Source organism: Bradyrhizobium sp. USDA 327 (assembly GCF_041262065.1).
Lineage (GTDB): Bacteria > Pseudomonadota > Alphaproteobacteria > Rhizobiales > Xanthobacteraceae > Bradyrhizobium > Bradyrhizobium liaoningense.
Genome location: NZ_JBGCCW010000001.1, coordinates 6530879 through 6644312, shown reverse-complemented (window position 1 = coordinate 6644312; position 113434 = coordinate 6530879). Strand labels below are relative to the sequence as shown.

Below are 113434 nucleotides of genomic sequence, written 5' to 3'. Positions count from 1 at the left end.
CAATTTTGGCCTGAAGCCGCTGCTCGATACCGGCGCCTGGCTTGCGCTCGCAACCGAAGGCATTGCCCGATTTGGGAGGGATGCCGAGCTCTATATCCGTCCGATGTATTGGGCGCAGAACGGGAGCGGCGGCGGCGTGCTGTTCGACCCCGAGACCACCAATTGGTGCCTGTGCATCTCCGAGGCGCCGATGCCAAAACCTGTCGGCAACGCGATCACGCTGTCGCCGTTCCGCAGGCCCACCGCCGAATGCGCGCCGGTCGAGGCCAAGGCGGCCTGCCTCTATCCGAACAATTCGCGCGCGCTCGCCGAGGCCGCCGCACGCGGCTTCAACAACGCGCTGATGCTCGACATGCTCGGCAACGTCGCCGAGTTCGGCAATTCGAACGTGTTCATGGCGAAGGACGGCGTGGTCTTCACGCCGGTGCCGAACGGCACTTTCCTGAACGGCATCACGCGCCAGCGTGTCATCAGCCTGCTTCGTGCCGACGGCGTCACCGTGGTCGAGAAGACGCTGCGCTATGCCGATTTCCTTGCCGCCGACGAGATCTTTTCATCCGGCAATTTCGCCAAGGTCGCGCCCGTGATCCGCATCGACGAGCGCGAGCTGAAGCCGGGCCCGTTCTACACGAGGGCGCGCAAGCTCTATTGGGATTTCGCGCATGCGGTGAAGCTGGCGGCTTGAGCTGGCTGTCGCGTGCTTACAAGCCGCTCCTCCGGAAACGGCTGAACTGAAACGCCTGCGTTGAATCCCACGGCGTGTGATGCGTCTCGTTGCGCGTCTCGACGAGCCCAAACTCGGGCCCGAGCTCCGCCGCAAGGCTCGCGCTGTCGTGTCGCTGTACCGGCAGGCCGCTGCATTTCTCAGGACCATCGGGCGCGAACGTGCCGATGATGACTTGTCCGCCGGGGGCAAGCGCTGATCGCAGGCGTTCGACGTAGGCCGCCCTGTCGCGCGGGTCGGTCAGGAAGTGAAACGCGGCGCGATCGTGCCAGACGTCGTAGGTCTTCGCCGGCTGCCACGTCGTGGCGTCGGCAACGATCCAGTCGACGATCGAACCGGCTCCGCCGATTCGCTTCTTCGCCGCATCGAGCGCGTTGGCAGAGAGATCCAGCACGGCGACGTCGCGATATCCGTCCTGCAGCAGCGCATCGACCAGCCGCGAGGCGCCGCCGCCGATATCGATGATGGCTGCGCCATGATCCGGATTGGCCGCGTGGATCATCTCGAGCGAGATTGTCGGGCTGTCCTGAAACCAGCTGACCTCGGCTTCGCCCTTGGTGGCGTAGACATGCTCCCAATGGGTGGCTCGGTCAGACATGGCTCGTCCTCCGGCTCGCCAGGGGCCGGTGCAATGAAGGACTACTCGTCCTTCTTCGACATCCGCTCGAGGCGTTCCTGCATCTCCTTCATCTGCTGGCGCAGATCATCGATATTGCTGTCCTTCGGCGCCTCGGTACTCGCATCGGGCTCCGGCTCGGAAGTGGTGGTCGGACGGGGCGCCGCGAACGGCTTGAACATCGAGAAGGTCTGCTGGAACAGCTCCATGTTGCGGCGGACTTGCTCCTCCAACGGAGCAAAAGGAGTGCCGGACAGCGTATTGGCGATCTGCTTGCGGAACTTCTCCTGCTCCTGCGTCAGCGTCGCAATCGACTGCTCCAGATATTTCGGCACCACCATCTGCATGCTGTCGCCATAGAAGCGGATGAGCTGGCGGAGGAAGGTGGTCGGCAGCAGGTTCTGGCCGGCCTTGTTCTCCTGCTCGAAGATGATCTGGGCGAGCACGGAGCGGGTGATGTCGTCGCCGGACTTGGCGTCATAGACCAGGAAATCTTCGCCATCCTTGACCATGGCGGCGAGGTCTTCCAGCGTCACGTAGGTACTCGTTCCGGTGTTATAGAGCCGGCGGTTCGCGTATTTCTTGATGGTGGTGGGTTGGTCTGATTTCGCCATGGGCTCTCACTTGCAAACGCGGAGAACGGGAACCTGCCGGGCAATGCCGCAGGGCGGGAAGAGTACGCAACGCAACAAAATAAGCATTTTCAACGGGCTCACGCTACCGTTTTGTGCGGCACGGTTAATTGCAGAGCAAAATCTTGCTTGCGAAAGCGCCAAGAACGCTATTTTGAATGCGCTGCGGCATGAATTCGGAGACCGTCCGATTGACATGCCTCAACGACGTTAACAGGATGCCATTCGAGACTGGCGAGCCCTTTTCCCCAGCCCCGCCTGCCCCCTTCAAACCCAGGAGATGCCCATGTCAGACGATGTCGTCATCGTCAGCGCCGCCCGCACCCCGGTCGGTAGCTTCAACGGAGCGTTCGCGACCCTTCCCGCCCACGATCTCGGCGCCATCGCCATCAAGGCCGCGCTGGAGCGTGGTGGCATCGAGCCCGGCCGGGTCTCCGAGGTCATCATGGGTCAGATCCTGACCGCCGCCCAGGGCCAGAACCCGGCCCGTCAGGCTTCGATCGCTGCCGGCATTCCGGTGGAGAGCCCGGCCTGGGGCGTGAACCAGCTTTGCGGCTCGGGCCTGCGCACGGTTGCGCTCGGCTATCAGGCGCTGCTCAATGGTGATTCCGAGATCGTGGTCGCAGGCGGCCAGGAATCCATGAGCATGGCCCCGCACGCCCAGCACCTGCGCGGTGGCGTCAAGATGGGCGGTCTCGAACTGGTCGACACCATGATCAAGGACGGCCTGTGGGATGCCTTCAACGGCTACCACATGGGCAACACCGCCGAGAACGTCGCACGGCAGTGGCAGATCACCCGCGCCCAGCAGGACGAATTCGCCGTTGCTTCGCAGCAGAAGGCGGAGGCCGCGCAGAAGGCCGGCAGGTTCAACGACGAGATCGTGCCCGTCACCATCAAGACCCGCAAGGGCGACGTCGTCGTCAGCGCCGACGAATATCCGCGTCATGGCGCCACCCTCGACGCGATGGCCAAGCTCAAGCCCGCCTTCGAGAAGGACGGCACGGTGACCGCGGGCTCGGCCTCCGGCATCAACGACGGCGCCGCCGCGGTGGTGCTGATGACCGCCAAGCAGGCGGCCAAGGAAGGCAAGAAGCCGATCGCGCGCATCGTGTCCTGGGCTCAGGCCGGTGTCGATCCGAAGATCATGGGCTCGGGCCCGATCCCGGCCTCGCGCGCCGCGCTGAAGAAGGCCGGCTGGAGCGTCGGCGATCTCGACCTGATCGAGGCCAACGAAGCCTTCGCGGCGCAGGCCTGCGCCGTCAACAAGGACCTCGGCTGGGACACGTCCAAGGTCAACGTCAACGGCGGCGCGATCGCGATCGGCCATCCGATCGGCGCATCCGGCGCACGCGTGCTGGTGACGCTGCTGCACGAAATGCAGAAGCGTGATTCGAAGAAGGGCCTTGCCACGCTGTGCATCGGCGGCGGCATGGGCATCGCCATGTGTGTGGCGCGCGACTGACGACGACCTTGCACGGAGCTGACGCGTGCGCCGCACACGTCAGCGCGTGCGTTGCACGCGACTAAAAAGGCAGCGGTTGCAAATCAAATATTCTTCGCAACCACGCAAGCCTCGACTAAAGAGAAACGCCCGGCTCACGCCGGGCGTTTTGTTCTTGATGTCCGTCAAACGTCCCGCATAATCCGCAGCTAAAAACAATCACGTCAGAAGCGTCCGAAGAGTCCAAGGGAAGGAATACGATATGGCACGTGTTGCACTGGTGACGGGTGGTACGCGGGGCATCGGAGCGGCAATCAGCAAGGCGCTGAAGGCGGCCGGCTACAAGGTCGCGGCGAACTATGCCGGCAACGATGCGGCGGCGGAGAAGTTCAAGGCCGAGACCGGCATCGCGACCTACAAATGGGACGTCAGCAGCTTCGATGCCTGCGCGGCGGGCGTGAAGAAGGTCGAAGCCGATCTCGGGCCGATCGAGGTGCTCGTCAACAATGCCGGCATTACCCGCGATACCGCCTTCCACAAGATGACGCTCGAGCAGTGGACCGCCGTCATCAACACCAATCTGGGCTCGCTGTTCAACATGACGCGCCAGGTCATCGAGGGCATGCGCACGCGCAAGTTCGGCCGCATCATCTCGATCTCGTCGATCAACGGCCAGAAGGGGCAGTTCGGTCAGGTCAACTATTCCGCCGCGAAGGCCGGCGACATCGGCTTCACCAAGGCGCTCGCGCTCGAGAACGCCAAGGGCGGCATCACCGTCAATGCGATCTGCCCGGGCTACATCAACACCGAAATGGTGCAGGCGGTGCCGAAGGACGTCTTGGAGAAGAACGTGATCCCGCAGATCCCGGCCAGCCGGCTCGGCGAGCCCGAAGAGATCGCGCGCGCGGTGGTGTTCCTCGCGGCCGACGAGGCCGGCTTCATCACCGGCTCGACCCTGACCGTCAACGGCGGCCAGTACATGGTGTGATGCGATCGCATCACGCGGGCTGATATTGTCCACATCGTCATGCGCGGGCTTGTCCCGGGCATTCGGCCATGCACTGTCATTCCGGGGCGCCGCGACAGCGGTGAACCCGGAATCTCGAGATTCCGGGTCTGACGCTACGCGTCATCCCGGAATGACGAGGCCTTCCAAAATGACTCCCCGCACCGCGACGCTGATCGGATTGACCGCGATCCTGATGTGGTCGCTGCTGTCGGTGATGACGGTGGCGACCGGAAGGATCCCGGCGTTCCAGCTCGCCGCGATGACCTTCGCGATCGGCGGTGTCGTCGGGCTGCTCACCTGGATCGGGCGGAGCGAGGCGGCGAAAAGCCTGCGCCAGCCGCTCGTCGTCTGGGTCGTCGGCGTCGGTGGCTTGTTCGGCTATCATGCGCTGTACTTTCTCGCGCTGCGCTTCGCGCCGCCGGCCGAAGCCGGCCTTCTGAATTACCTGTGGCCGCTGCTGATCGTGCTGTTCTCGTCATTCCTGCCCGGCGAGCGGCTGGCCGCGCATCATATCATCGGCGCAGTGCTTGGCCTCGTCGGCACCGTGCTGCTGTTCGCCGGCAACACCTTCGGCTTCGCGCCGGGCGCGGTGCCGGGATTGATCGCGGCCTTCATCGCCGCTTTCGTCTGGGCGGCCTATTCGGTGCTGTCGCGCCGGCTGAAGGCGGTGCCGACCGACGCGGTCGCGGGCTTCTGCCTCGCCACGGCCGTACTGGCCGCGCTGATGCATGGTCTGCTTGAAACCACGGTCTGGCCGGAGACCACGGTGCAATGGCTCTCGGTCATCGCACTCGGCATCGGCCCCGTCGGCGCCGCCTTCTACGCCTGGGACATCGGCATGAAGCGCGGCGACATCCGCGTGCTCGGCGCCGCCTCCTACGCGACGCCGCTGCTCTCGACCGGCTTCCTCATCGCCGCCGGCTATGCCAAGGCCAGCGCCAACATCGCCATCGCCGCGATCCTGATCGCCGGCGGCGGCCTGATCGCGGCGAAGGACATGGTGCTGCGGAAGAGGTGAGCTACGGCTCCCAGCCCTTCGGCGCGAGCTCGAAGCCTGCGAACTCGAACGCTGGCGCCACGGTGCAGCCGACCAGCGTCCACTCGCCCGTGGTTTCTGCCATCTGCCAGGCATTCGCAGGCACGATACCCTGCGGACGCTCGCCGCCGATGAGGTCGCTGCCCAGCCGCACCTCATGCTGCGAGCAGCCTTCATGGGCGATGCGCAAGATCAAAGGGTGGCCGGCGTAGTAATGCCAAGTCTCGACCGCATCGACGCGGTGCCAGTGCGAGCGTTCGCCGCGTGCGAGCAGGAAATAGATCAGCGTCGAGCGCGAACGTCCGTTGGCGTCCGTGGCCAGATCACGAAACGTTTCCCGGTAGTGCCCACCTTCGGGATGCGGTCGGAGTTCGAGGCGCGCGATGATCTCGGCTGCGGTCGGCATCGATTCCCGTCAGGACTTGTTCTTCAGGACTTGTTCTTGCGCTCGCGCAGTTCGCCGAACACCGCGGCGGCATCCGCGCCCTTCATGTGTAGCCTGGCTGCGACCTCGGGCGCATCAGCCCGCAGGAACACGTTTGCTCGCTTCTCGTCACCAAGCAGTGAGGGAATCGTGGGCTTGTTCTCGGCCCGCAGCTTCGTCACTTCGGCGGCGCGCGCCTGGAGCGCCGCATTGTCCGGCTCGATGGTGAGCGCGAATTTGACGTTGGACGCCGTGTATTCGTGGCCGCAATAGAGCTTGAAGTCGTCGGGTAGCGCCCGCAGCTTCAGAAGCGAATCCCACATCATCGGGTAGGTGCCCTCGAAGACGCGGCCGCAGCCGATCGAGAACAGCGTGTCGGCGGCGAAGACCGTCTTCTCGGTGTCGAACACGTAGGAGATGTGGTCGAGCGTGTGGCCGGGCGTCTCCACGACGCGCGCCAGCAAATTGCCGATCTTTACCACGTCGGCGTTGGCGACGCGCAGGTCGACATTCGCGATCTTCGTCGTCTTGTCGTGCGGCGCCACGACGCGGCAATCGTACTTCTGCTTGAGTTCGGCAACCCCGCCGACATGATCGCCATGATGATGGGTGATCAGGATGTCGGTGAGCTGCCAGCCCTCGCGCTCCAGGGCCTCGAGGATGGGGCCGGCCTCCGGCGCGTCGATCGACGCGGTCGCCTTGGTTTCCACGTCGTGGATCAGATAACCGAAATTGTCGTTTAAACAGGTGAAAGTACGAATTTCGGCGGCCATGTCATCTCCATCGGGCTCAGCCCCGCCAGACAAATATGGCGTTAACGTTGCGCAGGCAATGCAATATTCCGCGCGCAGGGGCGGCCTTGCGCATGTTACATTGCCGTCATGACCATCGACGTCGTCGACCTCCGCGAGTTCTATTCCCGCCGCCTCGGGATCGTGGCGCGGCAAATGATCAATCGCGGCATCAGGGAGCGCTGGCCAAGCGCCGAGGGCCAGCGCGTCCTCGGCATCGGCTATCCCACGCCCTATCTGGGATTGTTCCGCGAGGACGCCGAGCGCTGCATCGCCTTCATGCCGGCGGCCCAGGGCGTCCTGAAATGGCCGACGGGACGACCGGCGCTGGCCTCGCTGGTCGACGAATTCTCGCTGCCGCTTCCTGACGCCGCGGTCGACCGCATCCTCCTGGTCCACGCGCTGGAGATGTCGGACGATCCGGCCGCGCTGCTGCGCGAGGTGTGGCGCGTGCTGTCGCCGTCCGGGCGCGTGATCGCTGTGATCCCGAACCGGCGCGGGGTGTGGACCCGCACCGACAGTACGCCCTTCGGTCACGGCCGGCCTTATTCGCGCTCGCAGATCACCGAGCTGCTGCGCCAGACCTGGTTCACGCCAACCGCCTGGGGCGAAGCGCTGTTCATGCCGCCTTATGCCGGAGGCTGGGTGCTGAAATCGGCGCAGATGTGGGAGCGCGCCGGCGCAGCGTTGTCGCTGCCCTTTGCCGGCGTCCATATCGTGGAGGCGACCAAGCAGGTCTACCGCGCGATCCCCGCCAAGCGCGAGCGCGCGCGGCTGATTCCCTCGCTCGCGAAGCCGGTGCTGGTGCCGTCCCAGACGACGGTGACGCGCTAAAGCGCGATGCGATTAGGATGAATCGCCAACGCGCTTTAGCTGTTGTTCAAGCATGATCCTTTCGGAAAACCGCTGCGCACTTTTCCGGATCATGCTTTGGGCTCATCGCCCCCTACCGGGAGAGGTAGTCCGTGCCCCAAGCGCTGATCGCTTCAGTCAGGCACAAACAAATCGTCCCGGCGAGGCCGGGACGAGTCAGGTCTGAAATCAGAAGTGGCTACTCGCCGGGGGCGACCTCGTCGCTGGACGCGACTGGGGCGGCCTCGCGCTCGGGGCGCGGGCCATGCGGCCGGCGCCGCCGCCGCGGATAGCGCTCGCCGCCACCGGCACCCTCAAACCCGCCCTGGCCGCCATTCGCGGCGACATTCACTTGCGGCTGCGCGCCGGTGATGAAGGAGGGCAGGCGATCGACGCTGCCGGCATCGGCGATGACGGGCTGCGGCTGGTTGGCGGGCTGCGGCTGATATTGCGGCTGCGCACGATGATCGCGTTCGCGGTGCTCGCGCGGCTGCTGGTTGTCGCGCTGATAGGGCTGCTGGCCGTCGCGCTGCTGATGATCACGCGGGTGGTGGTCGCGCTGGCCATCGCGGTCGCGCATGAAGGGCTGCTGCGGAGGCTGCGGGACGAAACCCGGCTCCTGGCCGAAGGCCGAGAAATTCTCGCCGTCATCCTCGCCGTCGTCGCTGCTGCTGATGGGCTCATCGCCGCGCGGCTGCTGGCTCTGGCGGAACTGCTCCTGGGCCGCAGCGATCAGGCGGAAATAATGCTCGGCATGCTGGTAGTAGTTCTCGGCTGCAACGGGGTCGCCGGAGGAGCGCGCATCACGCGCAAGCTGGAGATACTTTTCAGCGATGTGCGAAGCGGTGCCGCGAATCTTGATGTCGGGTCCGTTGGACTCGTAGACCCGGGTCATCGGGTTCTGGCCGCGCCGGTTGTTGTTATTGTTGTTGCGGTTGCGCATCCGCTGCTTGTTCTGACCGTTTCTCATGTCCTGCCTTCGATTCCAGCCCTAAAGGTTGCACGCATTACTGATTGCTAGGAGTGACCTGGGGACAGCGGCTCACATCTCTCGCGCGCACCGCGCGCAAGCCGGATCGAGCCCTGCCAATGTTCGTCGACCGTCGCGTTCAACAAAGACGCGTTCCCCACCCGCCAGCATTCATTGCCAGCGAACCCATTCATTTCGCTTGCCGAAACAAGCCCAGCTTTCTTGCGTAAGTCTTCAAGCGCAATATCAGGCTTTCGTTCACTTGCGGTCGGAGAGCAGCGCAGCTCCACTGGCCATCGCGCTCAACAGGACCTGCGGCTTGGAACCTTTAAATCAGTAATGCTCTCGCCCGAGAGCCCGGCTTTCGCCCGTACGTGTACGGGGCCGGCACCGATGTGTTGGACGGAACGTAGTCGTTCCCAGGCGATATTCCAAGAGGTTTTTGCAGCCCAATCGGCTTTTATGGAGGCATTTTTCGGGCCGAAACGGCCCGGGGAATGCCCGCCAGGTCAGCCTTGGGCGGCCGGTCCAGTGATAACGCGGCGCCCCTCATCAAGGTTTCAATATTTTGCGCCTGGCCCTGTCCGGCCTCGACGATCAGCGCTCCGCCGGGCGCGAGCCTTTCGGCCGCCTGGGGGATCAGCGCGCGGTAGGCGTCATATCCGTCATTGCCGCCGTCGAGCGCCAGATGCGGATCGTGCCCGCGCACCTCGATGCTCAATTTCGGAATCTCGCCCGAGGGAATATAGGGCGGGTTCGAGACGATGAGATCGAACGGGCCGCGGAGCGCCGCGGCGTAGGAGCAGGCGACGAAGGCGGCGCGGTCGGCGAGGCCGAGCGCGACGGCATTGTCCCTGGCGGTTCTGAGCGCGTTCTGGCTGAGATCGGTGCCGACGCCAGAAGCGTCCGGAATTTCGTGCAGCAGCGCGAGCAGGATCGCGCCGGAGCCGGTGCCGATGTCGGCGATACGCGGCCGATGAGATGCCTGCCGCTTGCGAAAAATCTCGAGTGCAAGCTCGACCACGGTCTCGGTATCGGGGCGCGGGACCAGGGTTGCTTCCGACAAGCGGAATGGCAGGCCCCAGAATTCGCGTGTCCCGAGGATGCGCGCCACCGGCTCGCCGGCGATGCGGCGCTGAGCATGTTGCGCCAGCCGTGATGCTTCGGCCGCGGTCAGAGGACGGGCAGCCTGCGTGACCAGGCCGGTGAGGTCGAGGCCGAGCACCGCACCGATCAGGATGCGGGCGTCGAGCTCGGCTTCGTCGAGCTGTGCCGATCTCAATAGCGCAGCGAGCGTGCGCCGCGCGCCCTCGATGGATTGCCCGGTGAAGGGGTTGCTCACGCCTCAGGCCGCCGCGCCTTGCGCAGCGAGCTGTGCGGCCTGGTGCTCCGTCGTCAGTGCGTCGATCAATTCGCCCAAGGCTTCACCCGCGATCACCTGCGGCAGCTTGTAGAGCGTGAGGTTGATGCGGTGGTCGGTGACGCGGCCTTGCGGAAAATTATAGGTGCGGATGCGCTCGGAGCGGTCGCCGGAGCCGACCTTCTCCTTGCGCTCGGCGGAGCGTGCGGCGTCGACGCGTTGCCGCTCCGCGTCGTAGATGCGCGAGCGCAGGATGTTCATGGCAGAGGCGCGGTTCTTGTGCTGCGAGCGGCTGTCCTGCATCATCACCACGATGCCGGTCGGGATGTGGGTGATGCGGATCGCCGATTCGGTCTTGTTGACGTGCTGGCCGCCCGCTCCTTGCGCGCGCATGGTCTCGATCCGCAGGTCGTCGTTCTTGATGTCGACGTCGACGTCCTCGACCTCCGGCAGCACGGCCACCGTCGCTGCCGATGTGTGGATGCGTCCCTGCGTCTCGGTGTCGGGCACGCGCTGCACGCGGTGCACGCCGGATTCGAACTTCAGCTTCGAGAACGCGCCGCGGCCCTGTACCTCGGCGATGATTTCCTTGTAGCCGCCGACGGTGCCTTCGCTGGCCGAGATCACCTCGACCTTCCAGCCCTGAAGGCTGGCAAAGCGCTCGTACATCCGGAACAGGTCGCCGGCGAACAGCGAGGCTTCGTCGCCGCCGGTGCCGGCGCGGATTTCCAGCACCACGTTGCGGTCGTCCATGGCGTCCTTCGGCAACAGCGCGACGCGGATCTTCTGGACCAGCTCCTCGATCTTTGGCGTCAGCTCGTCGCGTTCGGCCTCCGCCATGCTGCGCATCTCGGCATCGGTCGCGGGATCGGCGATCAGCGCCTCGGTGTCCGCCAGCTCCTTGACGGCGGAGCGATAGGCCTTCACCGCCTCGACCAGCGGGGTGATCTCGGCGAGCTCGCGTGTGATCTGCACATATCGATCGGAGGTGAGTTGTCCGAGCGATTCGGCCTCGAGCGAGGCGTGATGCGCGAGCAGGACGTCCAGTTTGGCTTCGGGGAGTGACGACATCGGTTCAGTCTCAATAGCGGCAAGAGGCGAGGCGGCAGGACGCGGCGACAGGCCCGCTACAAGGCCAGGCCTTCGGCCTCGGCAAATTCCGTCAGCTTCTGCCTGATCGAGACGCTGCCCGCCGGCGCGTCCAGCAGCGGGCCAAGCGTCGCCTCGGCCTTCTTGGCGTCGAGGTCGAGCACCATCGCCTTGACCGGACCGAGCGCAGTCGCCGAGAGCGACAGCGAGCGATAGCCCAGCGCGACCAGCGCCAGCGCGCCGATCGGCTTCGACGCCATCTCGCCGCACAGCGAGAGCGACTTCTTCGCCGCGTGCGCCTTGCGTGCGATGTCGCGCAGCGCGCGCAGGATCGGCGCCGACATGGTGTCGAAGCGTTCGGACACCTTGGCATTGCCGCGATCGACCGCGAACAGGAACTGGAACAGATCGTTGGAGCCGACCGAAATGAAATCGACCTTCTTCAGGAGCTCGTCGAGCTGGTAGAGCAGGGCCGGCACCTCGACCATGGTGCCGATGTCGATTCTTTCAGGCAGCGTGTGGCCGTGCTGGCGCAAATAGGTGAGCTCGCGCTCGACCAGTGCCTTGGCCGCGTCGAATTCGGCGACCTCCGAGATCATCGGGAACATGATGCGCAGCGCACGGCCGCCGCCGGCGCGCAGCAGCGCGCGGATCTGGCCGCGCAACAGGCCGGGGCGATCCAGCCCGAGCCGGATCGCGCGCCAGCCGAGCGCGGGATTTTCCTCGATCACGGCTTCCATATAGGGCAGCGCCTTGTCGCCGCCGATGTCGAGGGTGCGGAAGGTGACGGGCTTGCTGCCGGCCGCGTCCAGCACCGTGCGATAGAGCGCGAGCTGGTCGCTGGTGCGCGGCAGGCTCTGGCCGACCATGAATTGCAGCTCGGTGCGGAACAGGCCGATGCCGGCGCTGCCGGTGTCCTCGATATGCGGCAGGTCGATGGCCAGCCCTGCGTTGATCATCAGTTCGACCTTCTGGCCGTCCTTGGTGACGCAGGGCCGGTCGCGCAGCGCCAGATACTGGGCCTGGCGGCGGGCGCGGAAGCGCACGCGCTCGGCGAAGGCGGCCTCGATCTCCTGCGACGGGCGCACATAGATCGAGCCCGAGGTGCCGTCGACGATGATGGCATCGCCGGGATCGGCGATGCCGGGTGCGTTCGGCACTTCGCCGACCGCGGGAATGCCGAGCGCGCGTGCCACGATCGACACGTGCGAATTGGCAGTGCCTTCCTCGAGCACGATACCGCGCAGGCGCTTGCGGTCGTAGTCGAGGAGCGCCGCCGGGCCCATCGCGCGGGCGATGACGATGGCGTTGTCGGGCAGTTGTTCGCGCGACGGCGCGTGATCCTGGCCGACCAGCTGCCGCATCAGGCGGTAGCCGAGGTCCTCGAGATCATGCAGCCGGTCGCGCAGGTAAGGATCGGTCGAGCGCAGCATGCGCGCGCGGGTGTCGGACTGCACGCGCTCGACGGCAGCTTCCGCGGTGAGGCCGGTGGCGACCGCCTCGTGCAGCTTGTGCGACCAGCCCTGGTCGTTGGCGAACATGCGGTAGGCTTCCAGCACCTCGCGATGCTCGCCGCCCTCGGCGACGTCGCCGCGCTCCAGCATGCGGTCGAGGTCGGCGCGCAGCTTGGCGAGCGCGGTGTCCAGCCGCTTGATCTCCTTCGGCAGGTCCTCGGCGATGTAGTCCTTGATGACGACGCGGGGCTCGTGCAGCACGACGTGGCCGAGCGCGATACCCTCGGACAGGATCGCGCCGACCTTCTGCGCGGAATGGCGCGCCGCCGGCTCCTGGCCCGGCTGGGCCAGCGCGGACAGCTCGCCCGAGGCGATCAGCTCGGCCAGCACCATCGCGGTGGTCTGGAGCGCCTCGAGCTCCTCCTCGACATAGTTGCGCTTGGCGCGGTTCTGCACCACCAGCACGCCGAGCGTGTTGCCGGCGCGCAGGATCGGCACGCCGAGGAAGGAGTGGTAGATCTCTTCGCCGGTCTCGGGGCGGAACGAGAAGGCCGGGTGGCTCTGCGCATCGCTCAAATTGAGCGGCGTCGCCTCGCTGGCGACGAGGCCGACCAGGCCCTCATGGGCGCTCAGCACGGTATGGTGCACCGCCTCGCGGTTGAGACCTTCGGTGGCGTAGAGCTCGAGCGTGTTGTCGATGCGCAGCACATAGACCGAGCACACCTCGGCCACCATGTTGGCGGCGATCAGCACCACGATCTTGTCCAGCCGCTCCTGGGCCGAGACCTGCTCCGCCATGGTTTCGCGGAGCCGTCTCAACAAGACGCGGGGACCTCCCGACGCGCTCCGCATGAACCGTCAATCTCCTCCGTCTGCCGGGCCCGGCGGTATCGGCCGGCGGCTGGATCAAAATTCCAGAAAAACAACCAAATTGTTTGTCCGGCGCAGGCACAAGCCCAAAATCTACCTGAGATTTAGCGCTTGTACCGAATCAGCGCCGCCTGAACTGGGACACAGTCTGCGGCAGCCCACCCTTTTCGCCGTATAGCGAATTGAGGCTTGTTTTGCCAAGCAAAACGCCTGCCAAACGCAAAGGTGTGTACACCTTCGCGTTTGCTGCGACCGCTAAGGGAAAATTAGCCTAGGCATGGTCCGGAAAAGTGCGAAGCGGTTTTCCGGAAAGACCATGCTCTAACAACAATCTGAAGCGCGACGATGGTCGCGCTTCAGGCCTGATCGAGCCCGTACAGCGTATGCAGGGTGCGCACCGCCAGCTCGGTATAGGCGGCGTCGATCAGAACCGAGAATTTGATCTCGGAGGTTGTAATGGCCCGGATGTTGATGTTCCGCCCGGCGAGGGCCGAGAACGCCTGGGCGGCGACGCCGGCATGGCTGCGCATGCCGCTGCCGATCACCGAGATCTTGGCGACGTCGGTGGCGGTATCGAGCCGCGCATAGCCGATCTTGGCCTTGGCGGCGGTAATCGTATCCTTGGCGCGGGTATAGTCGGCGGCGGGCACCGTGAAGGTGAGGTCGGTGGTCTTGCCGTCCTCGGAAACATTCTGCACGATCATGTCGACGTTGATGTTCGCATCCGCCAGCGGGCCGAAGATCGAGGCCGCGACGCCGGGCTTGTCCTCGATCTGGCGCACCGAGATCTGGGCCTCGTCCTTCGAAAAGGCGATGCCGGTGACGACGTGGCTTTCCATGATCTCCTCCTCGCTGCAGATCAGCGTGCCGGGCGGCTGGTTGGCATGCGGGTCGATATCCTCGGGCTTGTCGAAGCTCGAGCGGACGAAGATCGGCATGTTGTGGACCATGCCGAGTTCCACCGAGCGGACCTGGAGCACTTTGGCGCCCTGCGAGGCCAGTTCCAGCATGTCTTCGAACGCGATCTTGTCGAGCCTCTTGGCCTTCGGCACGATTCGCGGGTCGGTGGTGTAGACGCCGTCGACGTCGGTGTAGATGTCGCAGCGGTCCGCCTTGACGGCGGCGGCGATCGCCACGGCCGAGGTATCGGAGCCGCCGCGGCCGAGCGTGGTGATGCGGTTGGTCTCGGGATTGATGCCCTGGAAGCCGGCGATGACCGCGACTTCCTTGCGCTCCCTAAAGCGCTTGATGATCTCGCTGCCGTCGATGTCCTCGATCCGGGCCGAGGCATGGGCGTCGCTGGTCTTGATCGGGATCTGCCAGCCCTGCCAGGACCGGGCCTGAATGCCCATGCCCTGGAGCACGATGGCAAGAAGACCTGAGGTCACCTGTTCGCCCGAGGCGACAACGGCGTCGTACTCGCGCGCGTCGTGCATCGGCGAGGCCTCGGTGCACCAGGCGACCAGCTCGTTGGTCTTGCCGGCCATCGCCGAGACGACCACGGCCACTTCATGGCCGGCATCGACCTCACGCTTCACATGGCGTGCGACGTTGCGGATACGTTCGATGTTGGCGACGGACGTGCCGCCGAATTTCATCACGAGGCGGCTCATGACGACGCGTGCATTCCTTCATAAGGATCAGTATGGTGACCCGCACTGGACGGGTGCCTCGCGGACACCGACGCGCGTATACATAGCGGCGGGGCCGGGGGCAAGCGGGTTCCTGCGGGGGCAGGGCGCGGGGGAAGTGGGTTAACCGAGATCATGGCGCGCTATATCGACGAGATTCTGCAACCGGGCGAGCGGGTGCTGTATTCGACCAATGCGCACTGGATCTTCTACTTTCCGGCCATCGTGGCCTGGATCGTGGCGCTGGCCCTGTTCGTGCTGTCCCGGCAGGCCACCGCCGACTGGCTCGTCTTGCTCTGCCTGGTCGCCTCGGGTCTCGTGGCTCTGGCGGCCCTGTATTGGACCATCAAGGGCTGGTTCCATCGCTTCACCACCGAGACCGACGTCACCAATCTCAGGGTCGTGCACAAGACCGGGTTCATCAAGCGTCGAACCTTCGAGATGGCGCTGGACAAGGTCGAGAGTGTCGACGTCGACCAGTCCATTCTTGGACGTATTCTCAACTACGGCGACGTGACGATTCGCGGCGTCGGCGAGGGCATCGAGACGATCAGGACCATCGCCTCGCCGCTCGCCTTCCGTAGTTCGATCACCACGCGGTAGGACCGCGCGCACCATGAGCATGCAGCAAAATACTTCCCTTTCCGCCCAGCCGGGCTCGACCGTCGACGCTGCCGAGATCGCGAAATTCTCAAAACTCTCTGCGGAGTGGTGGGACCCCAAGGGCAAGATGGCGCCGCTGCACCGGATCAACCCGCTGCGGCTCGGCTATATCCGCGACGCCGCCTGCCGCAAGTTCGAGCGCAACGTGCGCAGCCTCAATTGCCTCGGCGGCCTGCGCGTGCTCGACATCGGCTGCGGCGCCGGCCTGCTGTGCGAGCCGTTGTCGCGGCTGGGCGCACAGGTCATCGGCATCGATCCTTCCCAGAGCAACATCGCCGCGGCGAAGCTGCACGCCGACAAGAGCCATCTTGCGATCGACTATCGCTGCACCACGGTGGAGGAGATCGACCCGCGCGAGCGCTTCGATATCGTGCTGGCGATGGAGGTGGTCGAGCACGTCACCGACGTCGGCGTCTTCCTGAAGCGCTGCGCCTCGATGCTGAAGCCGAACGGGCTGATGGTGGTCTCGACGCTGAACCGCAACTGGAAGAGCTTCGCGCTCGCGATCGTCGGCGCCGAATACGTGCTGCGCTGGCTGCCGCGCGGCACCCACGAATGGAACAAGTTCGTCACCCCCGACGAGCTCGCAAAACACCTGCTCGACAACCGCCTCGTCATCACCGAGCAGACCGGCGTGGTCTACAGCCCCTTCGCCGACAAATGGACCCTCTCGTCCGATATGGACGTGAACTACATGGTGGTGGCGGAAGCCATGGTGTGAACTGCCGTGGGTGGGGTACGAGCTGTCACTCCGAGAACAGTGTCGTCCCTGCGAACGCAGGGACCCATAACCACCAGCCCCTGTGGTTAGCGAAGACAGGCGCTCCGAGCATGTACTACGTCTACATCCTCGCCAGCCGCCGTCACGGAACACTGTACATCGGCATCACCAACTCGCTCCAGAAACGCCTCGAGGAACACCGCGCCGGCAAGGGCTCGGAGTTCGTCAAGCGCTACGGCGTACACCGCCTCGTCTACACTGAGGCGTATGAACGGGCGGAAGAGGCGATCGCCCGCGAAAAGCAGCTTAAACGCTGGAAGCGCGACTGGAAGATCGAGCTGATCGAGCGCGATAACCCCGAGTGGCGGGACCTCAGCGATCTCTTGGTTTGACGGTGTGAGCGCTGCCAAGCAAATGCTGTCGTCCCTGCGAACGCAGGGACCCATACCGCGGAATCCATCGATGGCGGACGGTGTTGGATGCGCGGGTTGGCAGCCTCCGCAAAACTGCTCCCTGGGGTTATGGGTCCCTGCGTTCGCAGGGACGACAGTGTGCCTGTTGCGAGAGCATCGCACCCATGACGCCCATGTGGTTGACCAGTGAGTCTGTTCCCGTCACGCTAATCGCCCTGTCTTTCCAACCGCCACCCTCATGCTCACCATCGCCAGTCTCTGGATTCCCTTCACCGTCATCGCTGCGCTCGGGCAGGTCGCGCGCAATGCGATGCAGCGGTCGTTGACGAAGCCGCTGGGGACCTGGGGCGCGACCAATATCCGCTTCCTGTTCGGCTTCCCGTTCTCGCTGCTGTTTCTGGGCGTGGTGCTGCTCGCGACCGGCGATCATCTGAGCCTGCCGCCGACCGTGTTCTGGCCGTGGCTGCTGCTCGGGGCGCTCAGCCAGATCGTCGCCACCGGCCTGATGCTGCTCGCGATGAACGACCGCTCCTTCGTGGTGACGACGGCGTATCTGAAGACCGAGGCGATACAGACCGCGATCTTCGGCTTCATCTTCCTCGGCGATCACCTCACCTGGCTCAAGGTGCTCGCGATCGTGATCGCGACCGTCGGCGTCGTCATCACCGCGCTGCGGCCGGGCGGCGAGAAGAGCTTTGCCGAACTGAAGCCGACCATCACCGGCCTCGTCGCCGCGGCGGCATTCGCGCTGTCCGCGGTCGGCTTTCGCGGAGCGATCATCACGGTGCCCGACGTGTCATTCGTGACGGCCTCCTCGTTCACGCTGGTGCTTGGCCTGTTCGTGCAGACGCTGGTGCTGACGATCTATCTGCTTCTACGCGCGCCAGACGTATTGCGCGGAATCCTCGGACTATGGCGGCCGTCGATGCTCGCCGGCTTCACGGGCGCCTTTGCCTCGCAATTCTGGTTCCTGGCGTTTGCGCTGACGGCGGCCGCCAATGTCCGCACGCTCGCTTTGATCGAGGTGCTGTTCGCGCAGGCCGTGGCCTACTACTCGTTCAAGCAACCAATCGCGCCGCGCGAGCTCGCAGGAATTGCGCTGATCGTGATCGGCGTGGCGGTGCTGGTCGCAGCCTGATCGCTCAGTTGCCGTCATGCCCGTGCATCCACGTTCTTCGTGAGCTGGGCAAGGCGTGGATGGCCGGGTCAAGCCCGGCAATGACGAAGCCGGCGCGTCAATTCCGGTCTTCCGGCAGCACCGGCAGCGGCGAGACCTCGATGCCTTCGTCGATCAGCGACTTGGCCTCGTCGGGCGAGGCCTCGCCGTAGATCGGCCGATGCTCCTTGTCGCCGTAATGCATGGCGCGAGCCTCGTTGGCAAAACGCTCGCCGACATTATCGGCGTTCTTGACGATATGATCGCGCAGCTCCTTGAGCTTGGCGCGCAGCTCGCGCTCCTGCGCCATCAGCAGCGAGGTCGGTCCTGACGGTGCAGCGTCGGGCGTCGTGGCCGTGGCGACTGGCTCCGGCGGCGGTGTCGCGCGGCCACGGCCCTTCTTGCCGACGATGCGCGGCGCCATGATCGCCTTCTCGACCTTGGCCGAGCCGCAGATCGGGCAGGTCACGAGCTTCCGCTTCACCTGCGAATCGTAGGCCGACGAGCTCTGGAACCAGCTCTCGAAGTCGTGGTCCCGGTCACAGCGAAGGGCGTAGCGGATCATGCCGAGCCTCGCACGAGGTGCAAATGATCAGGCCCCGCCTTGGGGTCGGAGACGCCGAAGCGGCGGCCATGCTGGAGCGAGGGAATCGCCCGGCGGGCGGTCTCGACCCTGGCCGGATCAATCCTGGCCATGATGATGCCGGGCTCGACGTCGCCCTCGGCGAGGATCTCGCCCCAGGGATCGATGATCAGCGAATGGCCATAGGTCTCGCGCTTGTTCTCGTGCAGGCCGGCCTGGGCCGCGGCGAAGACGAAGCAGCCGGTCTCGATCGCGCGTGCGCGCAGCAGCACGTGCCAATGCGCTTCGCCGGTCTTGCGGGTGAAGGCCGACGGCACCGTGATGAAATACGCACCGCTCTCGGCGAGCGCGCGGTAGAGTGCCGGGAAGCGCACATCGTAGCAGATCGTCAGTCCGATGCGGCCCCAGGGCAGATCCGAGATCACGGCGGTTTCGCCCGGCTGGTAATTGGCGGACTCGCGATAGCTCTCGCCATCCGGCAGCTCGATGTCGAACATGTGGATCTTGTCGTAGCTCGCGAGCACATCGCCCTCGGGCCCGATCAGGAAGGAGCGGTTGACCGCCTTCTCCGGCGAGAAGCGCAGCGCCAGCGAGCCGACATGGAGATGAATCTTCAATTCCGCCGCGAGCGCGCGGTAGGCCTTCAGCGAAGCGTCGTCCTCTTCACTCTGCAGATGCTCGAACAATGCTTTGCGGTTCAGCTGCATCATGTTGCTGACTTCGGGCGTCTGCACGTAGTCGGCGCCGTTGGTCGCAGCCTGCCGGATCAGCTTCGTTGCCTGTTCGAGGCTCGGCTCGGGCATCAGGCCGGTGCGCATCTGCACCATGGCCGCGGTGAAGGTGCGATTCTCGCTCATGAGACGGCCTTGACGCTCTCGAGCATGCCGTCGAGCTTGCCTTCGCGGTCGAGCGCATAGAGCTCGTCGCAGCCGCCGACATGGGCGCCGCCGATCCAGATCTGCGGGAAAGTCGAACCTTGGCCGGCGCGGCCGTACATTTCCTGGCGCCAGGACGGGTTCTTGGCGACGTCGAATTCGGTGAAGGTCGCCTTCTTGCGGGTCAGCAGCGACTTGGCGGCGGAACAATAGCCGCAGCCCGGCCGGGTGTAGATCTCGACAGCAGCAGTCATTTCGTCTGGCGCTCTCATGTCATGAATTCATTGAACTATATGGGACGGGGGCCGCTTTCGACAACCCGGGCGAAGACCAGCACGTCGACCTGGGCCGCTTTGGCGCGGAGCAGGACCCGCGCGCAGGCATCCAGCGTCGCCCCCGACGTCAGGACATCGTCGACCAGGACAATGCGACGGCCCTGAACCTCGGCCTGACGGTCGGGAGATACCTGGAATGCGCCCTGCACATTGGTGCCGCGCTGGGCACGCGACAGGCCGATCTGCTGCTCGGTGGCGCGCACCCGGCGCAGCACCTCGCTCTGCACCTTGACGCCGCTCTGCCGCGCGATGACACGCGCGAGCGCCCCGGACTGGTTGTAGCGGCGGCGCCAGGCTCGCCGCCAATGCAGGGGAACGGGCACCAGCATGTCGGCGCCGCTGAGCAGATCGCCGCCCGCGCGCGCCATCCAGCGGCCCATGGCGGGCGCCAGATCGGTGCGGTCCTGGTACTTCAGCGCGTGGACCAGCGTGCGCGCGACGTCGTCATAGCGCACGGCGGCGCGGGCGCGCTGGTAGGCCGGTGGGCTCGCGATCGCCTCCATCGACAGCATGTCGGGGCCGGGGTCATAGACAAAGGGGATGCCGAGCCGCGGGCAGTAGGGCCGTTCGATGAACGACAGCCGCGCCCAGCACGAAGCGCAAACGCCCTCGCCGTCGACCGGCTCGTGGCAGGATACGCACTGCGTCGGCAGCGCGATGTCGAGCGCGAGCCGTGCTGCGCGCGACAGCACGTGGCGGCCAGCCGTCCACGCGGCCCGCAGCGGCGCGGCGATCGAGCGGGTGGGGGCGGCGTCGGCGTCCATGAGACAAGGCTAGCGTTCCGCCTGCGATGGCTCAAGCGGCCGAATCGGTGTCGTGCCCCCGACGCCGCGCCCCTTGACGATACGAAGCATCGTCCGGGACAGGAGAGCGTTGCCAGAACCGTGGAGATCGGCGTAACCAGCGGCATGGCTCAGACCCCGCAAACCCCGCCCGCCTTGTTCGATCGCGCCTTGCTGAACGCGCGGCAGCGGCGTGCACGGGCGCAGGGCGAGGTGACATTCCTCCTCGATCGTGCTGTCGAGGACATGTCCGACCGGCTGGCTGCGGTCATGCGCGAGTTTCACGCTCCGGCCGATCTCTGGACGCCCGGCGAGGGGCTCGCGGCGTTGCGCACACGGCTTCCGACAATCGCGCGGATTGCACCCGATGCGACGGGCGCGGAGACACTGCCGTTCGCGCCGGAGAGCCTCGATCTCGTCGTCTCGGCGCTGGCACTGCAATTCGTCAACGACCTGCCGGGTGTGCTTGCGCAGGTTCGCCGGGCGCTGAAGCCGGACGGCCTGCTGCTCGCCGCGATGATCGGCGGCGACAGCCTGACCGAGCTGCGGCAGGCCTTTGCCGCGGCGGAAGCCGAATGCGAGGGCGGCGTGTCGCCGCGCGTGGCGCCGTTCGCCGACCTGCGCGACATCGGCGCTCTGTTGCAGCGGGCGGGCTTTGCGTTGCCGGTGACCGACGTCGACCGCGTCGTGGTGCGCTATGCCAATGCGTTCGCGCTGATGCAGGATCTCCGCCGCATGGGCGCGGCCAACGTGCTGATCGAACGCCGCCGCACGCCGAGCCGGCGCGCGACACTGCTGCGGATGGCCGAAATCTACACGGAGCGCTTTGCCGATGCCGACGGCCGCATCCGTGCGACATTCGACATCATCTGGCTCTCAGGCTGGGCCCCCCATGCGAGCCAGCAGCAGCCGCTGAAGCCGGGATCGGCCAAGGCGAGCCTGGCGGAAGCGGTGAAGAAGGCCGGGGAGACGTAGGCGTTTCCAACGTCATTCCGGGTTCGCGTGTTGCGCGCCCCGGAATGACGACCGAATAATCGACGCCGCCGTTACGACCTCACATCAGCAAATCGATCAAATGCGGGATCAGCGGAATGTCCGCCGGCGGCATCGGATAGTCGCGCAGCTTGTTGGCGCGGACCCAGGCGAGGTTTTGCCCTTCGCGCGGCGTCACCAGGCCCTCCCAGCGCCGGCAGATGTAGAGCGGCATCAGGAGGTGAAAGGTCTCGTAGCCGTAGCTGGCGAAAGTCAGCGGCGCGAGGCATGGCTCAGCGACGGTGATGCCGAGCTCCTCATGGAGTTCGCGGATCAGGCTCTGCTCCGGCCGCTCGCCGGGCTCGAGCTTGCCGCCGGGAAATTCCCAGAGGCCGGCCAGCGCCTTGCCCTCGGGACGCTGCGCGATCAGGACGCGCTTGTCGGCGTCGACCAGGGCGCAGGCCACGACGAGGGTGAGCTTCAGTTCGGCCATCCGATCAGGACCTGTAATCCCCGTTGATCGCGACGTATTCCTTGGTGAGGTCGCAGGTCAGCACGCGGTCGCGGCCCTTGCCGAGGCCGAGCGAGACCTTGATCGCGATCTCCGGCGCCTTCATCGCTTCCGACACCTGCGCTTCGTCATAGTCGGGATCGCGCGCGCCGCTCCTGGCGACGCGGATGCCGTTGAACGAGATCGAGAGCTTGTCGCGATCGGCCGGCTCGCCGGCCTTGCCGACCGCCATCACCACGCGCCCCCAATTGGCGTCTTCGCCCGCGATCGCGGTCTTCACCAGCGGCGAGTTGGCGATCGACATCGCGATCTTGCGCGCCGAGGCCTTGGTCTTGGCGCCCTCGACCGTGATCTCGACCAGCTTGCGCGCGCCTTCGCCGTCGCGGGCGACCTGCTCGGCGAGACTGGCGAGCACCTGGTTGAAGGCTTTGACGAAGGCCTTCAGGCGCGGATCGCTGGCGCGGCTGATCTTCGGCGCGCCATGCTCGGCGGCGGCGCCGGTCGCGAAAGCCAGCAGCGTGTCCGACGTCGACGTGTCGCCGTCGATCGTCACCGCGTTGAAAGTATCCTCCACGCCGCTCTTGAGCAGCGCCTGCAGCGCGGCGGGCGCGATCGGCGCGTCGGTGAAGATGAAGGACAGCATCGTCGCCATGTCGGGTGCGATCATGCCGGCGCCCTTGGCCATGCCGTTGATGGTGACCTTGGCCTTGCCGAGCTTGACGGTCGCGGTCGCGACTTTCGGGAATGTGTCGGTCGTCATGATCGCCTTGGCCGCGGCGAGATAGTCGCCGGGCTCGGCGGTCTCGGCGAGGCGGCCGAGCACGCCGTCGAACTTGGTCGCATCCAGCGGCTCGCCGATCACGCCGGTCGAGGCGAGGAAGATCTCGCCCTCGCTGCACCCGACCGCCTTGGCGGCGATCTTCGCGGTCAGCGCGGTGGAGGCGCGGCCGGTCTTGCCGGTGAAGGCATTGGCATTGCCGGAATTGACCACGAGCGCGCGGGCCTTGCCGCCCTTCAGCTTGGCGCGGCACCATTCCACCGGGGCGGAGGGGCACTTCGACTTGGTGAAGACGCCGGCCACCGCGGTGCCCTTGTCCATCACCGCCAGCAGCACGTCGGTGCGGTTCTTGTAGCGGATGCCGGCTTCGGCCGTCGCAAGACGGATGCCCGCGATCACGGGCATGTCGGGAACGGTTTTGGGGGCGAGGGGAGAGACGGAGGAGGACATCGCGAGGCGCCTTCGTGGAATCTGGATAAGCAGATGCCCGGCCCCAATATGCGAAGACGCGCTTCGCGCTCAGGGCCGGGCATCACGAAAGCTTAGATACTCTTGGCGTCAGCGAAGTGACAGCGAATTCTTACTTCTTCGCCGGGGGCGCCATCTTGCTGTCGGACGGCTTGGCAGTGTCCGCCGGCTTCGCATCGGACTTGGCGTCCTTGGACGCATCCGCCGCCGGCTGGTCGAGCCGCTCGACCTTGGCTTCGGTGCGCAGCTTGGCGACATACTCGGCCTGAGCCTTGCGGGTCACGTACTGCTCGATCTGGGCCTTGACCTGCTCGAAATCGGGCGCCTTGCGGTTGCGCTTTTCCTCGACCTTGATGATGTGCCAGCCGAACTGCGACTTCACGGGGTCGGAGATCTTGCCGGGCTCGAGCGAGAACGCCACGGCCGAGAACTCCGGCACCATTTGCTCCTTGGTGAAGAAGCCGAGGTCGCCGCCATCGGCGGAGCCCGGGTCCTTGGACTTCTTCTTGGCGAGCTCGGCGAAATCGGCGCCCTTGTCGAGCTCGGCCTTCACCGCCTTGGCCTCGTCCTCGGTCTCGACCAGGATGTGGCGGGCACGCACCTCCTGCTCGCCGGTGATCTGCTTGGCGGCTTCCTCGTAGACCTTCTTCATGGCGTCCGGCGTGGTGGCGGCCTTGCCCTCATTGGCGAGCAGGCTGTCCATCAGGAGCCGGTTGCGGGCGAATGCCAGGCGCTTCTTGAACTCCTCGCTGTCGGCGATCTTCTTGTCTTCGGCAGCCTTGCTGACGATCTTCATGTCGATCAGGAAGGACAGGACGTTCTCGTCCTTGGTCGCCGGGTCCATCTGGGCGAGGCTCGGCCCGAGTTCCTCCTCGGCCATGGTGACGTCGCTCTTCTTGATTTCCGCCCCATTGACCTTCGCCAGCACCGGATCGTCGGCGGCCCGGAGCGGGCCCGCGAACGCCAGGGTCAGCGCCAGGGCGAGGCTGCCAGCCAGGGCCGACGCATGCCGGAAGCGCTGGCCGGTGGTTACCGGGAACGAGGTGGTCATGGAAAATCCTTATGTTGAAGCAGGGGGCTGCTCGAGCGGGGCGGACACTCGCCCAATTCAGGGGGGCTTGGCAACGCGAAAAGTCTGTCAAAATGATGAATTAGCCGCAACGCGCCCGCCGTTGACAAGGCCCTGACCGGGCCATATCTCTGCCCGGTCGCGACCATGGCGATGGCGTTTATTTTGCTGCGTTTTTGGCCGTTGAACCCAGACTTGCCCAATTCCCACCCATATGGCGGATGAACCCGCAGTCCGGGCTCTGATGCCGCGGGGCGTCACGGTGAGTTGATAGGCAGGTGGGTGACAACTTCTTGGCTGCAACGCGGTTAAATCGCGAACACAGGAACTAGGCATGATCGGCGCGCTCGCCCGCAAGTTTTTCGGCTCCGCCAACGACCGGCGGGTGAAGGGATATCAGTCCCGCGTCAACGCGATCAACGCGCTGGAGCCCGAAGTCTCCAAGCTGTCCGACGAGGCGCTGAAAGCGCGCACCGCCGAGTTCAAGAAGCAGCTCGCCGAAGGCAAGACGCTCGACGATCTCCTGGTACCGGCCTTCGCCACCGTGCGCGAGGCGGCCAAGCGCACGCTCGGCCAGCGTCATTTCGACGTCCAGCTGATCGGCGGCATGGTGCTGCACGAGGGCGACATCGCCGAGATGAAGACCGGCGAAGGCAAGACGCTGGTCGCGACGCTCGCGGTCTACCTCAATGCGCTCGCCGGCAAGGGCGTCCATGTCGTCACCGTCAACGACTACCTCGCCCGCCGCGACTCCGGCTGGATGGGCCAGATCTACGGCTTCCTCGGCATGACCACCGGCGTGATCGTGCACGGCCTCGACGATGCCGAGCGCAAGGCGGCCTATGCCTGCGACATCACCTACGGCACCAACAACGAATACGGCTTCGACTACTTGCGCGACAACATGAAGTACCGGCTCGAGGACATGGTCCAGCGGCCGCACTTCTTCGCCATCGTCGACGAGGTCGACTCCATCCTGATCGACGAGGCGCGCACGCCGCTGATCATTTCCGGCCCGCTCGACGACCGCTCCGATTTCTACAACACCATCGACGGCTTCCTGCCCAAGCTCGACAAGACCGATTACGACGTCGACGAGAAGCAGCGCACGGTGACGCTGACCGAAGCCGGCATGGAGAAGATCGAGACCCTGCTGCGCGACGCCGGCCAGCTCAAGGGCGAGTCGCTCTACGACGTCGAGAACGTCTCCGTCGTGCACCACATCAACCAGGCCCTGCGCGCCCACACCCTCTTCACGCGCGACAAGGATTACATCGTCCGCGACAACGAGGTCGTCATCATCGACGAGTTCACCGGACGCATGATGCCGGGCCGCCGCTATTCGGAAGGCCTGCACCAGGCGCTGGAGGCCAAGGAGCACGTCCAGGTCCAGCCCGAGAACCAGACGCTCGCCTCGATCACCTTCCAGAACTACTTCCGCATGTACGAGAAGCTGGCGGGCATGACCGGCACGGCCGCGACCGAAGCGGACGAATTGTTCGACATCTACAAGCTCGAGGTCGTGGAGATCCCGACCAATCTGGCGGTCGCGCGCCTCGACGAGGACGACGAGGTCTATCGTACCCAGCAGGAGAAATACGCAGCCATTCTTGCCGAGATCGAGCGCGCCAATTCGCGGCTCCAGCCCGTGCTGGTCGGCACGGCGTCGATCGAGAAATCGGAGGTGCTTGCCGAGTTCCTGAAGAAGAACGGCTACAAGCAGATCGATTTCGGCAAGGAGGGCGCGCTCGACAAGCTCTATGCCGCGGCCCGTGCCGGCAAGCAGGCGAAGCTGTTCGCGGTGCTGAACGCGCGCTTCCACGAGCAGGAGGCCTACATCGTCGCGGAAGCCGGCGTGCCCGGCGCGATCACGATCGCCACCAACATGGCCGGACGCGGCACCGACATCAAGCTCGGCGGCTCGCTGGAGATGCGCATCCAGCAGGAGACCGCGGGCATCACCGACGAGGCCGAGAAGGCGAAGAAGATCGAGCAGATCAAGGCCGACATCGAGCGCTTCCGCGAAATCGTGCTGAAGGCCGAGGAGACCGTCGAGATCGAGCCGGCGAAGGGATCCAAGCCCGCCAAGACCGTGAAGAAGCCCGGCGGCCTCTACATCATCGGCTCCGAGCGCCACGAATCCCGCCGTATCGACAACCAGCTGCGCGGCCGTTCCGGCCGTCAGGGCGACCCCGGCCGCTCGAAATTCTTCCTGTCGCTCGAAGACGACCTGATGCGGATCTTCGGCTCGGACCGTCTCGACAGCATGCTCCAGCGTCTCGGCCTGCAAGAGGGCGAGGCCATCATCCATCCCTGGATCAACAAGGCCCTGGAGAAGGCGCAGCAGAAGGTCGAGGCGCGCAACTTCGACATCCGCAAGAACCTCCTCAAGTTCGACAACGTCCAGAACGACCAGCGCAAGGTGATCTTCGATCAGCGCGTCGAGCTGATGAAGGACGAGAGCGTCGCCGAGACCGTCACCGACATGCGCCACGCCTTCATCGACGACCTCGTCGCCAAGCACGTGCCCGAGCATGCCTATGCCGAGCAGTGGGACGTCGCGGGTCTGAAGGACGAACTGAAGCGCGTGCTCGATCTCGACCTGCCGGTCGACGAATGGGCCAAGGAAGAGGGCATCGCCGACGAGGAGCTGCTCTCCCGCATCGAGACCAGGGCCGACGAGCACATGGCAGCCAAGGTCGGGCAATGGGGTCCCGACGTGATGCGTTACGTCGAGAAGACCATCCTGCTCCAGACGCTCGACCATCTCTGGCGCGAGCATCTGATCATGCTCGACCATCTGCGCCAGGTCATTGGCCTGCGCGGCTACGGCCAGCGCGATCCGTTGCAGGAATACAAGACCGAAGCCTTCAATCTCTTCCAGGAGATGAGCGCTCACTTGCGTGAGGCGGTCACGGCGCAGCTGATGCGGGTCGAGATCGTCCCGCCGGAGCAGGAAGCTCCCGTCCTGCCGCCGATGGAGGCGCACAAGTTCGACCCGAATACCGGCGAAGATGAAATGGCGCTTGCCAGCGTCACCCTCGGCGCCCCGGCCACTGATGCGTCGCTACGCGATCCGAAGAACCCAGCCAGCTGGGGCAAGATCGGCCGCAACGAGGACTGCCCGTGCGGCTCAGGCAAGAAGTACAAGCACTGCCACGGGCGGTATGCTTAGCGGCTAGCTACGCGGGCATGAAGCGCGACGTCGCGGCCCCAACCTCCGCTGTCGTCGCCCGGTTCGCGCGCAAGTGCGCACTGGACCGGGCGACCCAGTACGCCGCGGCCTCTCGGCTCAATCACATCCTTCTCGGGAATACTGGATCGCCCGATTCGGGCGATGACAGCTATGGGTGTGGCGCAAAGCCCGCCCCATCGCCGGGGCTGGTTGCGTCATTCTCACGCGAGAGCCGCTTGCCTCAATTCGAACTATCGATCAAGCTCTCCAGCAGCCGCTTGAGCTCGCTGGTCGACTTGTCGCCGTAGCTCTCAAGGATGTGCTCCTCCTGGTCTACCGCGAGCGAGTTGAGCTTCTTGGACAGCCCCTTGCCGCGGTCGGAGATGAACATCAGGACCTTGCGGCGGTCGTTCGGGTCCTGCACGCGATAGACCAGCGTGTCGGACACCATGCGGTCGATCATCTTGGTCAATGTCGGATGGTTGAGCAGCACGGCATCTGCAAGCTCGCCCATCGAATGGCCGTTGCCATCCGACAGCACTTTCAGGATGCGCCATTGCTCGACCGGCACGCCCTCCTTGCTCAACCGCAGTTCGAGCTGTCGGTTGATCTCCCGGTTAGCTTGCGCGAGCAGGTAGGCGAGGTGTTCGGTGATCGGGATGTTTTCTTTCGACGGTTTTGCCACGGCTAAGACTTCGTCTTGACCCAAATGAGTGAATGTCTTGCAATCGATGCTGCATCTATATGCACTTCAATTCTTGAACATTCAATATTTTCAAAATAGGATCATTGCCTAACAAAAGGGCGGAAGCCGCAGCCGCCCGAAGAATGTGCTTTCAGGTCTGGTCCCGGACAGGAGTTGGCGTGCGCGCGACGGTAAACTTCCCGGCTCATGGCGGCCCGGCGTTGCCGCCGTCCCTGCTGTTCAGGAATTTGTCGTCGTCGGCGACGGATTTTGACCTGTCCCCGGTCGATGCGCATTTCATGAAGCGGCGCGGCGCGCGCAACAAGCTGCGCATCGGCAACTTCCTTACCTTCACCGGCTCGCCCGGAATCTGGGGCCCGAGTTCCACCAACAGCGCGATGCTGGCGGTCGCCGAGATCAACAAGCGCGGCGGCATTCTGGGTCGCGAGCTGGAGCTGTCGATCTACGATTCCGGCGGCCCGATCGAAGACGTGGTGCGCCGCGCCGAGCAGGCGATCGCCTTCGACGAGGTCGACCTCATCATGGGCTCGCATATCAGCGCTGTCCGCGTCGCGCTGCGCGAGGTCACCGGCAACCGCATCCCCTATATCTACACCCCGGTCTATGAAGGCGGCGAGCGCACGCCGGGCGTCATGGCGATCGGCGAGACGCCGCGCTGGCAGAACCGACCGTCGATTCATTGGCTCGCGGAGGTCAAGAAGGCGGCGCGCTGGTACCTGATCGGCAGCGATTACGTCTGGCCGTGGCAGTCGCATCGTGCGGTCAAGCGCTACATCAAGGAAGCGGGCGGCCAGGTCGTCGGCGAGGAGTTCGTCCCGGTCGGCGAGGACAATCACGAGCCGCATCTGGCGCGCATCCGCGCCGCCAGGCCGGACGTGGTGCTGATCTCCCTGATCGGTACCGACAGCATCACCTTCAACCGCGCCTTCGCCGAAGCGGGCCTTGCCACCTCGACGCTGCGGCTCGGGGGCGCGATGGACGAGACCGTGCTGCTCGGCATCGGCGCCGACAACACCGAGAATCTGTTCTGCGCCTCCGGCTATTTCAATTGCATGGCTTCACGCGCCAACGACGAGTTCCTCAGCGGATACGAAGCGATGTTCGGCGCCAATGCGCCGCCGGTCGGCTCCGTCGGCCAGTCGAATTATGAAGGGTTGCGCTTCCTGGAGTCCGTGGCCAACCGCGCCGGTTCGCTGGCGTTTCGTCCGCTCCTGAAGGCCGCGCGCAACACCGTCTATTCGGCCGGCCGCGGTCCCGTGACTCTTCGCGACGGCCGCGCCGAGATGCCGATGTACTTCGCTGAAGCCGACGGTCTCGACTTCAGGATCATCAAGACGTTCTGAGTGCGGCCGCTGATACGTCGCAGCCGTTTCGCGAAATAATACTTGAAAAGGAAAATATTTCCGTCTGTAGTATCGCCGCGAAGCCAGATTGGCCCGCGCCGTGCAGGCGCGGGCGGAAGGCTTCCGTTCAACGCCAGGGATCAAGAAACCTTCAAGGAGAGCGCCGTGACAGTTGTCCTTCCCACGCCCGCCCAACTTCGCAGCGTCGCCGAGCAGTGCGGCCTTTCGCTGTCCGACGACGACGTCACCTCGTTCCGCGGCCTGATGCAGGGCTCGATCGAGGCCTACAATCTCGTTGCCACGATGCCGGACGAGGTGCCGGAGGTGAAGTACCCGCGCACGCCCGGCTACCGCCCCTCGCCGGAAGAGAACCCGCGCAATGCCTGGTATCGCAAATCGACCGTGAAAGGTGCCGCCAGCGGCAAGCTCAAGGGCAAGACCGTTGCGCTGAAGGACAACATCATGCTGGCCGGCGTTCCCATGACCAACGGATCGTCGACGCTGGAAGGCTATGTGCCCGATTTCGACGCCACCATCGTCACGCGCATGCTGGATGCCGGCGCAGAGATCAAGGGCAAGGTGCATTGCGAGCACTTCTGCCTGTCCGGCGGCAGCCACACCGGATCCTACGGACCGGTGCATAATCCGCACAAGATGGGTTACTCGGCCGGCGGCTCGTCGTCGGGCTCGGGCGTCGTGGTCGCGCTCGGCGAGGTCGACATGGCGATCGGCGGCGATCAGGGCGGCTCGATCCGCATGCCGTCCTCGTTCTGCGGCATCTACGGGATGAAGCCGACCTGGGGCCTCGTGCCCTATACCGGAATCATGCCGATCGAGATCTATGTCGACCATACCGGCCCGATGACCGCGACGGTCGCCGACAACGCGCTGCTGCTCGAAGTGCTCGCCGGCGATGACGGCTACGATCCTCGCATCAAGGCTCCGAAGGTCGAGGAATACACCAAGGCGCTCGGTCAGGGCGTCAAGGGCATGAAGATCGGCATCCTCAAGGAAGGTTTTGAGCAGCCGGGCGCAGAGGCCGCGGTGAATGAAAGCGTGCGCGAGGCGGCAAAGCGTTTCAAGGATCTCGGCGCCACCGTCGAGACCGTCTCGATCCCGATGCACCTCCTGGGCGGCGCGATCTGGACCCCGATCGGCACCGAAGGCCTGACCCAGACCATGATGTTCGGCGACGGCTACGGCCTCAGCCGCGGCGACCTCTATTCGACCTCGCTGATGGATTTCCACCGTGGCTGGCGCCGGCAGGCCGATTCGCTGTCGGAGACCACGAAGCTGTTCATGATGCTCGGCACCTACATCAACAACAATTTCGGTCCACGCTTCTACGGCAAGGCGCTCAACATCTCGCGCCGCCTGACCGCGGCCTACGACAAGGCGTTCAGGGATTACGATCTCCTGCTGATGCCGACCACGCCGATGAAGGCGACCAGGCTGCCGGAGCCCAATGCCAGCCGCGAGGAGTACGTCGCCCGCGCGCTCGAGATGATCTCCAACACCGCGCCGTTCGACATCACCCATCATCCCGCGATGTCGCTGCCCTGCGGCATGGTCGATGGTCTGCCCGTCGGCCTGATGCTGGTCGGCCGCATGTTCGAGGAATCCACGATCTATCGCGCCGCCCATGCCTTCGAGCAGGTCGGCGACTGGAAGAAGATGTGAACGAGGTGTCGATGCAGGTGGGTAGAGCACCAGGGCGTTTTCGCGCGAACTGGACCCCGGTTCGCGTCAGGAAAACGCGTCAAAACTGCATTCTAGAGGCCCGTTCCGATTCCATCGGAACGGGAAAGGCTCCGGCGCATGGCTAATGCGTTCGTCGCGACGTTCGAGATCCTGAGCTTCGGGGCGATCATCGTTTTGATCGTGCTGGGGCTCGGGATCATCGCCAGCATGATGGGCATCTTCAACTTCGCGCAAGGCGAGTTCGTCCTGCTCGGCGCCTACGTCACCTATCTCGCCTATGCCAGGGGCCTGCCGATCTGGGCCGGCATGGTCGCGGCGCCCTTCGTCGTCGGCGCGCTCGGCTTCGTGCTGGAAGCGCTGATCATCCGCCGCTTCTACGCCGCCCCCATCGTCGCCATGCTCGGCACCTATGCGCTCGGCCTGATCATCCGCGAATCCGTGCGCGGGCTGATCGGCGGCTTCTATCTCACCGTGCCGGAGCCGATCGGCGGCTCGATCGACATCGGCTCCATCCACATCTCGGCCTGGCGCTTTACCATCATCGTCGTCACGCTCCTGGTGATGGCCGGCTGTTACCTGCTGCTCTCGCGCACCAGCTTCGGCCTGCGCATGCGCGCCACGCTGGAGAACCCGTCGCTGGCGCGCGCCTCCGGCATCTCCACGCCCTTGATGTACGGCGCCACCTTCGCGTTCGGCTCCGCGCTCGCCGGGCTTGCCGGCGCGCTGATCGTGCCGGTGTTCAGCCTCTACGCCGATCTCGGGCTGCGCTTCCTGATCCAGGGCTTCGTCGCGGTCATGGTCGGCGGCGTCGGCTCCTTCATCGGCCCGGTCGCCGGCGCCGGCGTCATCGGCACGCTCAGCGCCGCTCTGCCCTGGGTGATGGCGCCCGTCGTCGCCGACGTCCTCGTCTTCGTGCTCGCCATTGTCTTCATCAAATTCCGCCCGCAGGGCCTCATCGCTGGAAAAGGGGTTTAATCACATGCTCGATCGTACTCAGCTCACGCGACGTCGTTTCCTCTCCAATTTCGCCTTTGCGTCCGGCGCGGTCGCAACCGGTGTCGGCAGCTGGGTGATCCCGGCGCCCTGGGCCAATGCGGCCGAGGGCCCGATCAAGGTCGGCATCGCCACCGACCTCACCGGCCCCATCGCCTATGCCGGCAACGCCGACGCCAACGTCGCCAAGATGGTGATCAAGGAGATCAACGCGGCCGGCGGCCTGCTCGGCCGGCCGCTCGAGCTCTACATCGAGGACACCGCGTCCAACGAATCCGTCGCCGTCGGCAACGTGCGAAAGCTGATCCAGCGCGACAAGGTCGACATGGTGCTCGGCGGCATCACCTCGTCGATGCGCAACGCGATCAAGGATCCGATCGTCGCCCGCGGCAAGACGCTCTACATCTATCCGCAGCTCTACGAAGGCAAGGAGTGCACGCCCTACCTGTTCTGCACCGGCCCGACGCCGGCGCAGCAGTGCGACGAGTTCATCCCCTGGCTGATCAAGAACGGCGGCAAGAAGTTCGCGCTGCCCAGCGCCAACTACGTCTGGCCGCACACACTCAACGTCTACGCCCGCAAGGTGATCGAAGCTAACGGCGGCGAGGTCGTGTTCGAGGAATATTACCCGCTCGACCAGGTCGACTTCTCTTCGACGGTCAACCGCATCATCTCCAACAAGGTCGACGTCGTCTTCAACACCGTCATCCCGCCGGGCGTCGGTCCGTTCTTCAAGCAGCTCTATGAAGCGGGCTTCCTCAAGAACGGTGGGCGGCTCGCCTGCGTCTACTATGACGAGAACACGCTCAACATCAACCAGGCCGCGGAGATCGAGGGCCTCGCGAGCTGCCTCGACTATTTCAAGGTGCTGACCAAGGAGAACCCGTTCGACGCGAAAATCCAGGCCGCGTACGAGAAGGATTTCCCGGGCAACTTCCTGTTCGCCGCCGGCAGCGCCGCCACCGGCACCTATCGCGGCCTCAAGCTGTGGGAAGCCGCCGTCAAGGAAGCGGGCAAGATCGATCGCGAGTCGGTCGCCGCCGCGCTCGACCACGCCAAGATCGCGGAAGGTCCGGGCGGGCCGGCCGAGATGGTGCCGGGCAAGCGGCACTGCAAGATGAAGATGTACACCGCGGTCGCCAAGGGTGGGAACTACGAAATCGTCGCCCGCAGCAACGGCCTCGTCGATCCCAAGGAATGCTGACGGCACATGCTGGGTCATCGTCAGTTTGGCTTGCATCCGTGCCAGCCGAGAGACTCTCTCTTCACCTCTCCCGTAGGGAGAGGTCGGGTCGCATCGCAAGATGCGATCCGGGTGAGGGGATCCGGTCCCACTGCGCGTTGCGGCCCCTCACCCGGATTGCACTGGACGACGCTTCGCATCGCCAAGTGCAATCCGACCTCTCCCCGTTGGGGAGAGGTGAACCACGACCAGGCGGACTGATCCCACGATGTCGAATTCGAAATGCTGAAGTCCATGGGTGCAGCTAAGCAGGCTGTCCACGCCAACGTTGGCAGCGACGCGGACCTTCCGGTGGCCAAGAGCGCATCGACGGGACCAAAGATCCTGCCGATCGTGGAGGGCGTTGTGCTCGTCGCGGCGCTGCTCGCGCCGCTGGTGCTGCAGGACTATCTCACGGTGTTCGCGACGCGCGTGATCATCCTGGCGCTGTTCGCGCTGTCGTTCGACCTGGTCTGGGGCTATGCCGGCATCATGAGCTTCGGCCAGGCCCTGTTCTTCGGTTCGGCCGGCTACGGCGTCGCGCTGCTCGCGCGCGACCTCGACATCACCAACATCCTCCTGGTGCTGCCGGCGGGGACCATCATCGGACTCGCCTCGGCGCTCTTGCTCGGCGGCTTCCTGCTGCTCGGACGGCATCCCTCGAGCGTGATCTTCGTGTCGCTGGGTACGCTCACCGGCTCCTATGCTGCCGACCGCCTCGCGCGCGGCTGGTATTATCTCGGCGGCCAGAACGGCATTCCCTCGATCGCGCCGATGTCGCTCGGCGGCTACGAGTTCACGGAAGGTCCGGCCTTCTACTATCTCGTGCTCGGCATCCTCGTCGTCGTCTATCTGCTCTGCCGCTTCCTGGTGCGTTCGCAGTTCGGCCTCGCGCTCGCCGGCCTGCGCGAGAATGAGCAGCGCATCGCCTTCTTCGGCTACAAGGCGCAGCATCTGAAAGCCATCATCTTCACCATCGGCGGCGCCATTGCGGGTCTTGCCGGCAGCCTCTACGCCTTCCACGAAGGCTTCGTCTGGCCCAACATCGTCGGCGTCGTGGTCTCGACCCAGGTCGTGCTCTATGTGCTGTTCGGCGGCTCCGGCACGCTGATCGGCGCCGTCATCGGCACCGTCATCGTCGAGGGCGTCAGCTTCTGGCTGTCGGACAATTATCGTGACGTCTGGCCGATCATCCTGGGCCTCTTGCTGCTGCTCGTGATTCTGTTCCGGCCGCTCGGCCTGATCAGCTTCGTGCTCGGCGAGCGCGAGCGGGTCGGCAGCTTCGGTGCGAAGCCAAAGGAGAAGCGCAATGCCGCTCCTTGAGGCCGCCGGCATCAAGAAGGTCTTCGGCAAGCTCACGGCGCTCGATGGCGCCGCGCTCACCGTCGGCGAGAACGAGTTTCACGGCCTGATCGGTCCGAACGGCTCCGGCAAGAGCACGCTGATGAAGTGTATCGCCGGCGCCGAGGTGCCGACGCAGGGGAAGGTGAGCTTCGTCAACACCGATATCACCGCCTTCACGCCGACCGAGCGGGCGCGGGCCGGCATGAGCCTGAAATTCCAGATCACCAGCGTGCTGCCGACGTTGACGCTCTACGACAACATCCTGCTCGCCCTGCAGGCGCAGTGCTCGCTGCTCGACCTCGTGTTTTCGCGCACGCGCGGGCTCCTGCACGACCAGGTCATGACCATGCTGACGCAGTTCCGCCTCGCCGACCGCGCCTTCGATGCGGCGGCGGCGCTGTCGCACGGCCAGCAGCAATGGCTGGAGATCGCGATGGCGCTCGCCGGCAAGCCGAAGCTGCTGCTGCTCGACGAGCCCACCGGCGGCATGAGCCTGGAGGAGCGCCGCGTCACCGGCGAACTGCTGCAGCCGATCAAGCAGCATTGCTCCCTCGTCATCGTCGAGCACGACCTCGATTTCATCCGCGACATCTGCGATCGCCTCACCGTGCTCGATCAGGGCAAGGTGCTGGCGTCGGGCACGGTGTCCGAGATCCAGGCCAACAAGTCCGTCCAGGAGATCTATCTGCGCCGTGCCTGAATTTTTGGACATCAAGCATCTCGACGCCGGCTATGGACGCAGCCAGGTCCTGTTCGACGTCAGCCTCGGCATTCCCTGGCGCGGCGGCGTCGCCGTGCTCGGCCGCAACGGTGCCGGCAAGACCACGCTGATGAAGACCATCGTCGGCGAGCTGCCGGCATGGAAGGGCGAGATCGGCTTCGACGGCCGCGACATCAGCCGCCGCGCCACCCAGGAGCGCGTCCGTGCCGGCATCGGCTACGTGCCGCAGGAGCATTCGGTGTTCGCGCGCCTGTCGGTGCGCGACAATCTCGCGGTCGGCTCGCTCGCGAGTAAGAAGGCCGACGCAGTGGATCACGTGCTGACCATCTTCCCCAAGCTCGGCCAGCGCCTCGACCAGCCTGCCGGCACGCTCTCCGGCGGCGAGCGCAAGATGCTCGCCATCGGCCGCGCCATGCTGGGCGATCCGAAATTGCTGCTGCTGGATGAGCCGACCGAGGGCGTCTGGATCGGCGTGATCGAGGAGATCACCGAACGCCTGATCGATCTCGCCAAGGAGATCGCCGTCATCATCGTCGAGCAGCACCTCGACCTCGCTTTGCGCGTCGCCGACTACGCCTACGTCCTCGACCGCGGCAGGGTCGCGCTGCAAGGCGAGGCGGGCGAGGTCAGGGACAATCCGGAGCTGATGCGGTATCTGGCGCCGTAGGATCGCGCTGCGCGCCTGCGGATGAGGCGCGACACTGTCACCCGCTCTCAACCGTCGTTCGCGCCTTCGCGGGGAATGACGGCATCAGGCTGGGATAGCGCGGAGAACGTCGCCCCTACTTCACCGCCCCAAACCGGCTGTCGAACGAGTTCGACTGCACCACCGGTGCGGCGCCCATGATCTGCGTCGCTTCACCCGCGCCGTCCGAGACCGACGGCTTCAGCGCCGGACGCGTCGCGGCAAGGCGCGTATCCGGCTTTGCCGGTTCGGCGGGCTTGGCGACGACGGCAGGCTTCGGCGCTTCCTTCGCAGTATCCTTGGACTTGTCATGCCCCGGCACGAAGCGGGTCACTGCGGCCTTGAGCCTCGACGCTGCCGTGGGCGGCGTCACGGACGTCTGGGCCGGCGCCACGGACGCCGTGGCTTGCGGCGGAGGCGTGGTCGCCGTGGTATCGGCGGTGCCGAGGCCCATCTTGCGGCCAAGGTTCGAGAAGAAGCCGCCGCCCGAGGATTTCTCCTGGGATTTCTCTTGAGCTCTCTCCGCCGGCGCGGCTGCGGCGACGCGCGTGGTCGCGGGCGCGCTGACGGCAACGACCGGCTCTTCCTGCGGTGCAGGCGCGGATGCCACCGCATCGAGATTCGGCTTGGGCGGATTGACGTGTCCGGGGATCGTGCCGGGCGCCTTCGCCATCGCCAGCATCTGCAGCGTGGTGCCTTCGGCGCCCTCGGAGAGGCCGGTCGAGCCTTCCGGAATCTTCGCGGCGAACACCTTGTTCATGCCGCCGTCGATGCCGGTGTTCATGCGCGCCACCGGCGTGCCCTTGGCGACGAGCCTGGCGTATTCCGTTTCGTCCTTGGCCTGCTTCCCGCGCACGGCCTCGGCGATCTCCTCGGGGATCACATAGGCCGGGCATTTCGCCGAGGCGTCGAACACCGGGTCGCGCTTGGCATCCGCCGGCTTCGCGGCGTCGAACACGTATTTCTTCTCGCAGAAATCGACCTTCGGCTCCTGCCGCGTCACCTCGAAATGATCATAGCCTTCCTTGATCATCTTCCAGAACGGCATGTTCGGATTGTTCCGGTGCCTGGCCATGTTCACCGGCGTCATCTTGAACGGATAGGCCTGGAGCTGGAACGCCTTCTGGCCGCCGAAGAAGGATTCGCGCCCGAGCGAATAGATCTCCGCGATCTGCTCGTCCGTCATCGCGTAGCAGCCGCGCGAGGAGCAATCGCCATGCACCATCAGCTGCGAGCCGGTGCGCCCCAAAGCCTTGTCGAATGCGTTCGGATAGCCCGTGTTGAAGGACAGGTAATAGGCCGACTGCGGATTCATCTGGCTCGGATTGATCGAGTAGAATCCCTCCGGCGCCTGGCGGTCGCCTTCGCGCACCTTGGGGCCGAGGTCGCCGGACCAGCGGCAGATCGGATAGGTCTTGAGCAGCGCGAACTTGCCTGACCGGGTCTGCTTCCAGACCTCGAGCTCGGCCTCCTGCTTGAACAGGCGGACCAGGATCGGCGATTGCAGGTCCATGTCCTTCTCGGCCATCGCAGCGATCAGCTTCGGCGGCACCGGCTGGTTGGCCTTGGCGTTGGTCGCGAGCGAGATCTGGTCGGTGTTGCAGCCGGCCAGCAGGCCGCCGGCCGTCATCAGCGCAACCGAAGCCAAGAGCGCGCGAGCAAGCGAACGAGAAATCAAGATGGACCCCACACCGTGCCGGGCAGCGAGCGCGAACCCCAATTTTTCAGGAGCATGATCCGACCGGGTACCCCCGGGCCCGTCGCAACGGGCTTTTTCAGCTCACGCTCCAGCGCTTATGCCCTGAAGCCATTGATTAAAATTCTAACCTCTGGGTCATGTGGTCGCAACCCGAGCGGGGATCACGAGCCCGTTGGCCCGAAGCTGTGGTCAACAGAGACTTAAACTGGGCCGGAACTTGGACCACGCGACCAAACCACCACTGAGATCGCCGATTTGGGCAAAAAAAGGGTTAATGCGGGGTTACCGTCTCGCTCTTCACCTCCCCCGCTTGCGGGGGAGGCCGGGAGGGGGCTCGCGCCACAATGGGAATGCCGCGAGGGGAGACACCCTCTCCCCTCCCCCGCAGGCGGGGGAGGGAGCGCACCGCCGTTGCGGCGCTAAAACGGGCGAATCAGCCCAGTTTCCGGCCGATATCGAGGAATTTCTGCCGCCGCTGCTTACGGATGGCCTCGGCGTCGAGGTCCCGGAGCTCGTCGAAGGCCTTGGCGATGGCCTCACCCGTCGTTGCGATCATGGCCGCGGGGTCGCGATGGGCGCCGCCGACCGGCTCCTTCAGGATCTGGTCGATCACGCCGAAGCGGAGCATGTCCTGGGCGGTGATCTTCATGTTGTTGGCGGCTTCCTGCGCCTTGGTGCCGTCGCGCCAGAGGATGGAGGACGCCGCCTCCGGCGAGATCACGCTGTAGATCGCGTGCTCCAGCATCAGGACCTTGTTGGCGGTGGTGATGGCGATGGCGCCGCCCGACATGCCCTCGCCGGTGATGATGGCGACGTTCGGCACGGTCAGCGCCAGGCAGGCGTCGGTCGAGCGCGCGATTGCCTCGGCCTGGCCGCGCTCCTCTGCGCCGATGCCGGGATAGGCGCCCGCGGAATCGGCGAGCGACAGCACCGGCAGGCCGAACCGCTCGGCCATCTCCATCAGCCGCACGCATTTGCGATAGCCCTCCGGCCGCGCCATGCCGAAATTGTGCCGGATCCGGCTCTCGGTTGAATCGCCCTTCTCCTGGCCCATCACGCAGATCGGCTCGCCGCGGAAGCGGCCGAAGCCGGCGACCAGCGCCTCGTCCTCGCCGAACTTGCGATCGCCGGCGAGCGGGGTGAATTCGGTGATCAGGCCCTTGATGAAGTCGTTGAAATGCGGCCGCTGCGGATGCCGCGCGACCAGCGTCTTCTGCCACGGCGTCAGGTTCTGATAGAGGTCGGCCAGCGCCTGCGCCGCCTTGTCCTCGATCCGCCCGATCTCGTCGCTGATGTCGGTGCCGGACGCCGCGAGCGCCCGCAATTCATCGACCTTGGAGTCGAGCTCGGCGACGGGCTTTTCGAAGTCGAGATAGCTGCGCATCTGGTCTTGCATCAACTCAATATAGGGGGACGGGGCCTTGGAGCGAAGCGAGGTTAGGGTCGCGGAAAGAAGTGTAGCGTCTTCAATGGCTTGGCTTGTGTGCTCGTGTGGCTCCAGCCAAATCAGTCGGTGAGGCCCCGGCTCTTTCTGCGGAGATGCGGCCGAAGTCAAGGCGGTTTCGTTTCCCCCCGCTGTCGTCCCTGCGAACGCAGGGACCCCATAACCACAGGGAGACGTTTGGCGAAGACTGGCAGTGAAGCGGTCTTCCCAAGATACTAACACGACCCGTCACGGATAGATCACGCGGTATGGGTCCCTGCGTTCGCAGGGACGACAGTCACTTCTCCGCCAGCGGGTGCAGGTCGCGCACCAGACTCTTCAGCCGCTCCTCCACTACGTGGGTGTAGATCTGCGTCGTGGAGATATCGGTGTGGCCGAGCAGCGTCTGCACGATGCGCAGATCGGCGCCGTTGTGCAGCAGGTGGCTGGCAAAGGCGTGGCGCAGCACGTGCGGGGAGACCAGCCGGGCCTGCAGGCCGGAGGCAACCGCGAGCTCTTTCAAATCGCGGGCGAAATGCTGCCGCGTCAGATGTCCGCTCTCGCCAAAGGAGGGGAACAGCCATTTCGAGGCGGCGAGGCTGTCTTTCTTCTTCTTCTCGGTCTTTGCGGCCTCCGTCGCGGCAAGGTAATCCGCCATCGCCTGCCGCGAGGCCTCGTTGAGCGGCACCAGCCGTTCCTTGTTGCCCTTGCCGCGCACCACGATCATGCGCGCATCGCGCTTGGCCGCCGAGCGCGGCAGCGCCACCAGCTCGGAGACGCGCAGGCCCGTGGCATAGAGCACCTCGAGCAGGCAATAGAGCCTGAGAGCGCGCAGCCGCTTCGCCGGCGAGGCCTCTTCCGTCTCGCTCAACTCCTTGGCGCGGCGGAGCATGCGATCGACATCCGTGATCGACAGCACCTTCGGCAGGCCGCGGCCGCGCTTGGGACCGGACAGGATCGCCGCGGGATCGTCGCCGCGGATGCGCTCGTTCAGGAGGAAGCGGTAGAGATGCCGCATCGCCGACAGGCGGCGGGCGACGCTGGTGGATTTGAAGCCGCGGGTGTCGAGATCGGCGAGATAGTCGCGCAGCGTCTGCGTTTCCGCGTCCACGAAACTGTGGCCGACGCGGCCCAGAAATTCCGAGAAGTCGCTGAGGTCGCGGCGATAGGCGTCGAGCGTATTGGGCCCCGCGCCCTGTTCCGCCGCGAGCATGTCGAGGAACAGGCCGATGAGCTTGGCGTCTGAGGGCTTGGTGGGCATGCCTCGGAGGCTAGCGCCTATTTCTTGAGAAATTTATCCGGCGGGATCGTCACCGTCATTTCCCGCGGCTTGGGATTGACGAAGTTCGCCAGCGCGAAGACCACGCCATAGACGATGCCGGCGATCACGGCGACGACCGTCAGGAAGCGGAACAGGCTGGGCATCGTTCTGGGGTCTCGGGCAGAGGACTTGGATAGGGTCTTCGATAGGATCTTGGATAGGGCTCTTGGTAGGTCTTGGCAGCCAAATTAACCAATGAAATCATCCAACATGTTCGCCGTTTCGTGGCAAGAGTCCTCTGGCGAGGGCCCCCATGGGATCGTATAGGTGGCCAAAGCATGCCGCCCCCGGCGGCAGTTCGAGCGAGGTCCATGTCCGACGCCGCGGTGCCAGCACAAGCGACCCCTGAGGCCGACATCCTGTCGGCGCTCGGCGCGCGCTCGATCGTGCTGGTCGGCATGATGGGGGTGGGCAAGTCCACCATCGGCCGGCGGTTGGCGGCGCGGCTTGGTCTGCGATTTCTCGATGCCGATGTCGAAATCGAGGTGGCCCACGCCGGCATGAGCATCCCGGAAATCTTTGCGGCCCATGGCGAGCCCTATTTCCGCGATGGCGAGGCCCGCGTGATCGCGCGCCTGCTCGAGGGAGGTCCCGTGGTGCTGGCGACCGGCGGCGGCGCTTTCATGCGCGAGGAGACACGCGCGCGCATCGCGGCGAAGGCCATCTCGATCTGGCTGAAGGCGGACCATGACGTCATCATGCGCCGCGTGCGCCGTCGTGCCGACCGTCCGCTGCTTCAGACCGCCGATCCCGAAGGAACCGTGACGCGCCTTCTCGCCCAGCGTGAGCCGGTCTATGCCAATGCCGACCTCACCATCGCCTCGCGCGACGTGCCGCACGACCGGATCGTCGAGGAATGCATCGAGGCGCTGCACGCCCATCTCTGCGGCGGGCAGGCCGCCCAACCACCTGCCGACGTTGCGAGTGCCGTACGATGACTGCGCCGTTGAAACATTCCGAACCCGTCAAGGTCGACGTCGCGCTCGGCGACCGCGCCTATGACATCGTCATCGGCCGCGGCGTGCTATCTTCGCTTGGAGAACGGGTCGCAGCCTTGCGGCCGGGCGTACGTACGGCTGTTGTCACCGACCGCACCGTTGCAAAGTACTGGCTCGAGGCGGCCGAAGCGTCGCTCGCAGCAAGCGGCATTCCGACCTCGCGCATCGTCGTCGAGGAAGGCGAGATCTCCAAGACCTATGCCGGCCTCGAAAAAGTCAGCGAAGCCCTGATCGCCGCGAAGATCGAGCGCAACGATCTCGTCATCGCACTCGGTGGTGGCGTCGTCGGCGATCTCGCCGGCTTTGCCGCAGCGATCCTGCGCCGCGGCGTCGATTTCGTGCAGGTGCCGACCTCGCTTCTCGCGCAGGTCGATTCATCCGTCGGCGGCAAGACCGGCATCAACTCGCCGCAGGGCAAGAATCTGCTCGGCGCCTTCCACCAGCCGGTGCTCGTCATCGCCGACACCGCCGTGCTCGACACGCTGTCGCCGCGCCAGTTCCGCGCCGGCTATGCCGAGGTCGCCAAATACGGCGTGCTCGGCGACGAGGCCTTCTTCACCTGGCTGGAGAAGAACCATTCCGACATCTTCAAGGGCGGCTCGGCCCGCGAGCACGCGATCGCGACCTCCTGCCGCGCCAAGGCCGGCGTCGTCTCGCGCGACGAGCGCGAGACCGGCGAGCGCGCGCTGCTCAATCTCGGCCACACCTTCGGTCATGCGCTGGAAGCGGCGACCGGCTTCTCCGACCGCCTGTTCCACGGCGAGGGCGTCGCGATCGGCATGACGCTGGCGGCGCAGTTCTCGGCCAGGCTCGGCATGATCGGCGAGCTGGACGCGGCGCGCGTCGAACGGCACCTGATCGAAGCCGGCCTGCCGACGCGCCTGCAGGACATCGCCGGTTTCGCGCAGGAGGGACTTGCCGATGCCGATGCGCTGATGGCGCTGATGGCCCAGGACAAGAAGGTCAAGCGCGGCAAGCTCACTTTCATCCTGCTGGAGGCCGTGGGACGCGCGGTGATCGCCAAGGACGTCGAGCCGACGCTGGTGCGCGATTTCCTGCAGTCGAAACTGTCGCAGTGATGGCGGGACCGTTCAGGCCGGCCGCCCGCGAAACGGCGGGGACTGCCGAGGCGGTCGCGAGGCAAACATGAGTTCGATCTCGATCAATCTTCTGCTGGCGGTCCTCCTGCTCGCCGCCAACGCGTTTTACGTGGCTGCGGAATTTGCGCTCGTGAAGAGCCGCGGCTTTCGTGTCAAGGCCATGGTCGAGCAGAATCGCTTCGGCGCCCGCCTGCTGCAGACGATGATGGGGAATATCGAATCCTATCTCGCCTGCTGCCAGCTCGGCATCACCATGGCTTCCCTCGGTCTTGGTTGGATCGGTGAGCCAACCGTGTCGGCGCTGCTGAGTCCGGTCCTCCAGCCGCTCGGTTTGTCGGAGGCCACGCTGCACTTCGTCTCGTTCGTGGCGGGTTTCCTGGTCTTTTCCTCGCTGCATATCATCATCGGCGAGCAGGTGCCGAAAACGCTTGCGATCAGGGAGCCGATGCCGGTGTCGCAGTGGATCGCCTATCCGCTGCATGTCTCCTACCTGCTGTTCTATCCGCTGAGCTGGTGTCTCAACGCGGCTTCGAGCGCGATCTTGCGTCTGATCGGGGTCCAGGAGTTTTCGCAGCACGAGATCCTGACGGATTCCGAGATCGAGGGCCTGGTCGAGGAATCGGCCGTGCACGGCAAGATCGAGAGCGGCGAGGCCGAATACATCCACAATGTCTTCCGCCTTGGCGAGCTGACCGTGTCCGACGTGATGGTTCATCGCACCGCCATGGTGATGATCAATGCCGACCTGCCGCCGGAGGAGCTGGTGCGTGAGGTGCTGGCCACCGAGTACACCCGCATTCCACTGTGGCGCGACAAGTCGGAGAACATCATCGGCATCCTGCACGCCAAGGATCTGTTGCGGGCCATCCGCGCGTCGGAGGGCGATACCTCGCGCATCGACGTCACGAGCATCATGCTGCCGCCCTGGTTCGTGCCGGAAATGCGGCCGATATCCCAACAGCTCAAGGCGTTCCGCCGTCGCAAGACCCATTTCGCGCTCGTCGTCGACGAGTATGGCGAGGTCGAAGGCCTCGTGACGCTGGAAGACATTCTGGAGGAGATCGTCGGCGATATCTCCGACGAGCACGACGTGGTGGTCACCGGCGTACGCCGTCAGCCCGACGGCTCTGTCGTGGTCGACGGCTCCGTGCCGATCCGCGATCTCAACCGCGCGCTGGACTGGCACCTGCCCGATGAAGAGGCAACGACGGTCGCCGGCCTCGTCATTCACGAAGCGCGCTCGATCCCCGACCGCGGCCAGAGTTTTACCTTCCACGGCTTCCGTTTCCGCGTCCTCCGCCGCGAGCGCAACCGCATCACCGCGCTCCGTATTTCACCGGTGGCACGCGAGGGTGAGCTGGAGGAGACCAAGCCGAGACGGGCCGGAACGTCGTTCTGATCTCGCTTACCCTCACCAGGAGCGGCGGGGCTGTCACATATGAGAGCTTGTCCCCGCGGCCATCCTTCGAGACGACGCGCTTTGCGGTCTCGTCAGGATGAGGCTTCGCCAAAGCGGTGTCCTTTGAAACTGCTGCTGCACACTCCGCCCTCATCCTGAGGGCCCGCCGGAGGCGGGCGTCTCGAAGGATGGCCGCAGGCGAGTTTCCCGCCGCGTTTCCTCATCTGCGATTGCCCTGCCCTCCAGGGGAGGGTGAGCAAATCACTCTTCCCCCGGCGCCTGCGCCTGGATCGCGAGCGCGTGCACGCCGCCGGAGAGTTCCGCGGCGAGCGCCGAATTTATCATGCGATGGCGGTCGACCCGGCTCTTCCCTTTGAAGGCGGTAGACACGATATACACCCGAAAGTGTGTCTCGCCGCCGGGCTGATGGCCGGCGTGGCCTTCATGCAAATGTGACTCGTCGACGACCCGCAGGCTTTCCGGCGTGAAAGCTTCCTGCAACTTGTTGCTGATAGTGTCTTTCATGACCATGAGTGCCATTAAGGGACGCGATCGCGGCCCGTCAACTCCCGGGCCTCACGCTAATTGCAATGTCAAGACTTGAAGGTTTTTGCATTGCGTAGTCAAAGTCAGCCATGCCGATCGATTCATCAAAGTTCTTCGACTCCATCCGCGTCAAGCCGCGCGGCAAGCAGGCGGAAGCGAAGCCGCGCGACAGCGTGGTCGCCTGCGAATGGACCGGCTGCCAGAACAAGGGCAGCCACCGCGCGCCCAAGGGCCGCGAGAACCAGCGCGAATACTGGCACTTCTGCCTGGACCACGTGCGCGAGTACAACCAGAACTACAATTTCTTCTCCGGCATGAACGCCGACGCCGTCGCGCGCTACCAGAAGGATGCGCTGACCGGTCACCGTCCGACCTGGAAGATGGGCGCCAATGGCGGCGTCAAGAAGGGCTCAGAAGCCGAGATCGACGGCGCGTTCGATCCGTTCAGCATGTTTCAGGAGCTCAATGGCCGCACGGGCTGGCGGAAGGGGCCGGAGGCGCCGCCCAAGGCCGAAACGCGCAAGGTGATGAACGCCGAGCGCAAGGCGCTCCAGGTCATGGGCCTCGGCCCCGGTGCGACGCTCGCCGACGTGAAGACGAAGTACAAGGCGCTGGTGAAGCAGCACCACCCCGATGCCAATGGCGGCGACCGCTCCACCGAAGACCGCCTGATCGAGATCATCAAGGCGTATAATTATCTGAAGACGGTCGTGCGGGAGGCGTAAGGCTTCACTGCGGGGCTATTGGATGCCGTCCGCCCGGAAGCGGACGGCACCTTCGACGTTACCTTGTCCGACAGACACGGACGCGCTTCACGATGCGGCGTCCATGATAACCGCGTGTGACCACGGTGCGTACGGTGCAGACCCTTCGCGGAACGTAATGATAGCGTGCGTTCACGACGTCCCCCGACACTGAAGTGTTTGGGATGGGATGCGCCGGCAGCGCATGGGCTGGCACCGCGAGTGACGACAGGGCGAACAGCGTTCCGGCAGCGAGGGCGTAGGAGAGCTTCTTCATTACCATTCCTTTTCGTGACTGCCCCTGAAGACATTCGTAGGGGCGAGCAGGAATGCGCGGCCAGCGTTTTTGTTCCGGCTGGCCGCTGAGTCCTTCCGTCGCGTGCTCGAAAAGAATCAGTTCTGACGAGCCCGGATATCCTGCTTGCGTCTAATCTGCAGGCATCGCCCCCACGTAGGACGAGCTCGGCCGGATCAACCGTCCCGTCCGCTGCTGCTCGCGCGCGTGTGCAGTCCATCCCGCGGCGCGCGCCACCGCGAAGATCGGCGTAAAGGCCTGCCTTGGAATTGCGAGCGCGTCGAGCAGGATCGCAGTGAAGAACTCCACATTCGTCTCCAGCGGCCGCTCCGGATTCTTCTTGCGCAGCGCCGCGCGGATATAGGCTTCGACTTCGCCGGCGAAGGGCAGGTCGGCGCCATTGGAAGCCAGCGCCTCGATCGCGGTCTTCAAGACGTCGGCGCGCGGGTCGCGCACGCGATAGACGCGGTGACCGAAGCCCATCATCCGCTCGCCGCGCGCCAGCGCCGCGTCGACCCACGGCTTGATCCGTTCACGCGAGCCGATCGCATCCAGCATTTCCAGCACCGGCTCGGGTGCGCCGCCGTGCAGGGGACCGGTGAGTGCGCAATAGCCCGCGGTCACGGCGGCGAACAGATCGGCTTGCGTCGAGGCCACCACACGCGTCGTGAAGGTCGAGGCATTCATGCCGTGGTCGCAAACGGTGACGAGATACGCATCGAGCGCGGTGACCTCGCGCGTTGCAGGCGCGCGCCCGTGCAGCATGCGCAGCGTGTCGGCAGCGTGGCTCACGCTGGGATCGGGCGCGACCGGCTCCAGTCCCTTGGCGCGGCGGACCAGTGCGCCTGCGATCACCGGGAATGCGCCGACGATGGTCGCTTCATGTTCGAGCCCGTGCTCGGCGCGAAGCGCGGCGACAGCTGCGCGAAACCCGTCGACGATGCCGCGCGTCGCCGGCAGCAGGTCGGGCAGCCGCGCGAAGGCGCGCTCGCGCGCCGCGCCCAGGCTCGCCTGCACATTGGTTTCGCTCAGGCTGGTCTTGCTCGCGCCGTTCCAGAGGCGGGCGGTGACGCCCTCGAAGCTCAATTTGGCGGCCAGGGTGCCGACATGCTCGCCGGCGATGATCAACTCGCCACGCTCGCCATCGACATGGCTCAGCACGGTTTCAGCCGCAGGGACGCCGTCCAGCCCGATCTGGCTCTTGGTAAGGTGAATGTTCATGACCTGTCTCCTTTCACGGCAGAAAGGTCGGGCCTCTCGACAGATTGATCAATCTTGATTACGTAAATCAATATGAAAAATTCCGATGGGCTGTACCTCTCTGCCCGGGAAGCCGCCGCCGAGCTCGCGGTCTCCCCGGCCACCCTCTACGCCTATGTCAGCCGCGGCCTGATCCGCTCCGAGCCGACGCCGGATTCGCGCAAGAACCGCTACCGCGCGGAGGATGTCCGGGCGCTGAAGGAGCGCCGCGTACCGTCGCCGGAGCCGCGCGGGCTCCGCAGCTTCGATGCCGACCTGCCGGTGATGGACACGGAGATATCGACCATCACCGAGGAGGGCGCGATCTATCGCGGCGTCAATTGCGTCGATCTTTCCGAGAGCGACACGCTGGAGCACACGGCGACGCTGCTCTGGGATGTCTCCGGCGTCGATCCGTTCGATCCGGACAATCAGCCGGAGATATCCGAGGAGATGCGCACGATCGCAGCGGCCGTGCGCCGGGCGGCGCCGATCGACCGGGCCATCGCCGTGCTGGCGCTGGCAGCCAGTGCCGATCCCCGCGCCTTCACCCGTGCGCCCGATGGCCGCGCCATGGTCGGCGCGCGCATCGTCCGTCTGCTGGTCGCGACCATGCTCAACGCCGAGCCGTCGGCCGAGCCGCTGCATCGGCAGATCGCCAACGCCTGGGCGCCCGACAACAAGCATGCGCCGGATCTGATCCGCCGCGCGCTGGTTCTGCTCGCCGATCACGAACTGAACGCCTCGACCTTCACCGCGCGTTGCGCTGCCTCGACTGGTCTCAACCTCTACGATTCCGTCATCGCCGGCCTCGCCGCGTTGAAAGGGCCGAAGCATGGCGGGGCCGGCGTGCTAGCCTCGCAGCTCGTCAGGACGCTGGTTGACCGCGACGTGGAGCCTGTGGTGCGCGAGCGCGTCGCGCTCGGCGAGCGTTTTGCCGGCTTCGGCCATGGCGTCTACAAGCGCGGCGATCCCCGTGCGCAATCGCTGCTGAACGCATTGTCGCGCGCCGGCGCGCCGCGCAAATTCACCCGCGAGGTGCCGGAGCGCATCGCGGAAGCAACCGGCGAGTTCGTCAACATCGACTACGCGCTCGCAGTCCTCGTGCACGCGCTGCGCCTGCCAGCGGGCAGCGAGCTCGCCTTGTTCGCCATGGCGCGCAGCGTCGGCTGGGTCGCGCACGCCAGCGAGCAATTGCAGTTCGGCAAGTTGATCCGCCCGCGGGCCAGGTATGTCGGGCCGGCGCCGGGGCGGAGGGTGGCCAGTTAGAGCTACTGCGAGCGCGTCGTCCTCCGCTGTCGTCCCTGCGAACGCAGGGACCCATACCGCGTGATCTATCGATTGCGATCGGCAGGAGCACCGAACGACAAGTCTTCGCCAAACCGCTCCCTGGGGTTATGGATCCCTGCGTTCGCAGGGACGACACCTGTGATGTCGCGCTTACTGCGCTCGCGGCTTTGCTCCCGCGCTGCCGCTACCATTCCGGCGGCGGATGAGCCACACCGCCGCGCCCCCCACGATCGCGACCCCGACCACGGTCAAGATCCAGATGTGCTTGCCGACATGCTCATGATGATGCAGCCCGGCATATTCGTGCAGGGCCGAGACCGCCAGCACGCCCGGCAGCACATGCGCGGGCGCCCAGGCCAGGATGGCCGGGATGTTCACCGCGTAGAATTTCGCCGGCGCCATGCCGAGTGCGCCGGCGGTCACGGGGACGAAGGCCCGGACCGGCGGCACGAAGCGGGCGAAGAACACGGCCCAGGTGCCGAAGCGGTTGAAGAAGCTCTCGCTCTCGGCGACCACGCGCGGATAGTTGGTCAGGGGCCAGGTGTTGAGGATCTCGCGCTGCTGCCGGTGCCCGATCCAGTAGGCCGAACCGTCGCCGAGCACGGCGCCGAGCGCGGCCGCCGCCAACACCCATGGCAGCTGCAGTTCGCCGCCCGGGACCAGGGCGCTCAACGCCAGGATGATGGTCGAGCCGGGGATCACCGATCCCACCACCGGAACGGCTTCGAGCAGCGCCGCCAGGAACAGGGTCAGATAGCCCAGCCATGGATGGGCCGAGACGAAGGAGATGAGCGGATCGAGGAGGGACGTCACGTCGTTTCTGTGGCGGGCTGGAGCATCGGAGTTCAGACCCTACCTAAGTAAGCACGAGCGGCAAACCTGCCATTTGGGAAGGCAGAGACGTTCCCTCGCCCGAAATTCGAGCGTGATTCGCAAGGCAGCCCTCCAAAAACTGCGTTCCTTGCCTATCTAAATGAAAAGACAATGGAACTTTGATTGGAGGGCGGGCTTCTGCCGGCCCCGCGTCTCTGATAGGTTGCTTTTCAGCACCCAGCCGCAGCCAACGTGCGAATAACCGGTTTCGGGACCGCCCGGGACCTCGGAGGATTGATGACGACCGCCGCCCTGTCCAAAGTTGAGGAAGTTTCCGGTCTGCCCGACATGAAAGTGTCGGTTCGCCAGGTGTTCGGGATCGATAGCGATCTCGAAGTGCCGGCCTATTCCGCAGTCGATCCTCACGTGCCCGAAGTCGACGCCGATTACCGCTTCGACCGTGCCACCACGCTCGCCATTCTCGCGGGCTTTGCGCGCAACCGCCGCGTCATGGTGACCGGCTATCACGGCACCGGCAAATCCACCCATATCGAGCAGGTCGCCGCCCGGCTGAACTGGCCCTGCGTGCGCGTCAACCTCGACAGCCACATCAGCCGCATCGACCTCGTCGGCAAGGACTCGATCGTGGTCCGCGACGGCAAGCAGGTCACCGAATTCCGCGACGGCATCCTGCCCTGGGCGCTGCAGCACAACGTCGCGCTGGTGTTCGACGAATACGACGCCGGCCGCCCGGACGTGATGTTCGTGATCCAGCGCGTGCTGGAAGTCTCCGGACGCCTGACGCTGCTGGACCAGAACAAGGTGATCAAGCCGCACCCGGCGTTCCGCCTGTTCGCCACCGCCAACACCGTCGGCCTCGGCGACACCTCGGGCCTCTATCACGGCACCCAGCAGATCAACCAGGGCCAGATGGACCGCTGGTCGATCGTCACCACGCTCAACTATCTCAGCCATGACGAGGAAGTGGAGATCGTGCTGGCCAAGGCCAAGCACTATCGCACCCAGGAAGGCCGCGACATCGTCAACAAGATGGTGCGCCTCGCTGACCTGACCCGCAACGCCTTCGCCAACGGCGATCTGTCGACGGTGATGAGCCCGCGCACGGTGATCACTTGGGCCGAGAACGCCGACATCTTCGGCGACATCGGCTTCTCCTTCCGCGTCACCTTCCTCAACAAGTGCGACGAGCTCGAGCGCCCCCTGGTCGCCGAGTTCTACCAGCGCTGCTTCAATGCGGAGCTGCCGGAATCGGCGGTGAACGTGGCGCTGAGCTGATCTCTCGCGAGATGTCGTCCCGGCGAACGCCGGGACCCATACCGCGTGATATCTCGATTGAAGCGACGCTGATAAATTCCCTGACTACCGCCGGTGGCTATGGGTCCCCGCTTTCGCGGGGACGACGGTGAGATCGAGATGAGCACCACCTCCAACTCCAAATTCCGCACCAACAAGGAAGCGCCGACCGAGCCGTTCAAGCGCTCGGTCGCCTCCTGCCTCAAGGCGATCGCCAAGACGCCGGAGCTCGACGTCAGCTTCGCGGCCGAGCGGCCCGGGCTTGCGCCGGGCAAGGCGCGGCTGCCCGAGCCCGCGCGGAAAATGACCAAGCGCGATGCCGCGATCGTGCGCGGCCATGCCGATTCCATCGCGCTCAAGCTCGCCTGTCACGATCCCAAGGTTCATCGCAAGCTGATGCCCGGCAATCCGCAGGCGCGCGGCGTGTTCGAGGCGGTTGAGCAGGCTCGCGTCGAGGCGATCGGCGCGCGCCGCATGGCCGGTGTTGCCAAGAACCTCACCGCGATGCTCGACGACCACTTCCATCGCGGCAAGTTCGACGAGATCACCGATCGCGCCGATGCGCCGCTCGCCGACGCGCTGGCGATGCTGGTGCGCGAGCGCCTGACCGGCCTCGCGCCGCCCACGGCGGCGAAGAAGATGGTCGACCTCTGGCGGCCGATCCTCGAAGACAAGATCGGCAAGCGGCTGGACCGACTCGACGGCGTGGTCGAGGACCAGACCAGGTTCGGCGACGCCGTGCACGATCTGTTGTCGGCGCTCGAGCTCGGCGACGAGCGCAACGCCGACAGCGAAGACAATGACGAGAACGACGAGAACCGGGACGGCGACAACGACCAGTCCGGCGCCGAAGGCTCTCCCGATTCCGACGCCGCGCAGGAGATGAGCGCCGACCAGGCGCAGGCGAGCTCGGAGGAGATGAGCGAGAGCGCGATGGAAAGCGCGCAGGCCTCGACCTCGGATACGTTCGACGACGGCGAGCTCGGCGACGACGAGACGCCCGGCGAGGCGACGCGTCCGAACGCGCACGGCAAGAACGAGCCGCGCGGGCCGGAATATCACGCCTTCGCGCCCAAGTTCGACGAGGTGATCGCGGCCGAGGACCTCTGCGACCACGACGAGCTGGAGCGGCTGCGCGCCTATCTCGACAAGCAGCTCGCGCATCTGCAAGGCATCGTCGCCCGCCTCGCCAACCGGCTGCAGCGCAAGCTGATGGCGCAGCAGAACCGCGCCTGGGAGTTCGACCTCGAAGAGGGCATCCTCGACCCTGCGCGGCTGTCGCGCGTCGTCACCGATCCCTATCACCCGCTGTCCTTCATGCACGAGAAGGAGGCGACGTTCCGCGACACCGTGGTGACGCTGCTGCTCGACAATTCCGGCTCGATGCGCGGACGGCCGATCACGGTCGCGGCGACCTGCGCCGACATTCTCGCGCGCACGCTGGAGCGCTGCGGCGTCAAGGTCGAGATCCTCGGCTTCACCACGCGCGCCTGGAAGGGCGGGCAATCGCGCGAGGCCTGGCTTGCCGCCGGCAAGCCGGCCAATCCCGGCCGCCTCAACGATCTCCGCCACATCATCTACAAGTCCGCCGACGCCCCCTGGCGCCGTGCGCGAAAGAATCTCGGCCTGATGATGCGCGAGGGGCTCTTGAAGGAGAACATCGACGGCGAGGCGTTGGACTGGGCGCACAAGCGCCTGCTCGGCCGGTCCGAGCAGCGCAAGATCCTGATGATGATCTCGGACGGCGCGCCGGTCGACGATTCCACGCTGTCGGTCAATCCCGGCAATTATCTCGAACGGCATCTGCGCCACATCATCGAGGAGATCGAGACCCGCTCGCCGGTCGAGCTGATCGCGATCGGCATCGGTCATGACGTGACGCGCTACTATCGCCGCGCGGTGACGATCGTGGACGCCGAGGAGCTCGGCGGCGCCATCACCGAGAAGCTCGCCGAGCTCTTCAGCGAGACCAACACGGCGCCCACGCAAGCACCCGGTCGCCCGCGACGCAAATTGCATTCGTGAGCACGCGTCCATCCCGCCGCAGCTTTCTCGGGCACGCAGCGGCGGGATTCTCCACTCTCGCAGTCTCCCGCCTCGCGCAGGCGCAAGCCGCGTCCGAGCCGCCACCGCGCCCGCTCCAGGTCGAGCACGCCGTCGCCGCGCCTGCCAGCGTCGAGGTGAACGCGCGCAGCATTCCCAGTTTCGAGCCGCGCGACCGCTCGCGCACGCGCTTCGGCTCGCTGGAATATCGCAGCGGCCTGGTGCTGACCTCGCCCTATCGCGGCTTCGGCGGCTTGTCCGGCATCCGCTTTCTCGACGGCAAGGGCGAGCGCTTCCTCGCAATCTCCGACCAGGGCGGCTGGTTCACCGGCACGATCCGCTATGCCGGCCGCGAGATGACCGGCCTTGCCGATGTCGAGGCCGCGCCGCTGCTCGGCGCGGACGGGCGGCCGATTACTGAAAAGCGCCTCTGGTGGGATTCCGAATCGCTCGCGCGCGACGGCAACCTCGTCTATGTCGGGCTCGAGCGCGTCAACCAGATCCTGCGTTACGATTTTGCCAAGGGCGGCACGCGCGCCCGCGGCGAGGTGATCAGCGTTCCGCCGGCCTTGCGCAAGCTGCCCTACAACAAGGGGCTCGAGGCGATGGTCGTCGTGCCCAAAGGCAAAGACCAGAACATGCCGCTCGCGGGCACCCTGATCGCCTTCTCCGAGCGCGGGCTGGACGCCGACGGCAACCTCGTCGCCTTCCTGATCGGCGGCCCCACGCCCGGCCAGTTCAGCGTACGGCGGACCGAGACCTACGACATCAGCGATGCCGTGCTGCTGCCCTCCGGCGAACTGCTCATCCTCGAACGCAAATTCTCCTGGTTCACCGGCGTCAACATCCGCATCCGCTCGATCCCCCTGAAGTCGATCGTACCAGGTGCGCTGGTCGATGGTCCCGCGCTGTTCGCCGCCGATCTCGGCCACGAGATCGACAACATGGAAGCCATCGACGCCCACGTCACGAGCGAAGGCGAGACGGTGCTGACCCTCATCTCCGACGACAATTTCTCGATGCTCCAACGCACCTTGCTGCTGCAATTCACGCTGGCGGAGTAGTCACTGCTGTCGTCCCGGGGCGCGCGCAGCGCGAGTCCGGGACCCATACCCACAGGGCGGAGTTTTGCGAGGACTCGGAATGGGAGCTCGCTCCACGTTTCCATCCTGTGGCTATGGATCCCGGGCTCGCGCTGCGCGCGCCCCGGGATGACGGCAGGGGCGGTGCGCGACCTCGCGGCCCAATGATTGCGGAAATGCACGCCGGGGCGACCCGCCATTCCCCCGTGCGCCTAGCAATCCGCGCGTCTCCCACTACACTCCTCCGCATCGCCCTCCCACCTTCCGGAACTCCCCCGCATGAGCGTCCTGTTTTCCCCGATCGAGCTGCGCGGCTTGACGTTGAAGAACCGCATCGTGGTGTCGCCGATGTGCCAGTATTCGGCCGACGACGGCGTCGCCAGCGACTGGCACTTCACCCACATCAACAATCTCAGCCTGTCGGGCGCGGCGATGTTCTGCATCGAGGCGACGCATGTGGAGGCGATCGGCCGCATCACGCCGGGCTGCCTCGGGCTCTACAGCGATGCCTGCGAGGCCGCGCTGAAGCCGATCCTCCATTCGGTGCGCAAGCATTCCTCCACCGCGATCGCGATGCAGCTCGCCCATGCCGGCCGCAAGGCCAGTAGCGCACGGCCCTGGGACGGCGGCCAGCTGATCCCGGTGGAGCAGGGCGGCTGGCAGACGGTCGGCCCGAGCGCGGTGCCGCACAAGGAGGGCGAGGCCGCGCCGTTGGCGCTGGATGCTTCGGGCCTCAAGCGCATTCGCGAGGCCTTCGTCGACAGCGCAAAGCGCGCCGCACGGCTCGGCATCGACGCCATCGAGGTGCACGGCGCGCACGGCTATCTCCTGCATCAGTTCCTGTCGCCGATCTCCAACAGGCGCACCGACGAATATGGCGGCAGCCTCGAGAACCGCATGCGCTATCCGCTCGAAGTGTTCGACGCGGTGCGTGCCGCATTCCCCGCCGACAAGCCGGTCGGCATGCGGGTGTCGTCGACCGACTGGGTCGAGGGCGGCTGGGACCTGGCGCAGACGATAGAATTCGCGCGCGCGCTGAAGGCGCGCGGCGTCGACTGGATCGATGCCTCCTCCGGCGGCGTCTCGCCGCTGCAGAAGATCGCGCTCGGCCCCGGCTATCAGGTGCAGTTCGCAGACAGCATCAAGCGCGAGACCGGCCTGCCCACCATCGCCGTCGGCCTGATCACGGAAGCGAAGCAGGCCGAGGAGATCGTGGCGTCCGGCAAGGCCGACATGGTCGCGCTCGCCCGCGGCATGCTCTACGACCCGCGCTGGCCCTGGCACGCCGCCGCCGAGCTCGGCGGCGAGGTCGAAGCGCCCCCGCAATATTGGCGCTCGCAGCCCTCGACGCAGAAGGCGCTGTTCGGCAAGACCACGTTCGGGGCGAGGTGACGGATGTGTGCGGTTGAGGCGCGCCTATCGCGCCCTCGCCATTGCCGCCCCCAGATCCCTCCGTAACTCCCCTGAGCTTCCACGCCCTTCGAAACTGGCCTAACCTTCCGCGCAGGCGAGGCAATGGAGGGGCTGCCCATGCGTTATCCTGTCCGCAAAGCGGCTCACATCTTCGAGCGCGTGGGCCTTGCGATGGCCGGCGCGGCGTGCGGATTGTTCGTCGGCGCCTATGTCGGATCGGCCATTCCCGTGCTCACCACGCAGGGCTTCCTGCTGCTGATGATGCTGCTCGGCGGCATCGGCTTCTATCTCGGCATCGACACGCCGCAGATGCCGTTCGACGATGCACACAGCCACATCGACGCCGCCGAATTCATGAGCGCCGCCGGCACGCTGTTCGCCACGCTCACCTCCTTCGTCTCCGTCGTCGTCATCGTGCTGCGGATCGATCCGCACATGCTCTGGACCTGGCTCGTCTTCGCCGGCTGGGTCGCCGGCGTCGTCATGCAGATCGTCGCGGGCGCCAAGGCGAGGATGCGGAAGTAGCCGTCTCTCACCCTCCCCTGGAGGGCAGGGCCATCGCATTTGCACATTTTGCAGAGGTCGTCATGCCCGGGCTTGTCCCGGGCATCCACGTTCTTGTGCTGCGTGGAGATGCGTGGATGGCCGGGACAAGCCCGGCCATGACGCTGTAGCCTCAGAACACCACGCCCACGCGCGTGCCGCGCTTCCAGGCGATGCGGCAGCGCTTCTTGGTGTTGACGTGCAGGAGCTCGAAGCGATCGGGGATCTTCACCTGGCCGCCGAGATCGACGCAGGCGCCGCCGGGCGAATAGTCGATCAGCGTGCAGGGGATCACCGGCGCGCGCGGGTCGGTGATGATCTTGGCCTGGCGCGACACCAGCCCTGCTGGCTTGACGCGGACATGGCGGCGCGGATGCATTGGCACTCTCCTCCAATTCCGCATCTAGCGGCGGGTTCGGGCGACGATGATGCCGGGGAGTTGATGCGAAGCAGCTAAGGCCGGCAGGAGAATTTTAACGAAAAGTGCCGGCGAAGGCAGCAAGCGGCGGTAGCGGGCCACTCTGCTCTGGAGGGGTCCGGGACGAGCGAAGCTCGCTCGTGGGGGGATCGCGCGCAGCGCGAGTGGGGTGGGGGGATGTCTCGGCAGGGGCAGTGCTCAACGCGAGAGACGTCATCCATTCCATGTCGCATTGCGCCACGAGAGAGCTGGGCGCGCGGTCTCATCACTTGCGCGGCATTTTCATGAGGTCTGCTTTGCCGCTGATAGCGTCGCGTCGCGCACCTCACCCCAGGTCCGCAATGGGGCCAACACCGGAAATGAGGAGGCGCGCGCCGAAGCTGCAACCTCCTCGTTTGCTACAGCGGCTCAATCTCGCCGGGCCGCCAAGTTTTGTCGAACCACGGCTGGAGCGGGCCGTAGAGGCGCAGAAGCGTGTTCCATCCTTTGCCGGGGATGGTCTGCACCCAATTGTCCTCCTTGCCAGCCGGCGCCTTCGGCCCGAAATAGATGTCCACTGACCCGTCCGCGTTCGGCAAGAGTTTCGGGTTCTGGCTGGTTGCGGCTGGCCAACGCTGGTCGGTCTGCAGCATGGAACGGGTCTGATTGTCGTAGAGGATGACCGACCAGAATTGCTTGACTGGGATACTGGGCGGCAAGTGCAGCTTGTAATTTTTTCCGCCGTCGAGTGGCTTGTTTTGGCTATCAACGAACGCAGCCATGTACTGCGATCCCTCGCCAACTGACTTCGAATCCATCGCCGGCGTCACGCCGGTCGCGTAGAAGAAGAATGCCGAGTAGGCATCGAGAATACGCGCGCCGTTTTCCTCGAACTTATAGCCGCCGAAGAAGCCCGTTCGCCAGGCGCTGTTGGGATAATAGTAGCTTTCCTTGATCCGCAACCGGCTATTGATTGTACGCGCGGTGGCGTCACCTACCAAGGCGGCTTCGGTCAGGATTTTTTTCATCCGTGCATCGGGCGCGAAGGGCTTACCCTTCTGGATGCCGACAGATGCGTAGAAGCCGAGCGTGACCGGGTCAACTGTATCGGTCGGCTCCTCCTGCACAACCTGATTCAGATAGTCCCAAAACGGATAGTCTCCCGGCGCCAGCGTGCTAAATGCTTTACCGGAAACATGGACGAAATTGAGTTTCGGGGGATTGGCAGCATCTTTCAGGCGATAGATTCGTGTGTGCTTTTCGACCGAGGCCACGCCCGGCTTCGGATCTCCGTTCACCAAGAACGAGCGCCACGGAACCCAGACGCTGAACGTCGCAGGCTTCACGACGAAGTATCCGCTCGGCACCTCGCCGTTGTAGCCGGGCGGCAGAATCAGGTATTTGCCGCCCTCACCCTTGTCCGGCCCAACGAGCCCGACATCAGTGACAAAATTATACCACATGTCGTTGATGAGGCCGAGCACATTGGGTGGCACTTCGAGCACCAGCGGCCCGTCGCGCAGATCCAGCCAAAACCAAGTGTACGGTGTGTTGTTGTTCGGGGTGAGAAAAAGCGACTTCGAGTCCATCCTGTCCTCGAAGATCGGCACCGTCAGATTGAACGGACCCAGTTCCGCGATTCCCTTTCGATTTGCCAATTGGTTCACTGGAGCCAAGGCTGTAAGGTAGGCTTGGACCGCGTGTTGGAAGTCCAGATTGTCGTAGAGCTTTTCCACGGTCGCATCGTCGGGAAAGCCGTCGAAGAAGTGCAGCGGTCCGAGGCGGGTCTCCACCTTGTCCGGGATTGCAACGCCCGGCGGTATTGGCGTTTGCATCTTGTATTGCTGAGCATTGAGCGGAATCGCCGAGAGCGCCACGAAAGACAGCGCAGAAATCACTGATGCCACCAATTTCATGATGCGGCCCTTCTGTCGGATGTCGAATTCATAAAACAGGTCTGCGGAAATCCCTTGATGGTTGGGATTTCGGGCAGGGCTACAAATCTCGCAAAACGACCAATCAACGTCTGCCAGCGCGATTGACCGGGCCACCGCGATTTACAGTTCCAGCACCCACCACCGCTTGGCGCGCAACGAGGCGCGGCCTCAGCACTACGCCCAATTGGCGGGATGGCCAACGTATGTGCAGTACACCACAGCGCTGGCTTTCTCAGTGCTCGCGGCTACGAACCCCGGTTATCAGCAGCGTAGTCGCTATTGCGAATGAGAGCTTCATTTTCGCCTCCTCCGTTTAGAGCGACTGATTACATTAAAATCGATCTTCGCGTTGACCCAGATCAACAGGTCAAAGCTCAATGTCCGGAATGGGTCACAAGTCGCCGTCACATCCAAGGTGCAAAACTTCCGCAGTGCCTCGGTAAGCTGACGTTGATGAGTCCGCGCCCTAGCTCGTCTTCGGCTCTCCAGGCGGCGGCGAAGCCGCGCCCTCCATCTCCCCCGCGGCCTCCGCATGCCCCGGCCCCACCGGCATCGGCACCGTCACGTAATCCTTCGGCATGTTCACCGGCCGGTAGTCCGGCTCCACCGCCATCCGCTTCAGCACGCTCTCATGCACATGCGCGCCTTCGGGAATGACGCGCGGCTCGCAATCGGGGATGTAGAAGCCGAAATAGGCCTTCCGCTCCGGCCATTCCTTGTACGTCGCGCTCTTCGGCAAATACTCCAGCACGCGCCAGGCCGGCGTCATCGAATCGTGCAATTCGCCCGTCTTGCCGGTGTAGGCCGGCGCGACATACTGGAACGGCGAGTTCTTGCGCTGGACGCCCCAGGCGAGCTGGTTCACCGTGCGCGGGTTGAAGTTCAGCCCGGCCTTCGCGGCCTCCTCGATCATCCAGATCAGCGGGTATTTCGACTCGCCGCTCTCGACTTCCGGATAGCCGCCGCCGACGTCGCAATGCACGCCGGCGAACCACACCTGCAGAATGTCCTGCGGCACCTTCTTCTCGTCGGGAACGTAGCGGTTGCTCCAATAGTCCTGCGGGTCGCGGTATTGCTTCAGGCGGAACATGCAGCGCCGCTCGTCGATCGCGATCGCCTGCCGGAAGATCCTGACGCTGGGGTTGCGCAGCGTGAAGGCGAGCTCCTCCAGGCTGAACAGGAAGAAGAAATTGTCGCGCCGCGGCACGATCACGCTCGCCACCGTGTCCCAGACGCCGATGAAGTGGATGGTCGGCCAGCGCGTCGAGGTGATGCGCGCGAACTGCGCGGCGAGGTCGAATGTGTCCTTCGGCAGCGGCCCGCTTTCGTCGGTCGCGATGCCCTCGACGTCTTCGATCGCGTTGCCGCGCCCCGTACCGGAGTATTGCTTGTAGGCGACGAGGCCGCTGCCGCCGAGGTTCGCCTGCTCCGGCGAGATCAGGCCGATTTTATGGATGAGCCCCGCCAGCACCCGCACGGTGTAGGCCCCGCGCGAGAAGCCGAAAAGGTAGATCCTGTCGCCGGGCGCATAATGCTGGACCAGGAAGCAATAGGCGCTGAGCACGTTGTCATCGAGCCCGTAACCGGTGGCGAGCCCCAGCACCATGTTGACGTTGGCCTTGAAGCGATGCCACGTCGAAGGCTCCGTCACCGTGCCGACCCCGGGATCGTAATACACCATCTGCCGCGGCGACGTCTTCTCGGTCTTGCGCAGGCAGCGATAGAGCTTCAGGACGTTGGAGATGTTCTCGCTGATCTCGTTGCCGGTGCCGTCACAGCAGATGACGAGGTGTTTGGGCTCGGGCTTGCGGTCGGTGTCGTGCGCCGGCTCCATGGAATGCGCCTCCGGGTGATGCTACCGGGGCGAGTATAGCGGAAAAGCAAGAGGTGAGCAGGATGTTTGTAGTGGCCTGATGATGCGTGTCACACGAATCGTGGGCAAAGAAACGAGTATATCGTCGTAGTGCTAACACTACGGCAGGTTATTCAATAGTAGCACGCAGGGGTCGCCTTTCGGCGTCAAGATCGTCGTTTGAAACCGAGCGCGCGTCACGCTGACGCGCAGATTCTGGCGATCTTGACTCATGTTTTCGCTCGCAATGTTGTTGCGTACTATCCGATCCGGATTCGTAGCGATCTTCCGTCCGACAAAGCGTGGCCAGCCTTCGAAGATAATAACCTCATCAAACTGCTTACCCTTAGCTTTATGCATATTCATAATGATTACTCCACGCTCAGGTCGGCCACTTGTTGCGAAATGTTCCTGCACAAACGCCTGTCTAACGATAGCTAAGCCATTTTTGTATCTGCCATAAACACGCCAATCCAGAGCCAGGGCCTGACGTAACGCTGTGCCCCGCTCTAAGATGCGAATACAGCGAGCCTCTTCCCCGATCTCCCTGAGCCGTGGGCAATAGCTTTTCTCGAGCACGTCTCTTATCGCTAGCCAATCTCGATCTGGGTCGCCTGAGAGCTGTAGTGAGTGAACTTCGTCTACAGTGCGTCGCATCGCATAAACGATACTGTTCGCGGGCCACGGATCGTCAATGGTCCATTTCTTGCGACGTCTTTGGTAAGCCTTTTGGATCGAGTCTGCTTCCGCGAGGTTTCCTTTGCCGGGCTCGTCCCCATCGCGACCGCGATAGAACGCACATAGCAGCTCAATGAGGCTAGTAAGGTCTTTGCCGGCATCTTGCTGTAGCAGATACGGGGGCAGAGACTTCTGATAGTTTATGTTTCGATGTGTCCCACCACTCGATGTAGTCTCGGAAGTGTATTTGTTGTTCTTCGGAAAGGCCGGTGACGACTGCCGCTATCGTAATGTGCGGTGCAGAGCCGTGTTGGCTCGTCTCACTGGCCAGATACTGACCGAGATGAAAGTCATGCTCATCGATCGGTGATTGTCGCGAGAGACGATCTGGTCCCATAACCAAATCGAGGGCTTCCAGGATGGTCGATTTGCCGACGTTGTTGTCGCCAATGAGGACGGCATGGTCCGGAAGGAGTACACTAGCCTTTCGAATTCCTCGAAAGTTCTCGATTGAAAGATGGCTTATTTTCAAATTGGCCTCGAACAAAAGCTCTCGATTTAATGCACGCCATGGTTGTTCGGTCTTCGGTTAAAATCAATCGTCTCTCATTAGCTTTCAGCAAGAAAATTCGTGTGCCCCCCAAAACAAAAACGGCCAGATCTTCCGATCCGGCCGCTACACAAACTCTACTTGGCTAAGCCTACGCCACGCGACGCAACTTAGCCCCCGCCCAATTTCCGAAAATCTCAGCTCGCCTGCTTCGCCGGCGCGGTGTCGCCGACCTTCTTCTGGATGGCGCGCTTCAGCTCGAGGGCGCGCGGCGACAGATTGTCGGCATTGGCCTTGAGCAGGAAGGGGTCGAGGCCGCCATTGTGGTCGACGCTCTTGACCGCGTTGGTGGAGACGCGCAGGCGCACGTTGCGGCCGAGCGCTTCCGAGATGAACGTCACGTTGACGAGGTTCGGCAGGAAGCGGCGCTTGGTCTTGATGTTGGAGTGGCTGACCTTGTGGCCGACGAGGGGGCCCTTGGCCGTCAGTTCGCAGCGGCGAGACATGGCAAAAATCCTTATCCTGAACCCCCAACGATCTGCGGCCGCCATTCGGGGCGCCACGGGGGCAAATTCTCTGTCCTTGCAGGGAGCGGGCGGACGTATAGGGGGGAAGGGGCGGGACGTCAAGTTTTTGGGCGCGGATTCGTACCCCGCGCTTTGCCCCACGCGAGGTGTCATCGCCCGCCCTGGTGCGCAATTGCGCACGGGGGCGGGCGATCCAGTACGCCGAGGCGGCGCGGCTGGAGGCGAGGGGGCCGCGGCGTACTGGATGCCCCGGTCCCGTCTCCGCAAGGCTCCGCCGGGCCCACAGCGGTGCTCGGCCGGCGAAGCTTTAGCGAAGACGGCGAGCCGGGGCATGACAGTGGAATATGGGGAGAGAGGGTTACCTCCCGATCACCAAAACGGCAGTGTTTAGCGCGTCTTACCATCACATAAAGGGCGTATTCGCCGCCGAAATATCAGGGGGAGTTCCGGGGCGGATACGTCCGGACACATTGTTTGCCGCGGTTTTTGGTTTAAGTAACAGCGCATCGCGCCCCGATCGGATTGTTTCGTGCTTGCAACGCCTCCTTTTGCGCAAAAGCTGCGCTCAGCCCGTCCGCGCCTGGCCGGCTGGCTGATGGCGCTTTGCGCGCTGGCCCTGGCGTGGGGCGCGGTGCCGGCAGCGGCGCAAGGCAAGCTCGAGGCGCAATATGAGGCCTCGCTGGCGGGCATTCCCGTCGGCAAGGGCGCCTGGAACATCGATATCCAGGACGACGTGTTTTCGGCGGCGGCCGCGGGCGGCACCACGGGGCTGCTGAAGTCCTTCACGGGCGGCTCGGGCACCGGCGCCTCGCAGGGCCGCGTCGTCAACGGCGCGCTGGTGGCGACCGGCTACCAGGCCTCCACCACCACCCAGAAGAAGACCGAAGAGATCCGCATCACCCTCGACAAAGGCAACGTGAAGGATTTTGCGATCCTCCCCGAACCGCCGGTCGATCCCGATCGCATCGTCGTCACCGAGGCGCATCGCCGCGGCGTCTGGGACCCCATGACGGCCTCGCTGCTGCGCGTGCCCGGCAACGGCGATCCCGTCTCGCCGGAGGCCTGCCACATCGGCGCGCCGGTGTTCGACGGCCGCATGCGCTACGACCTCAAGCTCGATTTCAAGCGCATGGAGACCGTGAAGGCGGAGAAGGGGTACAAGGGCCCGGTCGTGGTGTGCTCGCTCTATTTCGTGCCTGTCGCCGGCTACATCCCCGATCGTCCCGTGATCAAATACCTCGCCGCCCAGCGCAACATCGAGATCGCCTTCGCCCCCGTCGCCGGCACGCGCATCCTGGTCCCGTTCTGGCTGAAAGTGCCGACGCCGCTCGGCCCCGCCATGCTGGAAGCCACCAGCTTCATCACCTCGGCCCAGCCCCCGCGCGTCGCCAAGACGCAGTAAATGCCGTAGCGGCGGTCCGCGTTTACCCTCCCCTGGAGGGGGAGGGTCGGCGCACAGGGAGCGCAGCGACATGTGCGACGGGGTGGGGTGATCTCTCCCCACGGGCACTGTTCGTGTGGAGAGATCACCCCACCCCGCTCGCGCTGCGCGCGATCGACCCTCCCCCTCCAGGGGAGGGTAAGAGAGATCGTGCAAAATCAATGACTTCCCTACTGTGCATGGGGTTGTTTTCGCGAAAAAGCGTCCGGCCCCAGCACCTGCGTCATGGCCGGGCTTGTCCCGGCCATCCACGTCCTTGCTGCGCCGGGCCGAGAACGTGGATGCCCGGGACGAGCCCGGGCATGACGGCAGAGCGAGACAACGGGAATCCATTTGACTCCTCCCCGATTCTGATTCGACTCCGCGCCGTCCCCAGCTTTAACGATTCCGCCCGCCGAACGCCGCTTGTGCGGCGGCCCGAACCTCCATCTAGTGCACAACCAATACGAGTCCCGCGACATGTTGCGAGAACGGAACGGGACTCAACGGGGAGTCAGCGATTCGGCCGCGATTCGTTCTGGAGTCGTTCCGAAGCTTAAGGCGAACGGGAAAAGCGTCGCAAAGTGAAACAGTTGCGCGGGATTTGGCGAGGGCGCTTTCACACGCTCGGTGTCATCGCCCGGCTTGACCGGGCGATCCAGTACGCCGAGGCGGCTGTGGTTGAGCGGAGAGGCCGCGGCGTACTGGATGCCCCGGTCGAGCCGGGGCATGACGGCGGAGTGCTTGGCGCCAGCGCAGCGTTCGGACACCTGGCCGACGCCCGGCCCCCGGCCCGCCTCATGCAGCACTGACATTCGCCCAAATCGCCATTACCTAATCCCCCAGACATGGCTTTTTCCTCCTCCCCCTTCGCCTCCGAGCGCGCACCTTCCGATCGCGTGCCCGGCGCGGGCGTCACCGCGGTGCTCGGGCCGACCAACACCGGCAAGACCCATCTCGCCATCGAGCGGATGCTCGCGCATCCCTCGGGCATGATCGGCCTGCCGCTGCGCCTGCTCGCGCGCGAGGTCTACAACAAGATCGCCGACAGGGCCGGTGAAGCCAGCGTCGCGCTGGTCACAGGCGAGGAGAAGATCAAGCCGAAGAACCCGCGCTATTGGGTCTCCACCGTCGAGGCGATGCCGCGCGACCTCGACGTCTCCTTCCTCGCCGTCGACGAGGTCCAGATCGCCGCCGATCTCGAACGCGGCCACGTCTTCACCGATCGCATCCTCAACCGCCGCGGCCGCGACGAGACGCTGCTGCTGGGCGCCGCGACCATGCGCCCGATCATCGAGCGGCTGCTGCCGGGCGTCTCCATGATCACGCGTCCGCGCCTGTCCAGCCTCGAATTCGCCGGCGACCGCAAGATCACGCGCCAGCCGCGCCGCACCGCCATCGTCGCGTTTTCGGCGGATGAAGTCTACGCCATCGCCGAGCTGATCCGCCGCCAGCATGGCGGCGCCGCGGTGGTGCTGGGATCGCTGTCGCCCCGCACGCGCAACGCGCAGGTGGCGATGTTCCAGAACGGCGACGTCGACTATCTCGTCGCCACCGATGCCGTCGGCATGGGCCTCAATCTCGACGTCGACCACGTCGCCTTCGCCTCCGACCGCAAGTTCGACGGCTACCAGTTCCGGCGCCTGACGCCGTCCGAATTCGCGCAGATCGCCGGCCGCGCCGGCCGCGCCACCCGCAACGGCACCTTCGGCACCACGGGCCGCTGCGCGCCGTTCGAGCCCGAGCTCGTCAACGCTCTGCAGAACCACACCTTCGATGCCGTGAAGGTGCTGCAATGGCGCAATTCCAAGCTGGACTTTTCCTCGCTCGGCGCGCTCCAGGTGTCGCTCAACCTGGCCCCCGGCCACGAGGCGCTGACGCGCGCGCCGATCGCCGAGGACATGCGCGTGCTCGACCACGCCGCCCGCGACGGCGAGGTGCGCGATATCGCGCATGGCAAGGCCGCCGTGGAACGGCTCTGGGAGGCCTGCCAGGTCCCGGACTACAGAAAACTGTCGCCGGCCGCCCATGCCGAGCTGGTGACGACGCTGTACGGCTTCCTGATGCGGAAGGGCTGCATTCCCGATTCCTGGTTCGAGTCCCAGGTCACCCAGGCCGACCGCACCGACGGCGACATCGACACGTTGTCGGCCCGAATCGCCCAGATCCGCACCTGGACCTTCGTCGCCAACCGCCCGGACTGGCTGAGAGACCCCGAACGCTGGCAGGGGATCGCGCGAGAGGTGGAAAATAAATTATCGGATGCGCTCCATGAACGCTTGACTGAGCGTTTCGTTGATCGCCGGACCAGTGTATTGATGCGCCGCCTGCGGGAGAACACGAGCTTGAATACTGAAATCGGCAAGACCGGCGAAGTCATCGTCGAAGGCCATGTCATCGGCCGCCTCGACGGCTTCACCTTTGCACCGGATGCGGCGGAAGCAGGCTCCGATGCGAAAGCCTTGCAGGCCGCAGCGCAAGCGGTGCTCGCCGGCGAGATCAACGCGCGCGCCGAGAAGCTCGGCAACGCGCCGGACGAGCAGTTCGTGCTGACCTCCGAAGGCATCATCCGCTGGACCGGCGATGCCGTGGCGCGGCTGTCTGCCGCAGACGACGCGCTGCATCCGCGCATCCGCATCATCTCCGACGAGCGCCTGACCGGCGGCCCGCGCGACAAGGTGCAGGCGCGGCTCGAGCTCTGGGTCAAGACGCACATCGAAAAACTGCTCGGGCCGATGTTCGAGCTGTCGAAGGCCGAGGACGTCACCGGCATTGCCCGCGGCATCGCCTATCAGCTGGTCGAGGCGCTCGGCGTGCTCGAGCGTCCCAGGATCGCCAACGAGCTGAAGGATCTCGACCAGTCCTCGCGCGCCGTGCTGCGGAAATACGGCGTCCGCTTCGGCGCCTACCACATCTATTTCCCGGGCCTGCTCAAGCCCGCCGCGCGCGCGCTCGCTGCGCTGCTCTGGGCCCTGAAGCAGGACAATGTCGATCTCTCCGCGCTCTCGGGCGCGCAGCATCTGGCATCGTCGGGCCGCACCTCGTTCCCGGTCGACAAGCAGCTGCCGCGCGATGCCTATCGCGTGCTCGGCTACAAGCAGGCTGGCGAACGCGCCGTGCGCGTCGACATCCTGGAGCGGCTGGCCGATCTGATCCGCCCGGCGCTGGCGTGGCGCGAGAACTCGCCCGGCGAAAAGCCCGCCGGCGCGTTCGACGGCCGCAGCTTCGTGGTCACGCAGGCGATGACCTCGCTCACGGGTTCGGCCGGCGAAGACTTCGCCTCCGTGCTGCGCGCGCTCGGCTATCGCATGGAGAAGCGTCCGCCGCTGCCGCCAAAGCCTGTCGTTGCCGAGACGGTTGCGGCCGAAACGGTTGCGGCCGAGACGCCGCCCGCCGAGGGCAGCGCGGAGACCTCGATCGAGACCGCGGCGGAGGCCGTTGCCCGCCTGCCGGCGGAGTCGACCGCCTCCACCGAAGCCGCTGACCAGTCCGTCACGGTCGAAGACGCGCCCGGCATGGAGCCGCACGACGAGCCCGCCCATCAGGAGCCGGCGCTCGAAGCGTCTCCCGAGACCCCCGTCACGCCCGAAGATGCCCCCGGCATTGCGCCGCCAGCAGAAGAGGCTGCGACGTCCCCCGAGGCTGCCGGCCTTGAAGCCGCTGCCGCCGAGACGGCCGCGACCGAAGCCGCGGCATCGCCCGACGCTGCCGCGCCCGCCGCGCCTGAGGCGGCAGTCGCGCCGGCAGAGCCCGAGCTGGTCGAGGTCTGGCGCCCGGCTGGCCGTCACGAGGACCGCAAGCCGCGCCACGAGCGCCATCGCCACCAGCGTCACCACCAGCCGCGTCCGCAGGCCGGTGCCGAAGGCGCCGCGGCCGCGCCAGGCGAAGCGGCCGAAGGCGCAAAGCCGGGCGAGCGCCATCGTCATGGCGGTCATCGCCGCGATGGGGCCAAGGATTTCCGCAAGGGCCGCGAAGGTGGCGGAGAGGGCGCGCCGCGTCCCGATGGGCGCGACGACAGGAATCGCCGTTTCGAGGGCAAGGATCGCGACAAGGATCGCAACCGCGACAACAAGGGCAAGTTCGGCGGCGACCGCGACAAGGGCCGCGACAACCGTGGCCGCGACCGCGACAAGGGCCGCGACCGCCAGGGTGGGCCGTCGCTGCGTCCCTACGCCTCGAGCGCAAGCCCGCGTGAGCGCGATCGTCCGGCCGATCCGAATTCGCCCTTCGCCAAGCTTGCCGCGCTGAAGGAGCAGCTGTCCGGTCGGAAGGAGTGACCCTACGACTGAACGGCAGCGCATCGACAAATGGCTGTGGCACGCGCGGGTGGTGAAGGCGCGCACGTCCGCGGCTGAGCTCGTCGTCACCGGCCATGTCCGCGTCAACGGCATACGCGAGACATCGCCGGGGCATGCGATCAAGGCCGGCGACGTGCTCACCATCGCACTCGATCGCACGGTGCGCGTCCTGAAGGTGACGGGCTTCAACGAACGCCGCGGCGATGCTGCCTCGGCACAGGTGCTCTATGAGGAACTCGGGACACGCAATTAATTGCGCCTTGTACTCACTTCTTGGTCGATCAAACGCGCAAAGCCGTCATGATTGGCCTTCCCGATCTTGCGGCGCCGGGCCATCCGCGCTACGCAAGCCGCGACTTTTAAAAGAGCTTTTCGGAGCGTTGGATGACTTACGTCGTCACTGAAAACTGCATCAAGTGCAAGTACACCGACTGCGTCGAGGTCTGCCCGGTCGACTGCTTCTACGAGGGTGACAACATGCTCGTCATCCACCCCGACGAGTGCATCGATTGCGGCGTGTGCGAGCCGGAATGCCCCGCCGACGCCATCAAGCCGGACACGGAACCGGGCCTGGAAAAGTGGCTCCAGGTCAATGCCGACTACGCCAAGAGCTGGCCCAACATCACCCAGAAGAAAGAATCGCCTGCCGACGCCAAGGAATTCGACGGCATGGAAGGCAAGTTCGAGAAATATTTCTCCCCAAACCCGGGCTCGGGCGACTAATTCGGGCTCAAACTTAACCCTAATAGCGGCGTTGCCGCCGAAAACCAGCCCTGAAGACCCCTAAATCATTGATTTTTGCGGGAAATGTGCTATATTGGGCACATTAAGCCGAACCCCGTCAGCCCGTTTGGCCCCTCTGGGTTCCCGTGAAACCAAATGTCGAACAGGGGCGTGGCAGTTTCCGCGCGCAGGCTGTGTCACAGAAAACGCGTAAAAAGAGTACTTCAGCGAGGGCTTCCAATAAGGAGGCCAAAAAAGTCGCCGCGGCCAGCCGTAGCGCATCCAAGGGTCGGACCGCGACGAAGGCGCCGGCTGCAAAGTCCTCGAAGAACAAAAGAAGCGCAATGCCTAACAAGACTGCCAAACCGGCCGCGAAAGCGACCGCCGCCAAGCCTGCTGCTGCCAAGCCTGTGACTGCAAAGCCGGTAACTGCCAAGGCTCCCGCTGCCAAGCCCGCGACGAAGGCCCCTGTTGCTGCTGCGCCTGCCAAGGCTCCCGCGGCGGCGAAGCCGGCTGCCAAGCCCGCTGCTGCGCCGAAGGTCGAGGAAAAGAAGGTCGTGACCCAGCGTCAGGGCTTCAAGGCCAACGAGTTCGTCGTCTATCCCGCTCACGGCGTCGGCCAGATCCTGGCGATCGAGGAGCAGGAGATCGCCGGTGCGAAGCTCGAGCTGTTCGTCATCAACTTCATCAAGGACAAGATGACGCTGCGCGTGCCGACCGCCAAGGTCGCCAATGTCGGCATGCGCAAGCTGTCCGATCCGGCGCTGGTCAAGAAGGCGCTGGAGACGCTCAAGGGCCGCGCCCGCGTCAAGCGCACCATGTGGTCGCGCCGCGCCCAGGAATACGAAGCGAAGATCAATTCGGGCGACATCGTTGCGATCGCGGAAGTCGTGCGCGACCTCTATCGCTCGGAGTCGCAGCCGGAGCAGTCCTACAGCGAACGCCAGCTCTATGAAGCCGCGCTCGACCGGCTCTCCCGCGAGATCGCGGTGGTGCAGCACTCGACCGAGACCGAAGCGGTCAAGGAGATCGAAGCCCAGCTCGCCAAGAGCCCGCGCCGCACCAGTGCCAAGGCAGAAGCCGCCGACGGCGAAGCCGACACGGATGCCGAGGGCGAGACCGACGACACCGATGGCGACGACACCACCGTCGCCGACGAGGCGGCGTAAGCCCCGCGTCGAACGCAGAGATCAAAAGCCCGGCCGTTCGGCCGGGCTTTTTGCTTGTCACGAAGCTCCGTCGGGCGACCGGCTGCGCCGCAGCTCCTTTCCTCAACCCGAGCTGCACCGTCGTCGTCCCGTCGCGGTGTGTGACGCCAGACACTGACCCTCGTCCCGCTCTCCGCCAGAGTGTGGCCCACGCGCCGGATGTCCCGGCTGCAGATGCCAAGGGAGAAGGGTGATGAAGTTTCCTCGTTTCGCTATGTCCGCTTTCGCAGCCATCGTCGGAATCGGCTTGCTGGCCGGCTCGGCCTCATACTCGCCCGCCGCCGCAGGAGCGTTTGGCCCGGACTACAGCTGGATGGGCAATCGAAAATACATGGACTGCCTTAAATATGTGGGTGCGTTCGGATCCAACTATCCGGGCCGCGACAAGAACATCGCGATCTGCAAGAGAGAGTATCTTCCCGGCGGTCGCTGATCGTGATCGCGTTGCCGCCCCGGCAGCGTCGCTCGACGCCTACCTCACCGGACGCTTCTCGAGCTTCCTTGCCAGCGTCCGCCGGTGCATGCCCAGCCGTCGTGCCGCTTCCGAGATGTTGAACTCCGTCTCGATCAGGGTCTGGTGGATGCGCTCCCATTCCAGCGTCTTGATCGAGGTGGGCCGGGCGTCGAGCGCGACCTCGGCGTTGCCCTCGGCCTTGTTGAAGGCGGCCTCGATGTCGTCGGTGTTCGACGGCTTTGCCAGATAGTGGCATGCGCCCAGCTTGATCGCCTCGACGGCGGTGGAGATGCTGGCAAAGCCGGTCAACACCACGATCAGCATGTCCGGATCGTGCGTGTGCAAGAGCTCGACGCAGGCGAGGCCCGAGGCGCCGCCGAGCTTGAGGTCGACCACGGCGTGGCCGAAGGAGCGCTGCTCCAGCACCTGGCGCACCTCCTCGATCGAGGCGGCGAGCACGACCTCGTAGCCGCGGCGCTCGAACGAGCGCTTCAGCGTGCGCGCGAAGCCGGCATCGTCCTCGACGATGATGAGCGAGCGGTCAGGCGTCAAAATTCCCTCCGATCGCGAGCGTTGCCAGCGGCAACGTCAGGCGCACCGTGGCGCCGCGCTTCCTGTGGTTCTCGGCGGTCACGGTGCCTCCTAGTTTGCGCACGACGTTCACCACCAGGAACAGGCCGAGCCCGCCGCCGGCGCGCCCCTTGCTCGTCTGGTAGGGCTTTCCGAGCTGCGCCAGCATCTCCGGCGCAAAGCCCGGGCCGCGGTCGCTGATCGACAGCACGAGATTGTCGCCCTCGCGCTCGGCCACGAGCTCGACCCAGTCGCGCGAGACCTCATAGGCATTGTCGAGCACGTTGAAGATCACCTGCTTCAACGCCACGTCGGAGACGATCGCGACGTCCTCGCCGAACGTGTTGACAAAGTACAGCGTGCGGGCCGAGCGCGCGTTGCGCCACTCTTCGACCAGTGCCGTGACGAAGGCCGTCACCGTCGTCGGCGAGGAGCCTTCGCCGCGCGCTTCGCCGGCCGACACCAGGATACCCGTCACGATCGATTTGCAGCGTTGCAGCGAGGTCTCCATCTCCGCAAGATCCTCGGCGAGCTCCGGATCGGCGGCGAGATCCGGCATGCGACGCCAGTCGCTGAGGATCACCGAGAGCGAGGCCAGCGGCGTGCCGAGCTCATGTGCCGCGCCGGAGGCGAGCAGGCCCATGCGCACGATGTGGTCCTGCTCGGCGGCATGCTGACGCAGCGCCGCCAGATGCGCATCGCGCTCGCGCAAATTCCTGTTGATGCGGGTGACGAACACCACCAGCAGCACGGCGTTGAGGACGAAGCCGAGCAGCATGCCTGTTACGGTGAGGGTGTAGGTCTCGCTCAGCGGATTGGGCGGCAGGTCGAGCGGCCGGTGGGCCAATGTCAGCCAGACAAAGCTCGCGCAGCTCAGTGCGACCAGCGACCATGTCGAGCGGGCATCGAGCAGCACCGCGCCCAGCGTGACCTGGAGCAGGAACAGCGAGGTGAAGGGATTGGTGGCGCCGCCCGAGAGATAGAGCTGCGCGGTCAGCGCGGCGACGTCCAGCATCAAGGCGACCAGGAGCTCGTTATTGGTGATCGCGGCGCGATGGTGCACCCAGACCAGGCTGGACACGTTGAGCAGCACCAGCGCGCCGATGACCGCGCCCATCCGCTCCAATGGCAGCGGGATGCCGAGACCAAAATGCACGGTGCCGATGGTCACGATCTGGCCGACCACCGCGGTCCAGCGCAGCTGGATCAACAGCGCCATGTTCTTGCGGTTGGTCTCGTCGTCGGTCGGAGCGGTGCCGATCAGCTCGCTGCGCGCATCGGCCTGCGACCGCAGCGTGACGGCGAGCCCGTCACGCGCAAGCGTCTGGGAAAGCGTTTTCCCGTCGTCAGGTCGGCTCGACGATCGTTCCAGCATCTGATCCCGTCCTGCGGGCGACGGTATCCGAGCCGCCGGCCCTTTCGTGGACGAAGCGCTTGCGGCGGAACAGCCCGCCGCCGAATGTGACGAAGAGTTTACCGGCCAGCATGAAAGCCAGGGCAAACCACGTCAGCGCGTAGATCAGGTGGTTATTGGGAAAGCGGATCACGGTCAATCCGCCGATTGGACCGCCGGCGACTTGTGATCCGGCGTCGGCATCGACGAAGAAGGGCGCGACGTCGTGAAGGCCCCGTGCCGCCGCAATCGCGGCGACGTCCCGTGAATACCAGCGGTTGTGCTGGGGCGCGTTGTCCCGGAGAAATCCGCCCTTCGGTTCCGTCATGCGGAGCAGGCCGGTGATCTCGACCTGACCGTCGGGATTGCCGCCCGTGCGCGTCGACGCGTCGCGCCGCTCGGACGGCACGAAGCCTCGATTGATCAGCACCAGCGTGCCGTCGCTGCGCTTCAGCGGCGTCAGCACCCAATAGCCCGGGCCTTCCTCCGTGACGGCCTGAACCAGAGTCTCGCGGTCGTGCAGGAAGCGGCCGCTGACGCTGATGTGCCTGTATTCGTCGTTCGCGGCGTTGATGGTGGGCCATGACGCCGGCGAGGGAACCGGCTGCGCCGGGGCATGAACGCGCTGCTCGACGCGGTCGATCAGCGCCAGCTTCCAGGCCCGGCGTTCGATCTGCCAAACTCCGAGCGCGACGAGAATCGCAAAGGCGATGAGCAAGAGGGCCGTGAGCCACAAGGAAGGGGCGCGCACAGCCTCGCTGCGCGTCCCCCCTGGCTTGCTCGTCCCGGTCCGGGTCTTGCTCACTTCAGAGCCTCGCTCAGTTCATTCCCGTCATCTGGTGCACCGGCATCATGTTGCTGTTCAGGTGGCTCATCACCCACAGCGAACCGGACAGCGCGATCACCACCATCACGATGGTGAAGATCAGCGCCATCATGCTCCAGCCGTTCTCGGAAGTCGTGTTCATGTGCAGGAAATAGATCATGTGCACGACGATCTGAACGACCGCGAACGCCATGATGACGAGCGCGGTGATCTGCTTGCTCGGAAGCGCCCCGCTCATCACCAGCCAGAACGGGATCGCGGTGAGCACCACCGAGAGCACGAAGCCGAGCAGATAGGTTGAGAACGTGCCGTGGGCGTGGCCGTCGCCATGGTGATGATGGTCCGCATGGGCGGCGTGGGTATCGGTGTTCATCGCAGAACTCCCAGGAGATAGACGAAGGTGAAGACGCCGATCCAGACCACGTCGAGGAAGTGCCAGAACATCGACAGGCACATCAGGCGGCGGCGGTTGGCCTCGATCAGGCCGAATCTTTGGACCTGCACCATCAGCGTCACCAGCCAGATCAGGCCGCACGAGACGTGCAGGCCGTGGGTGCCGACCAGGGTGAAGAAGGCCGACAGGAAGGCGCTGCGCTGCGGTGTGGCGCCCTCGTGGATCATGTGGGCGAACTCGGTGAGCTCGATGCCGATGAACGCGGCGCCGAACAGGCCGGTGATCGCCAGCCACATCTGGGTCTGGCCGATCTTGTTCTGCTGCATCGTCAGCATGGCAAAGCCATAGGTGATCGACGACAGCAGCAGCATCGAGGTGTTCACCGCGACCAGGTTCAGATCGAACAGGTCCTTCGGCGCGGGCCCGGCGGCGTAATTGCCGCCGAGCACGCCGTAGGTGGCGAACAGGATCGCGAAGATGAGACAGTCGCTCATCAGGTAGATCCAGAAGCCGAGCGCGGTGCTCCAGCCTTCCGGATGCGGATGTTCGTCGGCGAGATAGAAGACCGGCTCGCCGGTTTGCGCGGGATTGACAGCGACAGTCATTTACTTGGCTCCGGCGAGCAGTTTGGTGCGCGCGTCCTCCGTCCGGATGATGTCCTCAGCCGGAATGTCGAAGTCGCGGTGATAGTTGAAGGTATGGCCGATCCCGACGGCGAGCATCGCGATGAAGCTCGCAGCCGCCAGCCACCACATGTACCAGATCAGGCCGAAACCCATCGCGGTGGCGAGGCCGGCGAGGATGATGCCGGTGCCGGTGCTGCTCGGCATGTGGATCGGCCTGAACCCGGTGAGCGGACGCTGATAGCCGCGCTTCTTCATGTCCCACCACGCGTCGTTGTCGTGAACGACGGGGGTGAAGGCGAAGTTGTAGTCCGGCGGGGGCGAGGAGGTCGCCCATTCCAGCGTACGCGCGTCCCAGGGATCGCCGGTGACGTCCTTGAGCTGCTCACGCTTGAGCAGGCTGACCGCGAATTGCATCAGCATGGAGAGGATGCCGATGAAGATGAAGAGGGCACCGATCGCGGCGATGACGAACCAGATCTGAAGCGAGGGATCTTCGAACACGCGCAGGCGGCGGGTCACGCCCATCAGGCCGAGCACGTAGAGCGGCATGAAGGCGAGGTAGAAGCCGGTCACCCAGAACCAGAACGACATCTTGCCCCAGAACGGATCAAGCTTGAAGCCGAACGCCTTCGGGAACCAGTAGTTGATGCCGGCGAACGCGCCGAACACCACGCCGCCGATGATCACGTTGTGGAAGTGCGCGATCAGGAACAGGCTGTTGTGCAGGACGAAGTCGGCCGGCGGCACCGCGAGCAGAACGCCGGTCATGCCGCCGATCACGAAGGTCAGCATGAAGGCGATCGTCCACATCATCGGCAGCTCGTAGCGGATACGGCCGCGATACATCGTGAACAGCCAGTTGAACATCTTCGCGCCCGTCGGGATCGAGATGATCATCGTGGTGATGCCGAAGAACGAGTTGACGCTGGCGCCCGAACCCATCGTGAAGAAATGGTGCAACCACACCAGGTACGACAGGATGGTGATGACGACCGTGGCGTAGACCATCGAGGTGTAGCCGAACAGCCGCTTGCCCGAGAAGGTCGAGGTGACCTCGGAGAAGATGCCGAAGGCGGGGAGAACCAGGATGTAGACCTCGGGGTGGCCCCAGATCCAGATCAGGTTCACGTACATCATCGGGCTGCCGCCGAAATCGTTCGTGAAGAAGTTGGTTCCGACGTAGCGGTCGAGCGAGAGCAGCGCGAGCACGACGGTCAGGACGGGGAAGGAGGCGACGATCAGGACGTTGGTGCAGAGCGAGGTCCAGGTGAACACCGGCATCTTCATCATCGTCATGCCGGGGCACCGCAGCTTGACGATGGTACAGATCAGATTGATGCCGGATAGCGTCGTTCCGACGCCCGCGACCTGCAGCGCCCAGATGTAATAGTCCACGCCGACATCGGGACTGTAGCCGATGTTCGAGAGCGGCGGATAAGCCAGCCAGCCGGTGCGGGCGAATTCGCCGATGAACAGCGAGGCCATCACCAGCACCGCGCCGCCGACCGTCATCCAGAAGCTGAAATTGTTCAGGAACGGGAACGACACGTCGCGTGCGCCGATCTGGAGCGGCACGACATAGTTCATCAGGCCCGTGACCAGCGGCATCGCCACGAAGAAGATCATGATCACGCCGTGGGCGGTGAAGACCTGGTCGTAGTGATGGGCGTTGAGATAGCCTTCGGAACCGCCAAAGGCGAGCATCTGCTGGCCACGCATCATCAGCGCGTCGGCGAAGCCGCGCAGCAGCATCACGATGCCGAGGATCATGTACATGATGCCGATGCGCTTGTGGTCCACCGTGGTGAACCACTCGCGCCAGAGATAGCCCCAGAGACGGAAATAGGTGAGGCCGCCGAGCAGCGCGGCGCCGCCGAGCGCCACCACCACGAAAGTGCCGACGACGATCGGCTCGTGCAGCGGCAGTGACTCGAAGGTGAGCCGGCCGAAGATGAGCTTGAGAAAATCAGGAGACATGCTGGATCTCTACTAGGAGTCTGACTTCGGACGCTGTCCGAGGAAGAAGGACGAGGACTTGAGCGGCGTGAACGACGGCCGCTTCAGGCCGGCGCCGATGAGCGGCATGGTGTCGGTCGGGGCCGTGATCGAGGCGGTGGTCTTGCCCTGCGGCGCATCCGGCGTGCAGGTGCCGGCGACGAAGCTCGGCTCCGGACCAAACGCGGTGCCGCGGCGGGCGTATTTGTCGTAGGCCAGCGGCAGCGTGTTGTTCAGGCCCTGATGGCCGGCGCCGCCCTTGGCGTCGATCGCCATCATCTCGCTCTGGCACATCTTGCCGGTCTCGACGCACATGTTGAGGATCAGGCGGTAGAGATCGGCATCGACGGCGCCCCAGCGGCGCACCGGCTCGTTCTGGCTGGGCTTTTCGAGCTGGAGATATTCGGCGCGGCCGAGCGAACCGCCGGCCGACTTGGCGCTGGCGATCCAGGCGTCGAAGCCCTTGTCGTCGAGGCCCTTGAAGTTGAAGTGCATGCCGGAGAAGCCGGCGCCGCTGTAATTCGCCGAGAACCCCTTGTAGGTGCCGGGGTGGTTGACGACGGCGTGGAGCTTGGTCTCCATGCCGGGCATTGCGTAGATCTGGCCGGCGAGCGCGGGGATGTAGAACGAGTTCATCACCGAGGAGGCGGTGATGCGGAAGTTGATCGGACGATCGACGGGCGCGGCCAACTCGTTGACGGTCGCAACGCCGTAGCCCGGATAGATGAAGAGCCACTTCCAGTCGAGCGCGACGACATCGACCTCGAGCGGGGCCTTGGACTGGTCCACGGCGCGGTCGGCATGAATGCGGCCCAGTGTGCGGTACGGATCGAGCAGGTGCGTGCCCATCCAGGTCAGCGCGCCCAGGCAGACGATGATCAGCAGCGGCGCCGACCAGATCACCAGCTCGAGCTTGGTCGAGTGGTCCCATTCCGGCTCGTAGCGGGCGGCCGTGTTGGACTGGCGGTAGCGCCAGGCGAACAGCGCCGTCAGCGCCATCACGGGCAGGACGATCAGGAGCATCAGGACGGTGGAGATGATGACGAGGTCGCGCTGCTGGGCAGCGATGTCGCCGGCTGGCGCCAGCACGACGTAGTTGCAGCCGCTGAGCACAACTGCCAGGGGTAGTAGCGCCAGGATCTTGAGACGAGACACGGGCCGAGCCTTTGAGAATGAGTTTCCTTTGCGGGGGCAACGGGTAGCTGCGACGCAACAATCCGGACATTGGACAATTTGTCCAATGTTGCAGTGCGGAATGTTGGGACAGACAGAGCCGGATTGCCTGGCCTTCAGCCGGGCGGTCGGCTTTGGTTTTCAGGACGTTAAGGGCGCACGAATGGCGACGGCACAGACCCCCGCAATGGCAGACCTCCACACGGGCGAGCACGGCCACGACCAGGCCAGTCCCGGCGAGATCGCCATCGGCGTCATCATCGGCCGCACCTCGGAATTCTTCGACTTCTTCGTCTTCGCGATCGCCTCGGTGATCGTGTTCCCGCGCCTGGTGTTTCCGTTCGCGAGCGAACTGACCGGCACCCTTTATTCCTTCATGATCTTCGCGCTGGCCTTCATGGCCCGGCCCATCGGCACCGTCATTTTCATGACGATCGACCGGACGTACGGCAAGACGGCGAAGCTGATCTCGGCGCTGTTCCTGCTCGGCACGGCCACCGTCGCGCTCGCGTTCCTGCCCGGCTATCAGGAGATCGGCGTCGCCGCGATCTGGCTGCTGGCGCTGGCGCGCATCGCGCAGGGTCTGGCCTGGGGCGGCGCCTGGGACGGCATGGCTTCGCTGCTGGCGCTGAACGCCCCGTCCTCCCAGCGCGGCTGGTACGCGATGGTGCCGCAGCTCGGCGCCCCGCTCGGACTTATCGTGGCGAGCGCGCTGTTCGCCTATTTCGCCGGCAATCTTTCCGCGGATGATTTCTTCGACTGGGGCTGGCGCTATCCGTTCTTCGTCGCCTTCGCCATCAACGTCGTGGCGCTGTTCGCGCGCCTGCGCATGGTGACGACGGAAGAATACGCCACGCTGTTCGAGACCCGCGAATTGCAGCCCTCGCGCATCTCCGAGACTGTCGCGCGCGAAGGCCAGAACATCATGCTCGGTGCGTTCGCGCCGCTGGCGAGCTTCGCGCTGTTCCACATGGTCACGGTGTTTCCGTTGTCCTGGGTGTTCCTGTTCACCCGCGAGAGCCCGGTGCGCTTCCTGATCATCGAGATCGTCGCCGCCGTGTTCGGCGTTGCCGCGATCGTGATCTCCGGCATCATCGCCGACCGCGTCGGCCGCAAATCGCTGCTGATGGGATCGGCGATCGCGATCGCGATCTATAGCGGCTTCGCGCCGCAATTGCTCGATGCCGGCGCGTTCGGCGAAACTATCTACATGGTGATCGGCTTCATCCTGCTCGGCCTCTCCTTCGGCCAGTCCTCCGGCGCGATCGCCTCGAACTTCCGGCAGACGTACCGTTACACGGCTTCGGCATTGACCTCGGACATGGCCTGGCTGTTCGGCGCCGGCTTTGCCCCGCTGGTGGCGCTGCTGCTCGCCACCAATCTCGGCGTCATCGCTTCGGGTGCGTATCTGCTCTCGGGCGCGTTCTGGACGCTGCTCGCGCTCTGGCTCAGCGGCCAGCGCGAGGCGGGCGACATGGACGCCGGGCGTTAAGGTCCAAGCGGTCGCCGCATCATAGGTGTCTTAGGGTGGGCAAAGGCGCATCGCGCCGTGCCCACCATCTTTCAGCGATTGCGATAGAGAGCTGGTGGGCACGCTGACGCTTTGCCCACCCTACGGCAGCGAAGCTTGTGGCTCCAGATCGCGGGTTCGCTGCTCAAGCGCGCCGCGGGATGACGTACGCTTGGCGCACGTCAATCCGCCACGATCTTCACGCGATCGCGCACCTTCACCTGCGCGGTGCGATCGAGGCCGTTCAGCACGCGGAAGCGCTCGGCGGGATGATCGACGCCGGCCATGCGGTGGGAGAGCGATTCCACGGTGTCGCCGGGCTGCACGGTGATGACCTTGATGCGCAGCGGCCGCGCGGCCTGGATCTCGTCGAGTGTGAGGCGGCGGAACGAGTTGACGGTCTCGCGCGCGTTGCGCTCACTCTCGGTCGATTTCTGCCGTGTCGCGAAGATGAAGCGATAGACGTCGCTGCCGAAGCGCAGCGCATAGACCTTGAACTGCCACTGATCGCCCTTGGCGGTGGCGGACGCCGCCGGAAAACCGTTGATCGTGATGTCCTCGGTCGACGCCTTCTCGACGCCTTCCATCCAGCCCGAATTCAGGTAGTCGCCGAGCGACTGTTCGGCCGGCACGCGTACCACGTCGAAGCGCATTGCCTGCGCGCCGCCCTCGCGCACGCCGATCACGGCCTGCGCGGTGTTGTCGAGCGTGAAATTCTCCGGCGCCTGGAAGGTGAAGCCGAGCTTCGGATGCAGGAAACGCCGGCCGCGGACAAAGCCCTCGCTGGGATCTTCGCCATAGACGAGGTTGTCGATCGCGGCGAGATAGCTTTCGCGGTCGCGCTCGGCGCCCTCCGGCGCAGTGTATTGCCGCGCGATATTCTGCGCGTTCTGCACGCGTTCCGGGGTTGCCGGATGCGAGGAGGTGAAATCCTGCGCGCGCGGATCGAGCGAGCTCTTGCCGGCCTTCAGCTCGGCATTGCGCTCCATCGCCGAGAGGAAGCGCGCCGCGCCATAGGGGTCGAAATGTGCACGGGCGGAAATGCCGACCCCGATGCCGTCGGCCTCGATCTCCTGCTTGCGCGAGAAGCTCGCCATGGTGAGCTTGGTCTTGGCCAGCGCGAGCGCGGTGAGATCGGGATCGTTGCTCATGTCGGTGACGACGCGGGTGACGATCGCGGCCTGGCGGGCCTGGTCCTCGCGCATCGCGGCGTGCTTGGACAGCACATGCGCCATCTCGTGGCTGAGCACGGAAGACAATTCGGAGGTGTCGCTGGCGAGCGCGAGCAGGCCGCGCGTGACGTAGAGCTGGCCGTTCGGCAGCGCGAACGCGTTCACCGCGCCGGAATTGAGGATGGTGACCTTGTAGCCCTGGTCGGGACGGTCGGAGGCCGCCACCAGCCGGTCGACGGTCTTGCTGACCAGCGCCTCGAGCCTGGGATCGTCATAGGTGCCGCCATAGCTCGCCAGGATGCGCTCGTGCTCCTTCTCGGTGGCGGGGGTTTGTGCCACGGCGGGCTTCGGCTTCGGCATCACGACGGTCGCCGGGGCCGCCGCGGTCTGGAACCGGCCCATATCGCCACAACCGGCGAGAGCAGCCGTGCCCAGAACAAGGCACAGCGCGGCCGGCGCCGCCCGCAGGCGGCGGCGTTCACTCCGTACGTGCCGTTCTAGCACCCCATCCACGTCGCTTAACCCGTGCCTGGCCTGATCTTAAGGCCTTACCCCTGTCGGCTCGTTTGCGCCCAGCAACTCGACCTGCCCCACGAGGCGCACCTCGATGCGCGGCCCCGTACTCCCCTCAACCCAGCCCCGAACTCGAATACGCCGATTCTCCAAGGACTTAAGGCTGATACCGGCGCCTTCGAACGCCGGCAGCGTGCGCTTTGAAATAGTCACGGCAAAGCCACGTGTCCAGTTCCGTCCGAAGTTGAGGTAGGTCGTTGCCCCAGCTTGCCGGACCGACAGGACTTTGCCCTCGACCACCGTAAAACGCCCGATCTCGGCCAAAATATCGTCCGGACTTTCCGCGTTTTTTATGGCCGACGGGTCAGCCCAGCTGCCCATTTTTTGGCGCCGTGCCGCGGCTTCTGACGCCATCAGGGAGGCCGCGCAGTCCTTGTCCGCGATCTCGGCGGAGACCATGGCGTCGCCCCGGGCGAGCAGCGTCGCCTGCACCGGGGTGTCGCTTCCGCCGACGAAGACCAGCGCGCCCTGGCGGCCGTAGCGATCGGGCGTGTCGTCAGCGCTTCGCAGCGTCACGTCGCGGCCGGAGAGCAGCGATGCCAGCGCCTGCTTCGTCGCCGCTGTCGGCTCGATCCCGCTAACGCGAATTTCGCGGCCGTCGTCGAGACGCACGCTGCGCGCATCGACGATCGCGGCAACGCGGCCTTCGTCCTGGGATTCGAACTGGCACGGATTGGCGAGCGCGGTGCTTCTCGCGACGAGAAGACATGCGACGATGAGATGAAGCAGTCGCGTCACGTGACCCGGAGAGGTTGCGTTGCGGGCGGATCATAACTCAAGCGTCGTGAGCCGCGAAGAGTCTTCCTCGCAAGGACGGCGCGGAGGCGCATTTCCGCATCTCACCATTCCGCTTTGCGGAAAACGCGCGCGGCAATCGTGTGCTCTCAACACCCGCGTGCGTGCTGCGCTGTTGCGCATGCGGCAGGATTGCGGCAATAGCGATAGCGAACAGCTATAGCCAAGAGCAATAACCAAGCCGCCATCAGAGTACGGCGCGATAAAGGGAGATCGTTTTCGATGAAGAGACTTTTGCCTAGCATTTTTGCTGCCGCTTTTGCATTGAGTGCAAGCGCGGCGCAGGCCCAGGACAAGCCGCCGCTGAAGATCGGCGGCATCCTCGACATGTCGAGCCTGTATGCCGACATCACCGGTCCCGGCAGCGAGACTGCGGCCAAAATGGCCGTCGAGGATTTCGGTGGCGAGGTGCTGGGGCGCAAGATCCAGGTGCTGGCGGCCGACCATCTCAACAAGGCAGATCTCTCCGCCAACATCGCCCGCGACATGCTCGACAACCATGGCGTCGAGATGATCTACGACGTCGCGGCCTCCGCGACCGCGCTAGCCGCCGGTGAGATCGCGAAAGCGCGCAACAAGATCATCATGTTCAATGGCCCGGGCTCGATCCGTCTCACCAACGAGGCCTGCGGTCCCTACACCGTGCACTACGTGTTCGACACCTACGGCCAGGCCAACGTGACCGGCCTTGCGGCTGTGAAGTCGGGTCTCGACACCTGGTTCTTCCTCACCGCCGACTACGCCTTCGGCCAGGACCTGGAGAAGGACACCGGCAGCGTCGTGACGAAGACCGGCGGAAAGGTGCTCGGCAGCGTGCGCCATCCGCTCAACACGTCGGATTTCTCCTCGTTCCTGCTGCAGGCCCAGGCTTCCAAAGCCAAGGTCATCGGGCTCGCCAATGCCGGCGGCGACACCGTCAACGCGATCAAGCAGGCGGCCGAGTTCGGCATCACCAAGGGCGGGCAGAAGGTCTCGCCGCTGCTCGCCTTCGTCTCCGATATCGATTCGATCGGGCTCGAGACCGCGCAGGGCCTGTTGCTGGCCGAGGCGTTCTACTGGGACCTCAACGACGACACGCGCGCCTTCTCGAAGCGCTTCATGGAGCGCACCAAGCGGGTGCCGACCTCGGCGCAGGCCGGTGTCTATTCCTCCGTCACACACTACCTGAAGGCCGTGAAGGCGGCCGGCACGACCGACGCCGCGGCGGTGATCAAGGTGATGAAGGAGACGCCGATCAACGACTTCTTCGCCAAGAATGGCAAGATCCGCGAGGACGGCCGCATGATCCACGACATGTATCTGTTCGAGGTGAAGAAGCCGTCGGAGTCCAAGGGCCGCTGGGACGACTACAAGCTGCTCGCCACGGTGCCCGGTGCGGAGGCGTTCCAGCCGCTCGAGCAGTCGCGCTGCCCGCTGGTGAAGAAGTGACGCGAAGCGTCATCCCGGGGCTCGCGTAGCGAGAACCCGGGATCCATCGGGCGGCAGCGACGATCGAAGAATGGATTCCGGGCTCGCGACTTCATCGCGCCCCGGAACGACACAACAAACAACAAGGGAGACGCCCTGTGAGCAACGACATGGTCCTGCAAAAGCTCGAAGGCGGGCTGCTCACCATCACGATGAACCGCCCGGAGCGGAAGAACGCGCTCAACCCTGACATGGTCGCCGGGCTGGTCGAAGCGGCGCGGCGCGCGGCTGACGATCCCGAGGTGCGGGCGGTGCTGTTCAAGGGCGCCGGCGGCTCCTTCTGCGTCGGCGGCGACGTCAAGTCGATGGCGGCAGGCCGCGCACCGCTGCCGTTCGAGCAGAAGCTTGCGAATCTGCGCCGCGGCATGGAGGTCTCGCGCATCCTGCATCAGATGCCCAAACCCGTGGTGGCGCAGCTCGATGGTGCCGCGGCCGGCGCGGGCCTGTCGATGGCGCTGTCCTGCGACCTGCGCATCGCCTCCGAATCCTGCAAGATCACTACCGCCTTCGCCAAGGTCGGATTCTCCGGCGATTACGGCGGGACCTATTTCCTCACCCAGCTGCTCGGCAGCGCGCGGGCGCGTGAGCTCTATCTGATGTCGCCGGTGCTCACGGCCAGGGAAGCGCATGCGATCGGCATGGTGACCAGGGTCGTGCCGGACGCCGAGATCGACGCCGCCGCCCACGAGCTCGCGCTGTCGCTGGCACAGGGCCCGTCGATCGCGCTCGGCTTCATCAAGCGCAACATCAACAATGCCGAGCACTTGCCGTTGGAAGACTGCTTTGACGGCGAGGCAATCCATCACACCCGCTGCGGCGACACCGAGGATCACAAGGAGGCCGCCAAGGCCTTCGTCGAGAAGCGCAAGCCGACCTTCAGGGGCGCATGACGATGGCGCCCTATATGCGGCTGCGGCAGATCTGCCTGGTCGCGCCGCAGCTCGCGCCCGTCATTTCCGACATCGCGGAGATCATGGGCCTTTCCGTCTGCTATCGGGACGGCAATGTCGCGAAATACGGCCTGGAGAACGCGCTACTCCCGGTCGACACGATTTTGCTCGAGGTGGTGGCACCCTTCAAGGGCGGCACCACGGCCGGCCGCTTCATCGAGAAGACCGGCGGCCGCGGCGGCTACATGGCGATCTTCTGCTGCAACGATCCGGACGAGCGCGGCCGCAACGCCAACGCGCTCGGCGTGCGCACCGCCAACGTGATCGACCATGTGCCCTATCACGGCGTGCAGCTGCACCCGCGCGACTGCCGCGCCGCCTTCATCGAGTTCAACCACACCGAAGGCAGCGACGACATTCTGGGCCCCTATCCGCCGGCGGGACCCGACTGGCAAAAATTCATCCGCAAGGATGTGACGCAGGCGCTCACAATCGTGGAGATGCAGAGCCCGGACCCGGTGGGGCTGGCGCAGCATTGGGGAAAGATCATCGGTATTGCGCCGAGCGGCGATGCCGAACTGAAGCTGCCGAACGCAACCTTCCGCTTCGTGAAGGGAGCGAGCGAGATCATGAGCGCGCTGGAGTTTCGCGTGGCTGATGCAGCACGTGTGCTGCATGCGGCGCGGGCGAAAGGGCACGCGGTCGCAGGGAATGAGTTCCTGCTGGGCGGCGTGACGTTCCGGCTTGTGGTTTGAGCTCTTGCCGCAAACACCGCTGTCGTCCCGGACAAGCGAAGCGCAGATCCGGGACCCATAAGGACGCGGTTATGATGCGGGATGATAACTCCGGGACTTCGCCAAACTCCTCTCTGTGATTATGGGGCCCCGCCGTCACGGGGACGACAGGGTTGGTTGTGCGCGATGTCAAAGTGATACGGCGGGATCCCGCCGCGATCACCGCCCTTTGAAATTCGCCGCGCGCCGCTCTTCCGTGGCCTTCACGCCTTCCTTGAAATCTTCCGTCGCCCGCAACCTGGTCTGCTCGGCGAGCTCGTGATTGGTCGCGGCCAAGACGCGGTCGGCGAGGCCATTGCGCATCGTGGCGCGGGTCGAGAGCAGGCCGAGCGGGGAGCATTCGGCGATCTCGCCGGCGAGCTTCATCGCGGCCGATTTCACCTGGTCCTGCGGCACCAGCTCATTGGCGAGGCCCCACTTCACCGCTTCCTCGCCGGTGACGCGGCGGCTGGTGTAGAACATCAGCTCGGCGTTGTTCTTGCCGATCAGCTCGGGCAACGTCACGGTCAGGCCGAAGCCGGGATGAAAGCCGAGCTTGGTGAAGTTCGCGGAGAAGCGCGCCTCGGGGCAGGTGACGCGGAAATCGGCGGAGACCGCGAGCCCGAGTCCGCCGCCGATGGCCGCGCCCTGCACGGCGGCAACGATTGGCTTCTTGGCGCGGAAGATGCGCACCGCCTGGATGTAGAGATGGTTGATCGAGCCGAGGCTGTCGGCCGGATCGCCCTTCTTGTCGGCTTCGCGCGCCTCCTGCGCCTGCCGCGCCGGATCGCCGAAATTCGCGCCCGCGCAGAACGCCTTGCCCTGTGCCGACAGAACCGAGGCGCGGATCTCGATGTCGCGGTCGAACTCTTCTAGCGCATCCGCGATCTGGTTGATCAGGGAGATGTCGAAGAAGTTGAGCGGCGGGCGGCGGATCTCGATGGTGCCGACATGCCCGACCTTCTCGACGCCGATATCTTTGTAGGTGCTCATTCTTTGCCTCCCGTAACTCGATGTATCCGTAGCGAAGAACCACCTCTCCCAAGGGGAGAGGTCGGCGCGCAGCGCCGGGTGAGGGGTTTCACTCCCTCGGTGAAGCCCAGCCCCGCACCCGATTTGCTGGCGCAAATCGACCTCTCCTTATGGGAGAGGTGATCGGAGCGAGCCGCGATAGCGTCGTCCATGCGCGTTAGCGCAAGCCAAGTCCGCGGGCGATGATGCCGCGCAGCACCTCGGTGGTGCCGCCCTGGATGGTGAGTTTCGGTGCGGTCTTGATCGCGAAGTCGAGCTGTCGCTCCAGCGTCTCGCGGTTGCTCGCGGTCTCCTCGACGAAGGCGGCGAGATCGCGCACGCGGTGCGGAAGCTGCTGCTCCCAGACCGTGCCGATGTCCTTGACGATGGAGGCTTCGACCACCGGCTCCTTGCCGGCTTCCAGCATGCCGGCAACCGAGACCGACATGCGCCGCATGGTGTGGAGTTGCGCCACCAGCCGGCCGATGCCCTCGGCGCTGCGCGTGTCCGGATTGGGACCGACTGCGCGGACGAGTTCGGTCAGCACGTAATAGGTTTCCAGGAAGCGCTCGGGGCCCGAGCGCTCGTAGGCGAGCTCCGAGGTCGCCTGCTTCCAGGCGCCGTCGACCTCGCCGAGCACGTGATCGTCGGGAATGAAATGGTCGGTGAAGACGACCTCATTGAACTCGTATTGGCCGGTGATCTGGCCGATCGGGTTCACTTTGATGCCGGGCTGCTTCATCTTGACCAGGAACTGCGTCAGGCCGTGGCGGCGGTTCTCCTTGGTCGGCGGCGAGGTCCGGAAGATCGCGATCATGTAGTCGGCGATGTGCGCCGACGAGGTCCAGATCTTGGTGCCGTTGATGAGATAGCCGCCGTCGGTCTTGGTCGCGCGCGCCTTTGCCGCGAACAGGTCGGAGCCCGAGTTCGGTTCGCTCATGCCGATGGCAAAGCAGATCTCGCCGCGGCAGATGCGCGGCAGGATATCCATCTTGATGTGCTCGGGCGCGTATTTCAGCAGCACGGGCCCGCTCTGGCGGTCGGCGACGAAGAAGCGTCGCGTCGGCGCGTTGGCGACGCGCATCTCCTCGGTCACGACGTAGCGTTCGAGGAAGGAGCGTTCCTGCCCGCCATATTTCTTCGGCCAGGTCATCCCCAGCCAGCCCTTGGCGCCGACGCGGCGGGAGAACTCCGGCGCGTCGGTGTCTTCGCGGTTGGGCTTGTGCGGATCGAAGGTACCGGCGGCGATTTCCTCGGCGAGGAAGGCGCGCACTTCCTTGCGGAGCTGTTCGCACTTCTCCGGCAGGCGGATCGGATCGAAACGGAGGGCAGCGGTCATTGTTGTCTCGTCTCCTGATCAGCGCGACGCCACGAGCGGCCACAATTCGTCGGCGCCGCGGTTTGCGACCAGCTTGCCGAGCTCGACGGCCCAGTAGCTTTCCGAGCCGAAATCGTCGCGCCAGGCCAGCGCGCGCAGCGAATAGCGGTGCAGAATGTGCTCCATGGTGAAGCCGATCGCGCCGTGGACCTGATGGGCGATGCCGCCGCCTTTCTCGGCGGCTTCCGCGCAGCGGATCTTGGCGGAGGCGGCTTCGAGATAGACCTCGTCGTTGAAGGATCTTGCGTTGGCGATCGCGTCGGCGGCCGATGTCGCCGCCGCAAGCGCCGCGGCGGACTCGCCGGCAAGGCGCGCGAGATTGTGCTGCACCGCCTGGAATTTCGAGATCTTCTTCTCGAAGGCGACGCGCTCGTTGGAATAGCGCACGGAGATATCGAGCATCGATTCCAATGCACCGGCAATCTGGAGGCTGCGTGCGACGCCGCCCATCAGCATCAGCGTGGTCTGGTCGAAGCCCTTCGGCGCGGGTTTGATGATGATGGGCTGGACCTTGTCGAGCGTCACGGTGTCGCTGTGGTCGTAGCCGACATTGAGGCCGGCCTCGATCCGCGCCTTGGCCGCATCGACCAGCGCGATGTAAACACCGTCCTTGCCGTGTGCCAGCACCGCGAAGTGCTTCGCTGTCTTCGCGAACGGCACGCCGCGGGCACGGCCGGAGAGCGCGCCATCGGCATCGAGGCTGATGCGGTCCTTCGGCGAAGCCGGCAGCAACGTCATCTCGCCTTCGGGCGAGGAGATCCTGGCCTGCGCCAGCAGCCACCCCGCCAGCATGGTCTCGGCCAGGGGCACCGCGACCGCGAAACGGCCGGCGGCGTTCAGCAGCGCAAAGCCATCGGCAAGGCTCGCGCCGGAGCCGCCGAGATCATCGGGCACCCAGGACAATGGCAGGCCCGCCTCGCTCAGCGCCCGCCACAGCGGCGCCTGCCACGAATCCTTCTTGTCGTTGTTGATGGTTTGCGGATCGGCGAGATCGGCGAAGATTTTCTCCGCGGTCTCGACGACGATATTGTCACTCTCCGCCACAGCGTTCCCCGTGTCTTGCCATTGGCGCGTCCCGTTCCGTAGGCGGGTGCGCGCTCTCTTCTTGCGCCCGATGATCGGAAAAAGCCATGGCCCTGACAAGCGTTGACCGCAGGTCAACCTGCGGCGCGGGCATGGGCGCAAGGGCCCATGGGAGGCTAATTCCGCTTAGCGGAGTTTGCTCGATTTGCAGGGCGCGGCAAACTCGCTAAAGAGGACGTCAACGTCAGAACAGGGGAAGGAATTCGGGATGGCAAAGGACAGTCTGTGCGCAATCGTGACGGGATCGGCGTCCGGCCTCGGCGCGGCGACCGCGGAGATTCTCGCGCGGAGCGGGGCGCGGCTCGTCATCAACTATTCGTCGAGCCAGAAGGAAGCCGAGGCCACGGCCGACCTCTGCCGCAAGGCCGGCGCCGCAGAGGTCCTGGTCGCGCAGGGCGACGTTTCCAAGGATGAGGATTGCCGCAAGATCGTCGCGGCAGCCAGCGGATGGGGCCGGCTCGACGTGCTCGTCAACAATGCCGGCACCACCAAGCATGTGGCTCACGCCGATCTCGACGGATTGTCGGCGGAAGATTTCCAGCGGGTCTACGGCGTCAACACCATCGGTCCGTTCCAGATGGTGCGCGCGGCGCGCAGTCTGCTCGAGGCGGGCGCGAAGGCTTCGGGGCGTCCCTCCGCGGTGGTCAACGTGTCCTCGGTCGCCGGCATCAGCGGCGTCGGCTCGTCGATCGCGTACGCCGCGAGCAAGGGCGCACTCAACACCATGACGTTGTCGCTGTCGCGTGCGCTGGCGCCGCTGATCCGCGTCAACACGGTGTGCCCCGGCTATATCGACACGCCCTGGTTCACCAAAGGCCGCGGCGAGGCAGGGGCCAAGCAGGTGCGCGATAGCGTTGTCGCAAAGGTGCCGCTGAAGGTCGCCTCGCGCGCAGAAGACATCGCGCAACTCGTCTGCTTCCTGGCGATGCCGGCCTCCAGCAACATGACCGGCGAGGTCGTGCGCATGGATGCTGGGATGCATCTGATTACGTGAGATCGCGCTCCAATCTCCGCTGTCATCCCCGCGAACGCGGGGATCCATAACCACAGGGAGTAGTTTGGCCAAGATTCGCAGTTGTCAATCTTCGCCAAACTCCTCCCTGTGGTTATAGGTCCCGGATCTGCGCGCGCTTGGGGCGCGCTTGTCCGGGACGACACCGAATGTGCTCACCCCTTGATCACGCCCCTCGCCACCAGCCGGTGCCAGATGAACAGCACCACCACCGCGCCGATCGTGGCCATGATGAAGCCAGCGCCCTGGTCGGGGCTGTAATGGCCGATGGCCTGGCCGACGAAGGTTGCCAGAAATGCGCCGGCGATGCCGAGGATGGTTGTGAGGATGAAGCCGCTCGGACTGTTTGGTCCCGGCGCCAGCCAGCGCGCGATGAGGCCGGCGACGAAGCCGACGACGATGATCCACAGCAGGCCGCCTATGCTCATGAGTGTGCTCCCCTTCCCGAGAACGCTTCGAGCATGATCCGGAGAAGTGTGTCGCGGTTCTCCGAATAGATCATGCTCAGACCAAGAACTTCAGATCCTGCCTGAGAGTTCGTTCTCGTTCGGCAGCCGGCCGTCCGGCGTCAGATGGTCGACCACCTGCGGCAGATATTGGCTGAGGCCGGAGAGCAGTTCCTCGCGTGACAGGCCGCTCTGGGCGGACAGGCTGTCGATCTGGTCGGCGCCGAGTGCGCTGGCGAGATCGCCGGGCGCGATCGGCTTGTTCTCGCCCTTGCCGACCCAGGAATTCGCGGCATCGCCGTGGCCGCTCTGCTGGAGCTGGTTGAGGAGATCGCCGAGCCCGCCGCTGAGCACGGTGCCGGCCGCGCCGCCCGCAAGCAGGCCGCCGAGGCCACCTTTGAGCAAATCGCCGAGACCGCCGCCGGGGCCGCCCGCATTTGCCTGCGTCGGAGGCGGCAGCGGCGACCGCGGCTGCGGGGCAGGCGCCGCGCCGGGCTGGCCTGCCGTCAAATGCTTGAATGCCTTCCAGGCGAGCAGGCCGAGCAGCGCCATGGTCATCGGCGACATGCCGCCGGAGGATTTCTCGGAGCTCGGTGTGCTCGGGCCGCGCGGGCCGTTCTGCATGCCATTGAGGACGTCGAGTAGACCCATGGTGCTCTCCTTTGGCGCCTGGTTCGGCGAGCGCTCGCCGCTGACTGCCCCCGGGGCGAAAACATATGGGGCACGCATGACCGTTACAAGTCGGATGCACCGCGATTGGTTGCCGGCCTGGCCTCTGCTATCGAAGGCGGGCCGTTCAGGTTGAGCAAGGCGAGGTTATGACAAATCGACCGATCGTAGTCGCCGGCGCGGGCGCCATCGGCTGTTTCGTCGGCGGCATGCTGGCGGCCGCCGGCCGCCGCGTCGCGCTCCTGGTGCGGCCGCGGGTGAAGACCGAGATCGAACGGTTCGGCCTGCTTCTGACCGATTTCGACGGCTCCGAGAAGAGGCTTGGCGCGGGGCAACTGGCGCTATCGGAGGATCCCTCGATCTTCCACAGCGCAGGCATCGTGCTGGTCACGGTGAAGAGCGCCGACACCGCCGCTGTTGCCGAGCAGATCGCGCAGCATGCGCCTGAGGATGCCGTCATCGTCTCGCTTCAGAACGGCGTCGGCAACGTCGCCGTGCTGCGCGAGCGGCTCGGCGGCCGCCGCGTGCTGGCCGGCATGGTGCCGTTCAACGTGATCGCGATGGGCGAGGGCCGCTTCCACCGCTCGACCTCCGGCGACATTCATATTGGGGAGGATGCGGAGAACACGGCCGGGAAGCTCTCGGTCGCCGGCCTCACGATGCGCGCGAGCAGCGACATCACCGGGGTGCAATGGGGCAAGCTGATCATCAATCTGAACAATGCGCTCAGCGCGTTGTCGGACTTGCCGCTCGCCGCGCAATTGGCGAACCGCGACTGGCGCAGATTGTTCGCCGACCAGATGGCCGAGGGGCTCGCCGCGCTGAAGGCGGCCGGCATCACGCCGGTCTCGGCGACGCCGATCCCGATGAGGTGGTCTCCGGCCTTGCTGCGGCTGCCCGATGCGATCTTCAAAGCGATCCTGGGACGCACGATGAAGATCGATCCCGAGGCGCGCTCCTCGATGTGGCAGGATCTGAAGCAGGGCCGCAGGACCGAGATCGACTATCTCCAGGGCGCAGTCATCGCGCTCGCCGAGCGGAACAATGTCAGCGTGCCGCTGATGCGCCGCATTGTTGCGCTGATCAAGGAGGCTGAGACGGCCGGCAACGGCCCGCCGCGGCTGACGCCGCAGCAGATTCGCGGATCGGCGTGAGTGCCAAGGAGGAACGCGATGAAGCGTGGTTTGATGATCGGGCTTGCAATGGCCGCGCTTTGCGCCGCATCGACGCTCGCCTACGCCAGGCCGCCGACGGTCATGAACTCGCCCGGCTATGACAGGCGGTTGCAGGAGAGCCGCAAGGAGTTGAGTGGTTCGATGGCCATAACGGAGCCCGCGACTGCGCCCGCGGTCAAGCCGAAGCGCGGCAAGAAGAAGCGCACGAACTGACGCTCCACGCTGAATCCGGAAATGACGCTGTCTCGGCTCAGCCCTTCTTCGCGGGCTTGCTCGGGGTCGGGTTGAACAGCTTCTTCAGATCGTTCAAGCTTTCCGATAGCCGGGGCCATTCGCAGGAGAACGAGCCCTTGGTGCAGGGCGCGCCCTTCGGCCTCGGGCCTGCTGCCTGCTGGACCTTCGGCCGCTCGACCGGAATAGGCACGCGCTCGACTTCGGTTCGCAGTGCAACCTGCTGAAGCTGCTGCACCAGTTGCTCTTGCTGCTCGCGCTGCTGGCGAGCGGTGGCCTGGGCCGCTTCATTGCTGCGGCGCTGGCTGGCGAGATAGGCGGTGTAGGCTTCGTCGATCTTCTTCTGTTCCTCCGGCGTCGGATTGGGGCCAGCGATGTCGAAGGTGCGATCCTGAAGGAAGTCGTAATAGGAATAGCCGCCGCCCGGCTTGCGGCGGCCGGCAAACTTGGCGTTGCAATCGGCAAGCGCGGAGGTCTTCTCGGATTTGGTTGCGGCCTTCTCGGCGGCGTCGGCGCATTCCTCGAAATCGACCGGCGCGCGTTTCCACCATTGCGCCTCGGCATGCGCATGCGTCAGCAGGAGAAACCCTGCTGCGGTCACAAGAAGCAGCGCCGCACGACGCGATGTAGCCACGGCCGACATTCTACGAGAGCATTCCTTGCAGGACTCAACCCGAACTGAGTCGAGACGGATTTTTGCCCCTTTATCGCCTCCTTGTCACCCATGGAACTCGGGAATTTCATGTCTGCAATGCTGACATTTTGTGCTTGACGTGGCGCCGGAGTCACAGCGCCCTGCCGGCAGACTGTTACACTCATGCCGCGAGCGCCTCACTCCCGAGGCGTCGCCAAGAAGACGAAGTGGAAATGCCTGATGCTGCTGCCCCTGTCCGACGTGCCGCGCTGGTACGCTGAACGCAAACCGCATGGCACGATCGCCATCCGTCACGGGCAGGACACGCTGACCTGGGACGAGCTCGAGCGTGGCGCCAACCGGCGCGCCCGCGCGTTCGCGGCCAGGGGCGTCAAGCCCGGCGATTTCGTCGCGATCGGCTTGCCGAACGGCAACACGTTCTTCGAGACCTCCTTTGCGGTATGGAAGTGCGGGGCGACGCCGACCTCGCTGTCATGGCGGCTGCCGCGCGGCGAAGCCGCCGCGGTGCTCGACATTCTGAAGCCGTCGCTTGTGGTCGGCGGCGAGGCCGACTGGAATGCGCCGAACCGGCTGGCTGCGGACTTCGTGCCGGAAGGTTTCTCGGACGAGCCGCTCAATGCGCCGGTGGCGCGCTATTGGAAAGCGATGACCTCAGGCGGCTCGACCGGCCGACCCAAGGTGATCCTCGATCACCAGCCGGCGGTGACCGACACGGTCGCCGCGCCGCCGCTCAACATCCCCTTCGGGGTTTCGCTGCTCAATCCCGGCCCGCTCTATCACAATGCGCCGTTCATCGTGTCGCATTATGCGCTGTTCGTCGGCGGCAAGCTCACCGGCCTTACCAAGTTCGATGCCGAGGAGACGCTGCGCCAGATCGAACGCGAGCGCGTGCAATGGGTCAATTTCGTGCCGACCATGATGCACCGGATCTGGGCGCTGCCGGAGAACGTGCGCAACGCCTACGATGTGTCGAGCCTGCAGACGGTCTTCCACATGGCCGCGCCGATGCCGCCCTGGCTGAAGGAGAACTGGATCGCCTGGCTCGGGCCCGAGCGGATCTGGGAGCTCTATGGCGGCACCGAGCGCCAGGGCGCCTGCATCATCTCCGGCACGGAATGGCTGACGCACAAGGGCTCGGTCGGCAAGATCGGTGACATGGCGAAGCTTCGCATCATCGGCGAGGACGACAACGATGTTGCGCCGGGGGAAACCGGCGAGATCTTCTTCCTCAACAATGACGGCAAGGACGCCACCTATCACTACCTCGGTGCCGAGCCGAAACGCCGTGCCGACGGCTGGGAGTCTCTCGGCGATATCGGCAGGCTGGATGCTGAAGGCTATCTCTATCTCGGCGACCGCCTCGCCGACATGGTCTTGCGCGGCGGCGCCAACATCTATCCGGCCGAGGTCGAGGCTGCGGTCTCTGCCTGCCCCGGGGTGCGCTCCTGCGTCGTGGTGGGCTTGCCTGATCCGGAATTGGGCCAGCGCGTGCATGCCATCATCGAACCGGAGCTTGATGCCGACGGCCAGGCCATCGCTGACGGCATGGCGGAGTTTTTGAAAGACCGGCTCAGCCGCTACAAGCACCCCGAAAGCTTCGAGTTCGTCGGCGCTCCGCCGCGCGATGATTCCGGTAAAGTCCGCCGCACGCTGTTGCGCGATGAGCGCGCGGCGTGGATGAAGGAGGGGCGCGCCTTCCGGATCTGGCCGGCGAAGGCGCGGGCGCACGTCGATTAAGACAAACACGGAAGGACTGACATGACGATCACCATCGCAGCGAGCAGCGTGCCGAAGCCGCCGGCTGATATCATCGAAGGTTTCAGGGACGCGCCGACCTCGGTGATCTCTGACAATCTCGCCCGGCTGCCGGGCGCGGTGGGGCTAAGGCCGTATCATCGCGGCGGCAAGCTGGTGGGAACGGCCTTCACCGTGCGCACCCGGCCCGGCGACAATCTCGCCATCCACCGCGCGCTCGACCTGGTCGGCCCGGGTGACGTCATCGTGGTCGACGGCGGCGGCGACGAGACGCGGGCGCTGGTCGGCGAGATCATGAAGAACATCGCGCAATGGCGCAAAGCCGAAGGCTATGTGATCGACGGTGCGATCCGCGACGTCGCGGCTTTCGCGGCCGACGATTTTCCCTGCTATGCGCGCGCTGTGATCCATCGTGGTCCCTACAAGAACGGTCCCGGCGAGATCAACGTGCCTGTCACCGTCGGCGGCAGCGTGATCTCGCCCGGCGACATCGTCGTCGGCGACGAAGACGGCGTGGTGTCGTTTCCCGCCGCCGGCGCCGCCGCGCTGCTGGAAGCGGTGCGCGCCCAGGTCGCGCGCGAGGAGGAGACGCTGAAGGCGATCCGCGAGGGCCGCTACCAGGGCTCGTATGGAAAGTCCTGATCAGACGAGAACGAAGGGGAGGATGCCGTGAGCCAGAAGGACGAATTCCACAACATCGACGATCCCAGCGACGGCCTATTCCGCGAGCTCGCGGCCGGGGTGACCACGCGCATCTTCTCCGGCGAGCAGGCGATGCTCTCGGTGGTGACGCTGGCGCCGCATGCGCAAGGCACGCTGCATCATCACCCCGAGGAGCAATGGGGCGTGCTGCTCGACGGCTCCGCCATCCGCGTCCAGGGCGATGAGGAGATCCCGGTGAAGAAGGGCGACTTCTGGCGCACACCCGGCAACGTGCCGCACACCATGCGCGCCGGCCCCGAAGGCGCCCGGGTGCTGGACATCTTCAGTCCGCCTCGGCCAGAATACAGAAAACCAGGGTCGGGTTTCGGAACGACCTGAAGCGCTTGGCGCTTCAGGTATTTGTCTGGAGCATGATCTTTCCGGAAAGCTGCTAGCTTTTCCGGATCATGCTCGAGCGCCAAAGAGCAAAAAAGCCAGGCGCAAGAGTCACAGGGAGGGGACTATGACGATCACAAGACGCACGTTCCTGGCTGCGCCCGCCATTCTCGCCGTGGCGCCCGCGGCGGCACAGGCCGGAAAGATCACGCTGGTCGTGCCGTTCCCGCCGGGCGGCTCGACCGACGCGATGGCGCGGCTGCTGCAGAGCAATCTGCAAACCAAGCTCAATCGCATCGTCGTGGTCGAGAACAAATCCGGCGCGGCCGGCGCGCTCGGCGCGGCGCAGGTCGCCAAGAGTCCGGCGGACGGCTCGACCTTCCTGGTGACGTTCGATTCCCATGCGGTGATCCCGGCCATCCTCGACAAGCCGCCGGTCGATGTCGAGCGCGAGCTGATGCCGGTGCTGCTGATCGGCACCGCGCCTTACGTGATCGCCGCGGGTGCCGGCCGTCCCTACAAGAGTTTTGCCGACGTGGTCGCGGCCTGCAAGGCGACGCCCGGCGCGGTGAAATATGCCTCGGTCGGCATCGGTACGCTCGGCCATCTCGCCATGACCGTGCTCGGCAGCAAGGCCGGGGTCGAGATCATGCACGTGCCCTATCGCGGCGGTGGCCCTGCAATGAACGACGTGCTCGGCGGCCATGTGGACCTGATCGCGGGATCGGCCGCGCTGGTCGCCGCCCAGCTCGGCACCAACATGCTGCGTCCGATCCTGCAGCTCGGCCGCGAGCGGCTGCCGGCTCTGCCTGATACTCAGACCGCGATCGAGGCCGGCTTCCCCGATTTCGAGACGCTCGCCTGGTGGGGCATCTTCGCCCCCGCAGGCACGCCGCCCGATGTCGTGGCCGCCATGGCGACCGCCTCCAAGGAGATCCTGAGCGAGCCCGCGACCGCCACCCAGCTCAAGGACACCCAGCACATGACGCTGCTGCTCCAGGACGGCGCCGCCTTCAAGGCCTTCTTCGACAAGCAGGTCGCCTATTGGGGCAAGGTGGTGAAGGACAACAACATCAGGGCGTAAAGGGCCAAACGGGTGTTCTCATCGTCTTGTGGAGCGTGGCTTTTCGGTCCGCTCTCCGTGATGGGGCAGGCGATTGGTGTGGTTCAACCGAGGGACTCTGCCTAGCACGCCTTGCATTTGCCTGACTGTCCTTGTCTGCTACAATCTTTCGGCGCCACAATGGTTGTGGCTGCCCCAGAGTTGTTGCGTCTGTGATGATGATCAGAGCCGACAACACGTTCCCGGACAACGGCTCGGATCAAGGGCGACCGAGAAGGCGTACCGCAGCGACGATTTTCATCGATGTCGTCGGATATTCCCGGCTGATGGGAAGCGACGAGGAAGGCACGCATCAACGCTGGATGTCGATGCGATCGGACATTATCGAGCCGCGCGTCGCTTCATGTGCTGGCGAGGTAATCAAGAGTACCGGTGACGGCTTACTGCTGGAGTTCAGGAATCCGGTTGACGCAATCAGGTTCGCACTCGACACGCAGATCCATCTGGCGGAATCGTCATCTGCCGGCGGTAATCTGCTGCAGTTAAGGATGTCGGCAAATGTTGGCGACGTCATCGCTGAGCGTGACGACATCTATGGGGACGGAGTCAATATTACAGCCCGGCTTCAGGAATTCGCCGGCCCGGGCGGGGTCGTGATTTCCGGAGCCATTCACGATCAGGTTAAGGATCATCTGCGCTACCAAGCCGCCGACCTGGGATTCCTCACGCTCAAGAATATCGAACGGCGCGTCCGAGCATTCAAGATAGCGCACCACGACCTGCGAGCTCCAACAATCTCGGTGGCTCATTCGCTCAAGCCGTCCGTGGCGGTCTTGCCGCTGCAGATGCTCGGCCTTCAGGCGGCGGATGCCTATCTCGCGCAGGGAATCGTCCACGATATCGTCGCCTCGCTGGCGGGTATTCGCGAATTGTTCGTCGTATCCAGCACGTCCACACTTGGATTCACCGACCCCACCGTCGACCCTGCTGCCGTTTGCCATCGTCTTGGCGTGCGATATCTCGTCACGGGAACGCTCAAGCGTAACGGCGAGATACTACGGATGCGGGTGGAGTTGATCGATGTCGATACGAGGTCCATGCTGTGGACCAATCAGTACGAGGCGTCGATCGGCCAGTTGTTCGATGTGCAGGAGAAGATCGCAACGAGTATCGCATACGCGCTCCTGCCGCATATCCATATCTCCGAGCTGCAGCATGCCGAGCGCAAGGCGCCGCAGAGCATGAACGCTTACGACCTGGTCCTGCAGGGCATGTATCGCCTGTATCGCCTCGGTCATGACGACATGCTTGCGGCGCGAAGCCTGTTCGAACTCGCCCTCGATCATGATCCGCAATATGCGGCGGCCTATGCCCTGATGGCAAAATGGTACATCCTGCACATCGGCGAGGGTCATTCGACCGACTTCAAAGCCGATTCCTGTGAGGCATTGCGGCTTGCGTCGCGCGCGCTCGAGTTCGAACCGTCGGACCCAGTGGCGCTCGCGATCTTCGGTCACATCAATTCGTTTCTGTTCGGCGCGTATGACCGCGCCCTCGATGCTTTCGACCGTGCAATCGGGGGAACGCCCAACTCCGCCATTGCGTGGTCCCTGAGCGCATCGACATACTGCTATCTCGGCGATGGACCGCGTGCCGTGGCGCGCGCATCTTACGGCATATCGCTGTCGCCGCTCGATCCGTACGCCTATTTCTATCAGTCGGCGCTCACCAACGCGCACTACACCAATGAGACCTTCGACGATGCCGTGCATTGGGGCACGAAGGTCATGGCAGCTGCTCCGCAGTTTGCCGCGAATCTGCGGCTTCTTGCCGCGAGCCTCGTAGCCGCCGGTTCTCTCGAGCGGGCGCGCGAAGTTGGCGCCGCGCACATGAGGATCGATTCCACGTTCTCGGTTGAGAAATATTGCAGTTGGTACCCGATCAAGCAGCCGGACCGGCTCGCTCTACTTGCTGAACGATTGATTGAAGCTGGGTTGCCTCGCTGACGGCGCGATAAGTGCGCCGTAGTTATTGGCGGCTTCCTACAAGATACAGGTTCCCGCAGAACAGCTCTGGAGGATGACATGGGCATGGGCATGGGAATGGGGATGGGCATGGGGATGGGTATGGGCATGGGTATGGGAATGGGCATGGGCATGGGCATGGGGATGGGGATGGGGATGGCCTTCGGTGCCACACCACCCGAACTCGGCTTCCGACCCCTGACCTTGCAGTACGACCTCGGGCCGAACACGGACCCGAGCTTTCCGGAGAAATTGCTGCTCAAGGAATGCTGGAAAGACAGGGTCGGCCCATGGGATCCCGACGTCCTTTGTTTGCTCTCTCTCACGGAGTTCATAAGGGATACCGATTGGGACACGATCTACACGGACATCGCCGCGGAGCGGCCGACCCTGCTCGCCTGGCACCCGAGCAAGCCGGACTATCAGGATTTTGTGGCCTGCGAGATCATGCAACTTCAGCTGCTCATGCAGACCGATCGCGAGCGCTACATGGGCGAAATCGTTGCGCAGCATGACAATGCGCCCGGATACTGGGTGAGCCTGATGGCGGTCAATAATGGTGAGCACCACCATACGCTGGTGGTCATGAATCTTGCCGTCCGAATCGGCCAGATCGTGGCGGCCTTTTACAAGGACTACTACAAGCGACCGCGGCCATCGTACGCCTGCCCAGGCTTGCTGCCGGCCTTCGGCCCACCAGCACATGCTTCATTTCCAAGCGGTCATTCCTTGCAGAGCTGGCTCATGTCTCTGTTCCTGGAGGAGGTCGCGTGTTCCTACAAGTGTGAACTCGAATGGCTTGCTGAGAGAGTCGCAGTGAACCGCGAGCGAGCGGGGGTGCACTATCGAAGCGATACTGAGGCAGGAAAGTTCATTGCCGAAAAGTGCAAGGCAAAGATCATGGCTCTGCCCGCCACCTCCAAGATCAAGAAACTTTTCGCGGAGGCCAAGAAGGAATGGAGCCAGCCAACGCCCGCGCCCGCTCCGGTCTAAGCGGCATTGCCGGAGGTCATGACGGGTCGATCTTGCGGCAACGCCGGTCCAGACCGGCGCAGGCTCTACGAAAGGGTCCACTCCCGATAACCGAGATTGTTGTCGGCGCGGACAATATCCGCGACGACCACGGGACCGGTAGCACATGGCAGGGTGGACCCCGTATCGATGTTGCTGCGGTCGCCTGCGCCCGTCGCGCGGGCGAGCAAAGCGTTTCTCTTCCCGGCCTGTGGTGTCCATCTGAAGGGTCCGAATTTCACCGAGGCCCCATTGGGTACGTAGCGCTGAGTCGTGTCGCCATCGAGCAGCTCCCAGCCGGTCGATGCGGTATCCCAGACATCGGCAGCATCGTCAGTGGCCGCGAACACGCTGACCGTCGCACCGTTCGCCGGCTGGGCGCCGCGGTTGCGGAGAATGACGTAGACATAGTTGACATAGCCCGGGCGCGGCACCTCATGTGGCGCGCTGTCACCCTCGCTGTGCTGGACCCATAGAACCTCGGGAAGCGCTGACCAAGGTTCGCTGTATTGGTAATCTCCCTTGCGTCCATCGTCGACGTAAATATCGATCGGCGGTGCGCTGCCCGGCTTGTTTTGGCCGGGCGAAGAGGCCTGATACAGACCCTGTTGCTCGAAAGTCCAGCGGACAACCTTGTGCAGCATTCCGCCGCGCCGTGTCGATCCCTCATAGTCGAGATCGGGCGTGCCGACATCTGCGTCCATGAGGGCGGTCGCGAATTGGGTCGCTTCGCCTGTCGGCTCGGTTTCAACGGCCCCGAGCGAAGCTATGGCGCGGACGATGAGGTAAGCAGTGTAATATGCGGCCGCCCGGCGGCGCTCGAGGTCCGGCTCGCGTGCCGGATTGCTGAGAACCGCATCACCGCCCGCGGCGAGATAGAGCCGGAACAGAGTGCTCGACAGGATCTGCTCGGAATTGTAGCCGGCGGGATCACGGGCGCCGTAAGTGGGTGCGGGTTTCTCATAGAGCGTACCGCTCCAGCCCCAGCCTTGCTCGACCTTGCGGTCGTGCCGCCGCAACGGCAGCTGGACAAAGGGGAACGTCACCCCACGCCACGCCTTCGGGAGCTTCGACGCCGGATCACACATGATCGCTCCGAGCGCGTCGCCGGCGCTGTGAGCGAAATCGAATTCGGTCGATCCGGTCGCGGCAAGGATCAGGACATGACAGAACTCGTGCCATACGAAGCGCACGTCGGCGACGAGCCCCAAGGGGTGCTTCCAGGTGTCCGAAAGATCTGCGAGGGCAAACAGCATCGCGACGTTCCAGGGTCGCTGTGCCGTGTCGCCCAGAAACGGCGTTACGTAGGCATTGATGCCGCGGCCGTCACGTGCACCGGGCCCCGCCAGGAGCTTGGCCCGATGATCGACGGTCAGAGGCAGTCTGACATCATGGAAGTGATCTTGCAGGCCGAAGCCGAATCCGCGGATCAGTCGCATCATGGAATCGCAATGACAGTAGGCGCTGACCGCAGCGAATTCATTCGTTCGAGCCGAGAAGGCGAATGGGGCTACCTGCTCCGGCGGATTGTATTTCTCGCCGAGCGCAGCCGGCTTGCGGACCGTTACCCGCGGACCGGACAGCCTGAGCTGTCCGCCACCGGCGTGTTCGAGGTCAAGCAGTGCAACGGGGTCGCGCTGTTGGTCGAGAGTGGCGCCGCCGCTGTCAGGTCGTATGTCGAACGCGCCTGTCTTACTGGAGGGATCACTAAGGAAGGCATACCCAGCGCACGCCGACGCGATTGGGGTCTTGCGAATAAGCCTGGCCGCGAGAGGATCAAAAAGGACCCGGTGCGCAATCGAGTCGCCGCTCGCCACCGGCAGGAAAACCGTGGCGCTGGCCGCCAAGCCAAGCCCGCCATTCTCGTACACGGTGCTGGGCTCGCTTCGATGATACGCAACGAGTCGTCCATCTGCGATCGCGTCCGGCGGCACAAAGCCTAGGACAGGGCCGAGCCAGCCTGCGATCTGTTCCGCGCCAAGGCTGTCGGCCCACTCCGGATTGAAATCGCGAAATGCCCTTTCCGCGAAGCCCGGCTTGATCGACAGATTGGCGTGCATGAGTAACGTTGATCGGGCACTGGTGATCTGCCACCGGCCTGCCTGCCGCCCGTAATGTGCGACGAGACGCATGCTGCCACCCTGAACATCGGGGACGAAATCAATACCCTTGACCTTGATCGGAATTGTTTGCTGACACCAGACGACCGTCGTCTCGACATCGCCGTTGCGCTTCAGCTCGCGCGGCTGTGACCATCGAAATCTTGATTTGTCGGATCGCCCGGGTCCGTTTGAGTCGGCCGTGTGGTCGAGGTGGTCCAAATCGCCGTCGCTGAGCGGCAGCAAAGGCGGATCGGTGTGGGACGCCAGCCTCAGATACGCGAGCGCGGCTCGCTTCGCTGACACGTCAGGGTCGGCCACCGCCGGCGTCTGCAGATGGCGCAACTCACGAACAACCCCGTCCGCATCCTTCTCAATCAGAAGATCTGGTTCTTGCGGAAGATTCATAGCTCACCTCAAGGGGTCTCGATCTCCGGCACGACGGAGCCGAGCATGCCTCCCCGGATTGAGCAACGCAAGGCTCGTTCCGCTTGCTTGCAAAAGTGGTGGAAGGTCAGACCCCTATGACGAGGGAAGAGGCGATTTCCTCGCCGTTCATGGGCGGCTTCTGACGGCAAACCAAAGGTCTCGCGGACCGAGAGCCGCTCTGGCGCTGCCGCCGATCATCGAGTCAGGGCGCGGGACCGCCTCGTCATGCCTTTCGCAGTGGTCGCGCGAAGCTGAGCTCGTGGCCGTCGGGGTCGGTGACATGGAAGTAGCGCTCGCCCCATTCGGCATCGCGCGGCGTGGTCGACGGCTGCCATCCCGCGGCGCGCGCCTGCTCATAGGTCGCGTCGACGTCGGCGACATGGAAGATGACGCGGCCCCACCAGGACCAGCGCCTGTCATCCGGCTGCGCCGTCAGGTTGAGATAGCCGCTGCCGGCGCGAAAGCTCGTGAATGCTGCGGCTTCGCCGCCATACAGCAGCTCGAACCCGAGCGAGCGGTAGAAGTGCACGGCGCGCGCCATGTCATGGGTGCCGAGCGTGATGGCGCTGATGCTGTCGATCATGTGAGCTGCTCCGCCAGGAGGGATTGGGCCGCGATTGTACAGCCGCCTTGTTCAGCTTGACGATGGTCCGGCCCGCCTTGCGGCTTGGCGAACCGCATCCTGCTCTGCTATGAGGGGGCCGAACCTGCAACTGTGGGGTTCCGCGGTCCCGTAGCTCAGCCGGATAGAGCGGCGGTTTCCTAAACCGTAGGTCGGAAGTTCGAGTCTTCCCGGGATCGCCATTTTCATCTTCCTCTCGTATCGCGTATCAGGCCGAGATCCGCGCAAAGCGCTTGCGATATTCGGCGGGCGTCACGCCGACATGGCGGGCGAACGCGCGGCGCAGCGTGTCCGCGTCGGCAAAGCCGCAATGCAGGGCCACCTGCTTGGGCGCTTCGTTTCCGAGCTCCAGCAGGCGCCTCGCGGCGTTGACGCGGGCCTCCTCGACCCAGGTTGCGGGGGTAATTCCGACTTCGGCACGGAATAGCCGCGCAAAGTGACGCGGGCTGATGTCCATGCGCGCCGCGAGGCTCGCGACGCTGTGGTCCAGTCCAGGATTGGCGGCGACCCAGCGCTGCAGTTCCTGCAGTGCGGCACGGCCGGCGGGGACGGTCTCGCCCTTGCGGCTGAACTGCATTTGTCCGCCCGGGCGCTTGAAGAACATGACGAGCTGGCTCGCAACCTTCATCGCCGTCTCGCGCCCGAGATCCTCCTCGACGAGGGCGAGCGCGAGATCCAGCCCCGCCGTGACACCGGCAGCCGTGCGAAGCTTGCCGTCGGTGACGTAGATCGCGTCCTTGTCCACGGTGACTGACGGGAATTTTTCGGCAAGTCGGTTGGCGACTGCCCAGTGTGTCGTGACTCGTCTACCGTCGAGGAGTCCCGCTGCTGCAAGGAAGAAGGCGCCGCTGCAAACCGACCCGAAGCGCCGGGTCCTGGTCGCCCGCCGGCGGAGCCAATCGGTCACGACGCCGTCAGCCGGCACGTCGGCGGCGTGCGGGCATCCCGCGATCAGCAATGTGTCGATGCTCTCCTGGAAGCCGCGATCGATGATCCGGTCCGGCATCAGTCGCACGCCTGAAGAGCTGTGGATCGGGCCGGGCTCCGCCCCAGCCACCAAAAGCACATAGGCCTGATGGCCGGCCTGCACGTTGGCCTCGGCGAAGACGTCGAGCGGCCCCGCCACGTCGAGAAGCTGCACCCCGGGCAACGCCACGATCACAACTGTCCTCGGTTTCGGCTTCCCGCTCATGTCCGCCTCGGTCGGTATTTGTCCGATTTGGACGTATTACGTCAATTGAAGACATGATAGCGCGGATTTAGCTTGCGGGCGACCAGAGATTTTCAGGAGACCCTCATGCCACAGATTGCCAAAGCCGCCGCCATTCTCGACAGCAAGCTTGCGCGCGCCATCACCGACTACATCCGTGACACCGAGACGGACCTGCTCTTCAACCATTCCAGCCGCGTCTATCATTTCGGCGCGCTGGCCGGCATTCGCCGCGGGCTGAAATTCGACCGCGAGCTGCTCTATGCCGGTGCGATGTTCCACGACATCGGCCTGATGCCGGGCCATGGCAGCAAGCACGAACGATTCGAAGTGGACGGCGCGCACGCCGCTCGTGACTTCCTGCGCAGCCATGGCATCTCCGAAGCCGACGCCTACACGGTCTGGACCGCGATCGCGTTGCACACGACGCCGGGCGTGCCGCAGCACATGCATCCGGTCGTCGCTCTGGTGACAGCCGGCGTCGAGATGGACGTTCTCGGCCTCACCTACGAGGATTATTCCGACGAGGAACGCGAGGCGGTGGTGGAGGCGTTTCCGCGAACGCCGCGCTTCAAGGAAGACATCATCCAGGCGTTCTACGACGGCATCAAGCACAGGCCGGATACCACCTTCGGCAACGTCAAGGCCGACGTCATCGCCGACAAGGAGCCGCATTTCCATCGCGGCAACTTCTGCAGCGTCATCCGCGGCTCGCATTGGCACGGCTGAGCCGCCGCTCGGCGCTGCCGCGCGGCCCTACCGCCTCTTTCTCCAAATCACCGATCGGGAATTATCACATGAGCGACAAACCACCCTATCTCACGCACGCGACCGGCGCTCCCGTCAGCGACAACCTGAACATCATGACCGCGGGCCGTCGTGGCCCCGCTCTTCTCCAGGACATCTGGCTGATCGAGAAGCTGGCTCATTTCGACCGCGAAGTGATCCCCGAGCGGCGGATGCATGCCAAGGGATCGGGTGCCTTCGGCACCTTCACCGTAACCCATTGACATCACCCGCTATACCAGGGCGAAGATCTTCTCGCAGATCGGAAAGCAGACGCCGATGTTCGCACGCTTCTCGACCGTCGCCGGTGAACGCGGCGCGGCCGACGCCGAGCGCGACATCCGCGGCTTTGCGCTCAAGTTCTACACCGAGGAAGGCAACTGGGACATGGTGGGCAACAACACCCCCGTGTTCTTCTTCCGCGATCCCCTGCGTTTCCCCGACCTCAATCACGCGATCAAGCGCGACCCGCGTACGGGGATGCGTAGCGCCGACAACAATTGGGATTTCTGGACGCTGCTGCCGGAGGCGCTGCATCAGGTCACCATCGTCATGAGCGAGCGCGGCATTCCGAAGAGCTATCGTCACATGCACGGGTTCGGCAGCCATACCTACAGTTTCCTCAACGCTGCCAATGAGCGGACCTGGGTGAAGTTTCACTTCCGCACGCAGCAGGGCATCGAGAACCTGACGGACGCCGAGGCCGAGGCGCTCGTCGGCAAGGACCGCGAGTCTCATCAACGCGACCTGTTCGGGAGCATCGAGCGCGGTGAATTTCCACGCTGGACTCTGTTCGTGCAGGTCATGACCGATGAAGAAGCCAAAGCGTTTCCGTTCAACCCGTTCGATCTGACCAAGGTCTGGCCCAAGGCGGACTTTCCGCTGATCGAGGTCGGTTATTTCGAGTTGAACCGGAACCCCGAAAACGTCTTCGCCGAGGTCGAGCAGGCGTCCTTCTCGCCGGCCCATGTCGTGCCCGGCATCGGCTTCTCGCCCGACAAGATGCTGCAGGCTCGTCTGTTCTCATATGGAGACGCGGCGCGCTATCGCCTCGGCGTCAACCATCACCTGATTCCAGTCAATGCCCCAAAATGTCCGTATCACAGCTACCATCGCGACGGCGCAATGCGGACGGACGGCAATCTGGGGAGAACGCCGACCTATTTCCCTAACAGCCACGACGAGTGGACCGATCAGCCCGATCTCAACGAGCCACCGCTGGAGATAGACGGCGCAGCCGCCCACTGGGATCATCGCGTCGACGACGACCACTATCAGCAGCCCGGAGACCTGTTCCGCAAGATGAACGCGGCGCAGCGGCAGGTCCTGTTCGACAATACGGCACGCGCCCTTGGCAGTGCAGCCGTCCACATCCAGGAGCGCCACATCGCGAACTGCACGAAAGCCGATCCGGCCTATGGCGCCGGTGTCCGCAAAGCGCTGATGCGTCTTGCCACGGTTCGCTTTGAATAGGTGCATCGACAGCAGCCCCGGACGAGATGGCATCTGCGTCGCAGGTCGGCGTGTGGCTCCTACCGGGACCGCTGATTTGTCATGGGTCTTCGTCTCGGTTTGCCAGGACTCCGGCGCAAAAATTGCTAGAAGTGTGGGGATTCCCTCCTCTCGGCTGACCAGTCGGCCGCCTCATAGCCAGATCCGGAGACAACGATGCCTTTCGACTTGATCCTGCGCGGGGGGCGGGTGATCGACCCGTCCCAGAAGCTCGATGCCGTGACCGATGTCGCCTTTGCCGGCGGCAAGGTCGCTGCGATCGGCAGCGGGCTCAAGGCCGATCCGGGCACGGAGGTGCGCGACGTCTCTCAGCTCATCGTGACGCCGGGGCTGATTGATCTGCACACCCATGTCTATTGGGGTGGCACCTCGCTCGGCATCGATGCCGAGGAATTCTGCCGCGCCTCCGGCGTCACCACGGCGGTCGACACCGGCAGCGCAGGTCCCGGCAACTTCGCCGGCTTCCGCAAGCATGTCATCGAGCCGAGCCAGGTTCGCATCCTCGCTTACTTGCACGTCTCGCATGCCGGCATCTTCGGCTTCTCGCACCGGATCATGGTCGGCGAGAGCGAGGAGTTGCGGCTGATGAATCCGATCGAGGCGGCCAAGGTCGCCGATGCCAACCGCGATCTCATCGTCGGCATCAAGGTGCGCGTGGGCCTGCACTCATCGGGCACGTCGGGGGCTGTGCCGCTCGATATCGCGCTGGAGGTTGCGAACGAGGTCGGCATGCCGCTGATGGCGCATATCGATCATCCGCCGCCGAGCTACGAGGACGTGCTGGCCCGCCTGCGGCCCGGCGACGTGCTGACCCATGCCTTCCGTCCATTCCCCAACACGCCCGCGACCGCGCAAGGCACGGTGAAGAAGGCGGTGCTGGATGCGCGCGAGCGCGGCGTGTTGTTCGACATCGGCCATGGCAAGGGCTCGTTCGCCTTCAAGACCGCGCGCGCGATGCTCGCCAACGGCTTCTATCCGGACACGATCTCCTCCGACATCCACCAGCTCTGCATCGACGGCCCGGCCTACGACCAGGTCACGACCATGTCGAAATTCCTGTGCATGGGCATGGAGCTGCCGGACGTGATCGCGGCCTCGACGGTGAACGCGGCGATGGCGCTGCGTCGCCCCGAGCTCGGCAGCCTCAAGCCGGGCAGCGTCGGCGACGCCACGCTGATCTCGGTCAAGCAGGGCCAGTTCGACTATGAAGGACGTGGTCGGCGAGCACCTGATCGGTGACCGCAAGATCGCCTCGGAAGGCGTCGTCATCGGCGGCCGCTGGTGGCATCCGAATTGAGCGCCCACGGATCGAGAGGTGCATCAGGGCGCGCTGTCAGTCGCGTCCCGCCTCCATGATCGCCCTGGCGAGCCTTGCCGGATCGGAGAAGCACAGCTCGTGGCTTCCGGGCACCTGCACCAGGCGGAACAGGCCGAGTTTCTCCGACAGACGCGGATGCCAGCCATAGCTGTGCGGCAGCGCGGTGTCTTCGGTGCAGTTGATGTAGGATTTGGCCAGCTGCATCTCCGCCGGATTGATCTTGAGCGCGATCTTGTCGGTGAAGGTCGCCAGCGGATGCGGATTGAGGACGTCGTAGGCGCGCTGCGCCAGCTCGATATCGGCATCGTTGATGAAGGCCTCGCGCCAGATCGGGAAGGGCAACACCACCGAGCCGTCGCCGCGTTCGGCCGCGATCGCGTCGAACAGTCCGATATAGTGCGGCGGCACCATGTCGTTGAGGCATTCGCCGTCGTTGGGCACGAACGCATTCCAGTAGACCAGCCGGCGGATGCGCTCGGGCGCGAGGTCGGCGACGCCGGTGATGATCATGCCGCCATAGGAATGGCCCAGCAGGATGACGTCCTTGAGATTGTTTTCGGCGAGATAGTCGGCGATCGACTGGATCGCCTCCTTCAGCCCGGTCGTCTTGGCATCGCCCGGGCGGTTGCCCTTGATGGTGGGGGTATGGACCTGGTGGCCGGCCGCGCGGATCGTCGCGGCGACTGGCTCGAACTCGGCGCCGGTGTGCCAGGCGCCGTGGACGAGAACGTAGGTCGACATGTTGTGGCTCCTCCAGAGGATGTGGTTAGATTGAGGCCGTGCCGCTTCGACCGGTGCGGTGCTGCCGCGCGTCAATTGTGGACTGGCGACTGATTTGCCGCTTGGCTGGAAGTGAACCGGATTGGTCTCGGAGTGAACCGATGCAGCAGATCGAGCGCGCCGTTCCGTCACGTCAATCGGCCTGGAATACTGCGGGCGTGCGGCCGACCGAGCAATTCGCCTATTATCGCGAGGCGATCTGCCAGGCCTTCATGAATCTGACGCCGGAGCCGGCGGCCGCAGCCGGCTTTCCTGCCAGCGTCGAGCACGTCCGTCTCGGCGATGCCGCGATCAACCGCGTCAGCTTTCCCGAGCACGTGGTGCGGCGCTCTGCGGCCGACATCGCGGCATCCGACCGCAGTTGTTTCTACCTCAACCTGAAGCTGCAGGGCCGCTGTCGCATTCAGCAGGGGGATCGCGAGATCAGCCTGTCGCCCGGACAGGTCGGTATCTTCGACAGCGACCGGCGGTTTGCGCTCCTGCACGATCGGGGTCCGCAATTGCGCGTCGCCTCGTTCTGGGTGCCGGCCGAGGCTTTGCGCGAACGGCTGCCGGCTTCGTTCGACGTCGCCGCGGCGCGGGTCTCCGACGATCCGTTCGTCGGCCATCTCATCGTCGAGACCGCGCGCACGCTCAGCGGCGGCGCGCTGCGGATGAGCGAAGATGAGGGCGTGCGGCTGTTCCGGGCGTTGATGGAACTGGTCGCCGTGAGCCTGTCGCGGCGCAGCCGGGCAGGCGCTGCGGAGTCCGAGTGTCTTGCCGACGCAACCACGCTGGCGTTGAAGCGTGCCATTCACCGGCGGCTCCGTGAGCCCGGCCTTGCGGTTGCCGATGTCGCCGAGGTCGTGGGCATCAGCGAGCGCTACGTGCACAAGCTGCTGGCACGATCAGGCTCCAGCTTCACCGACTACGTCATCGACCATCGGCTCGACGGCGCGGCCAGGGATCTCAGGGATCCCGCAACGGCGGACCGTGCGATCGGCACCATCGCGTTCGACTGGGGCTTTTCGGACCTCTCCCACTTCACCCGGCGCTTCAAGCAGCGCTTCGGCTGCCGGCCGCGCGACTGGCGCGCGAAGGCGAGCAGCTGACGCCTGGGGTTACAGCGACCTCGCGATCAGCAGCTTCATGATCTCGTTGGTGCCGCCATAGATCTTCTGGATGCGCGAATCGATGAAGATGCGCGAGATCGGGTATTCCTGCATGTAGCCGTAGCCGCCGAACAGCTGCAGGCATTCATCGGCGGTCTCGACCTGCTTCTCCGAGCACCAATATTTCGCCATCGAGGCCGTGACGGTGTCGAGGTCCTTGGCGATCAGGCGCTCGATGCACCAGTCCACGAACACGCGCGCGATCATCGCCTCGGTCTTGCGCTCGGCCAGCGTGAAGGCGGTGTTCTGGAAATCCATCAGCGGCTTGCCGAATGCCTTGCGCTCCTTGGTGTAATCGATGGTGAGCTTGACCGCGCGCTCCATCGAGGCGACGGCGCCGACCGCAAGCGCGAGCCGTTCCTGCGGCAATTGCTGCATCAGCTGGACGAAGCCCTGGCCCTCTTCCTTGCCGAGCAGGTTTTCCGGCGGCACCGTGACGTTGTCGAAGAACAGTTCCGACGTATCGGACGCATGCAGGCCGATCTTGTCGAGGTTGCGCCCGCGCTTGTAGCCGTCGGCACCCGCGGTCTCGACCGCGATCAGCGAGATGCCTTTGGCGCCGGCTTCGCCGGTGCGCGCCACGACGATGACGAGATCGGCGGCCTGGCCGTTGGTGATGAACGTCTTCTGGCCATTGATGACGTAGGAATTGCCCTGCTTCTTCGCCGTGGTCCTGACGGCCTGGAGGTCCGAGCCGGTGCCGGGCTCGGTCATGGCAATGGCGCCGACCATCTCGCCCGAGGCCATCTTGGGCAGCCAGCGCTTCTTCTGCTCCTCCGAGCCGTAATTGAGGATGTAATGCGCGACGATGGCGCTGTGCACGGAGACGCCGGTCGTCATCTCCGGCACCGTGCTTTCGAGGTCTTCCAGCACCGCTGCGTCATAGGCGAAGGTGGCACCCAGGCCGCCATATTCCTCCGGCACGCTCGCGAGCAGCGCGCCCATCTCGCCGAGCCCGCGCCAGGCGAAGCGGTCGACCATCTTCTGCTCGCGCCATTTCTCCGCGTGCGGCGCCAGGTCCTTGGCGAGATATTTCCGGAACTGGTCGCGGAACGTGTCCAGCTCTTCGGTCATCCATGACGATCGGTATTGCATCAGCGCCTCGCTCTCAGACAATCAGGCCGCCACCGGCGACCACCACCTGGCCGCTGATATAGTTGGATTCCGGGCTGCAGAACAGATAGACGGCGTCGGCTGCCTCTTCCGGCGTGCCGCCGCGGCCGAGCGGGATCATGCGCGACATGGCCTCCAGCATGTGCGGCTGCACGCCCACCTTGATGTCGCGGCCGGCGACGTCGATGGTCTTCTGCTGCGCCTCGATCGGCTGGGTCAGACGGGTGTTGATGAGGCCGAAGGCGACGCAATTGACGTTGACCTTGTAGCGGCCCCACTCCTTGCACATGGTTCGGGTCAACCCGATCAGCGAGGCCTTGGCCGAGGAATAGCTTGCCTGTCCGGCATTGCCGTAGAGGCCAGCGATCGAGGAGATGTTCACGACTTTGCGGAACACCTCGCGTCCCTCCTCGGCTTCCTTCCTGGCAAAGACGCGGATCGGCTCGGCGGCCGCGCGCAGGATCCGGAACGGCGCGACGAGATGGACGTCGAGCATGGCCTGAAACTGCTCGTCCGTCATCTTCTGGATGGTGGAGTCCCAGGTGTACCCGGCATTGTTGACGATGATGTCGAGCCCGCCGAGCTTCTCCAGCGCGGCGCCGACGAAACGGTCGGCGAAACCCGTTTCCGAGACGCTGCCGTTCACTGCGACGGCGTCGCCGCCGAGCGCCTTGATCTCCGCGACCACGGCGTTGCCGGGCTCGGCATCGAGATCGTTGACGACCACCTTGGCGCCTTCGCGCGCGAGCTTGAGTGCGATCGCGCGCCCGATGCCGCGGCCCGAGCCGGTGACGAGCGCGACTTTTCCTTGCAGTTTTGCCATTTTGGATGTGTCCTCCTGCTGTCACAGCGCGACGACGGCGCTGCCTTCGAGCTTGACCTCGCCGCGATCGTCTCTGGTGGTGAGCGCGAGCCTTGCGCGACGCTCGCCATTCTCGGCGAAGAGCTCGGTCACGGTGCCTTCGCAAGTCAGCTTGGCGCCGAGCTGGGTGATCGCCACGAACCGGGTCGCCAAGCTGCGGAGCCGCGACGGCGGCACCACATCCGTGAGCGCCTGCCCGAGATAGGCCATCACCAGCATGCCGTGGGCGAACACGTCCGGAAATCCGGCCGCCTTGGCAAAGTCGATATCGACGTGGATCGGGTTGTGATCGCCCGATGCGCCGCAATAGAGCGCGAGTGTGTGGCGGGTGATCGGCGGAAAGACCTTGTGGACGATGCGGTCGCCGGCCTTGATGTCTGCAGATGCCATCACGACGCCACCTTGTTGCGGACGACGATGGTGCGCGTGGTGTCGGCGACATGCACGCCGTCCTGGTTGGTCACCTCGCACCGAATGCCGATCAGCGTCATCGCGCCGCCCTTCTTCTCCGTTACGCTCGTCACGCGCGGCCGAAACGTCAGGACGTCGCCGACCAGAACCGGCGCGTGATAGACGAAGCTCTGCTCGCCATGCAGCACGCGGCCGAGGTCGATGCCCAGCGCGGCGAACATTTCGAACGGGTCCTCGGCGTCCATCATTTCCAGGCAGAACAAATAGGTCGGCGGCACCGGCGTGCCGGCAAATCCGGCCGCGTGCGCAGCGTCTGCGTCGCGGTAGACCGGATTCTGTTCACCCAGCGTATTCAGGAAGTAGCGAAGACGGCCGGGCTCCACGCGCGCGGTGACGGGCGTGAAGCTGCGCCCTACGGCGGACTGATCGACCATGGCGGAGATCAGTGCCGCTGGTAGAGCGTGACGACGCAGGCGCCGCCGAGGCCCAGATTGTGCTGGAGCGCGACCTTGGCGCCCTCGACCTGCGTGGGACCTGCCGTGCCGCGCAACTGCCGGGTCAGCTCGTAGCACTGCGCAAGCCCGGTGGCGCCGAGCGGATGTCCCTTCGACAGCAATCCGCCGGACGGATTGGTCACGATCCGGCCGCCATAGGTGTTGTCCCCGTCGTTGATGAACTTGCCGGCCTCGCCCTCGCCGCAGAGGCCGAGCGCCTCGTAGGTGATGAGCTCGTTGTGGGCAAAACAGTCGTGCAGCTCGACGACGTCGAGATCTTCGGGCCCGATGCCGGCGCTTTCATAAACGCGCCTTGCCGCCTCTTTGGCCATGTCGTAGCCGACCAGCTGCATCATGTCGCCGGCCTTGAAGGTCGAGGCCGTGTCGGTGGTCATGGTCTGCGCCGCGATGCGCACCTGCTTGCCGATGCCATGCCGGTCCGCGAACCGCTCGGACACCAGCACGGCGGCGGCGCCGCCGCAGGTCGGCGGGCACGCCATCAGGCGCGTCATCACCCCCGGCCAGATCACCTGGTCGTTCATCACGTCGTCGGCCGTGACTTCCTTGCGGAAGAGCGCGAGCGGGTTGTTCCTGGCATGGCGGCTCGCCTTGGCGCGCACCTTGGCGAAAGCATCGAGCGGGGTGCCGTATTTCTTCATGTGGCTGAGCCCGGCGCCGCCGAAATAGCGCAGCGCCAGCGGAATGCCGGGGGCGTCGATCAGCTGGTCGGCAGCCGCGTCGAACTCCTCGAACGCGCTCGGGCGATCAGTATAGACGCTGCCGAGCGCGCCGGGCTTCATCTGCTCGAAGCCGACCGCCAGCACGCAGTCGAGCGCGCCGCTCGCGATCATCTGCCGCGCCATGAACAGCGCGGTCGAGCCGGTCGAGCAGTTGTTGTTGACGTTGACGATGGGGATGCCGGTCATCCCGACATGGTAGAGCGCGCGCTGCCCGCAGGTGGAATCGCCGTAGACGTATCCGACATAGGCCTGCTCGATCGTCTCGTAGCCGAGCCCTGCGTCGGCGAGCGCGAGCCTGGCCGCTTCCGTCCCCATCTCGTGATAGGGCGCGCTGGCGCCCGGCTTGGCGAAGGGGATCATGCCGACCCCTGCGACGACCACGTCAGACATGGCTTCCTCCAAACAAATTACCCATTGGACTTTTTCTTACCCATGGGTAACATATCGACCCATGTCCTCCGGAGTCAACCGATCAAGCATGGATTCAGCGCCGCCCGCTCCGCCCTCATCGCCGCCTTCGCCCTGGCTGCCGTTCGAGAGCCGCCGCCGCGCCCGCGACGAGAAGCGCGAGGCGGTGCTGCGCGCCGCCGTGCAGCTGTTCCTGGAACAAGGCTATCATCGCGTGACGCTGAACGAGGTCGCCGAACGGCTGAACATCACCAAGCCCGCGCTCTATAATTACTTCCGAGGCAAGGACGAGATCCTGTTCGAATGCTGGTCGATGGGCGCCGAGCTCGTCGACAGCGTCATCACGGAGATCAATGCCGGCGGCGGTTCGGGCCTTTCCAAGCTGCGCAAGCTGGTGCACGCCTATGCCGGGCTGATGGCGACCGATTTCGGCGCGAGCCTGGTGCGTTTCGACCTGCGCGACCTGACAGAGCGGAACGCCGGGGTCGCGCGCGCCGCCAAGAAGCGCATCGACGCCACGTTCCGACAGTACATCGCCGGGGGCATCGACGACGGTTCGATCAGGCCTTGCGATCCCAAGCTTGCAGCGTTCGCGATCGCGGGCGCGCTCAACTGGATCGGCCACTGGTATCGCCGTGACGGCGGACTGTCGCCGAGCGAAATCGCCGACGAGTTCACGGTCCGGCTGACGGAAGGCCTGGCGAACGAGGGCCGGCAGCAGATGACAAGGAAGACGCCGAGAGCGCCGCAACGGCGCAACTCAGGGCGCGGGACGACAGGGAAGAAGCGCACAGGAGGAGGAACACGATGAACATCACACATGGACTGCGGCGCGCGCTGCAGATCAACCCGAAGGGGCTCGCCACCGTCTATGGCCAGCGGCGCCGCAGCTGGGGCGAGCTCGGCGAACGCGTTGCAAGGCTGGCCGGCGGGCTGCGCTCGCGCGGCGTCAGTGATGGGGATCGCGTCGCCGTGCTGTCCTTCAACTCGGATCGCTACCTCGAGCTCTATCTGGCGACCGGCTGGGCGGGCGGCGTGATCGTGCCGCTCAATATCCGCTGGAGCGCCCTGGAAAACGAGGATGCGCTGCGCGACTGCCGCGCCTCCGTTCTGCTGGTCGACAAGGCCTTTGCGCAGGTTGGCGCGCAGCTCGCCGGCGCCATTCCGGGGCTGAAGCTGATCAATGCCGACGACGGCGAGGTGCCGGCCGGGATGGAGAGCTATGAGGATCTGGTCGCGGGCAGCGCTCCGGTCGCCGATGCCATGCGCAAGGGCGAGGATCTCGCCGGCATCTTCTACACCGGCGGCACCACCGGGCGTTCTAAGGGCGTCATGCTCAGCCACCAGAACCTGATGGCCAACGCGCTC

General features: G+C 64.9%; 105 protein-coding genes, 1 tRNA gene and 3 pseudogenes (2 of these 109 cut by a window edge). 54 read left to right on the top strand and 55 right to left on the bottom strand.

The features are described 5' to 3' along the window. Window positions 1–685, top strand: partial view of a branched-chain amino acid aminotransferase gene (locus ABIA42_RS31490; RefSeq protein WP_370117840.1) — the 3' portion only. It extends 203 nt beyond the left edge of the window; 685 of the gene's 888 nt are visible here — the last part of the coding sequence; the start codon falls outside the window, past its left edge; the stop codon is at window positions 683–685. A 16-nt stretch (window positions 686–701) separates the two neighbouring features. Here the strand turns inward: ABIA42_RS31490 and ABIA42_RS31485 are convergent, their stop codons facing one another. Both ABIA42_RS31485 and phaR read right to left on the bottom strand, forming a co-directional pair. Beyond that, the gene (locus tag ABIA42_RS31485) at window positions 702–1322 is read right to left on the bottom strand and encodes a trans-aconitate 2-methyltransferase (RefSeq protein WP_370117843.1); all 621 of its coding nucleotides are present in this window, start codon (window positions 1320–1322) and stop codon (window positions 702–704) included. 41 nt (window positions 1323–1363) lie between these two features. Next, window positions 1364–1954 carry a polyhydroxyalkanoate synthesis repressor PhaR gene (gene phaR, locus ABIA42_RS31480; protein WP_271531208.1) on the bottom strand — a complete coding sequence of 197 codons (591 nt, stop codon included), beginning with the start codon at window positions 1952–1954 and terminating at the stop codon, window positions 1364–1366. Between the two features lie 304 nt (window positions 1955–2258). On the opposite strand from phaR, the gene ABIA42_RS31475 reads away from it, so the two are divergent. The 3 genes from ABIA42_RS31475 to ABIA42_RS31465 all read left to right on the top strand — a co-directional run bounded on the left by ABIA42_RS31475 (window position 2259) and on the right by ABIA42_RS31465 (window position 5443). Continuing rightward, a complete protein-coding gene (locus tag ABIA42_RS31475; RefSeq protein ID WP_370117847.1) occupies window positions 2259–3437 on the top strand; it encodes an acetyl-CoA C-acetyltransferase in 1179 nt (392 codons plus the stop codon). 241 nt (window positions 3438–3678) lie between these two features. Continuing rightward, a complete protein-coding gene (phbB, locus tag ABIA42_RS31470) occupies window positions 3679–4404 on the top strand; it encodes an acetoacetyl-CoA reductase (protein ID WP_271531210.1) in 726 nt (241 codons plus the stop codon). Window positions 4405–4573: 169 nt separating this feature from the next. Beyond that, complete coding sequence (locus tag ABIA42_RS31465) at window positions 4574–5443, top strand: DMT family transporter (protein ID WP_370117850.1); 870 nt, start codon at window positions 4574–4576, stop codon at window positions 5441–5443. A 1-nt stretch (window position 5444) separates the two neighbouring features. Here the strand turns inward: ABIA42_RS31465 and ABIA42_RS31460 are convergent, their stop codons facing one another. Together ABIA42_RS31460 and gloB are read right to left on the bottom strand one after the other, a co-directional pair. Further along, window positions 5445–5867, bottom strand: a complete 423-nt coding sequence (locus ABIA42_RS31460; protein ID WP_271531212.1) for a cupin domain-containing protein — start codon at window positions 5865–5867, stop codon at window positions 5445–5447. A 23-nt stretch (window positions 5868–5890) separates the two neighbouring features. Beyond that, window positions 5891–6658: a hydroxyacylglutathione hydrolase gene (gene gloB / locus ABIA42_RS31455; protein ID WP_271531213.1), complete on the bottom strand. Its 768-nt coding sequence runs from the start codon at window positions 6656–6658 to the stop codon at window positions 5891–5893. 108 nt (window positions 6659–6766) lie between these two features. Between gloB and ABIA42_RS31450 the strand changes: the two genes are divergently transcribed. Continuing rightward, the gene (locus tag ABIA42_RS31450) at window positions 6767–7510 is read left to right on the top strand and encodes a methyltransferase domain-containing protein (RefSeq protein WP_271531214.1); all 744 of its coding nucleotides are present in this window, start codon (window positions 6767–6769) and stop codon (window positions 7508–7510) included. 217 nt (window positions 7511–7727) lie between these two features. Here ABIA42_RS31450 and ABIA42_RS31445 read toward each other — a convergent pair whose 3' ends face one another. From ABIA42_RS31445 to ABIA42_RS31425, 5 genes are all read right to left on the bottom strand, one after another. Beyond that, window positions 7728–8498, bottom strand: a complete 771-nt coding sequence (locus ABIA42_RS31445; protein ID WP_370117856.1) for a DUF4167 domain-containing protein — start codon at window positions 8496–8498, stop codon at window positions 7728–7730. A 460-nt stretch (window positions 8499–8958) separates the two neighbouring features. Further along, the gene (gene prmC / locus ABIA42_RS31440; RefSeq protein WP_370117859.1) at window positions 8959–9840 is read right to left on the bottom strand and encodes a peptide chain release factor N(5)-glutamine methyltransferase; all 882 of its coding nucleotides are present in this window, start codon (window positions 9838–9840) and stop codon (window positions 8959–8961) included. Between the two features lie 3 nt (window positions 9841–9843). Next, window positions 9844–10929 carry a peptide chain release factor 1 gene (prfA, locus tag ABIA42_RS31435; RefSeq protein WP_271531217.1) on the bottom strand — a complete coding sequence of 362 codons (1086 nt, stop codon included), beginning with the start codon at window positions 10927–10929 and terminating at the stop codon, window positions 9844–9846. Between the two features lie 56 nt (window positions 10930–10985). Continuing rightward, window positions 10986–13253 carry a phosphoenolpyruvate--protein phosphotransferase gene (gene ptsP / locus ABIA42_RS31430; RefSeq protein WP_370117862.1) on the bottom strand — a complete coding sequence of 756 codons (2268 nt, stop codon included), beginning with the start codon at window positions 13251–13253 and terminating at the stop codon, window positions 10986–10988. A gap of 374 nt (window positions 13254–13627) precedes the next feature. After that, window positions 13628–14884 (bottom strand): aspartate kinase, encoded by a 1257-nt coding sequence (locus ABIA42_RS31425; protein ID WP_028177450.1) that lies wholly within the window; start codon window positions 14882–14884, stop codon window positions 13628–13630. Between the two features lie 153 nt (window positions 14885–15037). Between ABIA42_RS31425 and ABIA42_RS31420 the strand changes: the two genes are divergently transcribed. The 4 genes from ABIA42_RS31420 to ABIA42_RS31405 all read left to right on the top strand — a co-directional run bounded on the left by ABIA42_RS31420 (window position 15038) and on the right by ABIA42_RS31405 (window position 17837). Continuing rightward, a complete protein-coding gene (locus ABIA42_RS31420; protein ID WP_194390943.1) occupies window positions 15038–15505 on the top strand; it encodes a PH domain-containing protein in 468 nt (155 codons plus the stop codon). 13 nt (window positions 15506–15518) lie between these two features. Continuing rightward, entirely contained in the window at window positions 15519–16286 is a 768-nt protein-coding gene (ubiG, locus tag ABIA42_RS31415) for a bifunctional 2-polyprenyl-6-hydroxyphenol methylase/3-demethylubiquinol 3-O-methyltransferase UbiG (protein WP_271531220.1), read from the top strand. Window positions 16287–16396: 110 nt separating this feature from the next. After that, on the top strand, window positions 16397–16678 hold the full coding sequence (locus ABIA42_RS31410; protein ID WP_271531221.1) for a GIY-YIG nuclease family protein: 282 nt from the start codon (window positions 16397–16399) through the stop codon (window positions 16676–16678). A gap of 259 nt (window positions 16679–16937) precedes the next feature. Further along, window positions 16938–17837 carry an EamA family transporter gene (locus tag ABIA42_RS31405; protein WP_370117868.1) on the top strand — a complete coding sequence of 300 codons (900 nt, stop codon included), beginning with the start codon at window positions 16938–16940 and terminating at the stop codon, window positions 17835–17837. A gap of 97 nt (window positions 17838–17934) precedes the next feature. Here the strand turns inward: ABIA42_RS31405 and ABIA42_RS31400 are convergent, their stop codons facing one another. From ABIA42_RS31400 to ABIA42_RS31385, 4 genes are read right to left on the bottom strand one after another with little or no spacing between them, the layout of a single operon-like run. After that, a complete protein-coding gene (locus tag ABIA42_RS31400; protein ID WP_370117871.1) occupies window positions 17935–18420 on the bottom strand; it encodes a DUF1178 family protein in 486 nt (161 codons plus the stop codon). After that, the gene (locus ABIA42_RS31395; protein ID WP_370117874.1) at window positions 18417–19295 is read right to left on the bottom strand and encodes a carbon-nitrogen hydrolase family protein; all 879 of its coding nucleotides are present in this window, start codon (window positions 19293–19295) and stop codon (window positions 18417–18419) included. The genes ABIA42_RS31400 and ABIA42_RS31395 overlap by 4 nt, the downstream gene beginning before the upstream one ends. After that, on the bottom strand, window positions 19292–19567 hold the full coding sequence (gene grxC / locus ABIA42_RS31390; protein WP_370117877.1) for a glutaredoxin 3: 276 nt from the start codon (window positions 19565–19567) through the stop codon (window positions 19292–19294). Before grxC ends, ABIA42_RS31395 begins: the two co-directional genes overlap by 4 nt. A gap of 35 nt (window positions 19568–19602) precedes the next feature. Further along, a complete protein-coding gene (locus tag ABIA42_RS31385; RefSeq protein WP_370117880.1) occupies window positions 19603–20412 on the bottom strand; it encodes a ComF family protein in 810 nt (269 codons plus the stop codon). A 144-nt stretch (window positions 20413–20556) separates the two neighbouring features. On the opposite strand from ABIA42_RS31385, the gene ABIA42_RS31380 reads away from it, so the two are divergent. Then, the gene (locus ABIA42_RS31380; protein WP_370123834.1) at window positions 20557–21405 is read left to right on the top strand and encodes a methyltransferase domain-containing protein; all 849 of its coding nucleotides are present in this window, start codon (window positions 20557–20559) and stop codon (window positions 21403–21405) included. A 79-nt stretch (window positions 21406–21484) separates the two neighbouring features. Here ABIA42_RS31380 and ABIA42_RS31375 read toward each other — a convergent pair whose 3' ends face one another. The 3 genes from ABIA42_RS31375 to ABIA42_RS31365 form a co-directional block, all read right to left on the bottom strand. Beyond that, window positions 21485–21895: a (deoxy)nucleoside triphosphate pyrophosphohydrolase gene (locus ABIA42_RS31375; protein ID WP_124162724.1), complete on the bottom strand. Its 411-nt coding sequence runs from the start codon at window positions 21893–21895 to the stop codon at window positions 21485–21487. 4 nt (window positions 21896–21899) lie between these two features. Beyond that, the gene (gene argJ, locus ABIA42_RS31370; RefSeq protein WP_370117883.1) at window positions 21900–23141 is read right to left on the bottom strand and encodes a bifunctional glutamate N-acetyltransferase/amino-acid acetyltransferase ArgJ; all 1242 of its coding nucleotides are present in this window, start codon (window positions 23139–23141) and stop codon (window positions 21900–21902) included. Between the two features lie 130 nt (window positions 23142–23271). Next, on the bottom strand, window positions 23272–24210 hold the full coding sequence (locus tag ABIA42_RS31365) for a peptidylprolyl isomerase (protein WP_370117886.1): 939 nt from the start codon (window positions 24208–24210) through the stop codon (window positions 23272–23274). A 352-nt stretch (window positions 24211–24562) separates the two neighbouring features. On the opposite strand from ABIA42_RS31365, the gene secA reads away from it, so the two are divergent. Then, window positions 24563–27403, top strand: a complete 2841-nt coding sequence (gene secA, locus ABIA42_RS31360) for a preprotein translocase subunit SecA (RefSeq protein WP_370143708.1) — start codon at window positions 24563–24565, stop codon at window positions 27401–27403. 241 nt (window positions 27404–27644) lie between these two features. Here secA and ABIA42_RS31355 read toward each other — a convergent pair whose 3' ends face one another. After that, window positions 27645–28088 (bottom strand): MarR family winged helix-turn-helix transcriptional regulator, encoded by a 444-nt coding sequence (locus ABIA42_RS31355; protein ID WP_370117889.1) that lies wholly within the window; start codon window positions 28086–28088, stop codon window positions 27645–27647. Between the two features lie 179 nt (window positions 28089–28267). On the opposite strand from ABIA42_RS31355, the gene ABIA42_RS31350 reads away from it, so the two are divergent. The 7 genes from ABIA42_RS31350 (at window position 28268) to ABIA42_RS31320 (ending at window position 36100) form a co-directional block, all read left to right on the top strand. Further along, window positions 28268–29452: a substrate-binding domain-containing protein gene (locus ABIA42_RS31350; protein WP_370117891.1), complete on the top strand. Its 1185-nt coding sequence runs from the start codon at window positions 28268–28270 to the stop codon at window positions 29450–29452. Between the two features lie 165 nt (window positions 29453–29617). Beyond that, complete coding sequence (locus tag ABIA42_RS31345; RefSeq protein WP_271531231.1) at window positions 29618–31132, top strand: amidase; 1515 nt, start codon at window positions 29618–29620, stop codon at window positions 31130–31132. Window positions 31133–31270: 138 nt separating this feature from the next. After that, complete coding sequence (locus tag ABIA42_RS31340) at window positions 31271–32128, top strand: branched-chain amino acid ABC transporter permease (RefSeq protein ID WP_271531232.1); 858 nt, start codon at window positions 31271–31273, stop codon at window positions 32126–32128. A gap of 4 nt (window positions 32129–32132) precedes the next feature. Further along, window positions 32133–33350, top strand: coding sequence for a substrate-binding protein (locus tag ABIA42_RS31335; RefSeq protein ID WP_271531233.1), 1218 nt, complete (start codon window positions 32133–32135; stop codon window positions 33348–33350). 261 nt (window positions 33351–33611) lie between these two features. Continuing rightward, the gene (locus ABIA42_RS31330; protein ID WP_370117896.1) at window positions 33612–34691 is read left to right on the top strand and encodes a branched-chain amino acid ABC transporter permease; all 1080 of its coding nucleotides are present in this window, start codon (window positions 33612–33614) and stop codon (window positions 34689–34691) included. Next, window positions 34678–35412 (top strand): ABC transporter ATP-binding protein, encoded by a 735-nt coding sequence (locus ABIA42_RS31325; protein WP_319336001.1) that lies wholly within the window; start codon window positions 34678–34680, stop codon window positions 35410–35412. Before ABIA42_RS31330 ends, ABIA42_RS31325 begins: the two co-directional genes overlap by 14 nt. Continuing rightward, window positions 35405–36100 (top strand): ABC transporter ATP-binding protein, encoded by a 696-nt coding sequence (locus tag ABIA42_RS31320; protein ID WP_028177471.1) that lies wholly within the window; start codon window positions 35405–35407, stop codon window positions 36098–36100. Before ABIA42_RS31325 ends, ABIA42_RS31320 begins: the two co-directional genes overlap by 8 nt. Before the next feature lie 115 nt (window positions 36101–36215). On the opposite strand, the gene ABIA42_RS31315 is transcribed toward ABIA42_RS31320, so the two are convergent. The 4 genes from ABIA42_RS31315 to ABIA42_RS31300 all read right to left on the bottom strand — a co-directional run bounded on the left by ABIA42_RS31315 (window position 36216) and on the right by ABIA42_RS31300 (window position 40665). After that, window positions 36216–37796 carry a L,D-transpeptidase family protein gene (locus tag ABIA42_RS31315; RefSeq protein WP_370117901.1) on the bottom strand — a complete coding sequence of 527 codons (1581 nt, stop codon included), beginning with the start codon at window positions 37794–37796 and terminating at the stop codon, window positions 36216–36218. Window positions 37797–38250: 454 nt separating this feature from the next. Then, the gene (locus tag ABIA42_RS31310) at window positions 38251–39213 is read right to left on the bottom strand and encodes an acetyl-CoA carboxylase carboxyltransferase subunit alpha (protein WP_124162736.1); all 963 of its coding nucleotides are present in this window, start codon (window positions 39211–39213) and stop codon (window positions 38251–38253) included. A 325-nt stretch (window positions 39214–39538) separates the two neighbouring features. Further along, window positions 39539–40501 carry a site-specific tyrosine recombinase XerD gene (xerD, locus tag ABIA42_RS31305; protein WP_370117905.1) on the bottom strand — a complete coding sequence of 321 codons (963 nt, stop codon included), beginning with the start codon at window positions 40499–40501 and terminating at the stop codon, window positions 39539–39541. Between the two features lie 17 nt (window positions 40502–40518). Beyond that, entirely contained in the window at window positions 40519–40665 is a 147-nt protein-coding gene (locus ABIA42_RS31300) for a hypothetical protein (protein ID WP_035669499.1), read from the bottom strand. Between the two features lie 207 nt (window positions 40666–40872). On the opposite strand from ABIA42_RS31300, the gene ABIA42_RS31295 reads away from it, so the two are divergent. The 3 genes from ABIA42_RS31295 (at window position 40873) to ABIA42_RS31285 (ending at window position 44058) form a co-directional block, all read left to right on the top strand. Continuing rightward, window positions 40873–41499 carry a shikimate kinase gene (locus ABIA42_RS31295; protein ID WP_370117908.1) on the top strand — a complete coding sequence of 209 codons (627 nt, stop codon included), beginning with the start codon at window positions 40873–40875 and terminating at the stop codon, window positions 41497–41499. Beyond that, window positions 41496–42638, top strand: coding sequence for a 3-dehydroquinate synthase (gene aroB / locus ABIA42_RS31290; protein WP_271531239.1), 1143 nt, complete (start codon window positions 41496–41498; stop codon window positions 42636–42638). Before ABIA42_RS31295 ends, aroB begins: the two co-directional genes overlap by 4 nt. Window positions 42639–42705: 67 nt before the next feature. Beyond that, window positions 42706–44058, top strand: coding sequence for a hemolysin family protein (locus ABIA42_RS31285; RefSeq protein WP_028177477.1), 1353 nt, complete (start codon window positions 42706–42708; stop codon window positions 44056–44058). A 261-nt stretch (window positions 44059–44319) separates the two neighbouring features. Here the strand turns inward: ABIA42_RS31285 and ABIA42_RS31280 are convergent, their stop codons facing one another. Further along, window positions 44320–44589 carry a BolA family protein gene (locus ABIA42_RS31280; RefSeq protein ID WP_370123837.1) on the bottom strand — a complete coding sequence of 90 codons (270 nt, stop codon included), beginning with the start codon at window positions 44587–44589 and terminating at the stop codon, window positions 44320–44322. Between the two features lie 104 nt (window positions 44590–44693). On the opposite strand from ABIA42_RS31280, the gene ABIA42_RS31275 reads away from it, so the two are divergent. Continuing rightward, window positions 44694–45329, top strand: a complete 636-nt coding sequence (locus ABIA42_RS31275) for a J domain-containing protein (RefSeq protein ID WP_370117913.1) — start codon at window positions 44694–44696, stop codon at window positions 45327–45329. A gap of 445 nt (window positions 45330–45774) precedes the next feature. Here the strand turns inward: ABIA42_RS31275 and ABIA42_RS31270 are convergent, their stop codons facing one another. Beyond that, entirely contained in the window at window positions 45775–46863 is a 1089-nt protein-coding gene (locus tag ABIA42_RS31270) for a citrate synthase/methylcitrate synthase (protein WP_370117915.1), read from the bottom strand. Between the two features lie 72 nt (window positions 46864–46935). Between ABIA42_RS31270 and ABIA42_RS31265 the strand changes: the two genes are divergently transcribed. Then, on the top strand, window positions 46936–48150 hold the full coding sequence (locus tag ABIA42_RS31265; protein ID WP_370117918.1) for a citrate/2-methylcitrate synthase: 1215 nt from the start codon (window positions 46936–46938) through the stop codon (window positions 48148–48150). Between the two features lie 171 nt (window positions 48151–48321). Here ABIA42_RS31265 and ABIA42_RS31260 read toward each other — a convergent pair whose 3' ends face one another. Continuing rightward, window positions 48322–48984, bottom strand: a complete 663-nt coding sequence (locus ABIA42_RS31260) for a DedA family protein (RefSeq protein ID WP_370117921.1) — start codon at window positions 48982–48984, stop codon at window positions 48322–48324. 297 nt (window positions 48985–49281) lie between these two features. Between ABIA42_RS31260 and cobS the strand changes: the two genes are divergently transcribed. The 5 genes from cobS to ABIA42_RS31235 all read left to right on the top strand — a co-directional run bounded on the left by cobS (window position 49282) and on the right by ABIA42_RS31235 (window position 55361). Next, complete coding sequence (gene cobS, locus ABIA42_RS31255; protein ID WP_028177486.1) at window positions 49282–50280, top strand: cobaltochelatase subunit CobS; 999 nt, start codon at window positions 49282–49284, stop codon at window positions 50278–50280. 138 nt (window positions 50281–50418) lie between these two features. After that, the gene (gene cobT / locus ABIA42_RS31250) at window positions 50419–52323 is read left to right on the top strand and encodes a cobaltochelatase subunit CobT (RefSeq protein WP_271531244.1); all 1905 of its coding nucleotides are present in this window, start codon (window positions 50419–50421) and stop codon (window positions 52321–52323) included. Further along, window positions 52320–53405: an esterase-like activity of phytase family protein gene (locus ABIA42_RS31245; RefSeq protein WP_370117926.1), complete on the top strand. Its 1086-nt coding sequence runs from the start codon at window positions 52320–52322 to the stop codon at window positions 53403–53405. Before cobT ends, ABIA42_RS31245 begins: the two co-directional genes overlap by 4 nt. A gap of 297 nt (window positions 53406–53702) precedes the next feature. Continuing rightward, window positions 53703–54815 (top strand): NADH:flavin oxidoreductase/NADH oxidase, encoded by a 1113-nt coding sequence (locus tag ABIA42_RS31240; protein WP_370117929.1) that lies wholly within the window; start codon window positions 53703–53705, stop codon window positions 54813–54815. Window positions 54816–54953: 138 nt separating this feature from the next. Then, window positions 54954–55361: a hypothetical protein gene (locus ABIA42_RS31235; protein ID WP_370117931.1), complete on the top strand. Its 408-nt coding sequence runs from the start codon at window positions 54954–54956 to the stop codon at window positions 55359–55361. A 151-nt stretch (window positions 55362–55512) separates the two neighbouring features. On the opposite strand, the gene ABIA42_RS31230 is transcribed toward ABIA42_RS31235, so the two are convergent. From ABIA42_RS31230 to rpmB, 6 genes are all read right to left on the bottom strand, one after another. Continuing rightward, window positions 55513–55758: a PilZ domain-containing protein gene (locus ABIA42_RS31230; RefSeq protein ID WP_028177491.1), complete on the bottom strand. Its 246-nt coding sequence runs from the start codon at window positions 55756–55758 to the stop codon at window positions 55513–55515. Window positions 55759–56195: 437 nt separating this feature from the next. After that, a complete protein-coding gene (locus tag ABIA42_RS31225) occupies window positions 56196–57692 on the bottom strand; it encodes a DUF1254 domain-containing protein (protein WP_370117933.1) in 1497 nt (498 codons plus the stop codon). 487 nt (window positions 57693–58179) lie between these two features. Beyond that, window positions 58180–59547 (bottom strand): DUF2235 domain-containing protein, encoded by a 1368-nt coding sequence (locus ABIA42_RS31220; protein ID WP_370117936.1) that lies wholly within the window; start codon window positions 59545–59547, stop codon window positions 58180–58182. Between the two features lie 138 nt (window positions 59548–59685). Then, window positions 59686–60144 carry a hypothetical protein gene (locus ABIA42_RS31215; protein WP_370117939.1) on the bottom strand — a complete coding sequence of 153 codons (459 nt, stop codon included), beginning with the start codon at window positions 60142–60144 and terminating at the stop codon, window positions 59686–59688. Between the two features lie 238 nt (window positions 60145–60382). Continuing rightward, entirely contained in the window at window positions 60383–60790 is a 408-nt protein-coding gene (locus ABIA42_RS31210) for an ATP-dependent endonuclease (RefSeq protein WP_370117941.1), read from the bottom strand. Between the two features lie 200 nt (window positions 60791–60990). Further along, window positions 60991–61299, bottom strand: coding sequence for a 50S ribosomal protein L28 (gene rpmB, locus ABIA42_RS31205; RefSeq protein ID WP_028176922.1), 309 nt, complete (start codon window positions 61297–61299; stop codon window positions 60991–60993). Between the two features lie 613 nt (window positions 61300–61912). On the opposite strand from rpmB, the gene ABIA42_RS31200 reads away from it, so the two are divergent. Beyond that, window positions 61913–62722, top strand: coding sequence for a DUF3108 domain-containing protein (locus tag ABIA42_RS31200; protein WP_370123839.1), 810 nt, complete (start codon window positions 61913–61915; stop codon window positions 62720–62722). Between the two features lie 521 nt (window positions 62723–63243). Here the strand turns inward: ABIA42_RS31200 and ABIA42_RS31195 are convergent. Then, window positions 63244–63555 carry a hypothetical protein gene (locus tag ABIA42_RS31195; protein ID WP_370117944.1) on the bottom strand — a complete coding sequence of 104 codons (312 nt, stop codon included), beginning with the start codon at window positions 63553–63555 and terminating at the stop codon, window positions 63244–63246. A 33-nt stretch (window positions 63556–63588) separates the two neighbouring features. On the opposite strand from ABIA42_RS31195, the gene ABIA42_RS31190 reads away from it, so the two are divergent. The 5 genes from ABIA42_RS31190 to ABIA42_RS31170 all read left to right on the top strand — a co-directional run bounded on the left by ABIA42_RS31190 (window position 63589) and on the right by ABIA42_RS31170 (window position 69402). Further along, window positions 63589–67017, top strand: a complete 3429-nt coding sequence (locus tag ABIA42_RS31190; RefSeq protein ID WP_370117947.1) for a helicase-related protein — start codon at window positions 63589–63591, stop codon at window positions 67015–67017. A gap of 22 nt (window positions 67018–67039) precedes the next feature. Next, window positions 67040–67291: an RNA-binding S4 domain-containing protein gene (locus ABIA42_RS31185; protein ID WP_370123842.1), complete on the top strand. Its 252-nt coding sequence runs from the start codon at window positions 67040–67042 to the stop codon at window positions 67289–67291. Window positions 67292–67422: 131 nt separating this feature from the next. After that, complete coding sequence (gene fdxA, locus ABIA42_RS31180) at window positions 67423–67761, top strand: ferredoxin FdxA (protein ID WP_018643465.1); 339 nt, start codon at window positions 67423–67425, stop codon at window positions 67759–67761. Between the two features lie 344 nt (window positions 67762–68105). Beyond that, entirely contained in the window at window positions 68106–68930 is an 825-nt protein-coding gene (locus ABIA42_RS31175; protein WP_271531255.1) for a CarD family transcriptional regulator, read from the top strand. A gap of 232 nt (window positions 68931–69162) precedes the next feature. Beyond that, the gene (locus ABIA42_RS31170; RefSeq protein WP_271531256.1) at window positions 69163–69402 is read left to right on the top strand and encodes a hypothetical protein; all 240 of its coding nucleotides are present in this window, start codon (window positions 69163–69165) and stop codon (window positions 69400–69402) included. 39 nt (window positions 69403–69441) lie between these two features. Here ABIA42_RS31170 and ABIA42_RS31165 read toward each other — a convergent pair whose 3' ends face one another. Genes ABIA42_RS31165 through cyoA form a run of 7 tightly spaced genes read right to left on the bottom strand, consistent with a single transcriptional unit; the run spans window position 69442 to window position 76382 of the window. Continuing rightward, entirely contained in the window at window positions 69442–69975 is a 534-nt protein-coding gene (locus tag ABIA42_RS31165) for a response regulator transcription factor (protein WP_271531257.1), read from the bottom strand. Continuing rightward, window positions 69965–71368 carry an ATP-binding protein gene (locus ABIA42_RS31160; RefSeq protein ID WP_370117952.1) on the bottom strand — a complete coding sequence of 468 codons (1404 nt, stop codon included), beginning with the start codon at window positions 71366–71368 and terminating at the stop codon, window positions 69965–69967. Before ABIA42_RS31160 ends, ABIA42_RS31165 begins: the two co-directional genes overlap by 11 nt. Further along, complete coding sequence (locus ABIA42_RS31155) at window positions 71340–72191, bottom strand: SURF1 family protein (RefSeq protein ID WP_370117955.1); 852 nt, start codon at window positions 72189–72191, stop codon at window positions 71340–71342. The genes ABIA42_RS31160 and ABIA42_RS31155 overlap by 29 nt, the downstream gene beginning before the upstream one ends. A 13-nt stretch (window positions 72192–72204) precedes the next feature. After that, window positions 72205–72585 carry a cytochrome o ubiquinol oxidase subunit IV gene (gene cyoD, locus ABIA42_RS31150; protein ID WP_271531260.1) on the bottom strand — a complete coding sequence of 127 codons (381 nt, stop codon included), beginning with the start codon at window positions 72583–72585 and terminating at the stop codon, window positions 72205–72207. Continuing rightward, complete coding sequence (cyoC, locus tag ABIA42_RS31145) at window positions 72582–73211, bottom strand: cytochrome o ubiquinol oxidase subunit III (protein WP_370117958.1); 630 nt, start codon at window positions 73209–73211, stop codon at window positions 72582–72584. Before cyoC ends, cyoD begins: the two co-directional genes overlap by 4 nt. Next, entirely contained in the window at window positions 73212–75209 is a 1998-nt protein-coding gene (gene cyoB, locus ABIA42_RS31140) for a cytochrome o ubiquinol oxidase subunit I (protein WP_271531262.1), read from the bottom strand. Between the two features lie 12 nt (window positions 75210–75221). Next, a complete protein-coding gene (gene cyoA / locus ABIA42_RS31135) occupies window positions 75222–76382 on the bottom strand; it encodes a ubiquinol oxidase subunit II (protein WP_370117962.1) in 1161 nt (386 codons plus the stop codon). A 181-nt stretch (window positions 76383–76563) separates the two neighbouring features. Here cyoA and ABIA42_RS31130 point away from each other — a divergent pair, with 181 nt between their 5' ends. Beyond that, window positions 76564–77892 carry an MFS transporter gene (locus ABIA42_RS31130; protein ID WP_370123845.1) on the top strand — a complete coding sequence of 443 codons (1329 nt, stop codon included), beginning with the start codon at window positions 76564–76566 and terminating at the stop codon, window positions 77890–77892. A 200-nt stretch (window positions 77893–78092) separates the two neighbouring features. On the opposite strand, the gene ABIA42_RS31125 is transcribed toward ABIA42_RS31130, so the two are convergent. After that, complete coding sequence (locus ABIA42_RS31125; RefSeq protein WP_370117965.1) at window positions 78093–79484, bottom strand: M48 family metalloprotease; 1392 nt, start codon at window positions 79482–79484, stop codon at window positions 78093–78095. A 138-nt stretch (window positions 79485–79622) separates the two neighbouring features. Continuing rightward, window positions 79623–80393: a thermonuclease family protein gene (locus ABIA42_RS31120; protein WP_370117968.1), complete on the bottom strand. Its 771-nt coding sequence runs from the start codon at window positions 80391–80393 to the stop codon at window positions 79623–79625. A gap of 279 nt (window positions 80394–80672) precedes the next feature. Between ABIA42_RS31120 and ABIA42_RS31115 the strand changes: the two genes are divergently transcribed. The 3 genes from ABIA42_RS31115 (at window position 80673) to ABIA42_RS31105 (ending at window position 83562) form a co-directional block, all read left to right on the top strand. Then, the gene (locus ABIA42_RS31115) at window positions 80673–81878 is read left to right on the top strand and encodes an ABC transporter substrate-binding protein (protein ID WP_370117971.1); all 1206 of its coding nucleotides are present in this window, start codon (window positions 80673–80675) and stop codon (window positions 81876–81878) included. A gap of 137 nt (window positions 81879–82015) precedes the next feature. Beyond that, window positions 82016–82807, top strand: a complete 792-nt coding sequence (locus ABIA42_RS31110) for an enoyl-CoA hydratase (protein ID WP_271531265.1) — start codon at window positions 82016–82018, stop codon at window positions 82805–82807. A gap of 2 nt (window positions 82808–82809) precedes the next feature. Next, the gene (locus ABIA42_RS31105; protein WP_370117974.1) at window positions 82810–83562 is read left to right on the top strand and encodes a hypothetical protein; all 753 of its coding nucleotides are present in this window, start codon (window positions 82810–82812) and stop codon (window positions 83560–83562) included. A 198-nt stretch (window positions 83563–83760) separates the two neighbouring features. Here ABIA42_RS31105 and ABIA42_RS31100 read toward each other — a convergent pair whose 3' ends face one another. From ABIA42_RS31100 to ABIA42_RS31090, 3 genes are all read right to left on the bottom strand, one after another. Beyond that, window positions 83761–84573, bottom strand: a complete 813-nt coding sequence (locus ABIA42_RS31100; RefSeq protein ID WP_370117977.1) for an enoyl-CoA hydratase/isomerase family protein — start codon at window positions 84571–84573, stop codon at window positions 83761–83763. 196 nt (window positions 84574–84769) lie between these two features. Further along, window positions 84770–85930: an acyl-CoA dehydrogenase family protein gene (locus tag ABIA42_RS31095; protein ID WP_370117980.1), complete on the bottom strand. Its 1161-nt coding sequence runs from the start codon at window positions 85928–85930 to the stop codon at window positions 84770–84772. Between the two features lie 18 nt (window positions 85931–85948). After that, window positions 85949–87013: an acyl-CoA dehydrogenase family protein gene (locus ABIA42_RS31090; RefSeq protein ID WP_370117983.1), complete on the bottom strand. Its 1065-nt coding sequence runs from the start codon at window positions 87011–87013 to the stop codon at window positions 85949–85951. A gap of 247 nt (window positions 87014–87260) precedes the next feature. Between ABIA42_RS31090 and ABIA42_RS31085 the strand changes: the two genes are divergently transcribed. After that, complete coding sequence (locus ABIA42_RS31085; protein WP_271531270.1) at window positions 87261–88046, top strand: SDR family NAD(P)-dependent oxidoreductase; 786 nt, start codon at window positions 87261–87263, stop codon at window positions 88044–88046. 173 nt (window positions 88047–88219) lie between these two features. Here ABIA42_RS31085 and ABIA42_RS31080 read toward each other — a convergent pair whose 3' ends face one another. Together ABIA42_RS31080 and ABIA42_RS31075 are read right to left on the bottom strand one after the other, a co-directional pair. Further along, window positions 88220–88492, bottom strand: coding sequence for a GlsB/YeaQ/YmgE family stress response membrane protein (locus ABIA42_RS31080; protein WP_271531271.1), 273 nt, complete (start codon window positions 88490–88492; stop codon window positions 88220–88222). 90 nt (window positions 88493–88582) lie between these two features. Then, the gene (locus tag ABIA42_RS31075; protein WP_271531272.1) at window positions 88583–89161 is read right to left on the bottom strand and encodes a YidB family protein; all 579 of its coding nucleotides are present in this window, start codon (window positions 89159–89161) and stop codon (window positions 88583–88585) included. Between the two features lie 167 nt (window positions 89162–89328). Between ABIA42_RS31075 and ABIA42_RS31070 the strand changes: the two genes are divergently transcribed. Together ABIA42_RS31070 and ABIA42_RS31065 are read left to right on the top strand one after the other, a co-directional pair. Further along, window positions 89329–90333 (top strand): 2-dehydropantoate 2-reductase, encoded by a 1005-nt coding sequence (locus tag ABIA42_RS31070; protein WP_271531273.1) that lies wholly within the window; start codon window positions 89329–89331, stop codon window positions 90331–90333. 18 nt (window positions 90334–90351) lie between these two features. Next, the gene (locus ABIA42_RS31065; protein ID WP_370117988.1) at window positions 90352–90567 is read left to right on the top strand and encodes a hypothetical protein; all 216 of its coding nucleotides are present in this window, start codon (window positions 90352–90354) and stop codon (window positions 90565–90567) included. Window positions 90568–90604: 37 nt separating this feature from the next. Here ABIA42_RS31065 and ABIA42_RS31060 read toward each other — a convergent pair whose 3' ends face one another. Continuing rightward, window positions 90605–91228: a hypothetical protein gene (locus ABIA42_RS31060; RefSeq protein WP_271531275.1), complete on the bottom strand. Its 624-nt coding sequence runs from the start codon at window positions 91226–91228 to the stop codon at window positions 90605–90607. A gap of 231 nt (window positions 91229–91459) precedes the next feature. On the opposite strand from ABIA42_RS31060, the gene ABIA42_RS31055 reads away from it, so the two are divergent. From ABIA42_RS31055 to ABIA42_RS31030, 6 genes are all read left to right on the top strand, one after another. Further along, window positions 91460–92977 carry an AMP-binding protein gene (locus tag ABIA42_RS31055; protein ID WP_370117991.1) on the top strand — a complete coding sequence of 506 codons (1518 nt, stop codon included), beginning with the start codon at window positions 91460–91462 and terminating at the stop codon, window positions 92975–92977. Between the two features lie 21 nt (window positions 92978–92998). Next, a complete protein-coding gene (locus ABIA42_RS31050) occupies window positions 92999–93637 on the top strand; it encodes an RraA family protein (RefSeq protein ID WP_271531277.1) in 639 nt (212 codons plus the stop codon). 27 nt (window positions 93638–93664) lie between these two features. Further along, window positions 93665–94036 (top strand): cupin domain-containing protein, encoded by a 372-nt coding sequence (locus tag ABIA42_RS31045; protein ID WP_271531278.1) that lies wholly within the window; start codon window positions 93665–93667, stop codon window positions 94034–94036. Between the two features lie 124 nt (window positions 94037–94160). Continuing rightward, window positions 94161–95117, top strand: a complete 957-nt coding sequence (locus ABIA42_RS31040) for a tripartite tricarboxylate transporter substrate-binding protein (protein ID WP_370117995.1) — start codon at window positions 94161–94163, stop codon at window positions 95115–95117. Window positions 95118–95311: 194 nt separating this feature from the next. Continuing rightward, window positions 95312–97102, top strand: a complete 1791-nt coding sequence (locus ABIA42_RS31035) for an adenylate/guanylate cyclase domain-containing protein (RefSeq protein WP_271531280.1) — start codon at window positions 95312–95314, stop codon at window positions 97100–97102. Between the two features lie 78 nt (window positions 97103–97180). Beyond that, window positions 97181–98113 carry a phosphatase PAP2 family protein gene (locus tag ABIA42_RS31030; protein ID WP_370117999.1) on the top strand — a complete coding sequence of 311 codons (933 nt, stop codon included), beginning with the start codon at window positions 97181–97183 and terminating at the stop codon, window positions 98111–98113. Between the two features lie 65 nt (window positions 98114–98178). On the opposite strand, the gene ABIA42_RS31025 is transcribed toward ABIA42_RS31030, so the two are convergent. After that, complete coding sequence (locus tag ABIA42_RS31025) at window positions 98179–100638, bottom strand: hypothetical protein (RefSeq protein WP_370118002.1); 2460 nt, start codon at window positions 100636–100638, stop codon at window positions 98179–98181. Between the two features lie 244 nt (window positions 100639–100882). Beyond that, a complete protein-coding gene (locus ABIA42_RS31020) occupies window positions 100883–101242 on the bottom strand; it encodes a VOC family protein (RefSeq protein ID WP_370118005.1) in 360 nt (119 codons plus the stop codon). Window positions 101243–101386: 144 nt separating this feature from the next. Here ABIA42_RS31020 and ABIA42_RS31015 point away from each other — a divergent pair. Continuing rightward, window positions 101387–101463: transfer RNA gene (locus tag ABIA42_RS31015), tRNA-Arg, on the top strand. A 26-nt stretch (window positions 101464–101489) separates the two neighbouring features. Here the strand turns inward: ABIA42_RS31015 and ABIA42_RS31010 are convergent. Continuing rightward, window positions 101490–102473 (bottom strand): GlxA family transcriptional regulator, encoded by a 984-nt coding sequence (locus ABIA42_RS31010; protein WP_370118008.1) that lies wholly within the window; start codon window positions 102471–102473, stop codon window positions 101490–101492. Between the two features lie 105 nt (window positions 102474–102578). On the opposite strand from ABIA42_RS31010, the gene ABIA42_RS31005 reads away from it, so the two are divergent. The 3 genes and pseudogenes from ABIA42_RS31005 (at window position 102579) to ABIA42_RS30995 (ending at window position 106086) form a co-directional block, all read left to right on the top strand. Next, window positions 102579–103220, top strand: coding sequence for an HD domain-containing protein (locus ABIA42_RS31005; RefSeq protein ID WP_370118011.1), 642 nt, complete (start codon window positions 102579–102581; stop codon window positions 103218–103220). A 68-nt stretch (window positions 103221–103288) separates the two neighbouring features. Next, window positions 103289–104750, top strand: a pseudogene (locus tag ABIA42_RS31000) (catalase). Between the two features lie 195 nt (window positions 104751–104945). Beyond that, window positions 104946–106086: pseudogene (locus ABIA42_RS30995) on the top strand (amidohydrolase/deacetylase family metallohydrolase). A gap of 36 nt (window positions 106087–106122) precedes the next feature. On the opposite strand, the gene ABIA42_RS30990 reads toward ABIA42_RS30995, so the two are convergent. Next, a complete protein-coding gene (locus tag ABIA42_RS30990) occupies window positions 106123–106848 on the bottom strand; it encodes an alpha/beta fold hydrolase (RefSeq protein ID WP_370118017.1) in 726 nt (241 codons plus the stop codon). A 140-nt stretch (window positions 106849–106988) separates the two neighbouring features. Between ABIA42_RS30990 and ABIA42_RS30985 the strand changes: the two genes are divergently transcribed. After that, a complete protein-coding gene (locus tag ABIA42_RS30985) occupies window positions 106989–107978 on the top strand; it encodes a helix-turn-helix domain-containing protein (protein WP_370118020.1) in 990 nt (329 codons plus the stop codon). 9 nt (window positions 107979–107987) lie between these two features. On the opposite strand, the gene ABIA42_RS30980 is transcribed toward ABIA42_RS30985, so the two are convergent. The 5 genes from ABIA42_RS30980 to ABIA42_RS30960 are packed head-to-tail and all read right to left on the bottom strand — an operon-like array spanning window position 107988 to window position 112048. After that, entirely contained in the window at window positions 107988–109133 is a 1146-nt protein-coding gene (locus ABIA42_RS30980; protein WP_370118023.1) for an acyl-CoA dehydrogenase family protein, read from the bottom strand. A gap of 13 nt (window positions 109134–109146) precedes the next feature. Then, window positions 109147–109974 carry an SDR family NAD(P)-dependent oxidoreductase gene (locus tag ABIA42_RS30975; RefSeq protein WP_370118026.1) on the bottom strand — a complete coding sequence of 276 codons (828 nt, stop codon included), beginning with the start codon at window positions 109972–109974 and terminating at the stop codon, window positions 109147–109149. Between the two features lie 21 nt (window positions 109975–109995). Continuing rightward, on the bottom strand, window positions 109996–110403 hold the full coding sequence (locus ABIA42_RS30970; RefSeq protein WP_370118029.1) for a MaoC family dehydratase: 408 nt from the start codon (window positions 110401–110403) through the stop codon (window positions 109996–109998). Beyond that, window positions 110403–110858 carry a MaoC family dehydratase N-terminal domain-containing protein gene (locus ABIA42_RS30965; protein WP_271531293.1) on the bottom strand — a complete coding sequence of 152 codons (456 nt, stop codon included), beginning with the start codon at window positions 110856–110858 and terminating at the stop codon, window positions 110403–110405. The genes ABIA42_RS30970 and ABIA42_RS30965 overlap by 1 nt, the downstream gene beginning before the upstream one ends. An 8-nt stretch (window positions 110859–110866) precedes the next feature. Next, entirely contained in the window at window positions 110867–112048 is a 1182-nt protein-coding gene (locus ABIA42_RS30960) for a lipid-transfer protein (protein WP_370118032.1), read from the bottom strand. 88 nt (window positions 112049–112136) lie between these two features. Between ABIA42_RS30960 and ABIA42_RS30955 the strand changes: the two genes are divergently transcribed. Together ABIA42_RS30955 and ABIA42_RS30950 are read left to right on the top strand one after the other, a co-directional pair. After that, on the top strand, window positions 112137–112877 hold the full coding sequence (locus tag ABIA42_RS30955) for a TetR/AcrR family transcriptional regulator (RefSeq protein WP_271531295.1): 741 nt from the start codon (window positions 112137–112139) through the stop codon (window positions 112875–112877). Beyond that, a pseudogene (locus ABIA42_RS30950) lies at window positions 112874–113434 on the top strand (long-chain-fatty-acid--CoA ligase) (it continues 995 nt past the right edge of the window). The gene ABIA42_RS30955 and the pseudogene ABIA42_RS30950 overlap by 4 nt, the downstream one beginning before the upstream one ends.

Bases quoted from the DNA above. Each gene is read 5' to 3' on its own strand.
- ABIA42_RS31295 (WP_370117908.1), top strand. From the start codon at position 40,873: ATGTCCGACGCCGCGGTGCCAGCACAAGCGACCCCTGAGGCCGACATC.
- ABIA42_RS31325 (WP_319336001.1), top strand. From the start codon at position 34,678: ATGCCGCTCCTTGAGGCCGCCGGCATCAAGAAGGTCTTCGGCAAGCTC.
- ABIA42_RS31030 (WP_370117999.1), top strand. From the start codon at position 97,181: ATGGGCATGGGCATGGGAATGGGGATGGGCATGGGGATGGGTATGGGC.
- ABIA42_RS31115 (WP_370117971.1), top strand. From the start codon at position 80,673: ATGAAGAGACTTTTGCCTAGCATTTTTGCTGCCGCTTTTGCATTGAGT.
- grxC (WP_370117877.1), bottom strand. From the start codon at position 19,567: ATGACTGCTGCTGTCGAGATCTACACCCGGCCGGGCTGCGGCTATTGT.
- ABIA42_RS31035 (WP_271531280.1), top strand. From the start codon at position 95,312: ATGATGATCAGAGCCGACAACACGTTCCCGGACAACGGCTCGGATCAA.
- cyoB (WP_271531262.1), bottom strand. From the start codon at position 75,209: ATGTCTCCTGATTTTCTCAAGCTCATCTTCGGCCGGCTCACCTTCGAG.
- ubiG (WP_271531220.1), top strand. From the start codon at position 15,519: ATGAGCATGCAGCAAAATACTTCCCTTTCCGCCCAGCCGGGCTCGACC.
- ABIA42_RS31085 (WP_271531270.1), top strand. From the start codon at position 87,261: ATGGCAAAGGACAGTCTGTGCGCAATCGTGACGGGATCGGCGTCCGGC.
- phbB (WP_271531210.1), top strand. From the start codon at position 3,679: ATGGCACGTGTTGCACTGGTGACGGGTGGTACGCGGGGCATCGGAGCG.
- ABIA42_RS31055 (WP_370117991.1), top strand. From the start codon at position 91,460: ATGCTGCTGCCCCTGTCCGACGTGCCGCGCTGGTACGCTGAACGCAAA.
- ABIA42_RS31080 (WP_271531271.1), bottom strand. From the start codon at position 88,492: ATGAGCATAGGCGGCCTGCTGTGGATCATCGTCGTCGGCTTCGTCGCC.
- ABIA42_RS31005 (WP_370118011.1), top strand. From the start codon at position 102,579: ATGCCACAGATTGCCAAAGCCGCCGCCATTCTCGACAGCAAGCTTGCG.
- ABIA42_RS31040 (WP_370117995.1), top strand. From the start codon at position 94,161: ATGACGATCACAAGACGCACGTTCCTGGCTGCGCCCGCCATTCTCGCC.
- aroB (WP_271531239.1), top strand. From the start codon at position 41,496: ATGACTGCGCCGTTGAAACATTCCGAACCCGTCAAGGTCGACGTCGCG.
- ABIA42_RS31280 (WP_370123837.1), bottom strand. From the start codon at position 44,589: ATGGTCATGAAAGACACTATCAGCAACAAGTTGCAGGAAGCTTTCACG.
- ABIA42_RS30990 (WP_370118017.1), bottom strand. From the start codon at position 106,848: ATGTCGACCTACGTTCTCGTCCACGGCGCCTGGCACACCGGCGCCGAG.
- ABIA42_RS31220 (WP_370117936.1), bottom strand. From the start codon at position 59,547: ATGGAGCCGGCGCACGACACCGACCGCAAGCCCGAGCCCAAACACCTC.
- ABIA42_RS31125 (WP_370117965.1), bottom strand. From the start codon at position 79,484: ATGGGCCGGTTCCAGACCGCGGCGGCCCCGGCGACCGTCGTGATGCCG.
- ABIA42_RS31265 (WP_370117918.1), top strand. From the start codon at position 46,936: ATGAAAAATTCCGATGGGCTGTACCTCTCTGCCCGGGAAGCCGCCGCC.
- ABIA42_RS31230 (WP_028177491.1), bottom strand. From the start codon at position 55,758: ATGCATCCGCGCCGCCATGTCCGCGTCAAGCCAGCAGGGCTGGTGTCG.
- ABIA42_RS31025 (WP_370118002.1), bottom strand. From the start codon at position 100,638: ATGAATCTTCCGCAAGAACCAGATCTTCTGATTGAGAAGGATGCGGAC.
- ABIA42_RS31330 (WP_370117896.1), top strand. From the start codon at position 33,612: ATGCTGAAGTCCATGGGTGCAGCTAAGCAGGCTGTCCACGCCAACGTT.
- ABIA42_RS31450 (WP_271531214.1), top strand. From the start codon at position 6,767: ATGACCATCGACGTCGTCGACCTCCGCGAGTTCTATTCCCGCCGCCTC.
- cyoC (WP_370117958.1), bottom strand. From the start codon at position 73,211: ATGACTGTCGCTGTCAATCCCGCGCAAACCGGCGAGCCGGTCTTCTAT.
- cyoD (WP_271531260.1), bottom strand. From the start codon at position 72,585: ATGAACACCGATACCCACGCCGCCCATGCGGACCATCATCACCATGGC.
- ABIA42_RS31385 (WP_370117880.1), bottom strand. From the start codon at position 20,412: ATGGACGCCGACGCCGCCCCCACCCGCTCGATCGCCGCGCCGCTGCGG.
- ABIA42_RS31275 (WP_370117913.1), top strand. From the start codon at position 44,694: ATGCCGATCGATTCATCAAAGTTCTTCGACTCCATCCGCGTCAAGCCG.
- prfA (WP_271531217.1), bottom strand. From the start codon at position 10,929: ATGTCGTCACTCCCCGAAGCCAAACTGGACGTCCTGCTCGCGCATCAC.
- ABIA42_RS31300 (WP_035669499.1), bottom strand. From the start codon at position 40,665: ATGCCCAGCCTGTTCCGCTTCCTGACGGTCGTCGCCGTGATCGCCGGC.
- ABIA42_RS31310 (WP_124162736.1), bottom strand. From the start codon at position 39,213: ATGCAAGACCAGATGCGCAGCTATCTCGACTTCGAAAAGCCCGTCGCC.
- ABIA42_RS31400 (WP_370117871.1), bottom strand. From the start codon at position 18,420: ATGATCCGCTACGCCCTTCGCTGTGACCGGGACCACGACTTCGAGAGC.
- ABIA42_RS31425 (WP_028177450.1), bottom strand. From the start codon at position 14,884: ATGAGCCGCCTCGTGATGAAATTCGGCGGCACGTCCGTCGCCAACATC.
- ABIA42_RS31225 (WP_370117933.1), bottom strand. From the start codon at position 57,692: ATGAAATTGGTGGCATCAGTGATTTCTGCGCTGTCTTTCGTGGCGCTC.
- ABIA42_RS30965 (WP_271531293.1), bottom strand. From the start codon at position 110,858: ATGGTCGATCAGTCCGCCGTAGGGCGCAGCTTCACGCCCGTCACCGCG.
- ABIA42_RS30960 (WP_370118032.1), bottom strand. From the start codon at position 112,048: ATGTCTGACGTGGTCGTCGCAGGGGTCGGCATGATCCCCTTCGCCAAG.
- ABIA42_RS31410 (WP_271531221.1), top strand. From the start codon at position 16,397: ATGTACTACGTCTACATCCTCGCCAGCCGCCGTCACGGAACACTGTAC.
- ABIA42_RS31075 (WP_271531272.1), bottom strand. From the start codon at position 89,161: ATGGGTCTACTCGACGTCCTCAATGGCATGCAGAACGGCCCGCGCGGC.
- ABIA42_RS31130 (WP_370123845.1), top strand. From the start codon at position 76,564: ATGGCGACGGCACAGACCCCCGCAATGGCAGACCTCCACACGGGCGAG.
- ABIA42_RS31420 (WP_194390943.1), top strand. From the start codon at position 15,038: ATGGCGCGCTATATCGACGAGATTCTGCAACCGGGCGAGCGGGTGCTG.
- ABIA42_RS31010 (WP_370118008.1), bottom strand. From the start codon at position 102,473: ATGAGCGGGAAGCCGAAACCGAGGACAGTTGTGATCGTGGCGTTGCCC.
- ABIA42_RS31340 (WP_271531232.1), top strand. From the start codon at position 31,271: ATGGCTAATGCGTTCGTCGCGACGTTCGAGATCCTGAGCTTCGGGGCG.
- fdxA (WP_018643465.1), top strand. From the start codon at position 67,423: ATGACTTACGTCGTCACTGAAAACTGCATCAAGTGCAAGTACACCGAC.
- ABIA42_RS31235 (WP_370117931.1), top strand. From the start codon at position 54,954: ATGCGTTATCCTGTCCGCAAAGCGGCTCACATCTTCGAGCGCGTGGGC.
- ABIA42_RS31270 (WP_370117915.1), bottom strand. From the start codon at position 46,863: ATGAACATTCACCTTACCAAGAGCCAGATCGGGCTGGACGGCGTCCCT.
- ABIA42_RS30970 (WP_370118029.1), bottom strand. From the start codon at position 110,403: ATGGCATCTGCAGACATCAAGGCCGGCGACCGCATCGTCCACAAGGTC.
- cobT (WP_271531244.1), top strand. From the start codon at position 50,419: ATGAGCACCACCTCCAACTCCAAATTCCGCACCAACAAGGAAGCGCCG.
- rpmB (WP_028176922.1), bottom strand. From the start codon at position 61,299: ATGTCTCGCCGCTGCGAACTGACGGCCAAGGGCCCCCTCGTCGGCCAC.
- ABIA42_RS30980 (WP_370118023.1), bottom strand. From the start codon at position 109,133: ATGCAATACCGATCGTCATGGATGACCGAAGAGCTGGACACGTTCCGC.
- phaR (WP_271531208.1), bottom strand. From the start codon at position 1,954: ATGGCGAAATCAGACCAACCCACCACCATCAAGAAATACGCGAACCGC.
- ptsP (WP_370117862.1), bottom strand. From the start codon at position 13,253: ATGCGGAGCGCGTCGGGAGGTCCCCGCGTCTTGTTGAGACGGCTCCGC.
- ABIA42_RS30975 (WP_370118026.1), bottom strand. From the start codon at position 109,974: ATGGCAAAACTGCAAGGAAAAGTCGCGCTCGTCACCGGCTCGGGCCGC.
- ABIA42_RS31405 (WP_370117868.1), top strand. From the start codon at position 16,938: ATGCTCACCATCGCCAGTCTCTGGATTCCCTTCACCGTCATCGCTGCG.
- ABIA42_RS31170 (WP_271531256.1), top strand. From the start codon at position 69,163: ATGAAGTTTCCTCGTTTCGCTATGTCCGCTTTCGCAGCCATCGTCGGA.
- ABIA42_RS31445 (WP_370117856.1), bottom strand. From the start codon at position 8,498: ATGAGAAACGGTCAGAACAAGCAGCGGATGCGCAACCGCAACAACAAT.
- ABIA42_RS31395 (WP_370117874.1), bottom strand. From the start codon at position 19,295: ATGAGCGAGAATCGCACCTTCACCGCGGCCATGGTGCAGATGCGCACC.
- ABIA42_RS31465 (WP_370117850.1), top strand. From the start codon at position 4,574: ATGACTCCCCGCACCGCGACGCTGATCGGATTGACCGCGATCCTGATG.
- ABIA42_RS31375 (WP_124162724.1), bottom strand. From the start codon at position 21,895: ATGGCCGAACTGAAGCTCACCCTCGTCGTGGCCTGCGCCCTGGTCGAC.
- ABIA42_RS31195 (WP_370117944.1), bottom strand. From the start codon at position 63,555: ATGTCAGTGCTGCATGAGGCGGGCCGGGGGCCGGGCGTCGGCCAGGTG.
- secA (WP_370143708.1), top strand. From the start codon at position 24,563: ATGATCGGCGCGCTCGCCCGCAAGTTTTTCGGCTCCGCCAACGACCGG.
- ABIA42_RS31335 (WP_271531233.1), top strand. From the start codon at position 32,133: ATGCTCGATCGTACTCAGCTCACGCGACGTCGTTTCCTCTCCAATTTC.
- ABIA42_RS31050 (WP_271531277.1), top strand. From the start codon at position 92,999: ATGACGATCACCATCGCAGCGAGCAGCGTGCCGAAGCCGCCGGCTGAT.
- ABIA42_RS31100 (WP_370117977.1), bottom strand. From the start codon at position 84,573: ATGAGCACCTACAAAGATATCGGCGTCGAGAAGGTCGGGCATGTCGGC.
- ABIA42_RS31365 (WP_370117886.1), bottom strand. From the start codon at position 24,210: ATGACCACCTCGTTCCCGGTAACCACCGGCCAGCGCTTCCGGCATGCG.
- cobS (WP_028177486.1), top strand. From the start codon at position 49,282: ATGACGACCGCCGCCCTGTCCAAAGTTGAGGAAGTTTCCGGTCTGCCC.
- gloB (WP_271531213.1), bottom strand. From the start codon at position 6,658: ATGGCCGCCGAAATTCGTACTTTCACCTGTTTAAACGACAATTTCGGT.
- ABIA42_RS31460 (WP_271531212.1), bottom strand. From the start codon at position 5,867: ATGCCGACCGCAGCCGAGATCATCGCGCGCCTCGAACTCCGACCGCAT.
- ABIA42_RS31240 (WP_370117929.1), top strand. From the start codon at position 53,703: ATGAGCGTCCTGTTTTCCCCGATCGAGCTGCGCGGCTTGACGTTGAAG.
- ABIA42_RS31175 (WP_271531255.1), top strand. From the start codon at position 68,106: ATGCCTAACAAGACTGCCAAACCGGCCGCGAAAGCGACCGCCGCCAAG.
- ABIA42_RS31020 (WP_370118005.1), bottom strand. From the start codon at position 101,242: ATGATCGACAGCATCAGCGCCATCACGCTCGGCACCCATGACATGGCG.
- ABIA42_RS31060 (WP_271531275.1), bottom strand. From the start codon at position 91,228: ATGTCGGCCGTGGCTACATCGCGTCGTGCGGCGCTGCTTCTTGTGACC.
- ABIA42_RS30985 (WP_370118020.1), top strand. From the start codon at position 106,989: ATGCAGCAGATCGAGCGCGCCGTTCCGTCACGTCAATCGGCCTGGAAT.
- ABIA42_RS31190 (WP_370117947.1), top strand. From the start codon at position 63,589: ATGGCTTTTTCCTCCTCCCCCTTCGCCTCCGAGCGCGCACCTTCCGAT.
- argJ (WP_370117883.1), bottom strand. From the start codon at position 23,141: ATGTCCTCCTCCGTCTCTCCCCTCGCCCCCAAAACCGTTCCCGACATG.
- ABIA42_RS31160 (WP_370117952.1), bottom strand. From the start codon at position 71,368: ATGCTGGAACGATCGTCGAGCCGACCTGACGACGGGAAAACGCTTTCC.
- ABIA42_RS31475 (WP_370117847.1), top strand. From the start codon at position 2,259: ATGTCAGACGATGTCGTCATCGTCAGCGCCGCCCGCACCCCGGTCGGT.
- ABIA42_RS31095 (WP_370117980.1), bottom strand. From the start codon at position 85,930: ATGACCGCTGCCCTCCGTTTCGATCCGATCCGCCTGCCGGAGAAGTGC.
- ABIA42_RS31380 (WP_370123834.1), top strand. From the start codon at position 20,557: ATGGCTCAGACCCCGCAAACCCCGCCCGCCTTGTTCGATCGCGCCTTG.
- ABIA42_RS31070 (WP_271531273.1), top strand. From the start codon at position 89,329: ATGACAAATCGACCGATCGTAGTCGCCGGCGCGGGCGCCATCGGCTGT.
- ABIA42_RS30955 (WP_271531295.1), top strand. From the start codon at position 112,137: ATGGATTCAGCGCCGCCCGCTCCGCCCTCATCGCCGCCTTCGCCCTGG.
- ABIA42_RS31285 (WP_028177477.1), top strand. From the start codon at position 42,706: ATGAGTTCGATCTCGATCAATCTTCTGCTGGCGGTCCTCCTGCTCGCC.
- ABIA42_RS31105 (WP_370117974.1), top strand. From the start codon at position 82,810: ATGGCGCCCTATATGCGGCTGCGGCAGATCTGCCTGGTCGCGCCGCAG.
- ABIA42_RS31065 (WP_370117988.1), top strand. From the start codon at position 90,352: ATGAAGCGTGGTTTGATGATCGGGCTTGCAATGGCCGCGCTTTGCGCC.
- ABIA42_RS31485 (WP_370117843.1), bottom strand. From the start codon at position 1,322: ATGTCTGACCGAGCCACCCATTGGGAGCATGTCTACGCCACCAAGGGC.
- xerD (WP_370117905.1), bottom strand. From the start codon at position 40,501: ATGCCCACCAAGCCCTCAGACGCCAAGCTCATCGGCCTGTTCCTCGAC.